Source organism: Novacetimonas hansenii (genome assembly GCF_014843995.1).
GTDB lineage: Bacteria > Pseudomonadota > Alphaproteobacteria > Acetobacterales > Acetobacteraceae > Novacetimonas > Novacetimonas hansenii.
The window spans coordinates 893,101-1,008,443 of sequence record NZ_CP062147.1 but is presented as its reverse complement, the minus strand read 5'-3'; the positions used below and the strand labels follow the sequence as shown (position 1 = coordinate 1,008,443).

General features: G+C 59.9%; 100 protein-coding genes, 3 tRNA genes and 1 riboswitch. Of the genes, 52 read left to right on the top strand and 51 right to left on the bottom strand.

The window, feature by feature from the left end:
• The first annotated feature begins 74 nt into the window (after positions 1 to 74).
• The 12 genes from IFJ82_RS04325 to IFJ82_RS04270 all read left to right on the top strand — a co-directional run bounded on the left by IFJ82_RS04325 (position 75) and on the right by IFJ82_RS04270 (position 9,597).
• Entirely contained in the window at positions 75 to 1,307 is a 1,233-nt protein-coding gene (locus tag IFJ82_RS04325; RefSeq protein WP_192266329.1) for a glycosyltransferase family 4 protein, read from the top strand.
• Positions 1,308 to 1,562: 255 nt separating this feature from the next.
• Positions 1,563 to 2,717 (top strand): aromatic ring-hydroxylating oxygenase subunit alpha, encoded by a 1,155-nt coding sequence (locus IFJ82_RS04320; protein WP_080545546.1) that lies wholly within the window; start codon positions 1,563 to 1,565, stop codon positions 2,715 to 2,717.
• Positions 2,718 to 2,780: 63 nt separating this feature from the next.
• Complete coding sequence (locus IFJ82_RS04315; protein ID WP_225578774.1) at positions 2,781 to 3,029, top strand: hypothetical protein; 249 nt, start codon at positions 2,781 to 2,783, stop codon at positions 3,027 to 3,029.
• A gap of 110 nt (positions 3,030 to 3,139) precedes the next feature.
• Positions 3,140 to 3,694, top strand: a complete 555-nt coding sequence (gene dcd / locus IFJ82_RS04310; RefSeq protein ID WP_003622238.1) for a dCTP deaminase — start codon at positions 3,140 to 3,142, stop codon at positions 3,692 to 3,694.
• A gap of 12 nt (positions 3,695 to 3,706) precedes the next feature.
• Complete coding sequence (murA, locus tag IFJ82_RS04305; RefSeq protein ID WP_075595614.1) at positions 3,707 to 4,969, top strand: UDP-N-acetylglucosamine 1-carboxyvinyltransferase; 1,263 nt, start codon at positions 3,707 to 3,709, stop codon at positions 4,967 to 4,969.
• 217 nt (positions 4,970 to 5,186) lie between these two features.
• Entirely contained in the window at positions 5,187 to 5,849 is a 663-nt protein-coding gene (hisG, locus tag IFJ82_RS04300) for an ATP phosphoribosyltransferase (RefSeq protein ID WP_040512984.1), read from the top strand.
• Positions 5,850 to 5,857: 8 nt separating this feature from the next.
• A complete protein-coding gene (gene hisD, locus IFJ82_RS04295) occupies positions 5,858 to 7,171 on the top strand; it encodes a histidinol dehydrogenase (RefSeq protein ID WP_040512981.1) in 1,314 nt (437 codons plus the stop codon).
• A 121-nt stretch (positions 7,172 to 7,292) separates the two neighbouring features.
• Positions 7,293 to 7,511: a translation initiation factor IF-1 gene (gene infA, locus IFJ82_RS04290; RefSeq protein WP_003622234.1), complete on the top strand. Its 219-nt coding sequence runs from the start codon at positions 7,293 to 7,295 to the stop codon at positions 7,509 to 7,511.
• A 16-nt stretch (positions 7,512 to 7,527) separates the two neighbouring features.
• Positions 7,528 to 8,157, top strand: coding sequence for a Maf family protein (locus tag IFJ82_RS04285; protein ID WP_062809388.1), 630 nt, complete (start codon positions 7,528 to 7,530; stop codon positions 8,155 to 8,157).
• 2 nt (positions 8,158 to 8,159) lie between these two features.
• Complete coding sequence (locus tag IFJ82_RS04280; RefSeq protein ID WP_192266326.1) at positions 8,160 to 9,263, top strand: ribonuclease E/G; 1,104 nt, start codon at positions 8,160 to 8,162, stop codon at positions 9,261 to 9,263.
• Positions 9,256 to 9,462, top strand: coding sequence for a DNA gyrase inhibitor YacG (locus tag IFJ82_RS04275; RefSeq protein WP_003622226.1), 207 nt, complete (start codon positions 9,256 to 9,258; stop codon positions 9,460 to 9,462). The genes IFJ82_RS04280 and IFJ82_RS04275 overlap by 8 nt, the downstream gene beginning before the upstream one ends.
• Positions 9,463 to 9,521: 59 nt before the next feature.
• Positions 9,522 to 9,597: transfer RNA gene (locus tag IFJ82_RS04270), tRNA-Phe, on the top strand.
• 897 nt (positions 9,598 to 10,494) lie between these two features.
• Here the strand turns inward: IFJ82_RS04270 and IFJ82_RS04265 are convergent.
• From IFJ82_RS04265 to IFJ82_RS04250, 4 genes are all read right to left on the bottom strand, one after another.
• Positions 10,495 to 10,971, bottom strand: a complete 477-nt coding sequence (locus IFJ82_RS04265; protein WP_225578827.1) for a GlcG/HbpS family heme-binding protein — start codon at positions 10,969 to 10,971, stop codon at positions 10,495 to 10,497.
• A 692-nt stretch (positions 10,972 to 11,663) separates the two neighbouring features.
• Positions 11,664 to 13,850 (bottom strand): EAL domain-containing protein, encoded by a 2,187-nt coding sequence (locus IFJ82_RS04260; protein ID WP_003622220.1) that lies wholly within the window; start codon positions 13,848 to 13,850, stop codon positions 11,664 to 11,666.
• Positions 13,851 to 14,597: 747 nt separating this feature from the next.
• Positions 14,598 to 15,167: a cytochrome b gene (locus IFJ82_RS04255; protein WP_062809390.1), complete on the bottom strand. Its 570-nt coding sequence runs from the start codon at positions 15,165 to 15,167 to the stop codon at positions 14,598 to 14,600.
• A gap of 7 nt (positions 15,168 to 15,174) precedes the next feature.
• Positions 15,175 to 15,852 (bottom strand): hypothetical protein, encoded by a 678-nt coding sequence (locus IFJ82_RS04250; RefSeq protein ID WP_192265724.1) that lies wholly within the window; start codon positions 15,850 to 15,852, stop codon positions 15,175 to 15,177.
• Positions 15,853 to 16,048: 196 nt separating this feature from the next.
• Between IFJ82_RS04250 and IFJ82_RS04245 the strand changes: the two genes are divergently transcribed.
• Positions 16,049 to 16,564 carry a hypothetical protein gene (locus IFJ82_RS04245; protein ID WP_003622215.1) on the top strand — a complete coding sequence of 172 codons (516 nt, stop codon included), beginning with the start codon at positions 16,049 to 16,051 and terminating at the stop codon, positions 16,562 to 16,564.
• Positions 16,565 to 16,722: 158 nt separating this feature from the next.
• Here the strand turns inward: IFJ82_RS04245 and IFJ82_RS04240 are convergent, their stop codons facing one another.
• Both IFJ82_RS04240 and IFJ82_RS04235 read right to left on the bottom strand, forming a co-directional pair.
• Positions 16,723 to 17,724 (bottom strand): hypothetical protein, encoded by a 1,002-nt coding sequence (locus IFJ82_RS04240; RefSeq protein ID WP_003622213.1) that lies wholly within the window; start codon positions 17,722 to 17,724, stop codon positions 16,723 to 16,725.
• 227 nt (positions 17,725 to 17,951) lie between these two features.
• A complete protein-coding gene (locus tag IFJ82_RS04235) occupies positions 17,952 to 18,626 on the bottom strand; it encodes an ATP-dependent Clp protease proteolytic subunit (protein WP_003622211.1) in 675 nt (224 codons plus the stop codon).
• Positions 18,627 to 18,803: 177 nt separating this feature from the next.
• On the opposite strand from IFJ82_RS04235, the gene IFJ82_RS04230 reads away from it, so the two are divergent.
• The 7 genes from IFJ82_RS04230 to IFJ82_RS04200 all read left to right on the top strand — a co-directional run bounded on the left by IFJ82_RS04230 (position 18,804) and on the right by IFJ82_RS04200 (position 26,085).
• On the top strand, positions 18,804 to 19,772 hold the full coding sequence (locus IFJ82_RS04230) for an OmpA family protein (RefSeq protein WP_003622209.1): 969 nt from the start codon (positions 18,804 to 18,806) through the stop codon (positions 19,770 to 19,772).
• A gap of 90 nt (positions 19,773 to 19,862) precedes the next feature.
• Complete coding sequence (locus IFJ82_RS04225; protein ID WP_062809393.1) at positions 19,863 to 21,092, top strand: LL-diaminopimelate aminotransferase; 1,230 nt, start codon at positions 19,863 to 19,865, stop codon at positions 21,090 to 21,092.
• A gap of 28 nt (positions 21,093 to 21,120) precedes the next feature.
• On the top strand, positions 21,121 to 22,455 hold the full coding sequence (locus tag IFJ82_RS04220; RefSeq protein WP_192265722.1) for a homoserine dehydrogenase: 1,335 nt from the start codon (positions 21,121 to 21,123) through the stop codon (positions 22,453 to 22,455).
• 126 nt (positions 22,456 to 22,581) lie between these two features.
• The gene (recJ, locus tag IFJ82_RS04215) at positions 22,582 to 24,432 is read left to right on the top strand and encodes a single-stranded-DNA-specific exonuclease RecJ (RefSeq protein ID WP_192266322.1); all 1,851 of its coding nucleotides are present in this window, start codon (positions 22,582 to 22,584) and stop codon (positions 24,430 to 24,432) included.
• 69 nt (positions 24,433 to 24,501) lie between these two features.
• Positions 24,502 to 24,577 (top strand) — tRNA-Glu (locus tag IFJ82_RS04210).
• Between the two features lie 926 nt (positions 24,578 to 25,503).
• Entirely contained in the window at positions 25,504 to 25,857 is a 354-nt protein-coding gene (locus tag IFJ82_RS04205) for a hypothetical protein (RefSeq protein ID WP_225578773.1), read from the top strand.
• 9 nt (positions 25,858 to 25,866) lie between these two features.
• Positions 25,867 to 26,085: a winged helix-turn-helix domain-containing protein gene (locus IFJ82_RS04200; protein WP_192265721.1), complete on the top strand. Its 219-nt coding sequence runs from the start codon at positions 25,867 to 25,869 to the stop codon at positions 26,083 to 26,085.
• A gap of 149 nt (positions 26,086 to 26,234) precedes the next feature.
• Here the strand turns inward: IFJ82_RS04200 and IFJ82_RS04195 are convergent.
• Positions 26,235 to 26,986, bottom strand: a protein-coding gene (locus IFJ82_RS04195) for an IS5 family transposase (protein WP_192265719.1) whose coding sequence is annotated in 2 segments (ribosomal slippage) — positions 26,235 to 26,656 and positions 26,656 to 26,986 — 753 coding nt in all. Because the reading frame shifts where the segments join, the coding sequence is not laid out codon by codon here.
• A gap of 195 nt (positions 26,987 to 27,181) precedes the next feature.
• Complete coding sequence (locus IFJ82_RS04190) at positions 27,182 to 28,579, bottom strand: APC family permease (protein WP_192265717.1); 1,398 nt, start codon at positions 28,577 to 28,579, stop codon at positions 27,182 to 27,184.
• 418 nt (positions 28,580 to 28,997) lie between these two features.
• On the opposite strand from IFJ82_RS04190, the gene IFJ82_RS04185 reads away from it, so the two are divergent.
• A complete protein-coding gene (locus IFJ82_RS04185; RefSeq protein WP_192265715.1) occupies positions 28,998 to 29,768 on the top strand; it encodes a helix-turn-helix transcriptional regulator in 771 nt (256 codons plus the stop codon).
• Between the two features lie 15 nt (positions 29,769 to 29,783).
• Here IFJ82_RS04185 and IFJ82_RS04180 read toward each other — a convergent pair whose 3' ends face one another.
• The 8 genes from IFJ82_RS04180 to IFJ82_RS04145 form a co-directional block, all read right to left on the bottom strand.
• Complete coding sequence (locus IFJ82_RS04180; protein ID WP_225578772.1) at positions 29,784 to 30,839, bottom strand: acetamidase/formamidase family protein; 1,056 nt, start codon at positions 30,837 to 30,839, stop codon at positions 29,784 to 29,786.
• Between the two features lie 25 nt (positions 30,840 to 30,864).
• On the bottom strand, positions 30,865 to 33,048 hold the full coding sequence (locus IFJ82_RS04175) for a TonB-dependent receptor domain-containing protein (protein ID WP_225578771.1): 2,184 nt from the start codon (positions 33,046 to 33,048) through the stop codon (positions 30,865 to 30,867).
• Between the two features lie 378 nt (positions 33,049 to 33,426).
• The gene (locus IFJ82_RS04170; protein ID WP_192265713.1) at positions 33,427 to 33,879 is read right to left on the bottom strand and encodes a RidA family protein; all 453 of its coding nucleotides are present in this window, start codon (positions 33,877 to 33,879) and stop codon (positions 33,427 to 33,429) included.
• Positions 33,876 to 34,763: a phytanoyl-CoA dioxygenase family protein gene (locus tag IFJ82_RS04165; RefSeq protein WP_040511118.1), complete on the bottom strand. Its 888-nt coding sequence runs from the start codon at positions 34,761 to 34,763 to the stop codon at positions 33,876 to 33,878. Before IFJ82_RS04165 ends, IFJ82_RS04170 begins: the two co-directional genes overlap by 4 nt.
• A 638-nt stretch (positions 34,764 to 35,401) precedes the next feature.
• On the bottom strand, positions 35,402 to 36,559 hold the full coding sequence (locus tag IFJ82_RS04160) for an MFS transporter (RefSeq protein WP_239026127.1): 1,158 nt from the start codon (positions 36,557 to 36,559) through the stop codon (positions 35,402 to 35,404).
• A gap of 217 nt (positions 36,560 to 36,776) precedes the next feature.
• Complete coding sequence (locus IFJ82_RS04155; protein ID WP_192265710.1) at positions 36,777 to 38,483, bottom strand: hydantoinase B/oxoprolinase family protein; 1,707 nt, start codon at positions 38,481 to 38,483, stop codon at positions 36,777 to 36,779.
• Between the two features lie 14 nt (positions 38,484 to 38,497).
• Positions 38,498 to 40,585, bottom strand: coding sequence for a hydantoinase/oxoprolinase family protein (locus IFJ82_RS04150; RefSeq protein WP_192265708.1), 2,088 nt, complete (start codon positions 40,583 to 40,585; stop codon positions 38,498 to 38,500).
• Between the two features lie 26 nt (positions 40,586 to 40,611).
• Positions 40,612 to 43,356: a TonB-dependent receptor plug domain-containing protein gene (locus IFJ82_RS04145; protein ID WP_225578770.1), complete on the bottom strand. Its 2,745-nt coding sequence runs from the start codon at positions 43,354 to 43,356 to the stop codon at positions 40,612 to 40,614.
• A gap of 387 nt (positions 43,357 to 43,743) precedes the next feature.
• Here IFJ82_RS04145 and IFJ82_RS04140 point away from each other — a divergent pair, with 387 nt between their 5' ends.
• A complete protein-coding gene (locus IFJ82_RS04140) occupies positions 43,744 to 44,034 on the top strand; it encodes a hypothetical protein (RefSeq protein WP_192265706.1) in 291 nt (96 codons plus the stop codon).
• Between the two features lie 320 nt (positions 44,035 to 44,354).
• Here IFJ82_RS04140 and IFJ82_RS04135 read toward each other — a convergent pair whose 3' ends face one another.
• The gene (locus tag IFJ82_RS04135; RefSeq protein ID WP_192265704.1) at positions 44,355 to 45,254 is read right to left on the bottom strand and encodes a sulfurtransferase; all 900 of its coding nucleotides are present in this window, start codon (positions 45,252 to 45,254) and stop codon (positions 44,355 to 44,357) included.
• A 243-nt stretch (positions 45,255 to 45,497) separates the two neighbouring features.
• On the opposite strand from IFJ82_RS04135, the gene IFJ82_RS04130 reads away from it, so the two are divergent.
• Both IFJ82_RS04130 and IFJ82_RS04125 read left to right on the top strand, forming a co-directional pair.
• Entirely contained in the window at positions 45,498 to 46,901 is a 1,404-nt protein-coding gene (locus tag IFJ82_RS04130; protein ID WP_192265702.1) for an amidohydrolase family protein, read from the top strand.
• Between the two features lie 205 nt (positions 46,902 to 47,106).
• Complete coding sequence (locus IFJ82_RS04125; protein ID WP_003622164.1) at positions 47,107 to 47,436, top strand: hypothetical protein; 330 nt, start codon at positions 47,107 to 47,109, stop codon at positions 47,434 to 47,436.
• A 52-nt stretch (positions 47,437 to 47,488) separates the two neighbouring features.
• On the opposite strand, the gene IFJ82_RS04120 is transcribed toward IFJ82_RS04125, so the two are convergent.
• The 6 genes from IFJ82_RS04120 to IFJ82_RS04095 all read right to left on the bottom strand — a co-directional run bounded on the left by IFJ82_RS04120 (position 47,489) and on the right by IFJ82_RS04095 (position 55,284).
• Positions 47,489 to 48,856, bottom strand: coding sequence for a sugar porter family MFS transporter (locus tag IFJ82_RS04120; RefSeq protein WP_003622163.1), 1,368 nt, complete (start codon positions 48,854 to 48,856; stop codon positions 47,489 to 47,491).
• Positions 48,857 to 48,950: 94 nt separating this feature from the next.
• Positions 48,951 to 50,042 carry an L-dopachrome tautomerase-related protein gene (locus IFJ82_RS04115; RefSeq protein WP_062810000.1) on the bottom strand — a complete coding sequence of 364 codons (1,092 nt, stop codon included), beginning with the start codon at positions 50,040 to 50,042 and terminating at the stop codon, positions 48,951 to 48,953.
• 221 nt (positions 50,043 to 50,263) lie between these two features.
• Complete coding sequence (xylB, locus tag IFJ82_RS04110) at positions 50,264 to 51,736, bottom strand: xylulokinase (protein WP_192265694.1); 1,473 nt, start codon at positions 51,734 to 51,736, stop codon at positions 50,264 to 50,266.
• 332 nt (positions 51,737 to 52,068) lie between these two features.
• Positions 52,069 to 53,205: an acetoin dehydrogenase dihydrolipoyllysine-residue acetyltransferase subunit gene (locus IFJ82_RS04105; RefSeq protein WP_192265692.1), complete on the bottom strand. Its 1,137-nt coding sequence runs from the start codon at positions 53,203 to 53,205 to the stop codon at positions 52,069 to 52,071.
• A 1-nt stretch (position 53,206) separates the two neighbouring features.
• A complete protein-coding gene (locus IFJ82_RS04100) occupies positions 53,207 to 54,235 on the bottom strand; it encodes an alpha-ketoacid dehydrogenase subunit beta (RefSeq protein ID WP_062809406.1) in 1,029 nt (342 codons plus the stop codon).
• An 83-nt stretch (positions 54,236 to 54,318) separates the two neighbouring features.
• Positions 54,319 to 55,284 (bottom strand): thiamine pyrophosphate-dependent dehydrogenase E1 component subunit alpha, encoded by a 966-nt coding sequence (locus tag IFJ82_RS04095; protein ID WP_040511114.1) that lies wholly within the window; start codon positions 55,282 to 55,284, stop codon positions 54,319 to 54,321.
• Between the two features lie 274 nt (positions 55,285 to 55,558).
• On the opposite strand from IFJ82_RS04095, the gene IFJ82_RS04090 reads away from it, so the two are divergent.
• Both IFJ82_RS04090 and IFJ82_RS04085 read left to right on the top strand, forming a co-directional pair.
• On the top strand, positions 55,559 to 56,512 hold the full coding sequence (locus IFJ82_RS04090) for a GAF domain-containing protein (protein WP_192265691.1): 954 nt from the start codon (positions 55,559 to 55,561) through the stop codon (positions 56,510 to 56,512).
• Between the two features lie 907 nt (positions 56,513 to 57,419).
• On the top strand, positions 57,420 to 57,671 hold the full coding sequence (locus IFJ82_RS04085) for a hypothetical protein (RefSeq protein ID WP_225578769.1): 252 nt from the start codon (positions 57,420 to 57,422) through the stop codon (positions 57,669 to 57,671).
• A gap of 16 nt (positions 57,672 to 57,687) precedes the next feature.
• Here IFJ82_RS04085 and mntR read toward each other — a convergent pair whose 3' ends face one another.
• The 3 genes from mntR to IFJ82_RS04070 form a co-directional block, all read right to left on the bottom strand.
• Positions 57,688 to 58,146: a manganese-binding transcriptional regulator MntR gene (gene mntR / locus IFJ82_RS04080; RefSeq protein ID WP_003622155.1), complete on the bottom strand. Its 459-nt coding sequence runs from the start codon at positions 58,144 to 58,146 to the stop codon at positions 57,688 to 57,690.
• A gap of 136 nt (positions 58,147 to 58,282) precedes the next feature.
• Positions 58,283 to 59,149 carry a formyltetrahydrofolate deformylase gene (gene purU / locus IFJ82_RS04075; RefSeq protein ID WP_062809407.1) on the bottom strand — a complete coding sequence of 289 codons (867 nt, stop codon included), beginning with the start codon at positions 59,147 to 59,149 and terminating at the stop codon, positions 58,283 to 58,285.
• Between the two features lie 8 nt (positions 59,150 to 59,157).
• The gene (locus tag IFJ82_RS04070; RefSeq protein ID WP_192265689.1) at positions 59,158 to 59,826 is read right to left on the bottom strand and encodes a peroxiredoxin; all 669 of its coding nucleotides are present in this window, start codon (positions 59,824 to 59,826) and stop codon (positions 59,158 to 59,160) included.
• Positions 59,827 to 59,920: 94 nt separating this feature from the next.
• Between IFJ82_RS04070 and IFJ82_RS04065 the strand changes: the two genes are divergently transcribed.
• The 3 genes from IFJ82_RS04065 (at position 59,921) to IFJ82_RS04055 (ending at position 63,472) form a co-directional block, all read left to right on the top strand.
• Entirely contained in the window at positions 59,921 to 60,844 is a 924-nt protein-coding gene (locus IFJ82_RS04065; RefSeq protein ID WP_003622152.1) for an MBL fold metallo-hydrolase, read from the top strand.
• 88 nt (positions 60,845 to 60,932) lie between these two features.
• Positions 60,933 to 62,222: an NAD(P)/FAD-dependent oxidoreductase gene (locus tag IFJ82_RS04060; protein ID WP_062809408.1), complete on the top strand. Its 1,290-nt coding sequence runs from the start codon at positions 60,933 to 60,935 to the stop codon at positions 62,220 to 62,222.
• A gap of 668 nt (positions 62,223 to 62,890) precedes the next feature.
• Entirely contained in the window at positions 62,891 to 63,472 is a 582-nt protein-coding gene (locus IFJ82_RS04055) for a DUF1643 domain-containing protein (protein ID WP_192265687.1), read from the top strand.
• Here IFJ82_RS04055 and dinB read toward each other — a convergent pair.
• Positions 63,409 to 64,596 (bottom strand): DNA polymerase IV, encoded by a 1,188-nt coding sequence (dinB, locus tag IFJ82_RS04050; RefSeq protein ID WP_225578768.1) that lies wholly within the window; start codon positions 64,594 to 64,596, stop codon positions 63,409 to 63,411. The two genes, IFJ82_RS04055 and dinB, sit on opposite strands and share 64 nt — an antisense overlap.
• A 441-nt stretch (positions 64,597 to 65,037) precedes the next feature.
• Here dinB and IFJ82_RS04045 point away from each other — a divergent pair, with 441 nt between their 5' ends.
• The 4 genes from IFJ82_RS04045 to IFJ82_RS04030 all read left to right on the top strand — a co-directional run bounded on the left by IFJ82_RS04045 (position 65,038) and on the right by IFJ82_RS04030 (position 67,185).
• Positions 65,038 to 65,730: a YfdX family protein gene (locus IFJ82_RS04045; protein ID WP_003622143.1), complete on the top strand. Its 693-nt coding sequence runs from the start codon at positions 65,038 to 65,040 to the stop codon at positions 65,728 to 65,730.
• 6 nt (positions 65,731 to 65,736) lie between these two features.
• Complete coding sequence (locus IFJ82_RS04040; RefSeq protein ID WP_192265685.1) at positions 65,737 to 65,910, top strand: hypothetical protein; 174 nt, start codon at positions 65,737 to 65,739, stop codon at positions 65,908 to 65,910.
• Positions 65,907 to 66,539: a hypothetical protein gene (locus IFJ82_RS04035; RefSeq protein ID WP_225578767.1), complete on the top strand. Its 633-nt coding sequence runs from the start codon at positions 65,907 to 65,909 to the stop codon at positions 66,537 to 66,539. Before IFJ82_RS04040 ends, IFJ82_RS04035 begins: the two co-directional genes overlap by 4 nt.
• Positions 66,540 to 66,948: 409 nt before the next feature.
• The gene (locus tag IFJ82_RS04030) at positions 66,949 to 67,185 is read left to right on the top strand and encodes a hypothetical protein (protein ID WP_003622138.1); all 237 of its coding nucleotides are present in this window, start codon (positions 66,949 to 66,951) and stop codon (positions 67,183 to 67,185) included.
• Positions 67,186 to 67,249: 64 nt separating this feature from the next.
• On the opposite strand, the gene IFJ82_RS04025 is transcribed toward IFJ82_RS04030, so the two are convergent.
• From IFJ82_RS04025 to secA, 19 genes are all read right to left on the bottom strand, one after another.
• On the bottom strand, positions 67,250 to 67,654 hold the full coding sequence (locus IFJ82_RS04025) for a hypothetical protein (RefSeq protein WP_040512944.1): 405 nt from the start codon (positions 67,652 to 67,654) through the stop codon (positions 67,250 to 67,252).
• A 600-nt stretch (positions 67,655 to 68,254) separates the two neighbouring features.
• Positions 68,255 to 69,025 carry a response regulator transcription factor gene (locus IFJ82_RS04020; protein WP_003622130.1) on the bottom strand — a complete coding sequence of 257 codons (771 nt, stop codon included), beginning with the start codon at positions 69,023 to 69,025 and terminating at the stop codon, positions 68,255 to 68,257.
• A 472-nt stretch (positions 69,026 to 69,497) separates the two neighbouring features.
• Positions 69,498 to 70,292: a bifunctional hydroxymethylpyrimidine kinase/phosphomethylpyrimidine kinase gene (thiD, locus tag IFJ82_RS04015; RefSeq protein WP_075624575.1), complete on the bottom strand. Its 795-nt coding sequence runs from the start codon at positions 70,290 to 70,292 to the stop codon at positions 69,498 to 69,500.
• 2 nt (positions 70,293 to 70,294) lie between these two features.
• On the bottom strand, positions 70,295 to 71,653 hold the full coding sequence (glmM, locus tag IFJ82_RS04010; RefSeq protein ID WP_062809412.1) for a phosphoglucosamine mutase: 1,359 nt from the start codon (positions 71,651 to 71,653) through the stop codon (positions 70,295 to 70,297).
• A gap of 42 nt (positions 71,654 to 71,695) precedes the next feature.
• The gene (folP, locus tag IFJ82_RS04005; protein WP_192265683.1) at positions 71,696 to 72,748 is read right to left on the bottom strand and encodes a dihydropteroate synthase; all 1,053 of its coding nucleotides are present in this window, start codon (positions 72,746 to 72,748) and stop codon (positions 71,696 to 71,698) included.
• Positions 72,749 to 73,148: 400 nt separating this feature from the next.
• Entirely contained in the window at positions 73,149 to 75,083 is a 1,935-nt protein-coding gene (gene ftsH, locus IFJ82_RS04000; RefSeq protein WP_003622121.1) for an ATP-dependent zinc metalloprotease FtsH, read from the bottom strand.
• Between the two features lie 137 nt (positions 75,084 to 75,220).
• Positions 75,221 to 76,543, bottom strand: a complete 1,323-nt coding sequence (gene tilS, locus IFJ82_RS03995; RefSeq protein WP_192265681.1) for a tRNA lysidine(34) synthetase TilS — start codon at positions 76,541 to 76,543, stop codon at positions 75,221 to 75,223.
• 502 nt (positions 76,544 to 77,045) lie between these two features.
• Positions 77,046 to 77,741, bottom strand: coding sequence for a tol-pal system YbgF family protein (locus IFJ82_RS03990; protein ID WP_003622117.1), 696 nt, complete (start codon positions 77,739 to 77,741; stop codon positions 77,046 to 77,048).
• A 215-nt stretch (positions 77,742 to 77,956) separates the two neighbouring features.
• On the bottom strand, positions 77,957 to 78,430 hold the full coding sequence (gene pal, locus IFJ82_RS03985) for a peptidoglycan-associated lipoprotein Pal (RefSeq protein ID WP_003622115.1): 474 nt from the start codon (positions 78,428 to 78,430) through the stop codon (positions 77,957 to 77,959).
• A 254-nt stretch (positions 78,431 to 78,684) separates the two neighbouring features.
• Positions 78,685 to 80,058 (bottom strand): Tol-Pal system beta propeller repeat protein TolB, encoded by a 1,374-nt coding sequence (gene tolB, locus IFJ82_RS03980; protein ID WP_192265673.1) that lies wholly within the window; start codon positions 80,056 to 80,058, stop codon positions 78,685 to 78,687.
• A gap of 30 nt (positions 80,059 to 80,088) precedes the next feature.
• The gene (locus IFJ82_RS03975; RefSeq protein ID WP_040512935.1) at positions 80,089 to 81,078 is read right to left on the bottom strand and encodes a hypothetical protein; all 990 of its coding nucleotides are present in this window, start codon (positions 81,076 to 81,078) and stop codon (positions 80,089 to 80,091) included.
• 46 nt (positions 81,079 to 81,124) lie between these two features.
• Positions 81,125 to 81,559, bottom strand: a complete 435-nt coding sequence (gene tolR, locus IFJ82_RS03970; RefSeq protein ID WP_003622109.1) for a protein TolR — start codon at positions 81,557 to 81,559, stop codon at positions 81,125 to 81,127.
• Positions 81,560 to 81,561: 2 nt separating this feature from the next.
• Entirely contained in the window at positions 81,562 to 82,326 is a 765-nt protein-coding gene (gene tolQ, locus IFJ82_RS03965) for a protein TolQ (protein WP_003622107.1), read from the bottom strand.
• Positions 82,327 to 82,451: 125 nt separating this feature from the next.
• Complete coding sequence (locus tag IFJ82_RS03960) at positions 82,452 to 82,883, bottom strand: YbgC/FadM family acyl-CoA thioesterase (protein ID WP_003622105.1); 432 nt, start codon at positions 82,881 to 82,883, stop codon at positions 82,452 to 82,454.
• Positions 82,884 to 82,892: 9 nt separating this feature from the next.
• Entirely contained in the window at positions 82,893 to 83,951 is a 1,059-nt protein-coding gene (gene ruvB, locus IFJ82_RS03955) for a Holliday junction branch migration DNA helicase RuvB (RefSeq protein WP_003622103.1), read from the bottom strand.
• Positions 83,948 to 84,562, bottom strand: coding sequence for a Holliday junction branch migration protein RuvA (gene ruvA / locus IFJ82_RS03950; RefSeq protein WP_003622101.1), 615 nt, complete (start codon positions 84,560 to 84,562; stop codon positions 83,948 to 83,950). Before ruvA ends, ruvB begins: the two co-directional genes overlap by 4 nt.
• Positions 84,559 to 85,065 carry a crossover junction endodeoxyribonuclease RuvC gene (ruvC, locus tag IFJ82_RS03945; protein ID WP_003622099.1) on the bottom strand — a complete coding sequence of 169 codons (507 nt, stop codon included), beginning with the start codon at positions 85,063 to 85,065 and terminating at the stop codon, positions 84,559 to 84,561. Before ruvC ends, ruvA begins: the two co-directional genes overlap by 4 nt.
• Positions 85,066 to 85,077: 12 nt before the next feature.
• Positions 85,078 to 85,827, bottom strand: coding sequence for a YebC/PmpR family DNA-binding transcriptional regulator (locus IFJ82_RS03940; protein ID WP_003622098.1), 750 nt, complete (start codon positions 85,825 to 85,827; stop codon positions 85,078 to 85,080).
• 73 nt (positions 85,828 to 85,900) lie between these two features.
• Positions 85,901 to 88,642, bottom strand: a complete 2,742-nt coding sequence (gene secA, locus IFJ82_RS03935; protein WP_062810001.1) for a preprotein translocase subunit SecA — start codon at positions 88,640 to 88,642, stop codon at positions 85,901 to 85,903.
• Between the two features lie 537 nt (positions 88,643 to 89,179).
• On the opposite strand from secA, the gene IFJ82_RS03930 reads away from it, so the two are divergent.
• From IFJ82_RS03930 to IFJ82_RS03880, 11 genes are all read left to right on the top strand, one after another.
• The gene (locus IFJ82_RS03930; protein WP_408901702.1) at positions 89,180 to 90,106 is read left to right on the top strand and encodes a peptidylprolyl isomerase; all 927 of its coding nucleotides are present in this window, start codon (positions 89,180 to 89,182) and stop codon (positions 90,104 to 90,106) included.
• 17 nt (positions 90,107 to 90,123) lie between these two features.
• Complete coding sequence (locus IFJ82_RS03925; protein WP_003622091.1) at positions 90,124 to 90,297, top strand: hypothetical protein; 174 nt, start codon at positions 90,124 to 90,126, stop codon at positions 90,295 to 90,297.
• A 56-nt stretch (positions 90,298 to 90,353) separates the two neighbouring features.
• Positions 90,354 to 91,589: a bifunctional glutamate N-acetyltransferase/amino-acid acetyltransferase ArgJ gene (gene argJ / locus IFJ82_RS03920; RefSeq protein WP_062809415.1), complete on the top strand. Its 1,236-nt coding sequence runs from the start codon at positions 90,354 to 90,356 to the stop codon at positions 91,587 to 91,589.
• Between the two features lie 286 nt (positions 91,590 to 91,875).
• Positions 91,876 to 92,463 carry an RDD family protein gene (locus tag IFJ82_RS03915; protein ID WP_192265671.1) on the top strand — a complete coding sequence of 196 codons (588 nt, stop codon included), beginning with the start codon at positions 91,876 to 91,878 and terminating at the stop codon, positions 92,461 to 92,463.
• A 476-nt stretch (positions 92,464 to 92,939) separates the two neighbouring features.
• Positions 92,940 to 95,471, top strand: a complete 2,532-nt coding sequence (locus IFJ82_RS03910) for a mechanosensitive ion channel family protein (RefSeq protein ID WP_192265669.1) — start codon at positions 92,940 to 92,942, stop codon at positions 95,469 to 95,471.
• A complete protein-coding gene (locus tag IFJ82_RS03905; RefSeq protein WP_192265660.1) occupies positions 95,468 to 96,208 on the top strand; it encodes a 2OG-Fe dioxygenase family protein in 741 nt (246 codons plus the stop codon). The genes IFJ82_RS03910 and IFJ82_RS03905 overlap by 4 nt, the downstream gene beginning before the upstream one ends.
• A gap of 119 nt (positions 96,209 to 96,327) precedes the next feature.
• On the top strand, positions 96,328 to 97,380 hold the full coding sequence (locus tag IFJ82_RS03900) for a hypothetical protein (RefSeq protein ID WP_225578766.1): 1,053 nt from the start codon (positions 96,328 to 96,330) through the stop codon (positions 97,378 to 97,380).
• A gap of 269 nt (positions 97,381 to 97,649) precedes the next feature.
• Positions 97,650 to 98,786 carry an ABC transporter permease gene (locus IFJ82_RS03895; RefSeq protein ID WP_080545543.1) on the top strand — a complete coding sequence of 379 codons (1,137 nt, stop codon included), beginning with the start codon at positions 97,650 to 97,652 and terminating at the stop codon, positions 98,784 to 98,786.
• Between the two features lie 91 nt (positions 98,787 to 98,877).
• Positions 98,878 to 99,639 (top strand): ABC transporter ATP-binding protein, encoded by a 762-nt coding sequence (locus IFJ82_RS03890; protein WP_040512927.1) that lies wholly within the window; start codon positions 98,878 to 98,880, stop codon positions 99,637 to 99,639.
• A 5-nt stretch (positions 99,640 to 99,644) separates the two neighbouring features.
• On the top strand, positions 99,645 to 100,601 hold the full coding sequence (locus IFJ82_RS03885) for an MlaD family protein (RefSeq protein ID WP_003622074.1): 957 nt from the start codon (positions 99,645 to 99,647) through the stop codon (positions 100,599 to 100,601).
• Positions 100,598 to 101,269 (top strand): PqiC family protein, encoded by a 672-nt coding sequence (locus IFJ82_RS03880; RefSeq protein WP_178388388.1) that lies wholly within the window; start codon positions 100,598 to 100,600, stop codon positions 101,267 to 101,269. Before IFJ82_RS03885 ends, IFJ82_RS03880 begins: the two co-directional genes overlap by 4 nt.
• 529 nt (positions 101,270 to 101,798) lie before the next feature.
• On the opposite strand, the gene IFJ82_RS03875 is transcribed toward IFJ82_RS03880, so the two are convergent.
• Positions 101,799 to 102,041 carry a DUF1653 domain-containing protein gene (locus IFJ82_RS03875; protein WP_192265658.1) on the bottom strand — a complete coding sequence of 81 codons (243 nt, stop codon included), beginning with the start codon at positions 102,039 to 102,041 and terminating at the stop codon, positions 101,799 to 101,801.
• A gap of 89 nt (positions 102,042 to 102,130) precedes the next feature.
• Here IFJ82_RS03875 and IFJ82_RS03870 point away from each other — a divergent pair, with 89 nt between their 5' ends.
• Positions 102,131 to 102,682, top strand: a complete 552-nt coding sequence (locus IFJ82_RS03870; RefSeq protein ID WP_225578765.1) for a hypothetical protein — start codon at positions 102,131 to 102,133, stop codon at positions 102,680 to 102,682.
• 30 nt (positions 102,683 to 102,712) lie between these two features.
• Here the strand turns inward: IFJ82_RS03870 and IFJ82_RS03865 are convergent.
• Positions 102,713 to 102,786 (bottom strand) — tRNA-Gly (locus IFJ82_RS03865).
• A 145-nt stretch (positions 102,787 to 102,931) separates the two neighbouring features.
• Positions 102,932 to 103,012, top strand: a riboswitch (SAM riboswitch).
• A 143-nt stretch (positions 103,013 to 103,155) separates the two neighbouring features.
• On the opposite strand from IFJ82_RS03865, the gene metZ reads away from it, so the two are divergent.
• From metZ to folE, 3 genes are all read left to right on the top strand, one after another.
• Positions 103,156 to 104,358 (top strand): O-succinylhomoserine sulfhydrylase, encoded by a 1,203-nt coding sequence (gene metZ / locus IFJ82_RS03860; protein ID WP_192265657.1) that lies wholly within the window; start codon positions 103,156 to 103,158, stop codon positions 104,356 to 104,358.
• A gap of 89 nt (positions 104,359 to 104,447) precedes the next feature.
• A complete protein-coding gene (gene apaG / locus IFJ82_RS03855) occupies positions 104,448 to 104,858 on the top strand; it encodes a Co2+/Mg2+ efflux protein ApaG (RefSeq protein ID WP_040512924.1) in 411 nt (136 codons plus the stop codon).
• Positions 104,859 to 104,921: 63 nt separating this feature from the next.
• On the top strand, positions 104,922 to 105,536 hold the full coding sequence (gene folE, locus IFJ82_RS03850; protein WP_003622062.1) for a GTP cyclohydrolase I FolE: 615 nt from the start codon (positions 104,922 to 104,924) through the stop codon (positions 105,534 to 105,536).
• 307 nt (positions 105,537 to 105,843) lie between these two features.
• On the opposite strand, the gene IFJ82_RS03845 is transcribed toward folE, so the two are convergent.
• Both IFJ82_RS03845 and moaB read right to left on the bottom strand, forming a co-directional pair.
• A complete protein-coding gene (locus IFJ82_RS03845) occupies positions 105,844 to 106,416 on the bottom strand; it encodes a DJ-1/PfpI family protein (protein ID WP_003622060.1) in 573 nt (190 codons plus the stop codon).
• Between the two features lie 232 nt (positions 106,417 to 106,648).
• Positions 106,649 to 107,197, bottom strand: a complete 549-nt coding sequence (gene moaB, locus IFJ82_RS03840; RefSeq protein ID WP_040512923.1) for a molybdenum cofactor biosynthesis protein B — start codon at positions 107,195 to 107,197, stop codon at positions 106,649 to 106,651.
• A 357-nt stretch (positions 107,198 to 107,554) separates the two neighbouring features.
• Between moaB and IFJ82_RS03835 the strand changes: the two genes are divergently transcribed.
• Both IFJ82_RS03835 and IFJ82_RS03830 read left to right on the top strand, forming a co-directional pair.
• On the top strand, positions 107,555 to 109,036 hold the full coding sequence (locus tag IFJ82_RS03835) for a carbohydrate porin (RefSeq protein WP_003622054.1): 1,482 nt from the start codon (positions 107,555 to 107,557) through the stop codon (positions 109,034 to 109,036).
• Between the two features lie 49 nt (positions 109,037 to 109,085).
• Positions 109,086 to 110,096: a phosphotransferase enzyme family protein gene (locus tag IFJ82_RS03830; protein WP_192265655.1), complete on the top strand. Its 1,011-nt coding sequence runs from the start codon at positions 109,086 to 109,088 to the stop codon at positions 110,094 to 110,096.
• Between the two features lie 216 nt (positions 110,097 to 110,312).
• Here the strand turns inward: IFJ82_RS03830 and IFJ82_RS03825 are convergent, their stop codons facing one another.
• Positions 110,313 to 110,486: a hypothetical protein gene (locus IFJ82_RS03825; protein WP_003622052.1), complete on the bottom strand. Its 174-nt coding sequence runs from the start codon at positions 110,484 to 110,486 to the stop codon at positions 110,313 to 110,315.
• A 217-nt stretch (positions 110,487 to 110,703) separates the two neighbouring features.
• Here IFJ82_RS03825 and IFJ82_RS03820 point away from each other — a divergent pair, with 217 nt between their 5' ends.
• On the top strand, positions 110,704 to 111,837 hold the full coding sequence (locus IFJ82_RS03820) for a metallophosphoesterase family protein (RefSeq protein WP_040512919.1): 1,134 nt from the start codon (positions 110,704 to 110,706) through the stop codon (positions 111,835 to 111,837).
• A complete protein-coding gene (locus IFJ82_RS03815; protein ID WP_192265653.1) occupies positions 111,834 to 114,497 on the top strand; it encodes an AAA family ATPase in 2,664 nt (887 codons plus the stop codon). The genes IFJ82_RS03820 and IFJ82_RS03815 overlap by 4 nt, the downstream gene beginning before the upstream one ends.
• The last annotated feature ends 846 nt before the right edge of the window (positions 114,498 to 115,343 follow it).

The window sequence follows — 115,343 nt, the reverse complement described above, 5'->3', positions numbered from 1 at the left end:
CCTGACGCCATGATAGCCCCCCCACGTTGCAACAGACGGTGCAGAACTGTCACTTACGTGATACACATTCCGAAATGGAATTCGTGACCACCCGCCCAGTCATTCTCCAGGTCCTGCCCGCGCTTGAATCAGGCGGCATAGAGCAGGGCACCATCGAAATGGCCGAGGCCATCACACAGGCGGGCGGCACCGCACTGGTGGCAAGCGCGGGCGGGCGCCTGATCCCCCGCCTGCGCTATGTCGGGGCAACCCCGGTCCATCTGGACCTGAGGCCGAAAAACCCGCTTTCCATCCTGCGCAACTCCCTGCGCCTTGCGCAGATCATACGCGAATATTCCGTCAACCTCGTGCATGCGCGTTCACGCGCGCCCGCCTGGGCCGCCGCCTCCGCATGCCGTCGCACCGGTGTGCCGCTGGTGACGACGTGGCATGGCGTCTATGGCAACACCATCCCCGGCAAACGCCGCTATAACGCGGTCATGGCGTCGGGACGGCGGGTCATCGCCGTCAGCGACTACATCGCGCAGCGCCTGCGCACGGAATACCGGGTGGGTGACGACCGGCTGCGCCTGATCCCGCGCGGGGCGGATGTTGCGCGATTCGACCCGCATGGCGTGCGTGGCAACCGGGTGCAGAACCTGCTGGATCAGTGGGACCTGCCTGAACATGCCGCCATCATCGTATTGCCGGGCCGGATTACGGCGTGGAAGGGGCAGATGCTGCTGCTGGACGCGCTGGCGCGGATGGAACGCACGGGCGGATGCGGACGGGAATGGATCTGTGTCTTTGTCGGTGATGCAAAGGAACGCGACAAACATACGCAGGCCCTGGTGGAAAAAACGCGCGAGGCCGGGTTGCGCGAACGGGTGCGCTTTACCGGGCACTGCGCGGACATGCCGGCGGTCATGATGCTGGCGGACCTTGTGGTCGTGCCGTCGCTGCGGCCCGAACCCTTCGGCCGTGTGGTGGTGGAGGCGCAGGCCATGGGCCGCCCGGTTGTTGTGGCCGCCCATGGCGCCGCGCTGGAAACGGTGGAAGACGGGGTTACGGGCTTCACCTTCCCCCCCGGCGACGCCGCCGCCCTGGCGGAGGCGGTGCGCGCCGCATTGTGCATGACGCCGGAACAGCACGCCATGATGGCGACACAGGCACGCGCGAATGTCATGGCGCATTACACCAGCCAGGGCATGCAGTACGCGACCCTCGGGGTCTATGATGAACTGCTGAATACCCATCTGGCCGAGACATTCCTTTACAATACCGGGCACATGGCGCCCGATCATGAACTGGAACAGCAGGCGTCCTGACCTTCCCCGCGCCACGGGCATGACAGGATGCCGCGACAGCCTGACACGCCAGCCCCCCCTGCGGCATTGATCTGTCGCATCGTCGTTGGTGAAGATGACGCAGCCTCCCCCACACGACATATGGCGTATGCGCTGGGGGGATTTCCAATGCGCAAGGCAATTGAAATTCTTGTGCAAGGACTTCATGGATACACCATGCAAGCGGATCGGATAAAATCCGCACATCATGACAAACAGGAATTTCGGGGCCTCAAAATGAGCGATACACTTTCTGTCCAGACGGAGGCCCCGACACGGGACCAGGCCACAACCGCACCGGTCCCCCCCGCCACCCCACAGCCAGACCTGCGCACCGTCGATGCGGACCCCGATTTCTGGTACCCCGTCGCATGGTCATCACAGGTGCGCCGGGGCAAGACGTTCGGCGTGCGTTACGCGGGCGTGCCCATCGTGCTGGTCCGTCCCGAGGAAGGCAGCGTCTTTGCCCTGTATGACCGCTGCCCCCACCGGCAGGTGCCCCTGAGCAAGGGCACCGTCAACGGACAGACCGTGCGCTGCTGCTATCACGGATGGGCGTTCGGGCGCTCTGGCCGGTGCATCGACGTGCCTTATCTTGGCAAGGGCAAGCTGCCGAACGGGGTGCGCACCTATCCCTGCCGGGAGGCGGGTGGCCTTGTATTCATCTTCCCCGGCGACCCGGCCAAGGCAGACACCGTCCCCTTTCCCAAGCTGGGCAGCGTGGACGATCCGGCCTTCAAGACCAAGCGGTTCAGCCCGCGCGTGAACTGCCATTACACGTTCATGCATGAAAACCTGATGGACATGAACCACCAGTTCCTGCACCGCCGCCAGATGGGCCAGATCAAGGCGCGTTTCCTGGGGCAGGACAAAGGCGAAAACTTTATCGAGGCACGCTACAGCTTCATGCGCAGCGCGGGTCAGCAGCCACTGGCCGAACGGCTGATCTTTGGCAAGCACAAGGACCTCAAGGGCGCGGAACAGCCGGTTGAGGAGGTCGTGACCATCCGCACGACATATCCGTACCAGACATTGCAGATCCACGATAAGGACGGCGACCTGATCATGGATCTGTGGACGGCCTATGTCCCGGTGGACAAGGACCAGCGCGTTACACAGAGTTTCGGGCTGCTGGCGGTGCTGCGCCCCCAGACGCCGCTGCTCATCGACCTGATCTGGCCCGCGCTGGGCTGGTTCACCAACCGCATCTTCCTTGAGGACAAGGACATCGTGGAGATGGAGCAGCAGGCATGGAACGAACAGGGCGGCGACCGTAACGTGGAAATCTTCCCCGTGGTCAAGGCACTGCGTGAACTGCTGGCACGCAGCGGCGTTCCCGCGGGCAAGGGAATGCCCGACACCACGAATCCTGCCCCCACCAGCGCGGCCTGATCCCGGCGACGCCGCACGTTCCCACCCCACCGCGCACCAGCCCGGCGCACGGTGGGGCCTGACATGAGTGATGCCAGCATGACCGACGCGCCCCCCCCGCCCGAAAGGGCCAGAGCCGAAAGCGCACGCGCCGAGGCCGCACGCCGCGCCCGCCAGCAGCGCGAGGCCCAGGCCCTGCGCGACAACCTGCGCCGTCGCAAGCAGCAGACCCGTGCGCGCACCACGCCCATCGCCGCATCCGCTGTCCTGCCGGACGGCGGCGCCGCACAGGACAGCGCACACACCCCGCACGACGATACGCCGTCCACATAAAGCAGCTGCATCGACGCATAACACGATTGCACGACTCGACTGCCTTCGGTAGTGGTCGCTGCTCGCCTGCGGCGGGACACCCCGCCATGACGCACGAAGAAAGGGACCCCATGCCAATAATGCCTGATTCATGGATTCGCCGCATGGCCGTCGAATCCGGCATGATCGAACCTTTCGTCGAAAAACAGAACCGCGAGGGCGTGATTTCCTACGGTCTGTCCTCCTATGGCTATGACGCGCGGGTGGCCTCGGAATTCAAGATTTTCACCGACGTGGACAACGCGGTGGTCGATCCCAAGAATTTCGCGGAAAACAGCTTCGTCACCCGTCATGGCGAGTCGTGCACCATTCCGCCACACAGCTTCGTCCTGGCGCATACGGTGGAATATTTCCGCATACCGCGCGACACCCTTGTCGTGTGCCTTGGCAAATCCACCTATGCCCGGTGCGGCATCATCGTAAACGTGACCCCGCTGGAACCGGAATGGGAAGGGCAGGTCACGATCGAGATCAGCAACACGACCCCCCTGCCCGCGCGCATCTATGCCAATGAAGGCATCTGCCAGTTCCTGTTTTTTCAGGGCGCTTCGCCGTGCGAGGTCAGCTATGCCGACCGGGCGGGAAAATATATGGGACAGCGCGGCGTCGCCCCGCCACGGATGTAGGAGAGCAGGGCCATGGACCGTTTCATCATTCGCGGCGGGCATCGCCTGCATGGCGATATCGTCATCGGGGGCGCCAAGAATTCGGCGCTCAAGCTTCTGGTCGCGGGGCTTCTTACGTCCGAAACACTGGTGCTTTCGAACGTCCCGCGCATCGCGGACATCCGCACCATGCGCACGCTGCTGCTCCAGCACGGGGTAAAGGTGGAAGACGTGGACGGCACGGGGGCTGTCCTGTCGATCGGCGGGCAGATCACCAACACCGAAGCCCCCTATAACATTGTTTCCAAGATGCGGGCCTCGATCCTCGTGCTCGGGCCACTGCTGGCGCGCTGCGGGGAGGCGCGGGTCTCCCTGCCGGGCGGTTGTGCGATCGGGACCCGGCCGGTGGACATGCACCTCAAGGGGCTTGAAGCACTTGGCGCGCGCATCACGCTTGAAAATGGCTATATCAACGCCCACGCCCCCGAAGGGCTGACCGGCGCGCGCATCATCCTGCCGTTCGCATCGGTGGGGGCGACGGAAAACCTGCTGATGGCGTCGTGCCTGGCAAAGGGGCGCACCGAAATCGTCAATGCCGCGCGCGAACCCGAAATCGGGGACCTTGCCGCCTGCCTCAACGCCATGGGCGCGCGCATTACCGGCGCGGGCAGCGGGACGCTGGTGATCGACGGTGTGGACGCCCTGCACGGGGCGGAATACCGCGTGATGCCTGATCGTATCGAATGCGGCACCTATGCCTGCGCCGCCGCGATCACGGGCGGGGACCTGCGCCTGATCGACGGGCGGGCCGAACATCTGGGCGCGGTCGTACGCGCGCTGGAGGAAGCTGGCGCAGAAGTGTTTCAAGAAGACGGCGCCCTGCGGGTGCGGCGCACTGGCGCGCTGCGTGGGGTGGACATCATGACCGAACCCTATCCCGGTTTCCCCACTGATATGCAGGCACAGTTCATGGCGCTGCTGTCGGTGGCAGAAGGCGCGTCGATGGTGACGGAAACGATCTTTGAAAACCGTTTCATGCATGTCCCCGAACTCAACCGCATGGGTGCGCGCATCAACGTACACGGGTCATCCGCCATCATCCGTGGCGTGCATTCCCTGTCGGGCGCGCCGGTCATGGCGACTGACCTGCGGGCGTCGTTCTCGCTCATCCTCGCGGGGCTTGCCGCGCATGGGGAGACGATCCTGAGCCGTGTCTACCACCTTGACCGTGGTTACGAAGCGGTGGAACGCAAGCTTGCGCAGTGCGGGGCACAGATCGAACGTGTCGCGGGCTGAAAACAGGTGCGAAACCGCCCGGACGGGCCGTGCAAAAGGGCTGCCGTGTGAAAAGCGCCCTTTCTGCGGGGCGGCACAATGTGGTATGCGCGCAGGCGACATGTTGCGCCTGTCACGCCTGTTGTGATTGCGGTCCGGGCGCGTTTCCTCTTGTTCGGAGAATTCAGTGACCGTCCTGACACCGGCCTCCAGCCTTGTCCCGGAAACGGACAGCCCGATGATCATCGCCCTGCCCAAGGGCCGCATCCTGAAGGCCGCGACGCCGCTGCTGAAGGCGGCGGGCATTGTGCCCGGCCCCGATTTCACCGATGACCGCAGCCGCCTGCTGCGCTTTCCCACCAATGACCCGCACCTTGACGTGGTGCGCGTGCGCTCGTTCGACGTGGCGACGTTCGTGGCCTTTGGCGGCGCACAGGTGGGGCTGTGCGGGGCCGACGTGCTGATGGAATTTGATTATCCCGAAATTTATGCGCCGCTTGACCTTGGCATCGGGGGATGCCGCATCTCCATCGCACAGCCGCGTGGCTGTGACCTGTCGGACGATCCCGCACGCTGGTCGCAGGTGCGGGTCGCAACCAAATACCCCTCCATCACGCGGCGGCATTTCGCGGCGCAGGGGATCAACGCGGATATCGTACACCTGCATGGGGCAATGGAACTTGCCCCTGTGCTGGGTCTGTCGCACCTGATCGTGGATCTGGTGGATACCGGCTCCACCCTGAAGGCCAACGGGCTGGAGGAGGTACGCACCATCGCCAACATCACCAGCCGCCTGATCGTCAACCGCACGGCGTTCAAGACACAGCCCGAACGTATCGGGGGCATCATCAACCGTTTCCGCCAGGCCCTTGCGTCCGGCACGACACAGACCGAGGGATGATTTCGGCCATGAACCGCCTTGATACCAGCAGCCCTGATTTCGATGCTGCCTTTGCCCGGCTGCTGGCGGATCGGGACAGCGACACGGCGCGTGTCGATGCCCCCGTGACGGAAATTCTGGCCGCCATACGCCGGGATGGGGATGCGGCGCTGTGTGAATTCACCCGGCGGTTCGACCGGATGGCGATAACACCCGATCGCCTGCGGATCACGGATGCGGAAATCGACGCCGCCTGCGCCGAGGTCTCGCTGTCTTTACACGCGGCACTCGACGTCGCGGCGACACGCATCGAATCCTTCCATCGTGCGCAGCTCCCCGATGACCTGCGCTATGTCGATGCGCAGGGTGTGACGCTTGGCATGCGCTGGACGCCGCTGGACGCTGTGGGGCTGTATGTACCGGGCGGAACGGCGGCCTATCCCTCCTCCGTCCTGATGAATGCCGTGCCCGCGCGTGTCGCGGGGGTGCGCAGGCTGGCGATGTGCGTGCCGACGCCCGATGGCGTGCTCAATCCGCTGGTGCTGGCCGCCGCGCGCCGTGCCGGCGTGAGCGAGATCTATCGCGTTGGTGGCGCGCAGGCGGTCGGGGCCATGGCCTATGGCACCAAGACCATCGCGCCGGTCGACCGCGTGGTCGGGCCGGGCAATGCCTATGTTGCCGAAGCCAAGCGTCAGGTGTTCGGCCGCGTGGGAATCGACAGCATCGCGGGGCCGTCCGAAATCGTGATCGTCGCGGCCGATGCCAATGACCCGCGCGCCCTCGCGCTGGACCTGCTGGCGCAGGCGGAACATGACCCCATGGCGCAGGCCGTCTTGATCACGCCCGACGCTGCACTGGCGCAGGCGGTGCAGGACGCGGTGGAGGCGGAGTTGAAGACCCTGCCCCGCGCGCAGATCGCCCGCGCAAGCTGGGACGCGCATGGCGCCATCATCACGGTACGGACCCTTGATGAGGCAGTGGAACTCGTCAACCGCATCGCGCCCGAACATCTTGAACTGGTGATGGACAACCCACAGCCGGTGTTTGACAAGGTGCGGCACGCGGGCGCGATCTTCCTTGGCCGTTACTGCCCCGAGGCGATCGGTGATTATGTCGGTGGCCCGAACCATGTCCTGCCGACAAGTTCCACCGCACGTTTTGCATCGGGACTGTCGGTATTCGACTTCCTCAAACGCACGACGTTCATTGACGCAAATGCGGACTCCCTGCGCACGATCGGCCCGGCCGCCGTGGCGCTGGCGCGGGCCGAAGGGCTGGATGCGCATGCCATGAGCGTGTCCATCCGGCTGGAGGATCTGACGCGCGGGTCGGGTAAAGCTTGACCATGGGGGAACAATCCCCACATATCCACCCTTGTATTCCTGTCAGCACGATGCGGAAATAATTTCCGCGTCGTGTCTGGCCTTTTTTCACCCCACCAAACCAATACGATTGAAGGATACGATGTCCAAGGAAGACATGATCGAATTCAGCGGCACGGTCACCGAGCTGCTTCCCAATGCGATGTTCCGCGTCAAGCTGGATAACGAACACATGATTCTGGCGCACACCAGCGGCAAGATGCGCAAAAATCGCATCCGCGTGCTGGCCGGTGACCGGGTGAATGTGGAAATGACCCCCTATGACCTGAGCAAGGGTCGCATCACGTTCCGCTTTAAATAAGACGGATCGCCCGATCATGACCCGGACACCCGGTTCCTCCGTCACGGGAACGGGCACGCAGCTTGTTCTTGCCTCTGCCTCCCCCCGGCGTCTTGATCTTCTGCGACAGGTCGGCGTACAGCCTGATCAGGTCATTGCCGCCGATATTGATGAACGTCCTGCGCCGGGGGAACTTCCCCGTGCCTATGCGCTGCGCATGGCCGACACAAAGGCCCGCGCCGTCGCAGCCACCCTTGATTTCCCCGCCCTGGTGATCGGGGCCGATACGGTGGTCGCCGTCGGTCGGCGCATCATGCCAAAGGCAGAGGATGAGCAGACAGCACGCGCCTGCCTGTCCCTCCTGTCGGGCCGGCGGCATACGGTGCTGACTGCCGTGACACTGTGCCCAAGCGCCACATGGGCGAAAGGCCGCACCAGCACCCGTATTGTCAGCAGCACGGTTGCGTTTTCCCGCCTGATCCCTGCGCAGGTCGATGCCCTGATCGCGGCGGGCGACTGGCGCGACAAGGCCGGGGGTTATGCCCTGCAGGGGCATGCGGCGGCATTCGTGCGCTTTCTGTCCGGCAGTTATTCAGGGGTGGTTGGCCTGCCCCTGTTCGAGGTCGCGCAAATGCTGCGTGGGCAGGATGGGAACTGGATTGCGTGAACATGCTGATTCGCGTGGCAAGCGGCCCGGGGGAATTGCGGGTTGCGCTGACGGATGGCGACCGGCTGCTGGATTATGCATTATGGCGTCCTGACCTGCCTGACGGGGTGGGCGATCTGTATCGCGGTCGTGTCAGCGCCCATGTCCCGGCACTTGGTGGCACCTTCGTTGACCTGACAGATGGCCAAGCCGGTTTCCTGCCTGATTCCGAAGGCAGCGGCCCCATGACGCAGGGCACCGCCATACTGGTGCGCGTCAGCCGCAGCGCACAGGGGGGCAAGGGCGTGCGCCTGAGCCTGCGTGGCATTCCCGACACCCGTGCCGAAGGACCACCTGCCCTGCTATCACGCGGGGCCGGGCCGGTGGAACGCATGGCCGCATGCTGGCCCGACGCGATCGTCGTGATTGACGATCCCGCCGTGGGCGCGCGCCTGCCCCAGGCTCTGCATGCCCGGATTGAACGCCAGCCGATGGCGTTCGACGCAGAGACGGAAATGATGGCCGAATCCCTGTCTGATCCGTTCGTCGCGTTGCCAGGCGGCATGTCTGCCACCATCACGCCCACGCCCGCGCTGGTTGCCATCGACATGGATGGCGGACATACCAGCATGGATCGCAGGCCAAAGCAGACCGCGCAGTTTGCCGCGAATCGTGCGGCCTTGCCCGAACTGTTGCACCAGTTACGGCTGCGCAACCTGTCGGGGGCCATCGTCGTGGATGCGGCCGGCCTTGCGGTACGCAAACGCCGCGCGCTGGCCGAACCGATTGAACAGGCGCTGGCGGCGGACCCACTGCGTCCGCGCTTTTTGGGGATCAGTGCATTGGGGCTGGCGGAAATCGTGCGTCCGCGCATCCATCCCCCCCTGCATGAACTGCTGGACAGTGTAACGGGACGGCTGTTGCGTTCGCTGCGGCAGAAGGTCCGGGATTACAGGGGAATGCAGGTGCCCCGGCCGGTCACATTACAGGCCGGATGTGATATCGTGCGCATGATGCGGACCTATCCGGCATGGGTGGAGGATTTCACACGCCTGACGGGATGTCCCCTGCGCGTTACCATCGCGCCCGACCTGCCGCCATCAGGATGGAGGTACGATAATGACTGATCCCGCCACGCCACCGCCCTGCCCCGTTTGTGGCAAGCCGATGGTTCAGGCCTATCGCCCGTTCTGTTCGCGTCGTTGCGCGGATATCGACCTTGGGCGCTGGTTCACAGGGCAATATCGCGTGCCCGCCGACAATGATTTCAACGATATGGACGAAAATCACACAAGACGGGTTGATCCCGATGAAGAGGTAGGGTAAAGCCTGCACATCGTCAGGGCGGTTCACCCCGCCCCGGCCTGCCGGACAACGGCTCCGGTGCCCAAGTAGCTCAGTTGGTAGAGCATGCGACTGAAAATCGCAGTGTCGGTGGTTCGATCCCGCCCTTGGGCACCATTTCATTTCCCAAAATATGAAACCTTCATTCCCTCGCCAAAAGCAGGGGGAGTTCACATCTCTCGCCATGACTGGCAGGGTATTGAGGATTTTTGTGAAGCTTTTCACACCCCATTCACAAGGCATCGTCTGGATGGGGCATCGCCGGGATGGAAAAAAACGATTCCTCCGACTTTCATCTTCGGATCTGGCACAGACAAAGACCGCACTTAATTTTGCCAATGGGGACTGTTCGAGAAGTTAGAGCCAGCACCCCACGTGAATCGTCGCAAACAATACGTACCTATGCCAGCCACCCAATTTTTTTGGTGAGGCCTGTTCCAGAAAATGTTGGAAAACATCGTATTTTCACGATGACGAAAGTCATGCGTTAAGAATTTTCCCATTCTGTATCAACGGGTTATTTTAAAATAGTCTCTAACAGACTGTCGGATTGGGATTTTTACGCAACAACATTGCTGAAATCCTGACAATTAAAGAATTTTCGACACATAAACAGAAATATCGTTTCATAAGTTATGAATAACGTCCACTTTAGCTCCCAATCCGACAGGCTGCTAAACTGAGGACTGATAGCCATATCCCGTCCCTTACGGCCCGACAGGGCCGGGGCAATATCATTGATACAGACCGCCGCCATATTTCGCCCCGCCACATTGGCAATGACGTGCGTTCATAGGACATATCATGTCTTTATTGGCTGAATGGTTGCCTCAAGAGGCAGGAGGAACAACCTCCTGCAATTCCCAAAGCATCTGGTAAAGCTATGAACGATATTCCCTGCCTGAAAACGACAGAATCTCATGTAATGATTTTATAAATACCTGAATAATACCTTATAATTTCAACATGTAATTGGTTTCACCTGTCCAGACAGTCTCCCTTGTCATTTTCATCCTAACGGAAATCGGCTCTATATTTCTGCACTGCCGCCTGAGCGCAGGCTTCGTCCTTTTCCCCACCGGGCGCACCAGATACCCCGATCCCGCCCAGAACGGTATTGTCCGACACCCGGCGCAGCGTTACCCCCCCCGGCACGAACAGCACTTCGGGAATGGTATTAAGCGCCCCGTTCGCCGGTCCCGTCACCTTTGCCGCGATCAGTTCGCTGGTGGTGTTCATATTGAACGCCAGCCCATAGGAATAGGCGGTATAAGCCTTGCGATAAGACACCGACAGGGATTGCAGCGGCACGCTGTCGCCCTTGATAACGGCCTGCTGATGGCCGGTCGTATCGACGACGGTGGCCGTCACGGAATATCCCTGCATCGCACATGACCGTACAGCTTCGAGCGCAAGTTGCGCCGCCAGAAACCAGTCGAGCTTCTGCATGGTGACGATATGTTCCCCCACATGGCCATTGGGGACATGCATATCAGGGGATTGCGCGGCAGCGGCCTGCGCCACCGCGCACATCATGGTGCCGCCCAGCGCCATTCCCCTTACGACCCGCGTGCATGACTGCATCATTCGGCCATCCATCCCTTGCTGAATATGGGGAACCATCATTGCGGGGCATCCCTACATCCCACAACAACAAAGGCCACGGCGCACATAATAGTGTGTGCGCCACGCGCCCTTACACAAATTTCGAGATCATGAAAACTTCTGACGAAGCGTTTCCAAGCCACATCGCCAAGGCATTGCCTCTTTGAGACTATTTAAAATAGTCAGGCGCGATAACATACTGAAATAATAAAGGTTTTTGGTGAAGCTTTTTCCAAAAGGCTTCGATAGACGCCGCCTTTTTGAAAAAAGGCGGCACCCAAAAACTTTTCTTGTTTTTTTATCAATGATTTGTTTTCAAACAGTCTCTTAATTCACAAGGCAACACCCCGCCCCTTGTGAAGGAACAATCAGAGACTGCGTGAAAACAACCCATTAATAAGAAATGGGAAATTTTCAGACGTTATCTTATTCCCTGAACAGGCGATGTCTTTCAAACATTTTCTGAAAGACGCCTTGCCAAGAACTTGTCTCACACCAGCAGGTTACTGGCCGTCACTTTTTAAGCAGCCTCGCATCCGGGAGTATATTCCCCCCGACGCGCAAGGGCTGCTGCACAATCAGCTCGCGCGGGCGCGCACCCATTCCTCCACCCCCTCGGGGGGCATGGGACGGGCAAACAGATAACCCTGCATCACGTCGCAATTCAGGTTCTTGAGCATGGTGCATTGCTGCGTGGTTTCCACCCCCTCGGTAACGACCGTCATGCCCAGGCGTGAACCGATGCCGATCACCGCTGTCGTCACCGCCTGTGCATTCGCATCATGATCAAGATTCATGATGAAACTACGGTCGATCTTGATCTCGCTCAACGGCAGGCGCGTCAGGCGTGACAGCGATGAATAGCCCGTGCCGAAATCATCCATCGACAAGCCGATGCCAAGGTTGCGGATCGCCGCAAGCACACTCATCGTTTCTTCATTTTCTTCCATCATGACGCTTTCGGTGATCTCCACCGTCAGGCGCTCCGCCGGGAGGCCATGGTCGCGCAGAAGGTTGGCAAGGTATTCCGGCAACAGGCGATCACGGAAATGCCCGGCAGACAGGTTAACCGCCATGGTGGGCACATGGATGCCCGCGCGATCCCACGTCGTCATCTGACGCACGGCCTTTTCCAGCGACCACTTGCCGATCGCCTCGATCTGTCCCGTTTCCTCCGCCACCGCGATGAAGCGGGAGGGATAGATGTTGCCCAGCGTGGGATGGTTCCAGCGCGACAGGGCCTCGACCCCGTAAATCATGCCCGTGCTGGATTCCACCTGCGGCTGGTAATGCAGCGTCAGCAGGCCGTCAGCAATAGATTCACGCAATGCCAGCCCCAGCACAAGGCGATCCTGCGCAGCCTTGTTATCCTCGCTGGAGGCGACACGGAACGTACCCGGCCCCTGCTTTTTCGCATTACGCATCGCCTGTTCGGCATAACTCAGCAGGGATTCGCCATCCGGCCCATGCTGCGGATACTGGCTGATGCCGATGCCCACGGTGCCAACGATCTGGTTGCCTGCGATTTCGATGGGTTCACGCAGGCAATCCATGATCTTGCGCGCAAAGTCCGAAACCGTGCTTTCCGTGACGTTAGGCACGATGATGATGAATTCGTTCGCCCCGGAACGGCTGAGGATATAATTGCTGCGTGACAGGCGTTTGAGACGCTCCGCCACGGCCTTGAGGAACCCATCGCCATGGACATGGCCCAACGCGTCATTGATGTCGCGGAAACGGTCGATGTCGATCATGTAAACCGCAAAGCGCGACTCATTGGGCAGGGTAATCATCGTCTTGAGCATCCGGTGGACGACCGAACGGTTCAGGAAACCGGTCACCGGATCATAATTCGACAGTTGGGAGATATGCTGCCGGGCCTCATGCTGTTCAATCACCAGCCCGCAGAAGGGCACGCACCCTTCCACGATTTTCTGCGGCCAGTTGCTCAGCTTGTGCTGGTTGCGCGAATACAGCGCAAAGATACCAAGCGTACGCCCCTTGCGGTTCTTGATCGCCAGCGCCCAGCAGGAATGCAGCCCCAGCGACGCCCCCAGTGCAAGATAGCTGTCCCATACGATGGTCGTGGCCTCCGCCGGGTCGGAATCCAGCGCATGCAGGTCGGCCTGCGTCAGGGTCAGCCGCTCCAGCGCCAGCGCGAAACGGCGCGGCAGGCCCGGACCCGAAAGGATCTGGAGATGGTTATCCTCGTCCAGAAGCATAAGGACCGCGACGGTATTGGGGACGAAACCTTCGACCTCCTGACAGATCATGTCCGCCACGTCCTGGATCATGGTGTCACCAGACAGGGCGTGAAAAACGCTGTTTTGCAGGTCAAGCAGCCGCTTGCGGTGCCCCTCCTCCGTCACGCCCTTCATGAAGGCCATATAATAGCGCTTCTTTTCCGGGCCGATCAGCGCGGTCGAAATCGACATTTCGCCAGAGATGTAATCCCCGGCCTTGCTTTCGAACGTGACCTCACGCGATGTGCCAACGATCTTGTTGATGCCGGTCCGGCGGTTGGCGTCAATATAGCTGTCATGCTGCTGGCGATAGATACTGGGGACAAGGCAACTTACGTTCTTGCCCAGGATCTCTTCCTTGGAATACCCCCACAGATGCTCGGCCGCTGTATTGAAAAAGACAACCATGTTCCTGTCGTCGATGATAACGACACCATCCGATGCCTGCTCCAGCAGGTCGAGGCCAATATGGGAATCCATCGGCAGCAGGGAAGACACGGTCTTTGTATTGATCTCATTCATGGGGTCATGGGTCCACAGTCATCAACAGATCAGGAAATAACGGCATGACGGACAACGAAGCCTGACATGACGCCACCACACCCGCTCGGGGTGGCCCATGCAATGGGAACAGGTTCGCTTGATACCGAAACGTTATTTCAGGGCAATCCGGCAAATACCGCCCCCTCCGCGTCGGGATGACGATATCCAATAAGTTAGCTTAATTTATTCTGTATACTGCTCTCATATATTTATGTACATGAAATACACACGTAAATACAAGGGCATAGGATACCTGTTTCGTGTTTCACGTTTTATTAATGAAACCGCCTGAGTGTTGCAAGGGTAAAGATACATATCCAATGCAATTAAATTGTCACCATTGATACACAAATCAAGGGCGCCATATTCCAGATTTTAAAATTTTCCCTTATATATCAATAAGATAAAAATATATCAGATAACCAGTACCACTGACTGGTTCTTGTGTTCACTTTCTAAAAAGATAATTTTAGTTTTTGTTTAAATTACGACTTCCATGCCGCGTTTTGCACATATTTTGCACAACATGGGATTTCCTGCTTTGCGTCCTGTAATCACCATGAAAAATATAAGAATAATATCCTATACATGACTCAATATTTCCACTTTACTTGAAGGCGATATAGGAATAAAATCCTATGCATAGCAGGGATGCAAAACTACCCAGAACAGGATGCCCTATCGTAATCGGGCAAGTTATTACAAATCCGTAACCTAACCGGCCACTTAGCCCCGCGCGGGCAGCATGCGCTGCAATACCCCGTCGCGGCAGATGATGGCATGATACAGGGCGGCCATCGCATGGCATGCCGCAACCATAATAAGGCCCCAGGCCAGCCAGTAATGGCATTGCCCGAAAATGCGCTGCACCCCCACGCCCATATCGGCAAAGGGGGAATTGATCGGCACGCCAAACGCCATGACGGGCCGCCCACGCGACCATCGCAGCATGTAGCCCACTGCGATTTCCGCCCCCAGCATGACATACAGCAACCAGTGCACCAGACGCGCAACCTGATCGGATAAATTCCGGACGGGAAAGCGTATGGCCCGCCCCCCCGTCACGGCCCAGACGATACGGGTCAGGAATGTGGCGGCCAGAAGTACCCCGACCGAAGTATGCGTCATGATCATGCCCACCCGCACCACGGTGCCACGTGGCAGGAAGCCCCACGTCTCCCCCAATGCGAACTGCACCAGCACCATCAACGCCGTCAGCCAGTGGAGCCAGCGTGTCTCCACACTATAACGGGTGGGCAACCGCCCTTCGGGCAATGGCACATGGGATACGGGCATGCGGACCTCAGTTCATGCCGGGCGTGGCGGAGCTGTCGACGCCACCGACATTCATGTTGCTGAAGGTTCCGCCATCGGGCGATCCCATTCCAGGCACACCTTCGCTCGATCCACCGGGGATGGTGCTCTGCGACTGGATGCCGCCGCCATCACCGGACCGGTCCGCCGGGGAAATGCCATCCCCCATGCCCATACCTGCCTCGGGCGCGTTATATTGTGACGTCGTATCACCGGGACCATAATTATCCAGGCGGCTGTCGCCATTATATCCGCCCCCATACTGATTGCCGCCATAGGTCGTGGCGCCGCCCCCGCTGGCCGGACGCGCCTGCGCCATATCTGCGGCACCTGTCATAGCCACCGCCACAAGCAGCCCCGTCGCCAGCAATCGCCAGTGTGGGGTCTTTCCATATCGGGCCATCTTCTTCATCCTCGCTCGTCGCTCCATCCCTGTCATCATGCCCATGCGTCCCATGATACGCATATGTGCCTGACCACGCGCCACACCTAACAGGACCAATCCGTCTGGTGCGAAGGATAGCGCCGTCAGGGGGTAATATCCAACAGTCCCCCCATGCTGGAATGGCACATACGCGCGTCCTGTCGCCGCCAGGCGGGGCGAAAGGAGCGCCCGCCCGATGCCCCATGTCCCCTGCGGTAAGGACAGCATCCCTTGTAATCCCACGATTTGCATGATCCCACCGGCACGCAACGCCACCCCATATGCCCATGCATATCTGCCTGCGCCCCGCATCAGACGCGACCGAGCCATACCGTGGCCGGACGGCTGCCGCCGGGACCGGTTGCGTCACGGGGGCAGGAAGCGCACAGTCGCGCCGCCGTCTTCATGGCAGGATATCGCACGCAAGCGGAGACAACCAATGACCACCCTGTCCACCCTTCCCCTGACACAGATGAAGGTCATATCCGACCTGCTCGCCGCGCCGGTGGGAACGGTCCTCCTCACCTCTGAAATATCCCGTGACGAGCCCAAGATCGTCATCCGCAGCCGCCTTGTCTCCGCCGAGGGGACAAAGCCGGGGCTGATCCTGATGACACCCGAAATGAAGGGATATTTCGCACCGGACGAATTCTGCACCGAATTCGTGCGCAGCGCGCTTGACGTAACCGAGGTGATGCCTGCCATCCTGACAAAGATACTGCCCGGTTTCCGCTATAAGCTGGATGCGGTGGTGCGCGGTGACGTATGGCACCTGCGTGATGAAAAAGGGCAGGATTTCGCGGGCCTCGCCATCGGGTCGGACGAGGAAGAAAGCAAGGTGTTCGGTTATGCCCGGATTACCGATGGCCGCATCGGCGACATCGTACCCGCCACACGCCTTGCCTATCTTGGGCAGCTTGATTTCGCCGCGGCCCCTGCCAAGGTCACTGTGTAAGGGGCGGTCACACCATAAAATCCCGGACGCCATGTCCGCAATGACCGTTTGAACACCCCCCTTACTTCTCCCGACTGATGCGCCTATGAAAACGGCCCTGTTCCCAACCCATTCGGGGGCGGAAACAGGGCCGTATCAGCCATATTCAATGAAAAAGATCAGGCAATGGCCTGCTTCCCCTCCAGCTTGCGCGATTCCGGGGTGCGCGGCAGGAAGAAACGCAGGAAGCGTGCAAGGTTCGGTGCCAGTTTCGGCCGCAGCAGGCGCGGGTCATAACCTGAAAAGCGGCGTTCATTTTCATTAAGGCACAGGTCGACAAAATCACGCAGCGGCATGTCGATGCTTGCCACATCCTTGGTGCCGTTTACGGTGAAGTTGTTGTCCTGTTCATGGACATTCCCCTCGGCATCCATCGTCTTGGCCATGCCGAGACGTTCGTAAACCAGAAACACCCATACCGCGAGGACGCGGGCTTCGAACCACGGGCGCTTCCACATCGGCATCGTCGCGCGGTGCCATGCCAGCCAGTTGGCAAACAGCAGGATATGGCGACATTCCTCCTGCATCACCGGTTCGAACGTATCAATCAGTTCCAGCGGGAAGAAGCCGGAGCGCTTTGCCACCTCGAACAGGCCAAAGGCAAAGAAACTGTCCACACATTCGGAAAAGCCGGTGACAAGGTAGGCCCATTCCACATCACGCGGTTCGTGATAGGTCGGCTCCGACGCCAGGGGGATGCCATAGGCTTCCACCATCTTGGAGAGGACCTCCTTGTGGCGGTTTTCCTCCCACGCATTGCGCGACAGGGCATCCTTCATGTCTGGATCATCAATCAGGCGCGCATAGGCGGCCATGCGCAGCCTGGCCTTGCCCTCGGTCTGGACCGCGATGTCCCAGATCGGCAGCGACGTCACGCGACGCAACGTTTCCGCATCCAGCTTGGGCCATTCGATGACAGAGGGTTTGTAGGGATTGAAGGTCTCGCGGAACATCTCCGCCACGGCACGCTTATGTTCCGCCGAACCGGGTTTCAGCGGTCCGGCAACCGGGCTGGACCAGTGACGGGCGGTGTAATCCGCCTTCGCCACGGCATCAGGGGTGGCCGTGCCGGGGTCCTGCGCCTCTGGCAGGTTGGTATAGATATCTGAAAGTGCGTTCATGTGTCGGCTCGCTGCTCGAAACGGTATCGCGGGAATTCACCGATCGGCTGGCATCAGAAACAACAGCCCGCCGCCATCACGGCATATGGCGCACGGCCATGCGACTGGGCAAGGACCTGTCTTTCGTTGCGCAAGGACGCTGAATTCCGGGCGGACCCTGTTATGCGCCCCACAGGCGGGGGCGGCGGCAGTATGGGGGCTGCCACCACCGCCGCCCTTGTCATGGATCAATGAATGTCGGAGATCTTCTCGATCACGCGCGTCACGAGGCCATATTCAATCGCCTCTGGCGCGGACATCCAGTAATTACGGTCGGTGTCCTTGCAGACCTTCTCGTACGACTGCCCGGTTTCGCGTGCGAACAGGCGGTTAAGGCGTTCGCGCATCTTGATGATCTCGCGCGCTTCGATGTCGATGTCCGTGGCGGGGCCACGCACGCCGCCCATCGGCTGGTGCAGCAGGAAACGCGTGTTGGGCAGGCAGTAACGCCGTTCCCTGTTGCCCGCCGCGTAAATCAGCGCACCGGCCGATGCTACCCATCCGGTGCCGATCATGTTGATCGGGGCCACCGAATCGACAAAGCGGATCATGTCATGGATGGTATCGCCACTTTCGACATGGCCACCGGGCGAATTGACATACACGTCGATCGGCTTGTCCGACGCCCCCGCCAGCGCCAGAAGGCGACCGGTGACATCGCGTGCGATCTTGTCATTGATCGGCCCGAACACCAGCACCTTGCGCTGGTCGAACAGGCGGCTTTCAAGTTCGCTGATGGGCGAGGAGAGCGTGCGGTTACGATCGGGTTCCTCGGTCTCCGGGCCTTGGGGTTCGGGGATATCGGGATCGCGCGGATCCTCGTCATCCATGCGGACGCGATCTTTCGGCTGCATGCCGTTCATTGGGCTCTCCCTCTTTTCCGGGGCTGGCATAGTCATCCCCCTATCCTGCGCTGCCTTGGCCGTGGTGCCAAGCCCTGTCCTGCGATCTGGCCCCGCGATCAGGCGAAGCGCCCCTCGCTATGACGGGCGGGACAGGGTAGTAGGAAACACGTGTGACATCTGTTTGACGGAGTGGATATGGGCAATCCTGCGCCCGCGCCAAGTTCCGATGCGGTCTTTTTCGTGCGTCGTGGCATCCGGCGCGGTGAACCCGGCACGGGTGCGCGTCTGGCATGCGCCATCGCGACACTGGCCCTGCTTGGTGGATGCGCGACGGGCCATCGCGATACGGTCGATACGCTGACGGACTGGTACCACAGCCACCAGGGCGGCGTCATCGGACAGCAGCGCCCGCCCCCGCCCGGCGCGCATGATCCCTATCCGCATGTCGGCCTCGGCCCGCGTGAAGCCCCGGTCCTGCCATCACAGGACCTGCGTGACGACATCACCACGAACCTGAGCGAACAGCGCGCCCTGATCCACCGCGAGGATGCGACGATGGGACCGATTCCCTCTGTCGCGGATGTGCCGCCGCCACCCACCACCACTGCGGCGGGAACGCAGTCGGCCTCCTTTGCCGCGGCGTCTTCCGCCCCGTCCCCCACTGCGGCGCGCCCGGCGCATCAGGCCGGGGGCGACGACACGATTGCAATGCCCGAGGTCAGCACCGCCCTGCCGGGGGAGGCGCAGATCCTGCCCACCACCCTGCCCGCCCTGGCGAAGGCCCCACCCGAACCCGTGACCATTGCCGGAATGGGGACAATCGGCACGAACGAGGGCGTCAGCCGCCGCCTGCCCGATTATCAGCTTGATGACGATCTGGGACGCCCCGTGCGTTTTGACCCGGGGTCAGACCAGATGCAGCATGGGCAGGATCGCACGCTGTCGGACCTTGCCAAGGCGCGCGGTGACGGGACCATCGTCATCAATGGCTATGGCGACGCCACCACCGCCAGCGCGCAGGGACAGGCGCAGGCCATGTCGCTTGCGATCCTGCGCAGCCGCACATTGGCGCGGGCGCTGGCGGCGCATGGCGTGCCGGAATCGGCCATCCGCCTGCATGCCAGTGCCTTCGGGACTGGTGCAAGAGTTGGCATCGTGCGCTAATGTATTGGTTGGTCCGCCATCCTGGCGGCCATGGCTTCAGATTCCCAACCCGGCGCGATCCCTGATCCCGCCTGCGTGCAGAGCAGTCCCATGACCGAAGAATTCCATCGCATCCGCCGCCTGCCTCCCTATGTTTTCGCCGAAGTGAACAAGGCCAAGGCCAGCGCGCGAGCCCGCGGGGAAGACATTATCGATCTGGGGATGGGCAATCCCGATACCCCCACACCGTCGCATATCGTTCAAAAACTGGTGGAAACCGTGGCGGACCCGCGTGCGCACCGCTATTCCGTCAGCCGTGGCATCCCCGGCCTGCGCCGTGCGCTGGCGGGGTATTATGAACGCCGTTTCAATGTCGGCCTTGACCCCGAAACCGAAGTAATCGCAACACTGGGGTCCAAGGAAGGGCTGGCGAACCTCGCATCCGCCATCACCAGTCCGGGCGATACGATCCTGGTGCCCAACCCGTCCTATCCGATCCACCAGTTCGGATTCATCATCGCGGGTGCCTCCGTCCGGTCCATTCCCGCCACCCCGGACGAAGAGATGCTGCGCGCGCTTGACCGCGCGGTGCATCATTCGGTGCCCAAACCGACCGCGCTGATCGTCAATTTTCCGTCAAATCCCACCGCATATGTCGCAGACCTCGATTTCTATCGTGAACTCGTCGCCTTTGCGCGCAAGCACGAGATCTGGATCATGTCCGACCTTGCATATGCGGAAATCTATTTCGGGGATCGCGTCCCCCCCTCCATCCTGGAGGTACCGGGGGCCAAGGACATCGCGGTGGAGTTCACCTCCCTGTCCAAGACCTATTCCATGGCGGGATGGCGCATGGGTTTTGCGGCGGGCAACCCGCGGCTGATTTCCGCGCTGACACGTATCAAGTCGTACCTCGATTACGGGGCGTTCACCCCGATCCAGGTGGCCGCTGTCGCCGCACTCAGCGGACCGCAGGACTGTGTCGCGGAAATCCGCAACATCTATCGCGAACGCCGCGACGTGCTGATCCGTGGGCTGCATGCGGCGGGATGGGATGTCCCCTCCCCCGAAGGGTCGATGTTCGCATGGGCGCCCATCCCTGAAAAATTCCGCGAACTCGGCAGTGTCGGCTTTTCCAAGCTGCTGCTTGGCGAAGCGGGCGTCGCGGTCGCGCCCGGCCTTGGCTTTGGCGAACATGGGGAGGGCTTTGTGCGCATCGGCCTGGTGGAAAATACCCAGCGCCTGCGGCAGGCGACACGTGCGATCCGCCATTTCATGACAGAACATAACGCCGCCCCCACACCGCAGCGTGACCCCGCGGTCACGGATTCCGTTTCCTGAACGCCCTCACCCCCCTTACGGAAAAAACATGACTGCTGTTTCTTCATCTGTTGAGCCCACTCCCCTGCGCATCGGTATCGCGGGGCTGGGCACGGTTGGCGCCGGTGTCGTCAAGATGCTGCGTGACAATGCCGCGCTGATTACCGCGCGTGCCGGGCACCGCCTGATCGTCACGGCGGTCAGCGCACGTGATCGCACGCGTGATCGCGGCGTGGACCTGTCGGATGTCGCATGGTGCGAAAACGCCGCCGACCTTGCCGCCCATCCCGATGTTGATGTCGTGGTCGAACTTGTCGGTGGCGCGGAGGGTATCGCGCGCAAGATCGTCACGGGCGCGCTGGAAAATGGTCGGCCGGTCGTCACCGCGAACAAGGCGCTGATGGCAATCCATGGTGCCGAACTTGCGACACTGGCGCAAAAGGCGGACGTGCCGCTGATGTTCGAGGCGGCGGTCGCAGGCGGCATCCCCGCCATCAAGACCGTGCGCGAGGCGCTGGCCGGGGATCGCATCCTCAAGGTCGGGGGCATCCTTAACGGCACATGCAACTATATCCTGACCGCCATGCGCGAGACGGGACGCGACTTTGCCGACATCCTCGCCGATGCACAGAAGCTCGGCTATGCCGAGGCAGATCCCTCCACCGATGTCGATGGGGTGGACGCGGCGCACAAGCTTGCGATCCTTGCGGGGCTGTCGTTTGGCCGCCCGGTTGTCTTTGCCTCGGTCTATATCGAGGGTATCCGCCGCATTGGCGCGCTGGACCTGCATTTCGCGCGCGAACTGGGTTATCGCATCAAGCTGCTGGGCATTGCGCGGCAGCATGAAAACGGGATCGAGGCACGGGTCCATCCGTGCCTTGTGCCCAACACGACCCCCATCGCGCAGGTCGATGGCGTGTTCAACGCCGTGGTGGCCGAAGGCGCATTCGTCGGCCGCCTGATGCTGGAGGGACGTGGCGCGGGCGAAGGGCCGACTGCCACCGCCGTCACCGCCGACCTGATCGACATCGCCCGTGGCAACGCCATTCCCGTCTGGGGACGCAGCACCGATGGCCTGACGCAGGCTGTCGCCCTGCCGCGCGCACAGTTTTCGGGCCGGTATTACCTGCGCCTCAATGTTGTGGACCGTCCGGGCGTCCTGGCGGACATCACGGCTGTCCTGCGTGATGATGGCGTGTCGCTGCACACGATGCTGCAACATGCCCATGCGCGTGAAACGTTGCCCGATGACAGCCACAGCGTGCCCCTGGTGCTGATTACCCACCATACCAGCGAGGCCGCGATGCTGCATGCGCTGCGGCACATTGCGCAGCTCAAGTCGGTTCTTGACGAACCGGCCATGATCCGGATCGAGGGGGACTGACCCCTTTTGCACCGCCGCCCGTCCCGCCACCAAGGATTGTTCCATGACCGACGCCCCCGCCCCACGCAGCCCCACCGCAAGAGATAGCGCACCGGGGCGCACCATGACGGGAATGCGGGCATGAACATGGGGGGACTGGCGGACGGGCTGCTGGCGACGGCGGCGGACAGCACGGACGATGCCCTGGTCCTGGGGGTAAGTTCCAGCCTGACGGGACGCCGGTGGCTATGGCGTGATCCCTCGGCCACGCGTGACGCGGGGCGGACGGCGCGCATGGGCATGGCGATCATGCAACAGGCCGGGGTGTCCGAAATCGTCGGGCGCATGCTGGCGATGCGTGGCATCGCGCCTGAGGTGGTACAGGATTTCCTGACCCCTACATTACGTGCGCTGATGCCGGACCCCGCTGGCATGATCGACATGGACAAGGCCGCGCAACGTCTGGCGCAGGCCGTCACGGCATCGGAAACCGTCGGGGTCTTTGGTGATTACGATGTGGACGGCGCCTGTTCGGCGGCACTGCTGACGCATTTCCTGCGCCAGATGGGCTGCCGTGTCATCACGCACGTCCCCGACCGCATGAACGAAGGATACGGCCCCAACACCCCCGCGATCGAAGCGATGATCGACGATGGCGCGGGCGTGATCGTGTGCGTGGACTGCGGCACGGCGGCGTCGGATATCCTGTCCCCCCTGTCGGCACGGGCGGATATCATCGTGCTGGACCACCACAAGGTGCAGGGGGACCTGCCGCGCATCACCGCGACCGTCAACCCGAACCGGCTGGACTGCCCCTCACGCCTGCATGGGGCGTGCGCGGCGGCCGTAGCGTTCATGGCGGTGGTGGCCACTGCTGGCGTGCTGCGGCGGGAGGGCTGGTTTGAAACGCGACCCATGCCACAACTGATGGATTACCTTGATCTGGTGGCATTGGCCAGCGTGTGTGACGTCATGCCGCTGACGGGGTTGAACCGGGCCTTTGTCACGCAGGGCATGAAAATCATGGCACGCCGGCAGCGAACCGGCCTGAACGCGCTGCTTGACGTATCCGGCGTCACGGATGACCGGCTGTCATCCAGCACATGCGGCTTCGCCCTTGGCCCACGCATCAATGCGGGGGGACGGATCGCGGAATCCGGGCTGGGGCTGGAACTGCTGCTGTGCGAGGACGCGCTTGAGGCGCGGCGCCTGGCGGAACGCCTTGATGCCGTCAACCGCCGCCGTCAGACGGTGGAGGGCGATATCCTCGACATCGCCATGGACATGGCCGCCCGCCAGCGCGAGGAAGGACACCCTGTCCTGCTGCTATGCGGTCGGGACTGGCACCCCGGCGTGGTCGGGATCGTGGCGGGGCGGGTCAAGGAAAAGTTCAATCGCCCCGTCCTGGTCGGTGCGATGCTGGAGGATGGGACGGTCAAGGGGTCGGCACGATCCGTGCCGGGGATCGACCTTGGCACAGCCATCATCGCGGCACGGCAGGCAGGACACCTGACATCGGGGGGAGGACATGCGATGGCGGCAGGCTTTGGCCTGAATGCCGGGGACATCCCCGCGCTGCATACGTTCCTTGATGAACGCCTGTCACATGCCGCGGCACTGCCGGATGCGGTGGACCTGTGTATCGAAGGCGTCGTGGGCGTAGCCGCCGCAACGGTTGAGCTTGCAACCGATATCGGGCGGCTGGCCCCATTCGGGGCGGGTAACGACGAACCGCTGCTGGCGCTGCCGCGGGTGCGCATCCTGCGCGCCGACCGCATCGGGCGGGAGGGCAACACGCTGCGACTGCTGATCGAAGGGGAAGGCGGTGGCCCCCGTCTGAAGGCGTTGCTGTTCCGGGCGGGTGACAATCCCATGACGCCCGTGCTGGAGGATCGGAATGCGCCGCCCGTACATCTGGCTGGATGGTTACAGGCCCAGACATGGAACGGCCGTACAACCGCCAGTTTTTTCATCCGCGACGCAGCTTTTGCGAATTAATTTTCATATTCTGATTTCAGGGGGTTGACCGCACCCCCGTGTCAGGATATCTACCCGCTCACGCCTTTAGTCCCGTTCGTCTAGAGGCCTAGGACACCGCCCTTTCACGGCGGCAACACGGGTTCGAATCCCGTACGGGACGCCAATTATTCTAGTGGCTTAGAAGTTTGCTCACGGAATAATTAACTGCTTTTGGCCCTCTATCGGGTCCATCGCAAATAAAGACGATAAGCAGTATATTACCAGTTAGGCCATGACAAAGCTTATGCTGGGCCTAGGCGAAGCTTATCATCAGAGGCCTAGTCATTTTCACCCAAATCGACCTAGTGACAAGCCATCTGCTTCCGGCGGCAGTCAGGTATCGCGGCGAGGGTCAATATCAGGTGCGCAAGCGCATCACCCACAGAGAGAATCCAGCAGACCTTCTCTGCGACCAGCCTCGCCCGATACTGACTGGACACGAGATTTGTCCAACTGAAGCTTGCCCAGTTTCAAGACATCCATCCGCTGAAACGCCAGAGCGTCCATGACGGTGGTCGCATGCTCCGTGCGTGCGGAAATGCAGACGCGGGACAATGATCGCAAAGTTCACATCCCCGCCCTTCTTATGACGGGATCATACGGCATACGCTGGTCGATCTGACCATGACGGTCACCCGGAGGTTTTGGGGACCGGCAGGCCGAGCAATATGGCGGCGCCACTGTGATCAAACCATTCAACCTGCTTGAACAGCCCCGGCTCTACCGGAGAGTAAAACTCCCGGAGAATGAGCCCTATGGTAAACAAGAAGATATCGCCTTAATTTACCAGAGTTCCGTGAACGCGCTGTGCGCCTTCTGAAAGCGCATCAACCGGATTTCCAACATGCATGCCACTTTTGACGACAGGCCTTGCCCCTTCCCTTCCTGCCAAAGCCTTGTGGGGTAAATTGGTGTCCCAGACCCCAAACGATGAACCTGCCAGCGCCGCCCTGCTGGACAATATCCGGGCCAAACTCCCAAGCCCAAAAGAGGGGGCACACATCTCGTTCAAGATTAAGTCCCTTGCCAAGCAACGGAGATCAGAAAAACATGGCTAATGAGCCGTCACTCATGGACGAAAAATGGGTCCGCATCATGGGCGAATACGGTTGTGAAGGCGTTTGGCATCGCGACGGATGCGCGACATGTGCGGACGAACTCCCCATCAGCGAGGGACTGCGCGTGCAGCTTCTCTCTTGGGCGAAGCGCTATGATGACTATGATTTTCCACCTGAAAAAGACAGCCCACCGTTCGACATGGCAGCCTTCGCCCAAGACGGGCTGGAAATTGCCCGCGCGATCAAGGCGGAATTGCCAGACTGGACCGTCATTTATTTTGATGAGTCCAAAGCTGATTATAAAAACCGTCTTCAACCGCGAGAGCAATATGAGTACGAGGTATGATTGAGCATCATGTCCGTTCCTGATTACCTGCCTCTCATGCTCCCCGTCCTGCACCTCGCCACCACAGATATTCGCCGTGTGCCGGAAATCGCCGAAGTAATTGCGCACGAGCTTGCATTATCAGTAAAAGATCAGGCTGCATTGCTTCGCAGTGGCACGCAAAAATTACTGACCGACGGCATTCACCGAACCAGAACATATCTGATGAAGGCGAGTCTGCTCTTTTAGAGCCTGTTTGAAAAGTCAGGATCGATAACACTCTGAAATTATAAAGGTTTTTAGTGAAGCTTTTTCTAAAAAGCTTCAGAAGACGCCGCCTTTTTGAAAAAAGGCAGCACCCAAAAACTTTTCTTGTTTTTATCAGGGCCCGTTGGGAATTATCGTGAATTGATGATAGCGGCTGTGAGATAGATCATGGCAGCAAAGGATTTATCTGTCTTTTCGCTTCGCATTGCGATGCGCTTGAACTCCTTGAGCTTGCAGAAGAAGTTCTCGATGAGATGGCGCGCCTTGAACAGGGCGGCATCGAACGTGCGCCTGTCGAGGCGGTTCTTGCGCTGGGGAATGACTACACAGGCGCCTTGCGCGTGTAGGGCGTCCACGATCCAGTGGACATCAAACGCCCTGTCGGCAAGAAGCGCCTTGAAATCCGCCGGTTCCAGAAGGGGCGCAACCCCGACCGTGTCGTAATGCTGGCCGGGGATCAGCGTAAAGCGGACCAGATTGCCCAGGGCGTCGGTCATGGCGATGATCCTGGTCGACCATCCCGTCACACTGCGTCCTATCGCCTGGCTTCGGGTCCCCCTTTTGCGCCCTGGCCGTGGCGATGAACCCGAACCACCGTGCCGTCAATCATCGCATATTCCATGTCGGCATCGTCAGAGACGGCCTCAAAAATTTTCTGGAAAACTCCGGCTTTCGTCCAGTCGCTGTAGCGCGAGTAAACCGAGTTCCAATGCCCGAAATATGTCGGAAGGTCCCGCCATGGACTGCCCGTCCGCGCAATCCATAAGACCGCCTCGATAAAGAGGCGGTTATCCTTCCCGCTGCGCCCGCGATCCGTCTTCTTGCCAAGGCACAGCGGTTCCATCTTCGCCCATTGGGCATCCGTCAGTATCAAGCGATCCATAGGATCTTTGAAACACATCTGGGTCCTTTAGAAAACTTAATTCCAAACAGGCCCCAATGACTTGTTTTCAAACAATCTCTTACCCCGCGCGTGGGCAATTCAGGCTGTAGCGCAGTATAAACCAACAAAATCCGGCGAAATGAACATATTGGGATTATCCTCCCGATCGAATGCCCGCAGGAGCTCGCCTTACCTCTACAGGCTGCTAAAATTACTTTTCCACCATGTCATCAATATAAAAACCATGGCACCACATCCCATCCATAAGCCTGCAAGCAAAGCACACACAGCGGCACGCCTATCGTGACATATGCAACTGAAAAGTGCTGCAGTGATAAAGCCCAGGCCGAAAAATGCAATCAGGATTTCCCACCAACCTATTATTTTTCTGTGTTTGTAAAAAGCGACCAGAGCAGATATCTGCACCAATAAATAACTTATCATGATGCATATGGCCCCCACAGTGCCAAAAAATGCATAAACATCCATGCCACCAGAAGGGGATTTCATTATGCCTGGCATGACAGCAACAAGGATATATTGTTGAAATAAAATAGAAAAAGTAATGCCAACCGGCGAAAATATATAATACAGAATACCTTTCCCATGCAATATCGACGCATCATTAACATATCCAGTCACGATATGGCGTAAGAGATTACTGCATGCAGTGATGGCGGCAACTGTTCCAGCAAAGGCAGAGCCAAGTGCTGCGAACTCAAATACAACCGTACTCCATCCCCCTATATAATGACGTGCCAAATCAGCAAGCGCATTGGATGACATGGCCAAAGCCGACAGACCACCAAGATGCCTTTCAAAACCATATTGAATAACAGCCATGACACCAACGAACATGATGCCGGATATGATGACACTTGCAGTCAGGGCCTGATGCATCAGACGGGGTGAATGTCCATTTTCTGATGACAGGGTCATACAGGATTCAAATCCCGCCCATGAGAGAAAAGCAATGACGACACCTGAAAGAACTGAAGACATTCTTATGGGTTCATACATTACAACAGCCTGTGGAAGGCCTGTATCAGGCTGCATTAAAACAACCGTACACAGATAGATAATCAGGATGATACCTGCACCTTCAATAGCCAGCAAAACATGCATGATGCTTGCGGTCTGGGCGCAAAGTATTATTGCAATTACAGACAAAACAATTACAAAAAACAGGAAAAAATAAGTATTACGCATATCAGGATACAGTGTATGGACGATATCGGACAGAAAAGTGTCTGTTACATTAGGATTGGCCCATGAAAAACTGATATATGCCCCCAGAAGCGCAAGGGATGCGAACCGCCCTACCCGTTTCCCCAATATCCGCTCGACCGTAACGTCCGCCATCCCGATATGACCGTCCAGTGATGCAAGACGGCCGAAGCTATAGGCGATGGATGAAATGCCGATCCAGCCTACTCCATATATCTTCCATAAAGCGGTATGAGTCAGCCCCACCAGAGCCTGCCCATTGGCACACAGGACCACTGTAGGGCTTATGAAAGCCAGAGAAAGAGCCAGAAGCTCGATCAAACCCAGCTTACGATTTATGTATTCGGGTTCTGATGGAACAGACATTTACGTTTCATCCTGCAAGAAAAAACAAAAACATCGCCATACGGGCATATAACATAAGAAAAATAACCTATTCCGTGCTTTTTAAAATTATCGTTTTTACAACGTAATATTATTGTTGATCTATTTTAAATATGGACCTGTGAAAGGTATTTTCACTTTCATTTTAACATGCATTAATGACATTGTTCACTTTTCACCTACACGTTGTCAAAACGCAACATATATTCCCTGAAATATTCGATATATTTACAATTCATTCATCAGGAAGCTTGAATTTGATATATCTTATATATAAGATTTTTTTGGAAAGAACCGATCAGACACCACGTTCATTCCTCGTGATCTCTCGCGTTTCCTGATCCGGTTCGCGCGCCCAAACGCGCATCTTCCACTCAACTGGAAGAAAGGAATAAAGCCTATGGGTCGTCGGAAAATACCGGAACGGCAGAAGCCGCTTAACCTTGATATGTCACCAGTTGGAATGACGGTGATGACGGCAACACATACGCACGAAGCATGCCATCCCTGTACCCAGGCAACCCTGGCGTTTGGATGTGACTTATTACAGGCATCATCTGCCATCCTGTTCTGGGTCGATTCAGCCCATTTTGTTCAGACAATAGAACTGGCTGGAACCGAAGCTGATCTTCTGCCAGAATATTTCAATAATGGATTTTATACATATGACCCCCTGAATATACGCAAGGTCCTGAATGGATCAAATAATGTGCTTATGCTGGAGCAAGAACGTAATCACAATTCACATGACCATAATCAGATTCACGATACGTTTTTGCAACGCCATGGCATTGTAGACGAAATCAATTTCCTTTTCCGTAATGAGAATGATGCCGTCGCACTATTGAGCGTCATGAAGCGCCAGATTGACTTTACGCCTTTTCCGACTGATTTTCAGTGGGAACCCCTGCGCCGTTATATGGAATTTACCCTTCAGCAGCATCCACAAATGCGTGCGCGTCGGATATGTCGAATCCTGAAAGAAAAATTCCACCTTACGAATAAGGAAGTTGAAGTTGTCTTCCTACTTGAAAAAGGTGCCTCCAACTGGGAAATTTCGGAAATAATGCATATTGGGATCTCGACCGTAAAAACCCATATCGTCAATATATTGAACAAAACTGGCGTGGGCAGCAGGGCAGCAGCCGCAGCTTACATGCGTTCTTTATAAAACTGGATTGGCCAATTAATGAAATACAATACGGGGAAAATAGAACGATACGATAAAATTCGGCATATCCACGATCTCGCTAATACGCAGATCCCCACAAACCGAGCAAAGCATGTAAGCATTGACAGCAGAGATCTGATATAGGCGACAAAGCAGGTCGATCATGTACGACACACTTGCCCGGACAGCCTGCAGTAGGTCAGGGCCGATGCCGGTTGTAACTTCATATCCTGCCCGGTCAAGGTGACATGTAACCGGACCGGGCGTGGTCAGACGGGGGGCAGAAAGGAAAGTGTGCTTGAGTAACTCAACATGTATTTCCACATTCATGGCACTTTCAATCGCTGTGCCACAGACTTCCCCATCACCTTGCGCCGCATGGGTATCGCCAAGGGACAGGAGTGCCCCTTCTACTTCTACCGGCAGATAGAGCACACTCCCCATGGCGACATCACGCAGATCCATATTCCCCCCGACCCGACGTGGCGGCACAACGGAATGAAGGCCCGGTTCCGCCGGGGCCACACCAATCGTGCCTATAAAGGGCTTTAATGGAACACGCGCCCCCTGATGGCCAAAAAGAGCAGGCCCCAAAGTGACGGGATCGTAGCGCCACAGGTAAAGGGAAGGCTCGCGAAACTGGTCCGCCAGCAGACCGAAACCTGGTATGTTCGCAGTCCAGCCCTGTCCCGAGGGATAGAAACGGTTAATGGTTATTTTTAGTGCATCCCCCGGTTCCGCACCCTCCACATAAACTGGTCCGTTAAGGGGATTGATACGTTCAAAATCGAGTGCTGCCAAAGTCTGGGCGGTTGCAGTGGCATCTATCTGCCCGCCAGATGCATCCGCACATTCAAAACACATACTGTCACCAGACCTGACAAAATTTACGGGCATGGTGTCACGGCTCCAGCCAAAGTGCTGTTTATGGCGATGAATGGTGTGCGTACAGGCTTGGCACATCTGACAGGACCTTCTGCAACCTGGGGAGATTAGAGCAGATCCTGTTTGAATGCGTGCCTTCAAACAGGTGAAGATGCTCGTAAAAACAGTAAACCGGAGCATTTTCATCGAACCGGTTTTCGGTAGAAATGTTCTAGAACTGTGCGGAAACAGTGCCGAAATACTGCCGGGGCGCCCCCACAAACAGCGTCGGGTAATCACCTGAGAGCGGATAGCCCTCGATCCCCATGCCACCCACATAGGTCGTATTGAAAAGATTATAGACACCAAAATTGACCTTAAGGTTTTTGGCAAATCCGATATGGCCAAAATTATAGGTCGCGGAAAGATTAGCCAGCCAGTAAGCTGGCACATAAGTATCGTTCACATATGAAAGTGGCCTACGCCCTGTATAGGTTGCGCTGAACGTAGCGCTGGCATTTTTATAAGTATATGTGGCGTTTGTTTTATACATAAACTTCGGATAAGCAACCTGATGCTTACCTTTCAAGCTTACATACTGCCCTTCATATTCAATGCCACCTTCGTACTGTGCATCATTATAGCTAAAGCTGTTAAATATTTCCAACCCCTTGACCGGACGAAATGTCACGGAGACATCAGCCCCATTCATGGTCTCCTTACCTGCATTGGTAAACGTACTATAGGGCTGGAAAATATTGCCAGCTTCCGTGCTGACCAGTCTGTTATAATAATCCACATGATAAAAATCGACTGTTGCAGACAGGTGCTTGGCATTATACCTGTAACCGACAACATAATCCCATGTCCGTTCAGGTCGTAGTGAATTCTTGGTCTCGTTGAAAACCTGCTGGTTGGCATCCGTCCATGCCCCACCATTGGGCATATTCCATGGATAGTACGTATAAGCACGCATGTTTTCTGCTATATCGAAATATAATTCATGGTGCCTGAGAAAGTTATAATTCATTGAAAAATGTGGAAGGAATGCATCTGCCGCAGTCAGGTTCCCACGAGGCAAGGCACTGGCACCAGTATAGGCGGCATTATTATAACTTGCGCCACCATGCGTGGTCTGCAACATGGAACGGAAACCCGCGCTGACTGTCAGGTTATGCAGGATGTGATATGTATCTTGCAAGAAGAACTGAAATGTATTCGTATTATATTCATCGTCAAATTCTGTTGTGTATGGATTGACATATGGTCCCATGGAACTGATTGGCTGCCCCTGCCCTAACAGGGGTTCGCTATACAGACGGGCTGGAAAGCTGTTCCAGTTATTTTCATACCAGAACCCGGCCTGAATATGGTTCGATGCAATATCATATTCAAAGGACTGTATGCCACCGATCCGGCGCATGCCCATATGGCCTACATACTGGCTCATCGGGGAACCATTGGGGGAAGGGATGGCTTCCTCCATTTCATAATTGCCGCTGGAAACATGGGCGTACAGAATTGTTTTTTCCGTCAGACGTGGCGTCAGGTGAAATTCCGCAATAAGGGCAGAAAGGAAATTCCGCTGTTTCTGCCCTGCATCATTATAGGTTGCACTGGATTCATCCTGCACATTCCCCAATTTCTGAATATTGGAAGAATATATCCCCTGTGCTGCGGCATAGGCTTCAGCATAGTTCGGGTACAGGTAATTCAGGTTACCACCCAATGTCTTCAGCATATTCAGGCTTTCTGCCATGTAATTATACTGGTCGAGTTCGGACCAGTCGAAAATGGCAGTGACCTTACCGACATCATGAAATGGCTGAACAAGCTTGAAATTGACCTGCTGGGCAAGCTGATCGCCATAACCTTTCCATAAATTATTGTCCGTTCGGGCATAAGACGCATAAAATCTGGTTCCCGAAGCATTCAGCTTGCCACTATCTACCCTGGCAAACGTGCGGAAGGTGTGATTGCTGCCGAATGTCTGCGATACGCGCCCACCAGCCACCTCGTCTGGATCGCTCGTGCGATAGGTCAGTGCACCACCAAGGTTCGTTGTAGAAGGCGTGCTGAGCGCGCCCCCACCTTGAGACAGTTGCATGCCGGCAATATTGTCCTGAATCTCAGCCTCATTAATATCAAGGCCATTATATTGCTGGAATCCCTGATCCCCCATGGGAATGCCATCAAGCGTGGCACCGATCTGGCTCTGGTTGAAGCCACGGATATAAAGCGTATTTGCGACCGTATCCAGGCCAAACGGGTCATCCGATGCAAAGCTTACGCCCGGGGTTGTGTTGGCCAGTACAGCAAGCGGGCTGGTGCCCGGAACATAAATGTCCATCGTCTTACGAGACACGGCCTGCTGCGAACCCCGCGATACGTTGTGCGCCGTGGAAACCTTAAGCACTTCAGGTTCCGACGATGGTAGGGCGGCGTGACCCGTGGACTGGGTCCTGGATTGGGCCGTGGACTGGGCTGTCCCCGTCCCCGCATGTCCCGAAAGCTTGATATGGCGCGGTCTGGGCGCTGTCGTAGTCTCTGCTGTACTCTGGGCCGCGTGGCTGCTTTCTACTCCCAACCCGATAACAAGGGCGGGAAGAGAAAATGCGCATGATAATGCACAAGTCAGATGATATCTGTATTTAAGTATATACATAAACCTGCCCCCTTTTTCCATGCCATGCACATTCTCGGCTTCAAGATATATTTTTAAAATCCACCCTTGATCCATTTATGGAAGTGGGCATTCGAACACCTCATATAGTGCGCATCAATACAGAAAGGATCATGGAGTCACGTCATTCACAAAGGAAATACCGTCTGAAACGGCCGCGAATACTGTTATTTCCAATTTTTGTTTAGGGAGGAAAAGTGCAGATACTTCGACGATTGTACTGGCAGGACGATACGGCCCCACCCATTCGGACAGCAATGCTGCATGGGCAGAAAATTCAGCAATATCGGTGGTATAGATAGTCCAGCTTAGCAGATGCTCACGCGTCAATCCATCAGCCTTCAGACAGGCATCCAGCGTGGCCAGCACGAATTCAATCTGTCCTGCTGCATCATCTTCCCCGATGACCTCCAGGTTCTTCAAGCCGCCCTTGAGTGGAGCAACACCGGCATAATGAACCATATTACCGAACCTGACCGACTGGGAAAATCCCATCGCGTCAAAGACATCCGCATCAAGATAACCAATATTCGGCGTTGTGCGGGTGATATTGCAGACGCTCATGATTTGCTACTTTTCACAAGATCGGCTGCCTGGGATGACGTCTGGCTTTTCTCCCCTATGGACGAAGTACTGTGGACTTCATGCGGCATGTTATCGCGCACAATCGTCATCGGATCTTCAAAATCACCAACATAACCCAGTGCGAAACAGCCAGTCTGGTAGCCCATCAGTTTCAGCAGGTCATCAGGCAGGGTTTTCGCAATTTCAAGCGGTGTTGTAAGATACTGGTTTTCTTCCTGCCTGACCCATCCGACAGCATAGGTAATGTTAATGGCCTGACGGATTTTGTCCGATATATTGGCACCGGCACCATGCCAGACCTTGCCTGTATAAAAGAGGGCCGAACCACGGCGCATAACCGCAGGAATAGCTTCACTGTCATCATATTTGGTACGATCGTCCAGATGACTGCCCGGCACCACGCGGGTTGCCCCCATTTCTTCTGTATAATCAGTCATGGCCCACAGAATATTACACTGCACATCGTAATCAGCGGGAAAAGGAAAGAAATCCCATACGATCTGATCAAGATGAAGGGCCTGAGCCGGGGAACCCGGAAAGACGCTGATGATCTGCGTCAGATGCAATTGTACAGTTGTCGCCTTGTGCAGAAACTGTTCCGCCACTTTTACAGCAGTAGTATGCATGACAAGTTCACGCGCTGCGGGTGAACGTGCGATCAGGGCGCCCGTGCGTTTTGTAAGTTTACCAATAAAATTATCAGCCCCATACAGGGTATGGTCAATATAAGGCTGCATTTCCGCAGTGACCCTGTCCATCAATTGTGGCGATGCAAGATCATCTACAATCGCGTAGCCATATTTACGCAGCGTTGCGACCACTTCTTCTGGTGTGGCCGTAGGAGGAAGGTGAATGGCTTCCATGATCGTTTCCCATTTGGGTTGTGACTGGAAACCAGCGTGCGTGGGTCAGGGGGAGTTTTCAATCCATCTTTGGATCGATTCCGAAAGGAAATAACAGTGACAGCCCCCCCCGAAATACCATCATTTTGCAAAGCCACAGGCGCATGAAACGCAATTCGCCTCGCATGTCGCAGATGACACGCAGGCCCTGCCCGCAAACAGGATGCCTTCTGTACAAGCAGGGGCATAGCATCACGCTGATCCGTCCTGTTTTACATAATGGCGATCAGGCATACTCTGCCCCTTCGGATGCCGACTGGGCCTGATGGGCGGAGAGGGGCTATGGCACCTATAAAGAAGGCAGATTCGCGACAGCCGTCGGACAAGGTGAAGGCGCAGCTTTCACGTGTGATCGATGCCGACGCCATCAATGGTCTGTTCAGGGGAACCTGATGAACAGGGACAAGGCAACCCCAGGGACCAGTGCGCCAATTCACCCCGTCGTCATGAAGAAGGGGTGAATGCCCCCATCGAATGGATAGATGCTCAACGCCCCACTGCTTCACACGGTCATTGCCGCCAGCGTCAGGCGGGGCGCACTATGGGGAGAAATCCAGAAATATCCTGATGAGATCATGACATCAGAAATACCAGACCCGTCAGGTAGTCCCCCCCGATTCCAGAATTTCAATCGGGGTACGCGTATAGAAAAACGAGGAGACGGCCCCCACAAGTAACAGGCCGCTTGCCACACAAAAGGCGGCATAAAACGTGCCGGTTCTTTCCACAATATAGCCCGTGACAATGGGCGCGACCATCCCAACAGAGTTTGTAAAGGTCAGGGCGAGGCCAAAGGCGGACCCGATATACCGCGACGGGACCAGCAGATCGTTCAGTAACGCCTGGTTCGCCCCGGACCCGGCACGCACAACCCCCAGCGCCAGACCAACCCCAACCACCACGGCCATTGCACTATTGGCCTGCGGTATGATCATCACAAGGAATGCGGAAATCACAAAAAGAACCGAGGTCACGACCCGGTTTGAAGCCGTGGTCGAACCATAACCACGCGACAGATAGGTGATCGCCACGCTCAGGATGACGGAAATTGCCGCGGCGGCAAGGTAGGTTAACGAAGCATCGAAACCGGCAACCGCCATATTCAGCCCGAATTTATGGTTCATATAGATGGGAAGCCAGCTTACCATCAGGAAATTCATGTAATTACCCGAGGCACCAGAAATCACGATCCCTGCGAAAGACCGTTTGCGCAGGATCGCCAGCAATTGCAGGACTGATGGACGCGGCGGCGCGGCTTCATCCGCCGTGCCCACATGCACAGCCACACGATGGTCTCTGTATCGGACCCACCAGACCAATGCCCATACAAAACCCGGCAATGCCAGGATGACCGTCGCCAGCCGCCAACCGTAAACATAGGTCAGCGCACCGGCCACAGCCGTGCCGAGGGCAAGCCCGACCTGCATGCTTGCCATGAAGACAGTAAACAGCACCGGCCGTTCCCCCGATGACGACAGGCGGTTGATAACCGACGCCCCGATGGGAAAGGTCGGGGCCTCCCCCACACCCAGCAGAACCCGCGAAACCAGCAGGTTGCCATAACTGCCGCCCAACGCCCCCGCAACCATCGCCAGTGACCAGAAGGCCACGGAAAGGCTGCCCATGATGCGGTTTCCGTATTTTTCCGCAAGGACGGCGCTGGGAAAATTCAGAAGTATATAGATCCACAAAGAAGCCGACAGAAGCCACCCGACCGAGGATGGGGAAAGATGGAACTCCTGCGAGATCAGCGGCATGCTGGCTGAAAGCGATGAACGATCCGCGTAATTCAGCGCACACATGACCATGATCATGAATAGGAAAAAGTTTCTTTTCTGCTTCATCTACCCGCGTACCCGTCTGGGGGATGCCTGAAAACATTCCCCCGGACAAAAGAAAATGGATATTTCACGATATAAATTTATGAAAAAGACCTTGAATTTAAACATCTTTTCCAAATGCGAATTGACAGGGTCAAACGCTTCGTGATGCTTCACGCCATGACGGATAATGCGCATCGGCATAGGCTTCGGTGATATAGCCATACCGGATATCGCGCCTCACGCATTCGGCAGGGCGTTCGGCAGGGGCACCATACCCGCCCCCTCCGGCCATCTGGATGACAAGGCGATCCCCAGCGGGTACGACCGCACTGCCACGTGGCGGCAGTGACGCGCCAGAGGCCAGCGACACATGCCCCTTTCCCCCCGGCAGGCCACCATCGCGCCCCCGCGCGGGATAGATCGTGCGGTCATAATTGGGGGAAGTGGCAAACGCGACGTTCTCCCTGCTTTCGATTTCCACAACCTGCCCCAGGCCACCGCGAAAACGCCCTGCCCCACCACTGTTCACCGCCAGATCCTTTCGGGTCACGATAATCGGCGCCATGGTCTCCAATATCTCCACCGACACATTCCTGATGCCTGATGGAAACGCCGTGGCCGACATCCCGTCCTGGTGGCCCTGTGCGCCCATTCCACCGGCATTAAGGCTGATGAGATTGAATGTCCTGCCCAATGCATGGGTTTCGCCTGGCACAGCAGGGACAAGGCCCGGCCCACCGGAAAGCACGATGTTCCACAGGCTGGATGAACTTTCCGCGGGAACGGCCATGCCCGCAATCGCGGAAAAGCAGCCCATGACCACATCAGGCAGCAACTGCCCCACGGCCCCCCGGCCCGCAACCGGGGCAGGATGGCGGGCATTGAGAAGGCTGCCATCAGGGGCGGAAACCGTCACGACCGAAAGGCTGCCAGCATTGTTCGGCACATCAGGATTCACAAGCAGCTTCACGCCATAGGCGGTATAGGCCTCGGTATAGCTTAGCGGGACATTGATCCCGATACCCACGCAATCCGGGACATCCACATACGCGACATCAATGCCCTGTTCGCTGATGGTCACTTTCGCGCTGAGTGTAAAAGGTGCGCCAAACCCATCGACGGTCATGGAGTTCAGGAATTCCCCATGTGGCAGGGCCTTTATCAACTCCAGGCTGGCATTGCGTGAGGTCTCGAGAATATAGTGCCCGGCCGCGTGAAACGTCTCGTGCCCGAACGTTTCGATCAATTCAACCAGAAGGCGCGCACCCAGGTCGTTGCTGGATATTTCGGCAAAGATATCGCCCAGGACCTGCCCGGACTCCCTGACGTTCTGGCGGATGATGGCGATCACATCGTCATTGAGGCGCCCGGCGCGACGGATCTTGAGGATGGGCAGGAACAGGCCTTCCTCATATACCTGTGCGGCCCGCCCGAAGACACCGCAGCCCCCGATATCCACGACATGCAGGGTGCAGGCGAAAAACGCGACAAGCTGACTGCCGGCGAAAACCGGCGTCACAAGGACAATGTCATTCAGATGACCCGTTCCCTTCCACGGATCATTAAAGATGAAGGCATCCCCCTCTTCGATCTGTGCGGGGGAAAAGGCGTCCAGGACATGCATAACGCTTTTGGCCATGGAGTTCACATGCCCCGGCGTCCCGGTGACGGCCTGGGACAACATGTTCCCCCGTGCATCATAGATCCCGGCGGATAGATCCCCCGCCTCCCGCGTGGGGGCGCCAAAGGCACACCGGACCAGGGCATGGGCCTGTTGCTCGGCAATGGAAATCAGTCGGTTCCAGATAATCTGGTAACGCACGATATCCTGGCCGCGCCGGGAAGCATCTTGAGACATGCCAGCTACCTTCATCAAATATTTCGAGTAAGAACAATATCGCCAGAGATGTCGCAGATCGCCGAGAAAGAAGACGGCACAACGGTTGTCGTATCCGGGTCGATAATCAGAAGCGGCCCGGGATAGGTCGTCCCCTCCACCATTGCCTGCCGGCCAAGCGCATGCCCGCGCTGCGGCCCATCAACGGTTTCAAGCGTCACCTCGACCGGATGTTGCGGCCCCACGGGAATGTCTTTTGCAAATTCGATCTGGAAATGCCGATCCCTCAGGCCACCATCGCGCTCTTCGACATGGACGCTGAATCCGGTGATCTGGATCGCCAGATGCGCAAAGGCGATATTGTAAATCTGCTGATATTTCCGTGTAAACAGATCAACAAGACACGCATGGAGTTCATCAGTGGGCACATCCTCGGGCAACGCAATGGTAATCTCATGCCCCTGTCCCAGATAACGCAGGTCCACAAAGCGCTGCACACGCATCGCGCCATCGCCCACCGCTTCCTTGATGACAAGGCGTCCCTCTGCCTCAAGACGCGCAAGTATGTCAGCAATTGCGGTGGGATCGGCGGCGTCCAGGTCAATGATCCGGGCATGCGACACCTGATAGGCCGCAGGCATGCGCAGGAAACCAATGCATGAACCGATGCCCGCGCCACGCGGGATGATGACCCGCCCAATCCCCAGCTTGTCCGCCAGAGAAGCCGCATGCAGCGGCGCGCACCCCCCAAAGGCGATCAGGATGCGCTGCGGCAGGAGGCTGCCCTGTTCCTGCGCATGGATACGCGCGGCACTTGCCATATTTTCATTGACGATTTCATCGGCGCCAGAGGCGGCAACCTTTGGCGCAAGCGCCTGCGAGGATGAAAATGCACGTGCAAACGCCTCTCGCGCGGCCTCCACGTCAAGAGACAGCCCGTCATTGCCAAAATAACGTGGGTTCAGACGACCCAGCACCACATTCGCATCCGTAACCGTGGGAAGACGCCCGCCCTTGCCATAACAGGCCGGGCCGGGCGTGGACCCCACGGATTGTGGCCCCACCGTAATCCGGCCGATCCGGTCAGAGGAGACCACCGACCCACCGCCAGCGCCGATTTCGACCATTTCAACCACGGGAATGCGAACTGGAAAGCCACTTCCCTTCATGAAACGATATTGCCGATCCACCTCGAACACGCGCCCATAACTCGGCGCGCCCCCATCAATCAGCGCCAGCTTCGCCGTGGTGCCGCCCATATCGAACGACAGCGCCTCTGCCTCGCCACGCCGTCGCGCGACATGGGCGGCAAGGATCGCCCCACCCACCGGGCCACTTTCGACCAGCCGGATGGGAAAACGCCGCGCCACGTCAACAGAGGTCAGGCCCCCGCCCGAATTGACAAGGAACAGGGGACAGTCAAACCCCCGGCGTGTGATCCCTTCGTAAAGCAATTCCAGATAACGGCTGACGAGCGGTTGGACATAAGCATTCGCACATGTGGTGATGAAGCGGTCATATTCGCGTATTTCGGGGCATACCTCAGAAGAGAGCGAGATATACAGATCCGGCAGGCTGGCATGCAGGATATCGCGGACCTTGCGTTCATGCGTGTCGTTGATGTGACTGTGCATCAGGCAGATTGCGACGCTCTGCGCGCCCATCTCCCGGATCGCCGGGATCAGGCGACGTACATCCTCTTCGGAGACTTCGGACCTGACGCTGCCATCCGCGTGGATGCGTTCACATATCGTAAAACGCGCGGGGCGGGGGATGAGGGGGGCGGCTTTCGCACTGTGGATGTCATACTGGGCATAGCGATGTTCATAGGCAATTTCGATCACGTCACGGAATCCCTGCGTTGTGATCATTGCGGTTTTGGCGCCCTTGCGTTCGATCAGGGCATTCGTCGCCAATGTCGTACCATGCAGGATGGAGCGGACATCCGATGGCACGAGTCCAGCATTGCGAAGGGAGATTTCAATCCCCCGCAACATCCCATTTTCCGGATGTGCAACATCCGTCAGAACTTTCGATGCAAAAACATGATTTCCGTTTTCTATTGCAATATCGGTAAATGTTCCGCCGATATCGACAGAAATTCGTGCCCCGGGCCCCGCCATGATAATGTCCTTTGGAAATAAATGCGTCAGAATGTGTACGAAGCCCGCACGTAATACATCCCACCACTGAACCCGAATGGGGAGTAATAGGAGTATTTCGTAACATAGGACTGCGCCTTGGCGGCCCAGCCGGGAATCCTCGTCGGGTATTTGTTCCCCAGGTTATACGCACCCACCGTCAGCATCAGTTTGGGGATCACACGGTAACTAACCTCCATATTGGTCAGAAAGGCCGGGCGTTGTTCAAACGGCGCGATGCTTACACCTGCGGCGGGACTGCCAAGGAACAGCGTAGAGCCATAACGTTCCTCCTGAAGGAAGACGCGCCATTTCCCATAATTCCAGGTTACATTGACATTTTCACGGTTTCGCGGCGCAGTCCGCAACAGCAGCGCCGTCGAATATCCGTTGACAAAGGACAGGCCATGCGCGGCCGCAGCGGCCGGGGTCTTGTTGATGCTGCGGACCTCGTTATCCGTAAAGTTAAGACCGATGCCAAAGTTGAAATGACCGACATGCCGGGTGAACAGGTCATAACTTGCGGTGAAATCACCGCCCCAGGTATTGGTGTTCAGGGCATTGGTATAAAACTGCAAGCTGTTGGAAGCACTATCGCCAAGCCCGTACATCCCCATCAGTGATGATATATACGACCCCGAAAGGGTCGTCGTATCCATCAGCCGGTTATTGATGGCAATATAGTACAGATTCCCCGAATAATGAAGGTTGGGGATCAGTTCCCCTTCCGCGCCGATCGTAAAGCTTCTTGAGGATTCGCCTTTGAGCCTGCCTGCGCCCAGCGCATTGGCGATCGCATGATTGGCCGGAAGCTGGTCGATCTGATAGGTGGGGAATGGGTCGATAAAGTAATAATGTTCCTGCCCCAGGGTCGGTGGCCGATATCCCGCATTGATGTTGGCACGCAGGGCGATGCGCTTGTTAAAGCCATAGCGGGTCCCGATGGAGCCGGTTTCGACTGTCGCAAGGCTGCTGTAACTGGTGGCGCGACCGCCAAGCGTCCATTCCCATTTGGAGGTTACAAAGAAATCGAGGTTCAGATATCCATCGAACGTATCACGTGAAGTATTGTTCGCCGCAAGTGGCGACGTGCCGGGATGATCGGCAGCCCCCGGCGTCAGCCCGTTTCCACCATTGGCCCATGACTGATACTCCCCCGCTGTCATCTGAAAGGTGTCATGACGATATTCGGCACCGAAATTCACGCGGATATCACGCGGAAGGAACGTTGTCCTGATCGGGCGCGACACCCGAAGACCCGCTGTCAACTGCGAGGAAATATTCGATCCGTCGTCAAAATTCCTCTTTGATGCCAGCCCCAGCGACGGATTGTCCGTATGCTGCATATTATATTGCTGGTAATCGCGCCCGTAATTGACATAGGTGTCCCACGCGAATTTTTTATATGTTCCCTTGATGCCGTTATCGACTTCAAAGTCATATTCATCCATATCGAGATAGGGTTGCATTCCCGTCGGGTAATAGGATGCAATCACATTGGATGTCTGGCTGACGGGTCGATATGCCTCCGCCACATTGACACGCCTATGGGAAAATGTGTCCGTGCTATAGAAATGTATCGCATCGGTCAGCGGAATTTCTATATTTGCGCTAAGGTTTTCCAATGTGCTTTTGGGCAGGCCCAGGCCACGTTGCACATCCTTGTTGAACCCGGCTTCACGCGGGTCCTGCGATCCATCGGCAAGGAGCGGAAATTCATTCCCCTGTAATTTTCCGCTGTTATTGGTTGGCAACTGGTGCTTGACCTGAAAGGCAAGATGCGCAGATCCACCCCGATGGCCGATTTTCCAGCCATAATCCCCATATCCGTCAATGGCCTGCCCATCGCCCTGGTAATAACCACTATTTTCAAAATTGATCGTACCGCCGGACACATCGCTCTTCAGGACGATATTGATCGCGCCCGCAATGGCATCCGCGCCATACAGGGCGGTCGCACCTTCGGTAATGACCTCGATATGATCCACCGCGCCAATCGGGATCAGGGACAGGTCGGCCGGTTCACTTCCGACATTAGGCCCTGGATTGACGTTGAAATTCGCACCGATATGACGCCTGTGACCATTCACAAGAATAAGTGTCTCGTCAGGAGAAAGCCCCCGCAAGGCGATGGTCTGCGTGAAGGCCCCGCCCCCTTCTCCGTTATGGGGGGGCGAGGTGACGGAAGACACCATCTGGGTCAGCGCCTGCGTCAGGTCCGTCTTGCCCGTTTTCATCAGATCATCGGCCTTGATGATAATCACCGGGGTCGTACTGTGGGGATTTGTGCTGGGGGAAAGAACGGAATTCCCCGGGATTCTGCGTGAATTGACACTGATATCCTCGGCTTTCGCCGACACGATGCCTGATGGCGCCTTCCCCTCATGCAGTGCGATCCCGGATGAAGCCGCAGAATGCGCCGCCGAAAGGGGGGCCGGACGGGTGGCCACGCCTGCATTGCCCTGCCGCGCCTGCGCATAGGCGTGCGTGTCTTTGGTTTTTTTCGCCAGTACAGACGACGCAACCACCGTCTGCGCAGATGCGGATATCGGTCCCGAAAGCAGCGTCGCAGCCACCAGAGCGGATGCAAAATGCGATGATCCCCATTGTTTCAGCACCGGATTGCCAATACCCGACGCGTCATGGGCACGATCATGACATGAGCGCGCGATGGTCGCGTGTTGAATGAACGAAGCCAGTTCCATCCGTCCACCCTTTGGGGAAAGGCGGCTGCATTCAGAAGGTCGGCTCATGACGAGAACCCGGGCACAAAATGCATCTCTATATAACTTTCTAAACGAGTGGATTTATGGAAAACACACCTTTAACGAACAAATATCAGGATTCATTTATTTTACAACTATGTTGTATAAAATTATGTATTACTATTATTTATAGTTAAATATAAGCGCACGCGCCCTTCCCAATGATGTCCATAAAATGTCCACCCGGATGAAAACATCGATGTTTTTGAAAACCCCTTACCAGAAAACACGCACGCGGTTTCAGGATGACTGTGCCTGACGCAGGCATTCATGCTGGCTTGTCCGCCTTGATATCTTCTTGATATAATCAGGTGTTTTATTTCCACACCCTGTTCCGGGCGATGGGCGAGAAGACCATTTCACAGGAGAAACCGGATGGCGCACTGGATATTAGGCGACCCCGTAACCAAATTCCGCAATGACATGATACCTGTCGAACGCCGCGCAGCGGTCAATGCGCCTGGTCTTGTTGCCGTGCGGGCGCGGGCGACACAATTGCAACATGAACTCGAAGCCCTGGCGCAGGAGATCGCAGCCTTTCCCACCACACCCCTGATACAGGACGCGGCACAGGAAATCCGTAATGCCGCCTCCACCGTCGAAGAGGCACACCACACCCTGCTGGGCGGGATGAATTACCCATCCGTGAGAGGGGCCGCAGGGTAATACAGAAAATCCGGGCAATGACCCGGCACCATGTTGCAGACAAGGAAGGGTAATGGAAAATATCCTCCCTTCCTGACACCAACAGATTTTTGAAAAAGGTCGCCTTTTCGAAAAAAGGCGACAGCCAAAACTTTTACCGCCTCATCACTTAGATGACTGTTTAAAAAGTCAGGCTTAACAATATCCTGAAATTATAAAGGTTTTTGGTGAAGCTTTTTCCAAAAAGCTTCAGAAGACGCCGCCTTTCAAAAAAAGGCGGCACCCAAAAACTTTTTGCCAACGCGTTGTTTTCAAACACTCTCTTCTTTCAAGCCTCCCTGTCACTCCACCCCTGCGCCATCTGGCTTCACACGATATGGCGCCGCGGCCCTGGGCAATCCGTCCTCGATCGGCAGTGCCGGATTACGCGACCATTCGTTCCATGATCCCATATAAATCCGCAGCCGCGTGAACCCGGCCAAGGCCAGCGCGACATAGGTATTGGCCGCGCGGGCGCCCTTGAAACAGTAGATGATGATGTCATCACCGGGAAACAGGCCCCGCGATGCAGCCAATGCACGGATTTCCTGTGCAGGGCGAAAGGAGGCATGGTTATCGGTGACATGCATGAACTCATACCATTCGATCCATACCGCACCAGGTATCCGCCCTTTGCGTGGCGCGAAATCAATACCATAGGGCGACGAGCTTTCACCCAGCCATTCCACCCGGTCACGATTGTCCAACAGCCTGACCGTCGCCGAGCCCAGGGCGGCGCGCACATCCGCGTATGTGGCCATCAGATCGGCATTGATCGAAAGCGGGAACTGCGTCCGCACAGGGGTCGTAACCTCGGTCGTGAACGCACCGCCTGCCCTGCGCCACGCGCTCAGCCCGCCATCAAGGATGCCGACATGGGGATAACCAAGGTAGCGCAGTATCCAGTATCCCCGGCATGACGCGCCATAACGCGTATGCAGGGCATCTTCGTAAATGATGGCGGTCTTTTTCCCATCCAGGCCATAATCGGCAAACAGGTTGGCAAACGTATCCTGAAGCGTCCTGAGGCCCCCTTCGGTTGTTTCGGCAAGATAGGTAAAGATATCGGCCATGTTGACCGCGCCGGGAATATGCCCGGCCTCGTAATCCTTTGCGTCGCGCACATCAATCAGGATGGCGTCGCCACCGGCCATCAGTTTGCGAACATCATCAGGGGAATAAAGGACAGGTGCCGGCATCATCGCTTTCCGCATGGTTGAATACTGAGACCCAGCACTATCAGCAACCACCACACGGATGGAGGCGGCACGGCACGGTGCCGCCATGATGTGGGCGGGACACTCCATTACCATGCCCCCCTTCCATAATGGGGACAGGCAGTACAGCATTGCGTGAATGGATGCGTTTTGGCGGGCGTCCGCATGACAGCATCTGTATGCGTTGGCCTGCTATTACATTCGACCCTCCCGCCATGAAGGACGTACATGATGCGGACTGCCGGAAAATTCCTCCTCCTCGCCACGGCCCTTACCACCAGCATCGCCATGACCCTTATCCCCGGTCACGGCGCAGCGGCGCGGGCACGTCCCGTCCTGCTGGAACATGCCTGCGTCATTGACGGCAGTGGTGCTGCCGCGCGGCCCGACACCTCCATCCTGATCGAGGATGGGCGCATCATATCCGTCGGCCCACAGATCAATGCGCCGCGTCATGCACGCCGCATCGACATGACGGGACGCACTGTCCTGCCTGCACTGATTTCGGACCACAGCCATGTGGGACAGGTATCGGGCACCACCAACGGCACACAGAATTATACACGTGCCAATATCCTCACGGCCCTGCGGCAATATGCACGTTATGGCGTGCTGACGGTCACGGCGCTGGGGCTGAACCGTTCGCCCCTGTTTGACGAACTGCGCCGTGAACAGCATGCCGGCCGCAATCCGGGGGCGGACCTGTTTGGTGTGGATCAGGGCATTGGCGCACCCGATGGCGTGCCACCACAAAAACGTTTCAACCTGGCCGCTGACGAGGTCTTTCGCCCCACCACCCCTGACGAAGCCCGCGCCGCAGTCAACAAGATGGCCGACGAAGGCACTGACCTGATCAAGCTGTGGGTGGATGATTTCCGCAATGGCGTGCCGGGGGCAAAACCCCTGCCAAAGATGTCGCCCGACATTTATCGCGCAGCCATCGCACAGGCCCACCTGCGCAACAGGCGCGTGGCGGCCCATATCCATGACCTGTCCGATGCACGCGCGCTGGTGGATGCCGGGGTTGACATCCTTGCCCACGGTGTGCGCGACCAGCCGGTGGATACGGGCCTGATCGAAAGCATGGAACAACGCGGCACATGGTATATCGCCACCCTTGACCTTGACGAAGCCAACTATGTCTTTGCCGAACATCGCGAATGGCTGGATGACCCGTTCCTTGCCGCGGGCCTCGACCCTGCCCTGCGCGCGCAGTTCGCAGACCCCAGATGGCGGGCACAGGTGCTTGCCGCCCCCCTGACCGCCGCATCGCACACGGCGCTGGCGATGAACATGCGCAACCTGCTGACCCTGTACCGGGCGGGCATTCATGTTGGTTTCGGCACGGATTCAGGGGCAATGCCCACACGTATCCCCGGATTTGCCGAACATCGTGAACTGTACCTGTCGGTCGCTGCGGGACTGACGCCGTTACAGGCGATCTCGCTTGCGACAGGCAATGCCGCCGCCCTGCTGCACCTGTCTGACCGGGGCCTGATCGCGCCGGGGCTGCGGGCTGATCTGCTGGTGGTGGATGGCCGTCCTGACCACGATATCGGCGATATCAACAAGATCGCACAGGTCTGGCAACGTGGGGTCAGGACCGACGGGCCACTGGTCCATGGCGAATAGGGCACATTTCCCCACATATGAACATCCCGGTGATGTCCGGCGGGCCACAACATCCGCCTGAACGCCAGAGACAGACAAGCAGGTGGACAGGCAGGCAGGCGGACAGGCAACCACATCAGGGCGTACGCATTGGTTGCATGCACTTTTGTCTGAAAGAAAATGGCCAAGGATATGGCAGACGGGACATGAAGAGGAGATATCTGCAATGGAACCATGGCACTCGTTCACCGAATTCGGGAAATCCGGCACGATTTACCAGTTCAAGCGCCCCCCCGAAGACCTGCCTGACCAACCGGCGATCTTTCTGCTGACCACCGTGATGGGATCTGTCGCCAAAGGCGGGTCATGGGAATTCCTCAGCCCCAGGATCGGGCGCGTCCACTCCCTGCGTCATGAATGGGACAGCGTCATCACCCCTGCACGCGCCGTGGCGGAGGAAAGCGACGACGTACTTGTCTGCTTCGTCTCCGACGGTTCGCTTGACGACGCGTTCGACGATCTGTGCACAGGGGGCGCGCAGGCGCTGCCAGCCTGAACTGCATGCGGGCGCCGCCTTGGGAAAGGGCGCCCGTCAAAGCCTGTGCGTATTATTTCATTTTGCTGAACGTACCGTTCTTGAGCGAGACCTCGATTTCCTCCAGCGAGCGTCCACGCGTTTCCGGCACATAACGCAGGACGAACAGGAACGCCGCAAGGTTCAGCACGGCAAACATCCAGAACGTGCCCGCCGCCCCCAACGCCTGCACCAGCGACAGCGTCGTCAGCGATACCACCAGGTCCGCCACCCAGTGCGTCGCGGCCACAAGGCTCATTCCCTTGCTGCGGCATGACAGGGGATAGACCTCCGCCCCCACCAGCCAGACCGCGACCGACAGGCTTCCGACGTTGAAGATGGCATAGGATACGACGGCCGCCGCCGTGATCCATGTATTGATCCCCTGTGTCGCACCGATGGCGAACATCGCCCCCAGCACCAGCAGCGACACCACAGCCCCAGGGATCAGGCGCAACAGCAGCGTACGCCGCCCCCACGCATCGACGGCCCAACTGCCGAATGTGGTGGAGGCCAGCATCGCCACCCCAATGGCGATGGAGGTCAGCAGCGCCGAACTCTTGCCAAATCCTACACCGGCAAAGATCGTCGGCGCATAATACAGCACAGCATTCACACCCGTGATCTGACAGAACAGGGCCACCCCGACCGAGGCCACCAGTGCGGGACGCACCCATGGCTGGAACAGGGCGGACCATGGCGCCTGCTCGTCATGCATCGCGATGATGGAGTCAAGTTCGCTTCGCGCCACCGCCGGGTCATGGCGCAGGCGTTGCAGCACTTCAAACGCGCCTTCAAGGTTGCCTTTCATCGCCAGCCAACGCGGGCTGCGCGGCAGCAGCGACATCCCCACAAACAGGATCACCGCTGGCACGACGCCCAACCCGAACATCAGCCGCCAAGAACGGTCCTGCAACAGATATCCCACGATGAAAGAGGCAAGGATACCCGCGACCACCGCCATCTGGAACAGGACCACCATCTGCCCGCGTTTTTCACGCGGCGCGATTTCGGCGATATAGACCGGCACGATCTGCGAACACATGCCCACCGCCAGCCCCAGGATGAACCGCGCGAACACCAGCAGGGACACACCGGGCGAAAACGACGCCACCAGCGTGCCGAATATGAACACAAGGGCGGCCAGCATGATCATGTAACGCCGCCCCAGCCGGTCCGACAGGGGGGCGGCAACCAGGCAACCACCCAGCGCGCCAGCCACGATGGCCGACGTCACGACCTGCTGTCCCAGCGTATCGAGCGTGAAATCACTGGTAATCTGCAACAGCGCGGCGGAAATGATGCCCGTGTCATAACCGAACAAAAGCCCCCCCGTCGCCGCCACGGCCGCGATCAGGCCAACAATCGGGGGGGTGGAGGCCGCCTTGGTGTCTTGCGCCATTATTCTTGTTTCTTTCAGTGCGTCATGTGCCTGACGGCATAGGGCCGGGACAGGGTGTTGCCCCTGACCCGGCGGTTCATGTGGCCCATGGCCCTCAATGCAGGGAAATCTTGACCAGCAGCCACGGACGCTGCTCCATATCATGCCCGTCGTGGAAAACCGGCAGGCGCACCCACTGCCCCACCGTCAGCCATAACGTATTACCCACCAGCGCCATGCTGTCGGGCGCAATCAGGCGCGGATCATGGGCAACCATCGACAGGTGGCCATCCGGGGCGCGCCGGATGACGGCATGATGTTCGATATCGGTCAGATACAGCGCATTGTCCGGCGCGGTCGCCATGCCATCGACCACGGCGGTCTCGCCCTCGTCACGAATGGCCTGCCCAAGCTGGGCTGGCGTGGTGGCCGGATCTGACACAAGCGCGGTGGGCGCGCTGTACAGGCGGCGGCCTGACAAGGGTTGCCAGTACAGACGCGTGGAATCGGCACTCAGCGTCAGGCCGTCAATCCCGCCCTGCCCCATGACGGGATGGGTCGGGTTGTACTGCAACATCTGTCCGTCAAGTTCCATGGCAAAGCCCGGATCGGCCCGGACGGAGGGCGCATTTTCCAGCACGCGCCGCGCCTTGCCCGTGGCGATATCCACCACGATGATCGCAGGATGGTCCGCGATGGAGGTATCGCTGACATACGCCGTGCCCTTTGCACCATGCGTCATGTCCACACGCACGTCATTGACATGGCTGTCATCACGCGTGGCCCCCGTCCCGGCACCCAGCGCAATGGTGGAAACGACCTGCCCGCTTGCCACATCAATACCCAGCAGCGCGGGCCGGGGCGGGGTCGTGTCGCCTGCGACCGTCCCTTCGTCCACCACCCACAGGCGGCCCGTCGCATCCACCGTCATGCCCAGTGGCGAAATGAAGCGCGCCTGTGTCGCCGCATCGGGAAAGGGCTGTGGCTTGCCATTGCTGAGCACCGCGAGGCGCGGCCCCTTATGGTCGGCGGCACTGCGCGGGAAGCTAAGAATGATGCGCCCATCAGGCAGGGCGGCAATGCCCGATGCCTGCATGTCGGCAAAACGCGCGGCGACGGTGATGTTGCCCGATGGGATCGACCCACGGTCCACACTGTCACCCGCCTGCGCCTGCAACGGAACGCACAGCCCCCCCGCAAGGGCCATGACCTGCAACAGGCGGAAAGGGCGTAAGGGAAACTGCGGAGAGTTCATACCCGGCATTCCATTCTTTCTCTGACTCGGACCAAGCTGCCACCGACATATTGCGACCAGGACAACATACTGAAAATATTAAAAACCCTTGGAGGGGGGGGAGCCGCCCGGACCCTGCCGTTCATGCCCGCGAAATCCGCCAACCGACACAGGGCATGGCGTGATGGCGCGGCTTATGTCGCAGCCCCATAACGCATGGCATCACGCACACCACCATAAAGCGCGCGGTACCGTGCAAGCGACACATCATAGGCCCCCGACAGCGCGGCATCGGGATGCACCGTTTCCACCCGTTGGGGCGCAAGGCAGACATCGCGCACGCTTTCCCCCGTCACCGCCAGGCGCGCAAGGCGTGCCGCGCCGAACGCACCGCCCTGCTCCCCATGCGTCAGGCGATGCAGCGACACGCCAGTGACCGTGGCGATAATCGAAATCCACAGGCGGCTGCGTGACCCGCCGCCAATCACATCGGCCTGCGTCAGGGGGGAGTGCGCATCCGCCAGCACATCGACGACATCGCGAAACGAAAATGCCACCCCTTCAAGCACCGCCTGCGTCATGTCCGCGCGCGTCGTGCCCGACGACAGGCCCGCGAACACCCCCCGGATGGCCCCGTCATTATGCGGCGTGCGCTCGCCCGAAAGATACGGCAAGAAAATCACCGGGGATGGGCGTTCCACCCGTTCAGGAAGTTCAGCAAGCAGGTCGCCTTCAGCAATGCCGGTCGTACGCGACCACCATGCCAGCGATGACGCCGCCGACAATGTCACCCCCATCTGGTGCCACATCCCGGGCACGGCATGGCAGAATGCGTGAATTCCCCCCTGCGGGTGCGGGCGGAAACGCTGCGTCGTCACCCACAACACCCCCGACGTCCCCAGCGACACAAACGCCGAACCTGCGGCCACCGCGCCCAGCCCCACGGCCCCGGCGGCATTGTCACCCGCCCCACCGGCCAGGATGGGGGCATCCTTCATCCCCCATCGCCGCGCAAGGGCGGGATGCATCCGCCCGGCGGGTGCGCTCCCTTCCACCAGCGCAGGCATCGCATGACGCGTCAGGCCCGTCGCGGCCAATGCCGCATCCGACCAGCATCGCTGCCCCACATCCAGCCACAACGTGCCGGACGCATCGGACATATCCTCGATCATCTCCCCGCACAGGCGATAACGCAGCCATGCCTTCGGCAGCAGGACATGACGCGTCGCGGCAAATATCTCGGGTTCATGCCGCGCCACCCATAACAGCTTTGGCGCGGTAAAGCCGGGCATGGCCACATTGCCGCACACCTGTCGGCTCTGGGGGAAACGACGTTCGAATTCATCGCATTCGGCAGTCGCGCGCACGTCATTCCACAAGATGCACGGACGCAACACCTGCCCGCCATCGCCCAACAGGACCGCGCCATGCTGCTGCCCCGACAGGCCGATGCCGCGCACCTGCGCCATTTCATGCGGATGTGCCGCCGCCAGCGCGTCCAGCACCGCAAGCGTCGCATTCCACCAGTCCTCGGGGGCCTGTTCGTTCCATCCGTCATGCGGCGAACTGATGGTCAGGGAACGCGAACACGCACCCACCACACTCTGACTGCCATCAACCAGTACGGCCTTGATGGCCGATGTGCCCAGATCAATTCCGACAAACATTTATTATTATCCCGTACCGTCGGATACGGCGCATGTGGCGCCGTCCCGCACGGCCTGTATTGCTTTGCCGTTCTGCGTTGTCCCAACTGAAAACACACAGGGTCCGGCTTGGCAAGCATCCGGTACACACCTTCGGGTTATCGCACACATAACCGGAAGGGGGCATCAGAGTGGGGATTTTCAGGAAAATGCGATGCCCGAAAGGTTTTATCGCTTTGTCATCAATGGTTTATTTTAAAATATTACACGCACCATATGCCGGGTACGCACAAACGGGGATGGGGTATCCCCCATCCCCGCAACCAGCGACGGATGCACGCACCCGCGCGGGATCAGTGATCGTGCTGTTTAAGGAACGTCTCCACGATGCCATTTACATCGGAGGCGCATTCCAGTTGTGGCATGTGCCCGATCCCGCTGAAGACATGGCGCGTAATGGCTTCTGGCAGGCCGTCGGCCTCCGTAACGGGCAGGATCTCGTCCTCTTCCCCCCACAGAAGGGTTGCCGGCACCTGTCCGCCCGTCAGCACGGGCCGCAGGTCGTCACCCTGCTTCCCGCCGGGGAAACACGCCGCCGCCACCGCCTGCAACGCCGCCTGCGCCCCATCAAGGCGTTTATAGCGCAGGACATCATCAGTCATGCGCCGACCAATCAGCGATTTGTCATGCACGAGGAACTTCAGCACATCTTGCAACGCGCGTGTGCGGTCGGCCTCGATAAAGCCGTTGATGAAGGTCATGTTGACCTGCGCCCCCAGCCCGGCAGGCGCGATCAGGGACAGCGCGGCCACGCGCCCCGGCGCGGTGCGCGCCAGTGTCAGCGCAATCCCGCCACCCAGCGAATGCCCCATCACATGTACCCGCGACAGGTTGAAATGATCCAGCATCTGCGCGGTGACATCGGCAAAGAATTCCAGCGTTCCCGGCCCGACATCCTTGGACGACCCACCATGGCCCGGCAGGTCAAAGGCGATGACCCGCCGCCCGTGCGCCAGCGCCGCATGGTTCAGCATCCAGTTCTTGAGATCCCCGCCGAAACCATGGATCAACACCAGCGGCGTCGCGTCCCCCGTGCCAAGGTCATGCACGCGCAATATATGCGTACCAACCGTTACAAGGGTTGGTTCCACCGCAGCTTCCGCACCTTCGTCCGAGGTGTTGTTCGCAGCGAATTCCGACTGGAAACGGGAAATGAACGCGTCGATTTCCGTATCCGGCACCGATGCGTCCGCCACCACCGCAATCAGCGCGCCGACCGGCAAAGTTTCCCCATTGGGTGCAACCTGCCGGCGCAGGATACCTGATGCAGGGCTTTCGAAGGAATTGGTGATCTTTGAGGTCTCGATATCGACCAGTTCGTCACCCGCCTTCACCGGCTTGCCCGGGGCGATCATCCAGCCCGCGACCTTCCCCTCTGTCATGGCAAGGCCGAATTTGGGCATGGTGATGGGTGTGATCTCACTTGCCATGTCAGGCTTTCTCCGTAACGCGCACGTTCATGACCGATGTGACGGCCGCTTCTATCCGCTCCACACTGGGAAGATAGAGGTTTTCCAGCACCGTCGCGAACGGCACCGGGGTATGGGGCGGCACGACACGGCGGATGGGCGCGCGCAGGGCGTCGAACGCTTCTTCCGCCACCAGGGCCGCGATGTCGGTGGCCATGTTGCATCTTGGGCTTGATTCATCGACGATCACAAGGCGACCGGTATCAGCCACGCATTCCAAGATCGTGTCGCGATCCAGCGGCGATGTCGTGCGCGGATCAATGACCGTACAGCCGATCCCCTTGCGTTCCAGCCGGTCCGCCGCCTGATTGGCAAGGCCCACCATACGGCCGAAAGCCACGATCGTGACATCGCTGCCTTCACGCGTCAGGTTCGCTTCGCCGAACGGAATGGTATAGGCCTCGTCCGGGACGTCTTCTTCTTCGTCATACATCACCTTGTTTTCAAGGAAGATGACAGGATCATCATCGCGGATCGCCTCAATCAGCAGGCCCTTCGCCTCATAGGGGGAAGAAGGGACAACCACCTTCAGGCCGGGGATATGGGTGAACAGGGGATACAGCGCCTGGCTGTGCTGTGCCGCGGCATTGAACCCCGCGCCATACATCGCGCGGATCACCAGCGGCGTGCGCGCCTTGCCACCGAACATGTAACGGAACTTGGCCGCCTGGTTCATGATCTGGTCAAGGCAGCAGCCCACGAAATCCACGAACATCAGTTCCGCGACCGGACGCAGGCCCGTCACCGCCGCCCCTGCCGCCGCGCCAATATAAGAGGCCTCGGTAATCGGGGTGTCGAGGACGCGATCCTCCCCGAATTCCTCCAAAAGGCCCTTGGTCACACCCAGCACGCCGCCCCATGCATCCTTGATCCCGGCAGAGCCACCACGGCCACCGGCCACGTCCTCGCCCATCAGGATGACACGCGGGTCACGGCGCATTTCCAGGCGGATCGCCTCGTTAATGGCCTGTCGAAAGCTTTTCTTGCTCATTCTTCATTCTTTCGGACAATGGTTGCGAATATCGCGGTCACAGGCGGAGCGTTCCCGCCCGCCCGCACCGATGCGCAACCGGTTCAGTACCGCACATACACATCCGCCAGCAGGTCCGGTTCCTGCGGCAGGGGATCGGCCTTGGCCTGCATGACCGCGCTTTCGATCTCGTCCGCGACGGCGGCGTCGATCTCGTCAAGCGCCGTCTCCTCCAGCAGGGCGGCCTGTGTCACGCGTTCACGGAACAGCTTGAGACAGTCATGGTCGCGCCTGGCCTCCGCCACCTCGCCCGCGGCGCGATAGGTCATCGCGTCCCCTTCGAAATGGCCGTACCAGCGTTGCAGGTGGACATGCAGCATCGCAGGCCCATTGCCCGCGCGCGCATGTGCGATCACCTCAGCCGAGGCCTGGTGTACGGCAAAGAAATCAGATCCGTCGCATTCGAAATAGGGCATGCCGAACGCGGCCGCACGCGCCTTTTGCGTGCCGGCACAGGCATAGGACGCGGCCGTGGCCTCGCCATAGCCATTATCCTCCACCACGAAAACGGCAGGCAGGTTCCACACCGATGCGAGATTGAGGCTTTCGAGCGTCGATCCCTCGTTCGAGGCCCCGTCGCCATAGAATGCGACCGCCACAGCGCCATTGCGCAGCGTCTTGTGCGATAATGCCGCGCCACAGATCAGCGGCGGCCCACCACCAACAATGCCATTGGCGCCCAGCATCCCGCAGCCAAGGTCGGCAATATGCATCGACCCGCCCTTGCCCCGGCACACACCGGTGCTGCGGCCATAGATTTCGGCCATCATGCCCGCAACCCCCACGCCCTTGGCGATGCAATGGCCGTGGCCACGATGGGTGCTGGCGATCGTGTCGTTATCCGTCAGGTTGGCGCATACGCCAACGCCCGAGGCCTCTTCCCCGCAATACAGGTGAACAAAACCTGGGATCTCGCCCGTTGCGAACTCGACATGCAGGCGTTCCTCGAACATGCGGATGGTGCGCATCGCACGATAGGAACGCAGCAGCGTTTCACGCGCTATTTGCATGGATATCTTCCCTGTTCCAGCCATGGGTTCGTCTATGGCGTTCATTCTCCACCCGATGCGCGGCAATCTGGCGCGACCGGGCACATCCGCACCTCAGCGCCACCACGCCGCCTGAAACAAGCATGGGCGCATCGCTTTCACGCCCATGTGACGCCCCATGTCCGAAGTGTCGCGAAACGCGACACTTCGCCATGGGTTAAGGCGACATTAACCGCACCAGACACCCACGTACCAACCGTTACACAATACCAACCGTTACACGACAAGGCGACGCATGCCCCCATTTCCCCATCCCGTTCCCAATGAAACGCCCATGCTGCCCACACAGGGCGAGCTGGAGGCCTCATGGCGCCGGTGTGGCCATGACTACGCGCTTGACCCCATCGCACCGTGGATGCCGCAGGTGCTATGCGATGCAGAACTGCGGCAATGCTGCCAGCGGTCAGGGGCGCTGTTGCGGCATGCGGAGGCGGCGATGGCGCAACTGCACACCATGCTGTCACCGCTGGGATATGCGACGCTGCTGGCGGATGCGGATGGGGTTGTGCTGGCGCACCGGGTCGATCCTGCCATCCGGCGGGGGTCGCGGCGATGGTGCCTGTGGCCCGGCGCGGTATGGGATGAAACGCACGGGGGCACAAACGGTGTCGGCACCTGCCTGGCCGAAGGGCGGCCGGTGGCCGTCCATGGCACACAGCACTGGCGCACCACCCTGCGTGGGCTGGCCTGTATCGCGACGCCCATCCACGACGCGCTGGGCCGCGTGGCGGGCGTAATCAATGCCAGTTCGTTCCATCCGGCACAGGATGGCCGTGAAACCGCGCTGATCAGTGCGATCGTGACGCAGGCGGCGCGGCAGGTTGAACACACTGCCTTCATGGACCGATATCACGGCCATGCGATCATGCTGCTGGGCGAAGGGCATGACGGATCGGTGCCCATGATTGCACTGGATTCGGACCGGGTGGTGGTCGGCGCAACCCATGCCGCGCGGGCGCATATGGGAATAGCCCCGGCGCAGGACCTTAATTTCTGCCTTCTTGCCGACACGCAGGACACCATGGCCGAAGGTGGCGAGCTGCGTCATGCACAGAAAATGGCAATCCGCTCCGCCCTGGCAAGTGCGCGTGGCAAAGTGGCGGTGGCGGCGCGGATGCTGGGCATCAGCCGATCCACACTTCACCGCAAGATGCGGATGCTGGCCCCCACGGACACGCAGGCCTGTTAACGGCAATCCGGGGATACCCAACATTTTCAGGGGCTGCCCCTGGTTCGGGCATGAAAGGTCTGTACAAATCTTTTGGAAAAATCAGAATCGAGATTTTGTAAATTGATGATGATTTCAGGATTATTTTTGATGCCCCCTGCAACCGATACGAAAAGCCATCAACGGCAGTTCAAAAAAGGCAGCATCAGCAATCATTTGGGATACTAAAAATTCTGATGGAGATGATTTCTTTAAAAAACACTCCTAAATATTCCCATCATTACTTTATATGATGTTTGAAACGTTCTGCATTCACACCTCACTGAAACAATGAAAGTTTCCGGAAAATTTTCCCAAGAAACCAGTGAAAAGCATCGTATTTCAAGAAGGTTAAAGTAACACCTGAAATATCCAACTCCTTAAAAACCATTTATAAAAAATAAGAAAAGTTTTCAGGGGCCGCTTCCTTTTAAAAATATGACATTCTGTCGAAGAGATTATTTGAGAAGTCAACCCAAATAACATACTGAAATTATAAAGGTTTTTGGTGAAGCTTTTTTCAAAAAGCTTCAGAAGACGCCACCTTTTTGAAAAAAGGCGGCACCCAAAAACTTTTCTTATTTTTATCAATGATCTGTTTTCAAACAATATTTAAGATTTTTGAAAATTCTTACCAAAAACTTCCTGATGATTTCAAGGCGCTTCCCGAAGCGACTGTTCAAACAGTCCCTTTAATCCTTACGACAAAATAACATTCAAAAACTTCAGCGGCTGCTGAGGACTTTTCCTCCGCAAACACGCCCCCACCACCTTACATGCATGCCCCCGGCCACCCGACAGATACGCCACGCGGGTAAGCTCTGTGCGCGCGCCCCTGTCACGAATCACGCCAAACCATTATGACATGATGACGAGGGAGGAATACGAAATGACATTTCCGATCCGGCTGACGGTGCTGCTTGCCGCGACGGGGCTGCTGTCGGCCTGTGGCGGGGGAGCGGGCCCTTATAACATGGGACTTAGCGGGCCTGACGGTCCCCCCATCGCCGACAATGACTGGAACCAGACACAGACGGGCATGGGGGGATATTACGGCCCCTATAATGATGGATTTGCGCCCGAGGGGCTGGATGGTGGGCCACCCAACTACCTTGCCGATGAATATATGCCACTGCCCTAACCGACGGCGGGCAGAATCATTTGCGCGTTTCAGGGGCGGCGCGGGTGTCCATGAACTCCGCAATGCCCGCACGGATTGCACGTTCGAAGGCGGCGAGCGTCTCTTCGCCCACATAATGCTCCATGCCTTCGGCATCAATGCCCGCATTCTTCTCGCTGATGCCCAGCGCGCGCAGGAACGTCTCCACGATATGGTGGCGGGCCTGACTGTCAGCGGCCATCTTCTCCCCCGCCTCCGTCAGGAAAATGCCGCGATAGGGGCGACGCGTGACAAGGCCGTCCGCCTCCAGCCGGCACAGCATCTTGGCCACCGTTGGCTGCGACACACCCAGACGCTGTGCGATGTCTACCTGCCGCGCTTCCTGACCATCATGCAAAAGGTCGGCGATCAGTTCGACATAATCTTCCACCAGCGCGGTCTTGCGGGACTGACGCGCCTGCTCGAACCCGGCGGACTGCGTGCGGGGGTCGGGCATGGGGCCCGGTTTCCTGCGCGTCATGCTGTCTCCTGAAAATCGGGACCGGCGCACGACCGATGGATATGGCCCGATGGCCGTGGCGTATGCAGAAGCATTTCCCCCCTTGGTGTCCCATCCGATGCCATGGCTGCGTTCACGCGCTGAAGACGATCGTCTTGCGCCCATCGGGAATGATACGGCATTCCGTGAAATACCGCACCGCACGCGCCAGGACGCGGCGTTCGATGTCGCGCCCCTTGCGCACAAGGTCGTCAGGGCTGTCGGCATGGGAAATACGTTCCACATCCTGTTCGATGATCGGCCCTTCATCAAGGTCGCCGGTCACGAAATGCGCCGTCGCCCCGATCAGCTTGACCCCACGGGCAAAGGCCTGGTGATAGGGGCGCGCGCCCTTGAAGCCGGGCAGGAAGGAATGGTGGATATTGATGCACCGCCCCGCCAGTCGCGACACCAGCGAATCCGACAGGACCTGCATGTAACGCGCCAGCACCACCAGTTCCGCGCCCGTACCGGACACGATATCCCAAATCCGCGCCTCCTGCACCGGGCGTGTGGCCGCCGTGACGGGAAGGTAGTGAAAGGCGATGTCACCGAAATCAATACCCGCATAGGTTTCGCGCGGGTGGTTGGCAATGATCGCAACCGGGTCGATCGACAGTTCACCGATACGCCAGCGATACAGCAGATCCACCAGACAGTGGTCAAAGCGCGAAACCATCAGCACCGTGCGCGTGGGCTGCGCACGTGCGCGCAGGGTCCAGTGCATCTCGAACTCCCGCGCCATGGTCGCCACGGCATCGCGCAATGTCGTCTCCGCCGCGGCATGCACGGGCATGCGGAATACCACGCGCATGAAGAAGGAACGGCTTTCCCACGCATCGAACTGCTGCGCCTCGGTAATGTCGCATCCCGCGCCAAACAGCGTCGAACTGATGGCCGCGACGATCCCGGGCCGGTTCATGCACCGCAGGGTAAGGATATAGACGGACATATCGGGCATGCGCGCCTCTACTTGCCGGTGGAAAGGTGGTCGGGGGTTGCGGGATAAAACCAGCATCCCGTCGCATCACGCACATCATCCTGCGTCAGGGGCACGGGGGCCAGGACATCATCGCCGGGGCGCCATCCCTCTGGCGTCATGACATCGCCATCGGCCGAACGCTGCAACGCGGCCAGCAGACGCAGCAATTCGTCCACCGAACGCCCCACCGACATCGGATACCATATGATCGCACGCACAATGCCCATGGGGTCGATGAAATAGGTCGCGCGCACTGTCGCACTGTCATGCGCGTCAGCCGCCAGCATGCCATAGGCCTGCCCGACCGCCATCGACGGGTCCTCCACCACGGGGAAGGGAATCTCCACCCCGAAACGGGTACGAATCGCCTCCAGCCATGCAAGGTGGGAATACAGGCTGTCCACCGAAAGGCCGAGCAACGCGCACTCCATCGCCTCGAAGCGGGCATATTCACGCGTCAACGCCAGGAATTCACTGGTGCAGACCGGGGTGAAATCCGCCGGGTGAGAGAAGAAAAGCAGCCATTTCCCGCGGAAATCACTCAGCCGCACCTCTCCTTGGGAGGTACGGGCCTGAAAATCCGGGGCCGGGTCGCCGATACGCAACGGATGCTGTGCCGTGGCGTTGGAAATGGGAGAGGTCTTGCCGTCATTCATTGTCTGACCCTTTTGCACCTGTCGCATCTTGACGCAAGATGCCCGACAACATACATTTATTATGTAATTTATAAACTATTGTGAAGACAACGCCATGTCAGATTTAGCCCTCGCCGCTGCGGACCGTCAGGTCGTTACAGCCCTGAGATCTGATAAGGTACCGTTTATAAAGACTTTTTTTGATAATACGACCTTTACTGCCACACATGTCGTCCATGATCCCGCCACCCGTGAGGCCGCAGTGATCGACAGTGTGATGGAATATGACCCCGCCGCCGGACGCACCGCCCACCACCATGCGCAGGACGTGGTGGATTACATCCGTGCAAACGATCTGGACCTGCAATGGCTGCTGGAAACACATGTCCATGCAGACCACCTGTCGGCCGCGCCATGGATACAAGAACAGCTTGGCGGGCAGCTTGCGATCGGGGCGGATATCATCCGGGTACAGGACATATTCGGCAAACTGTTCAACGCCGGAACACGTTTCGCGCGCGATGGGTCACAGTTCGACCGCCTGTTCCATGATGGGCAGACGTTCATGCTTGGCTCCATCCCCGCCATTGCACTGCATGTGCCGGGCCATACGCCGGCGGACATGGCGTATGTGATCGGGGATGCCGCCTTTATCGGCGATACGCTGTTCATGCCCGATTATGGCACCGCGCGCGCGGATTTCCCCGGCGGGGATGCGCGGATGCTGTATCGTTCCATCCGTCGCCTGCTGCGCCTGCCGGAACGGACGCGGCTGTTCCTGTGCCATGATTACAAGGCACCGGGGCGCGACACGTTCGCATGGGAAACGACGGTGGGGGCGGAACGCGCCCACAATGTCCACGTTCACGAAGGCGTGAGCGAGGAGGCGTTCGTCAGCATGCGCACCGGGCGTGACGCGACGTTGTCGATGCCCAACCTGCTGATGCCCTCGGTCCAGGTGAACATGCGCGGCGGCCACCTGCCGGAGGCAGAGGAAAACGGCACGCGTTATATCAAGATCCCGATTGACCGCGTGTGACCACCCGCCCATTGCTGCGGCATCACAAGACCCACATAACAAGACCACGGCACGATCAAACCTGATTGTTTTCGAGGAGTTAGCCATAATGAACGACACCCCAGCCCCCACGGCCCCCGCCCTGGTCAGCAGCGCGCGCGGGCTGACCTATGACATCGCCATCATCGGCGGCGGGGCCGCGGGTCTTTCCACCGCCGCCAGCATCCTCAAGCGCAAGCCGGGCATCACCGTCGCCATCGTGGAACCGTCGGGTTCGCATTTCTACCAACCGGGCTGGACGCTGGTGGGCGGTGGCGTGTTCAAACAGTCCCAGACACGCCGGTCGGAAAAGAAGCTGATCCCGGCGGGCGCGGACTGGGTCCAGGCCGCAGCCAGCGGTTTCGACCCTGATGGACGTCTCGTCCACCTGTCGAACGGGTCATCGCTGCGCTACAGCATCCTGATCGTCGCCACCGGCATCATGCTGGACTGGGATGCGATCGAGGGCCTGCCCGAAGCACTCGGCCGCAATGGCGTGACCTCCAACTACCGCTATGACCTTGCCCCCTATACGTGGCAGATGGTCCAGACGCTGGGACGTGGCAATGCGGTGTTCACGCAGCCACCAATGCCCATCAAATGCGCGGGCGCCCCGCAAAAGGCGATGTATCTGGCATGCGATGCGTGGCGCAAACGCGGGATTGCGGACAATATCAACGTCTCTTTCCATACCGCGACACCCGGCCTGTTCGGGGTAAAGGATTATGTCCCCGCGCTGATGGAATATATCGAGCGGTATCGCATTGACCTCCAACTGAAATCCAACCTTGTCGCCGTTGATGGGCCACGGCAGGTTGCCACCTTCTCCAACGTCGGCGCGGATGGCGTCACGACAAAGAGCGAAGTCGAATTCGCGATGCTGCACGCTGTCCCGCCGCAGCGCGCACCAGACGTGATCCGCAACAGCCCGCTTGCCGGGGCGGACGGTTTTGTTGCGGTGGACCCCGCCACCCTGCGCCACGTCAAGTATGATGACATATTCGCACTTGGCGATGTGGCCGGGACCTCCAACGCCAAGACGGCCGCCGCCGTGCGCAAGCAGGCCCCCATCGTCGCGGTCAACGCGCTCGCCGCGCTGGAGGGTCGGCCCATGGTCGCGGATTATGACGGCTATGGCGCATGCCCGCTGACGGTGGAGCGCGGGAAGATCGTACTGGCGGAGTTCGCATATGGCGGCAAGCTGGCGCCAAGCCTGCCGAAATGGGTGCTTGATGGCCGTCGGCCGACCCATCTGGCCTGGCTGCTGAAGGAATATGTCATGCCGCTGCTGTACTGGGATGGAATGCTCAAGGGGCGTGAACTGATGGTCGAACCCCGCCCGCTATGTGGCAAGAGCTGAGAGAGACCATTTCAAAACAGCCCATTAATCAGAAAGAATAGAAGTGTCGGGATGTTGCCTTCCTATAAAGAAGCAACACCCGTCACAGCTTTAAAATTTTCATTCCAATGGATTATTTAACCTGTCCATCCGGGCAGGACGCAAAAACCGATGATCCGAATGACAGACGTTTTGCGGAAAAAGCTGTTCCCACGCGGCGCACTGAACACGTCGGATCCGTCACCCCGCCGAAACCACAAAGGTTTTTGCAAAAAATTCCCAAAAAACCTTTGTGAAATCATCGCTTTTTCAGAATGTTGAAGCAACCTCTGAAAGTGCCCATTCCCATATCCATGGGCTGCTTTCAGAGATTGTTTGAAAACAAATCATTGATAAAAAACAGGAAAAGTTTTTGGGTGCCGCCTTTTGATCGAAAAAGGCGGCGTCTTCTGAAGCTTTTTGGAAAAAGCTTCACCAAAAACCTTTATAATTTCAGGATGTTATCGCGTCTGACTTTTCAAACAGCTTCTCAAAAAAAACTGTCCCCGAAAACTCCTGCAAATTCGCACATTTCCTGCACGCTCTGCGTGCTGTCCCCTTGATGTCAGGGAGGCATTATTTCACGAAGGCCTTCAGACCTGCCCGTTAAGGATGCACCACGAACAAAAGCGGCGTATGAAACGGCGGTGATGAAAAAAACGCTCCCCTCCCCCTCCCACCATGTCGGCAGTTCGCGCTCGCTGCGCCTGTCCGATGACGTCATCAGCCATGCCATCTATGGCGGTCCGGGCAAATGCTACCGCTATGCCCTGACGCGCACATGGGCCCCTGCGCTGCCGGCGGTAATGTGGCTGATGATGAATCCCTCCGTCGCAACGGAAGATGGTGACGACCGAACGGTTGCCAAATGCCAGCGTTACGCACGGGCATGGGGATACGGGACGATTTTCGTGGGCAATACCTTTGCCTATCGCTGCACGGACCAGACGCGACTGATGGAGGTGGCGGACCCGGTGGGGCCGGAAAACGATCATTACCTGCATGACATGGCCCACAGGGCGGATCTGGTGGTTGCGGCATATGGATGCCCACGTCATCAGGCGTTGCGCGCACGCGGCACCGATGTGGTGCGCATGTTGCAAAATGCGGGAATCGTGGTGAATGCCCTGCGCCTGAGCAGCCGCGCCCGGCGTCCCGAACACCCGCTTTACCTGCCGGCGGACCTGCGCCCGACACCACTGCCCGCGATTGATACGCTGTCGGGCGACTGAGGCCCCAGCGCAAGGGCAAGCTGTTGCACCTTCACCTGCGCGCGCGGCAGCAGCGTGGACACCACCACACCCAGCAACCGCACGCCACGTTCGGGCGGGAAACACCCGCGCAGCAGCCCCAACGCATGGGCCGACAGTTCCTGTGCCGTTGCCACGGGCTGCATCAGGGTACTGGCACGCACGATCTGGCGGAAATCGTTGTATTTGATCTTGATCGTCACGGTGCGCCCGGTCAGGTCACGCCGTTCGCAGCCATGCCAGACGCGCTGGCACATATCGGTCATCGGCGCGGCCATGTCGGACCATTCGTACAGGTCGTGCTCAAACGTCCGTTCCGTCCCCAGTGACTTGCGCGGACGATCGGATTCGACGGGACGATGGTCCACGCCCCGCGCCACGCCATGGTAAAACGCGGCAACCTTGCCAAAATGTCGCGCCAGATCCTCCAGCGTGCGGGCGCGCAGGTCACGCCCGGTATGGATGCCCAACGCATGCATCCGCGCCGCCGTGGCCGGACCAATGCCATGGAACCGTTCCACCGGCAGATCCGCCACGAACTCCGCCCCATGGCGCGGGGTAATGACATACAGGCCATCGGGCTTGCGATGGTCGGACGCCAGCTTGGCAAGGAATTTGTTGTACGACACCCCGGCAGAGGCACACAGGCCGGTTTCGGCACGGATGGTGGCACGGATTTCACGCGCAATTTCCGTGGCCGACCCACGCGGCAGCAACGGATGCGTCACATCCAGATATGCCTCATCCAGGGAAAGTGGCTGTATCAGGGGGGTATAACGGGCAAAAATCTGATGTATCCGGGCCGAAACCGCCCGATAGACGTCAAAGCGTGGCGGCACGAACACCAGTTCGGGACATTTGCGACGCGCAATGACCGACGGCATGGCCGAACGCACACCAAAACGCCTGGCCTCGTAACTTGCGGCGGCGACGACCCCACGCAGCCTGTCGCCACCAACGGCAACCGGGCGGCCCCGCAGGGCGGGATTGTCGCGCTGCTCCACCGAGGCATAAAATGCATCCATATCCACATGGATGATCCGCCGCACGTCCGGCGCCTGTATTGCCCACGGCGTGGCGCCATCCGTCATGGGCGTCTCCGTCATGGGCATATCCGGGGGACATGCCCGCCGGTGTGGCGCACCGCGGCCCAAAGGGGCCACGGCCGCGCCACATGACTGACAATCAGCCGTTGCACTTCTTTTTCTTGACGAAGAAGAAGACCAGGCCAGCAATGGCCCCAAGCGCCAGAATACCCTTAAGGCAAGGGGACTTGGACGGGCACTTTGTCGTACATTCGGACATGGGTCGATTTCCTTAAGTTCTGTCGTCTTCGTTCCCATACGGAACGAAACACCCCATCCTAGCGCACACCGCACCATAAGACATACCGGATTTGACGATGCAGCCCCCCATTCCCATCCCATGGCGGGATGCCGCGTGCATGACATGCGAGGAAAGAGGAGCCGGGATGCACATGTGCCCCTTATTGTTGCGAAGGTTTGCGGGTAATCATATCAGCCAAATATTTTCAGAGGGTCATGGAAATGAAGAAAATCGGACTTCTGTCTGCCTCGCTGCTGATGCTGGGTGCGGCTACGGGCGTTGCTTCCGCCACGCCGTCGAACACGCGCGCCGTCAATCGCGACTTTACCAAGCTGTCGATCGACGGCAGCCGTGCATTCGACGATATCACGATGGCCCGCACCGCACTGGCCAATGGCGATACCGCAGGCGCGACGAAGCTGCTGACCGATGCCAACAATGCCTTTACCCGCGCCAAGACCGACAACCGCGTCTTCATGAAGGCGGAATCCCAGCTTTCCAAGCCCAAGAAGGTTCCGGCTGGCGCGCCCGTCCCGACCACCGCACCGAACACGCAGCCCGTCGCATGGCTGCCGGTTGATGGCGAATATATCGTGACGGAAGACCTTGAACCGACCTCGGCCAAGGGCACGGCCATCACCGCCGCCAATGCCAGCCTGAACAAGGGCAAGACCGCGCAGGCCAGCCAGAACCTTCAGGTTGCGGCTGTTGACGTGGACTTTGTGCTTGCCATCGCACCGCTGCAGGCCAGCGCCGATGACGTGTACCGCGCCACCAACCTGCTGGCGGGCAAGGACACAAAGGGCGCGGACGCAGCCCTGGCCGATGCCCAGAACTCGATCCGTTTCGTGACCGAGGACATGGTCGAAACACCTGACGCCCCGGCAGGCGGCAAGGCCAAAAAAAGCAAGTAACACCCCATGACAGCCAGCCCGGCGCACCGCAAACATGGTGTCGCCGGGTCAGGCCGTACAGGATGGACCGCAGGATCGACCACACAGGGCGGACACGGGCATAACGCCATTGGTCGGATATGCTGCGGCCCTACCGCGCAGACGATCCGGGCCGCAGCCCTGCGCAGGACAGGCCAATGAGACGATTCGCCCTGATGGCAGGAATGGCTGGAATCATGACCGGCCTGATGCCCCTGCACCCGCATACGGCATGGGGCGGCGAAATCCGCATCTGCTTTGATCGCCGCGTTGCGGAATCGGACCCCGCGCCCAATACCCCACATTTCGATTCGATCACGGTGCCGCCGGGCACTGTCTTCAATTACGCCGGACATGCCTTTGGCCCGGCGGACGACCCGTTGGACCGCGCCCATGCCGCCCCGTTTGGCGATGGATGGCGGGGCCTGCCCCGGGCGGAGGAACAGCGCAGGCGCGCATTGCAGATGGAAGATATTGGCGGCGACAACGGCTATCACCGCCCACAGGCCGCCATCATGATCGACACTGCCGCCACCCTGACACGCGCCCATCCCTGCGCCAGCGTCACGGCACGGGCCGTCCTGTCGGAAGACTGGACATGGACGGCGGATCATATCCCCGCCACCCCCCATGTGTATTATCAGGCCTATGGCGTGGTGCATGGCGACCACTTCGACCCGACATTCGATACCGACCCCGACGCATTCCAATGGGTGGCGGCGCATGGGGGACTGAACGGTATCGTCATTTCCGATATCGAACAGTTCACAACCCTGCATTCGGATGACTAAAGCAGATCCTGTTTGAATGCGTGCCTTCAAACAGGTGAAGATGCTTGTAAAAACAATAAACCGGAGCATTTTCACCGAACCGGTTTTCGGTGGAAATGCCCTAGACGACGGCCTGCAAGACCAGTGCGCCAGTGATACATCGAAATCCTGTGGAGGTGCGCTTCGATACGCATGAAGGCAAGCCCGAAAAAACTGTATAATTACAATTTCGTATCAGGTTTTCCCACTCAAATACCCTGATATGCCCGCCCGTATCGGTGGCCATAGCAGGACCGGTCATAGCGATGGCGACAAACCGTTATTCTTCTGGCACATTTATACCTGTGGCACATTCGGTTTCAATGAACCGCCATGCCCCCGCAGGCAGGGTGCTGCCGTATCCGCCAGGACGTAACGTAGGGAGACCTGAATGGCGCTGTACCAGTCTTCACAATTCCTAACGGTGTGGACCGACGCCGAATTCGACCGATTGCATCATCCGCGTACGCCTGCACCACATTCGGGCATCTATCGGTGTGTGGGATGCGGTTTTGAAATCGCCACACCAGAGGGACAGCTCCTGCCCCCCATCCATGCCCATCCCCACCGGCTGGGCACGCAGGAGGCCTGGCAGATGATCGTCTATGCCGACCATCGCCTGAAATAACCCGCCGGGCGCATGGCGGGGTTGCCCCGGTGCCCCGTGAACCGGGGCGCGCCGGGACCGGGCATCACCACATGCCCATGCCAGGTCCACCCCAGCCACCGCCCCAGCCACCACCGCCCCAGCCCCACATGCCCCAGTTCCAGGAGGCATCTTCATACATATCCGCGGTCATCTGCTGCTGATCCGCCAGATTCTGCGCCTGGACATAGGACTGGTACCGGCCATAGGCAGCCTGGTTGCCAACATACAGGCAGTTGCAGACCTTGGGATCGGAATAGATGTAAAGGACATGGTCCCCGAACGGTTTTTGCAAGAAACGGTTCGGTGGCAGCTTCTGCAGCATTTCCTGACGTTGCGGCGTATTCGCCGGGCGCGCGACAAACCCTGCGGCGGCGAGGCTGTTTTCGCGATCGGCAATCTGGTCACGCACGCTTTCACATCCCGCAAGCGACAGGCACGCCACGGTCATGAATGCCGGGACCGCCAACAGATTCCGATTCGTCCTGATCTTGGTTTTCATCCAGATACCCCTTGTTCCACCCCGTTCATATTCCCGATCCGAAACGCTGGCAAAGCCGAACAGGATGCCATGCAGGACATGACGCATGGTTCATCAGGGGAAAATATCACGTTCCTGCCGCGCGATGACAGATCCCGGCACGTCGATACATTATTTTTCATCGACTTTGATCTATCTCATGTCCGGTCAAAAAAACCCGTGCGATATCTAAGGGGCGATGGGGGCATCGCATATCGAATTATCACTTTTAAACTTTGCGGGGCCAGCATATGGCCCCGCATATTTTTTCCAAAAGCCGACCGGCACATGTCGTATTACGCAGGCATTGTCCAAAGTTCACAACGTTCTGGAAGCGCGTGCACGTGATTTCAGGTGCTTTATCACCGGATCATTCCAGACGTCACCGTCATCATGCCCGCAACAGGCGCGATGGCAACAGGTACGAAAAACCCGCCATGAAGGAATTCATGACGGGTTGTTCAGACATCTGGTCAACAGCATTGGGGGCGATGCTGTTACGTGCGTCGCATGACCATCATCAGGTCAGGATCAGACCACGGAACCGCCTACGCTGTGTGCAGTGGCCTGCGCCGCGACATGGGGCGCGATTTCCCCTTTGCCCGCGCCTGGCATGGGAAGCGTGGTGACAGCATCGTCCTTGAGCATGTAACCCTGCCCCCAGACCGTGGTGATCAGGTTTTCACCGCCCGCCTTTTGCAGCTTCTTGCGCAGCTTGCAGATAAAGACATCGATGATCTTCATCTCCGGCTCATCCATGCCGCCATACAGGTGATTGAGGAACGCATCCTTCGTCAGGACCATGCCCTTGCGCAGCAGCAACAGCTCAAGGATCATGTATTCCTTGCCCGTCAGGTGAACGGACCGCCCGTTGACCGAAACGTCACGACTGTCGAGGGAAAGACGCAGCGCCCCGGCCTGCAATGTCGGCTCGCTATATCCCTTGGACCGGCGGATGACCGCCTGCATGCGCGCCGTCAGTTCCATCGGATCATATGGGCGGGTCACATAATCATCCGCCCCGGTTGAAAACGCCTTCACCTTGGCCTGTGCGCTGTCCTGCGCGGACAGGATCAGGATCGGCGTGGCGATCCGCGCCGCGCGGCAGCGCCGGACGACATCGTGGCCTTCCATGTCCGGCAGGCCGAGTTCAAGGACGGCAATGTCGTAGTCATACAGTTTCAGCATCGCAATCGCATCATGCCCGGAGGTCGCATGATCGACCATGAAGCCAACCGCCTGCAACTGGCTGGCTTCCTTGTCCATCATGGCCTTATCCGGTTCAACGAGTAAAACACGCATATCGACCACCAATATTTTTGTTAATATGTGTTACTACCTATAAGTGTATTTTTTTTATGAAACAATCTCATGGTTGTGAATAAGCCACCACACACTCATTCATCAAGAGAATATGTTCCTATGTGTGGCTGAAATATACTATTTAATGTCGATAATTTGTCATCAAAGCAGGAATTTATTTATTTATCGTGCATCAACCGGACAGATGCCACGCCCCAGAAATGACACGTTTCGCGTGTAATGTTGGTCATGATGGCAGGGAATTATCCATGCCATTGCCACCCCGGACCAGCCGGTTCCTTAGCGCATAAATGTAAAGAAAACGGCATGTAACCGCGGGTTGTAGGCATACACGCGCAGGTTATCGCCCCTGCTTTTTCATGTATTGCAATGGTCATGACGGTGCCGCCGGACAGGGGAATGGTCCCGTCACATCACAGGTCATGACAGGGGGCACATGCCCCCTGTATCACTATGTCGTGATATCGACTGCGTGGTTGACCGGACCTGCCCCATGGCCATAGCCAGGCGCGGCCATGATGGCGCGATAAAGATAGGCGCGCGCACGGGAAATGGCCGCAGGTAACGCCATTCCCTGCCCCAGTCCCGCCGCGATGGCACTGGCAAGCGTGCATCCGGTGCCGTGGGTATGTGCGGTCCGTACGCGTGTGGAGGTAAAACTTTCCACCGTTCCGTCCGAATCCACGAACACATCCACCAGTTCATCCCCCGGCAGATGCCCCCCCTTCAGCAGCACCGCACACGCCCCCATGTCACGCAGGTCCAACGCCGCGCGCCGCATGTCACCATGCGCACGCACCGGTCGGCCCAACAGCACCTCAGCTTCGGGCAGGTTGGGGGTCAACAGGGTCGCAAGCGGAAGCAGGCGGGTCGTCAGCGCGGCCACCGCCGCAGCATGCAGCAGCGAGGCCCCGCCCTTTGCCACCATCACAGGATCCAGCACATAGGGCACATCCGGACGGGTTGCGATCATGTCGGCCACGGCGTTTATGACCCCGTCATGGCCCAGCATCCCGCTCTTGAACGCATCCACACCAATATCATCCATTACGCAGCGCATCTGCGCGGTGACGAAATCCGGCGGGACAGGCAACACACCATGCACGCCGCACGTGTCCTGCGCGGTCAGGGCGGTAATGGCGGTCATCGCGAAACCATCCAGCGCGGTGATCGCCTTGATGTCCGCCTGTATGCCCGCACCGCCGCCGCTGTCGCTGCCTGCGATGGCAAGGATGCGCCCCCGCATGGTCAGGCCATCATCTGAACAGCGGCGATGGCGGCACACATATCGTCCACTACCTGGCGGACCAACGGTTCATCCTGCGCTTCCACCATCACACGGATCAGGGGTTCGGTCCCACTTTCACGCAGCACAAGACGCCCGCGCGCACCCAGCAGCGCCTCTGCCGCGCGGCGGGCTTCGGCAATGGCGGGGTCCTGCAACGGGCTGCGCCCGGCAAAACGCACATTGCGCAGCAATTGCGGATAGGGCGTGAACATCCGGCAGACCTCGCTTGCCGGACGTCCATCCTCCACCAGCACCGCCAGCACCTGCAACGCCGCGACAAGGCCGTCGCCCGTGGTGGCGAAATCCGACAGCAGCATATGCCCCGACTGCTCCCCGCCAAGGTTCGCACCAAGCTCGCGCATCTTCTCCACGACGTAACGATCGCCCACGGCGGTGCGGATCAGTTCCAGCCCCTGTTCGGACAGGAACCGTTCCAGCCCCATATTCGACATCACGGTCGCAACGATCTGCCGCCCCGCAAGCCGCCCCTGCTTCAGCCATGACCGAGCGATCAGGGCAAGGATCTGATCCCCGTCGATCAGGCGTCCCTTCTCATCCGCGATCAGCACCCGGTCCGCATCCCCGTCCAGCGCAATGCCGATATCGGCGCGATGGCGCGTGACCGCAGCGCACAACGCCTCCGGCCGGGTGGAGCCACAGCCCTCGTTGATGTTGATCCCGTCAGGGTCACAACCAATGCGGATGACCTCTGCCCCCAGTTCCCACAACGCCGTGGGCGCAACGCGATAGGCCGCGCCATTGGCGCAATCAATGACGATCCGCAACCCATCAAGCCGCAGGCCACGCGGGAAGGAGGATTTCGCACTTTCGATATACCGCCCAGCAGCGTCATTAAGGCGTGAGGCCCGCCCGATCTGATCGGGGGCGGCCAGACGTCCGCTGAGGTCGGAACGCATGGTTTCCTCGATCTCTGCCTCGACCTCATCAGACAGCTTGAACCCGTCCGGGCCAAACAGCTTGATGCCATTATCGCCATAAGGATTATGCGAGGCGGAAATCATGACCCCAAGGTCGGCGCGCAACGAACGCGTCAGCATGGCAATCGCGGGCGTGGGCATGGGACCGACCAGCGTGACATCCATCCCCGCCGACAAAAAGCCGGAAACCAGTGCGCATTCGATCATATAACCCGACAGCCGCGTATCCTTGCCCAGCAGCACGCTGTGACGATGCGTTCCCTGAATGAAACGCAGGCCGGCGGCCTGACCCAGTTTCTGCGCGATTTCAACCGTCATCGGGTCCTGGTTGGCGGTACCCCGAATCCCATCGGTCCCGAACAGTCTTCTTGTCTTCGTCATGCCTGCGCCATCCCCGGGCTGCTTGAACTGGTGTGCATGGACCTACCTTACCTGCTGCGTGCAATCCAGTCCCTGCCATATCTTCAGGCCCTGCATCATGGTGCCTGTGTCATGAACGCGCAGGATCGTGTTCGCGAATACCAGCCCGGGCAGGCTGGCGGCCATGCTGCCCGGATCGCGCGACGCAGCGTCCGCCACGCCCGTCACCTGCCCCACGAAACGCTTGCGCGACACACCCAGCACCACACGGCACCCCAGATTGGCCAGCAATGGCAGCCGGGCCAGCAGTTCCATGTTCTGCGCCGCGGTCTTGGCAAAGCCGATCCCCGGATCGACCATGATACGCCCACGCGCCACCCCCGCCGCCACGGCATGGTCAATACGTTCACGCAGTTCGCGCACGACATCCACCGCGACATCGGTATAGGTCGCATGATCGTTCATCGTCTCCGGCGTGCCACGCATATGCATCAGCATGACAGGGCAGCCCGCATGCGCCACCACGGCCGCCGCCGCCGGGTCGTGCATCAGGGCGGATACGTCATTGATCGCGTCCACCCCCGCCGCCAGCGCATGACCCATGACCAGTGCATGGCGTGTATCGACCGAAATCACGGCGTTGCATGTCCGCGCGTCATTGCGCAACGCGGTAATGACCGGGGCGATCCGGTCCCATTCCTGCGCCGGGGTAACACGCGCGGCACCGGGGCGTGTGCTTTCCCCCCCGATATCAAGGAATACCGCCCCCTGCGCCAGCATATCCACCGCCGCGGCAACCGCATGATCCACCACCAGATGCCGCCCGCCATCGCTGAAGCTGTCAGGGGTGACATTGACGATCCCCATCACCCGCGCCCCATCTGGCAAGCCCGCCGCCCCCAGGGGGGCACAGACCCGTGCCAGGACATCATCCCATCCCGGCGGGAGTGCATCCACACGCACCAGCCCCATGTCCCGATATCCGCGCCATAACCGCGCAAGCGTAAAGGCCGCCGGCCCGCCACACAGCCATCGCGCCACGCCAAGGCGCACCGCATCAGCCGCCGCCGGCCCCGACAGCAGCCCCAGCGGTTCAAGAAGCCTGTCGTCCGTCATGTCCATTCGTTACCGTCTCGTATGCCGCAATAAGGATGTTTGAAAGTCGGCCTCAATAACACACTGAAATCATAAAGATTTTTGGTGAATCTTTTTCTAAAAAGCTTCAGAAGACGCCGCCTTTTTCGATCGAAAGGCGACACCCAGAAACTTTTCTTTTTTATCAATGATGTGTTTTCCAACAGTCCCCAAGAAAACATGCAGAACCAACCGTTTGATAAAAAAGATGCCTTTCGGCGCCTGTGACAAACAGATTCACCAGAACTTTTGATTACCCCCGGTGCGTCAATAGGAACCCTCTTTTCAAACCGCCCAAAAAAGAATGGCGGAAGAACCCATCCGGTCCTTCCGCCATCCCGATCCATCATGAAACGCCCCCCGGAAACTGCGCCCCGGGGCGTCAGCCCGGCTGGGGCGCGGGACCGACATCCGGCCCGACCGCAGGCCCCGGCAAGGACCCCGTGGGGGCCGAAGGCGGAACCGACGGGCGCCGGTTTTCGGGCATCGGATCATCCACCACAACGCGGGTGATCTTCTCACCGCGCAGGACCTGACGGATTTCCTCGCCCGTCAGGGTTTCATATTCCAACAGCGCCTCACCCAGGCGATGCAACTGATCAATGTGATCCAGCAACAATGTCCGCGCCTTGAGATAGGCCGCATCAATCAGGCTACGGACCTCGTTATCAATCTCACGCGCGGTTTCCTCGGACACGTTCTTGTTCTGGGTCACGCTGTGACCAAGGAAGACCTCCTGTCCGTTGCCACCATAGGCCACCATGCCGAGCTTCTCGCTCATGCCCCATTCAGTGACCATGCGGCGCGCAACATCGGTTGCCATCTTGATGTCGCCCGATGCCCCGGTCGAGACATTGTCGGGGCCAAAGATGATTTCCTCTGCCGCGCGACCACCCATCGCCAGCGTCAGCTTGCCAATGCACCACGAACGGCTTTCGGAATAACGATCCTTTTCCGGCAGGCTCATGACCATGCCCAGCGCACGGCCACGCGGAATGATCGTCGCCTTGTGCACCGGGTCGGACCCCGGCGTCAGGATACCCACCAGCGCATGCCCGCCCTCGTGATAGGCGGTCATCTTCTTCTCGTCATCGGTCATGACCAGCGAACGGCGTTCCGCGCCCATCATGACCTTGTCCTTGGCGTTCTCGAACTCCAGCATCGCGACCGTGCGCTTGCCCATGCGCGCCGCCATCAATGCCGCCTCGTTCACAAGGTTGGCAAGGTCCGCGCCAGAAAAGCCCGGCGTGCCGCGCGCAATCACCTTGGGATCGACATCGGACGCCAGCGGCACCTTGCGCATATGCACGCGCAGGATCTTCTCACGCCCTGCAACATCGGGGTTCGGCACCACGACCTGCCGGTCAAAACGACCCGGACGCAGCAGCGCGGGGTCCAGGACATCGGGCCGGTTGGTCGCGGCAATCAGGATCACGCCCTCATTGCTGTCAAAACCGTCCATCTCCACCAGCATCTGGTTAAGCGTCTGCTCGCGTTCATCATTGCCACCGCCAAGGCCCGCGCCACGATGGCGGCCCACGGCGTCAATTTCGTCGATGAAGATGATGCATGGCGCGGCCTTCTTGCCCTGTTCGAACATGTCGCGCACACGTGAGGCGCCAACACCGACAAACATTTCAACAAAGTCCGAGCCGGAGATGGTGAAGAACGGGACGTTCGCCTCCCCCGCGATGGCGCGGGCAAGCAGCGTCTTACCCGTGCCGGGCGGGCCGACAAGCAGCACGCCCTTGGGGATCTTGCCACCCAGACGTGTGAACTTCTGCGGATCGCGCAGGAAGTCCACGATCTCTTGCAATTCGCCCTTGGCCTCATCAATGCCGGCGACATCGTCAAATGTGACGCGTCCCTGTTTTTCCGTCAGCATCCGCGCCCGCGACTTGCCAAAGCCCATCGCGCGCCCGCTGCCGGACTGCATCTGGCGCATGATGAAGATCCATGCCCCCACCATCAGCAGCAGCGGTGCGTAATTGATCAGATAGCGCAGGAACGGATTGGTGTCGCTGTCGATCGGCTTTGCCACGACTTCGACGCCCTTGTCCGTCAGGCGCGAGATCAATGTCGGGTCCTGCGGCGCATAGGTATCGAACGATGTCCCATCGGTCAGGGTGCCGGTAATCGTGTGATCCTGCACCACGACAGAGCGCACATGCCCGGTGTTTACGTCACCGATGAAATCCGAATACGCCAACTGCTGCGATGCGTGCTGTGCGCTTCCCGGCTGGAAAACGTTGAACAGCAGCAGAAGCAGCACAATGATGATTACCCACAGGGCCAGGTTCCGGCCGAAATTATTCATCTTGCCCACTGTTCCATGTGCTGACGCCCTCGTGGGCCCACCGGGGCAGGCCAACTGACAGACACCAAGTTCCTGTTACGTCTTTCTTACATAGGACGATCAAGGCATATTCACACCCCCCATGACAGACCTTTCTGTCAAACGGGGTGATGAATCTGCCCTGATGGGGTAAATCTGGCAAGCATTGTCGCCGGACAGGGCGGGGCAAAGGCAAAACGCCACCCCTGTTCCATGCCGGGGGCGAATACCCCCATATGCGGCACCGCCACCACCCGTCCGCCCCGATGCAGCGCGGGCAGCGTGCGCAACACGCGCGCAGGAAAGGGGGGCCGCCCCCGTTCGCGCGGCCACCATGTGGCGACCGCCCCGGCCGCACCGACATACAGGTCCGACAGCGCAGGGACCGCCCCATCCGCCACCCCATCCACATGCAAGACGAAACGCCCGTCCCAGCATATGCCCGCACGGGCGCGGACATGCCCCTGCATCGCCGCTTCCTCCCGCGCCAGCAACCATCCCCCACCATGGGCCAGCAGGCACGCCCCGCCCAGGGTCGCAGCACGCGGAACCGCACACAGGGCGGCAACGCCACCGGGCGAAGGGGGATATTCATGGCCGGATACGGTGCGCACCAGCGCGGACAGCACCCGTTCGGGCGGCAACATACGGGGCAGGCCGACCCATCCCCCCGCATCAAAGCGGGCATGAGCCGCCAGCCATTGCGCATCCTGCGCATCACGCGCCATACGCCGCCCCCCCGCCTGCTGGGCCGTTTGCAGGCATACCCGCCGCAACTGCGCATCCGTTGACAGTGCATGTCGCGCCCGGGCGCGTTCGGTGCGCAGATCGGTGTTGGACGGGTCCTCCACCCAGTCGATGCCCGCATGACGCAAGGTGGCGTAAAGATCAGCCTTGCACACACCCAGCAACGGCCGCACAAACCGCACATCAGCCCCCGCGACCGCCTGCGCCATCGCCGCCAGCCCGTCGGGGCCACTGGACGCACGCTGGCGCATCATGACGGTTTCAGCCTGATCATCACCATGATGGCCAAGCAGGAGGTCAAGACAGCCCAGTTCGCGGCAGGCGTGACACAACGCCTGATAACGCAGGCGTCGCGCACGTTCGGCCATGCGTGGACCACGCAGCAACCCCCGCAGACGCAACAACCGTGCAGGAATATCCATCCCTGCAAGGCAACGCACCGTCCGTGCGGCCTCATCCGCCGATTCCGCACGCAACCCGTGATCCACCACCAGCCCGACAACCGCGCGCCGCCACCGCCGCGTCAACAACGCAAGCGCCAGACTGTCCGCCCCCCCGGATACCGCGATTGCAACCGGCACCGCATCAGGCCCATCGGGCAACCATGGTCCCAACGCCTGCATGCATCGCGCGAATCCGGCATCGCCAATCACCCGGCCGCCCTGCGCACGCATCATGCGCGTGGTGTCATCCATCCTGCCCCGCCGCCCCGCAATGCCTGAGAGATTGTCTGAAAATGCAGCCCCACCAACATACCGAAACCAATATAAATTCCCGGACATCGCTGTTTCAGACAGGGCGACAGCTTGTGAAGCATTCCCAAAAAAAGCTTCACAGGAAACGTCGTCGTCCAAGAGACTGTTTGAAAAGTCAGGATCAACAACATCCTGAAATCATAAAGGTTTTTGGTGAAACTTTTTCTAAAAAGCTTCAGAAGACGCCGCCTTTTTCGATCGAAAGGCGGCCCCCAAAAACTTTTCTTATTTCCTATCAATGGTCTGTTTTTAAACAATCTCCAGAAAACTGTTTGGAAACAGGCTTTTGACAATGAAATGAGAAAATCAGGCGTTACTTCAACCGTTTAAAAAAACAATATTTTTCAAAGCTTTGGGAAAAGTGGTCAAAAATTTTATCATTCCAACTGGTTGCCTGATTTCACCTTGCAAACAGTCTGTCACCCTCTACTGACAGGAACCATCAACCGCCGCACTTCGCCTTTTTGCGATAGATGCCTTCCGCACTGCGGATGCGGGGTTCTGGTTCTGGAAATTCACTCGACAACTTGTCCAGTGCCTGACAGGCGGATGCCTTGTCCCCCAACGCCACCAATGTCGCGGCAACCCCCAGCAGCGCACTTGGCGCACGGGCCCCATGGGGGGAACGGTTATAGGTGTCATAATAAGCCAGCGCCGACTGGCGATACTGCTTCTGTCCCGCCAGCGATTGCGCCAGCAGATACTGCGCATCAATCTGACGCACACTTTTGGGACCGGACAGCACCTGCTGCGCATCCGCCTGCGCGGCGGTGTAATCCTGCCGCAGCAAGGCCGCATTCCCGTCCTTCAGGATATCAGCCGCCGTACGTTTCGCTGGTGCTGCGCCATCCGCCGACGCCAGCGGCGCTGCCCCCGCTGCCGCGGTCGAAGCCGCGCTGGCGGCACCACCCGATGCGCCACCGTGCCCGTTCTGCATCGCGAAATTCATATCAGCGATCTGCTTGCTCAGTGTCGCATTCTGCTGCTGCACCTGATTGTTTAACTGATCAATCTGTCCGCGCATGTCGCGGGTCTGCTCCTCCAGCGTATTCACACGCTCCAGCAGTTGCAGCACAAGATTGCCGTTATCATCGGCCCGCGCCGCACCAACATGCAGGACTGCCCCCCCCATCACCATCCCCAAAAGAGCAGTTCGCAGCGACCGCCGCCCCGCGTGAACAAAGCTGGACACAACAGACCGCATGGATGGAATCCTCTTCTTGAGCATTTATATCTTGCCGGTATGTACGGGACCGGATGGAACAGGCATATACCTAAAACAAAACCGGCCGGGTGATAAGCACCCGACCGGCTCCGTTAAAACCTCCATTTCCCATGACGGGAAAGGAAACCTTACTGCACCGCGGAAATCGCGTTGCGGTTCTGCGACCAGGAAGCTTCGTCATCGCCAGGGGCGGTCGGACGGTCCTTGCCGTAGGAGATGGTCGTGATGCGCGAAGCCGCGACACCCTTGGCCACCAGATAGTCATGGGCGGCGTTCGCACGACGCTGACCCAGGGCAAGGTTGTATTCCTCGGTCCCACGATCGTCGCAGTTGCCGGCGATCTGGATGTTGACCTGCGGATACTTTGCAAGCCAGGCAGCCTGACGGTCCAGCGTCGCCTTTGCGTCGGCGGACAGGGAGTTCTGGTTCAGTTCGAAGAACACGCGATCACCCGCGTTCGCCACCAGGTCGGCTTCGCTGCCGGGCACGGGGCCGGTCTGCTGCTGGGTGGCGGCGCCGGTGTTGACGGCCTTGTTCGTGTGATCGGAGCAGGCGGCAAGGAAGAGAGCCATGCCAGCGGCGCCAAGAAGCTTCAGTCTCATTACTTTTGATCCTGGATTGGTTTCTTTTATATTGAAACCACTTGTTAAATTTCCGGGTACAAATTCTGCTGGTCCCGAGTCTCGTTTTGCCCTGCCAACAAACGTAAACAGAGACCCGCGAACGCTGGAGACCTGCGGCATGAATACTTCATCGGCACCATGATCGTCAAGTTGAAGTGGACACATACCGGACCATCACGCGACGAAATGCTGCATGATATTGTACCCATCGACTGTTGTAAAAATGTCTCCTTTTACTGGTTCAGGGGCGACCATGTCGGATCGGACGAACTGCCGACCGGCAGGGGACGCTCGTGGAAGCCGGTGATGTCAATGCTGCTGATGCCGGAGCTGAACCCCGCGCCGCCCGCATGGGCGGCGGTCTGGCGACAGAAAGCAAGAACCCGGCCATTTGGGCAGAAAGTCGGGCTTTCCACTGTAAAGCCCTGCGTCAGGATACGTTCCCCCGTCCCGTCAGGCGCCATGACACCAAGAGAGAAGGAACCGTTGGCGATACGCGAAAATGCGATCAGGTCGCCACGCGGTGACCATACGGGCGACCCGTAATGCCCATGGCCATAGGAAATGCGCTTTGCATCGCCCCCGGTGGCCGGCATTACATAAAGCTGCGGGGAGCCGCCACGATCGGAGTTAAAGACAATCTGTGACCCATCGGGGCTGTAGCACGGGCTGGTGTCAATCGCGCCCGATGCCGTGATCTGATGGCGCGACATGCTCGACAAATCCACCGAATACAGGTCGGACCCGCTGCCGCGCGTCACCGACAGGACCACCGTATCGCCGCGCGGGCTGAAACGCGGCGCGAATGACATGCCCGAAAACTCGCCAAGCATACGCTGCTGCCCCGTATTAAGGTTGAACAGGTAAACGCGCGGACGGTTGTTGATATATGACATGAAGGCGAGTTCGCTATTCGCCGGGTTGAAGCGCGGGGTGATCGTATCCCACTGCCCGCTGGTCAGATACCGGCTGTCGGCGCCGTCCTGGTCCATGATCGCAAGGCGGCGCGTCTGGTGCGAACGCGGCCCCGACATCGCGACATAAGCAATGCGGGAATTGAAATACCCTTTCTCCCCCAGCAGGCGCGTATAGATCACGTCGGAAATCACATGCGCGATCCGCCGCCAATCCTGGCTTGACGCGGTATAGGCTGTCCCCTGGATCTGGCTGCCGGTGGTCACATCCCACAGGCGGAATTCCACCCGGATGGACGACCCGGTATTTTCCGCACGCCCGGACACCATCGCACGCGCACCCATGGTCTTGTACGTCGCGAAATCGGGACGCCCCGTCGGCATGGAGGCCGAAATGGGACGGAACAGGCCGCAATTCCCCAGATCGGCGGAAATGACATCGGTGATCTGCTGTCCGATCCCGTTCCCCAATGACGGGATGACAATGGGAATCGGCGCAGTACGGGCCTGATCCACGGTAATTTCCGCATCCGGGGCCGCCGACTGGGCATGCGCCACGCCCACGGGCGCGAACAGCGGCGTCGCAAGCAGCCCCCCCGCGATCCCCGCCCCCATGACGCCACGGCGACCAAACGCAGCGGCCAGGCGATCGGCATCCGCATCGGGGATAACAGGCTTTACACTTGGACTCATCTCAATCGTCTCCTCGGTCTCGTCCTGCTTTTATGGACGAAATACGAATTTCAACTGTCGGGTCTGGCCCAGCAGGTTCTTGGGAATTGGCAGCTTGGCGCAGGTGGGGCTCAGCACCGCATCACGCGCGCGTTCCGCCAGCGCGCGATAGGACGGGTCGCTATCCATGCGCGCCTGTGTCTGCGGTGCGAATTCCACGATGCGTGCCGTGCCCGTGGCATCCACCGTCACCACAAGATGCGCCACGAACTGCGCATAATTACGCGCGGCCGTATCTTCGGAATAACAGCGTCGCACGGCATTGCCGATGCCCTTCTGGTCGGCCGCACTCATGGACTGGGTAATATCTCCGTCAGGCGCACCGCCACCATCGGGCGCCCCCCCCTGTGCCGGGTTGGCGCGGGCCTTGGGCGGATGGGTCTGCTTCTGGTCCGCACGGAAGGAATCCAGCGTCGCCAACAGCGAATGCGTGTCCGGCACAGCCTTCTTCGTCTCGTTCGGCTGCGTGATGTGGGAGAATTCCTGCACCTTTGGCGGCGCATTATCCTCCGGCTGCGGCGAAGGCGGCACCGGCGCGCTTGCGGGCGCGGGCACCGACTGTGGCTGCGGCGGCAGCTTCAGCGCATCAGGCGACGGTTCCTCCGCCTTGGGGGGCGTGGGGGTATCCGGCGTGGGGGCCGGTGCCTCCTGCGGCGGCGGCATGGGAGGAGGCGGCGGCGGGGGGGGGGCTGCCTCCTCGTTGGGTTCCTTTTCCGGCGGTGTCGGCGCGGGCGGGGCCGGATTGGGCACCGGGGCCGGGGCGGGCGCAGGTTTGGGCGCGGGCTTTTCCCCCTTGTGCGGGGGGGCATCGCCGGAATCGGATGTAAATTCCATCTCCACCGTGGGTGGTGGGGGTGGTTCAGGCGGCGTTGGCACCGGCAGGCGCAATATCACCGCCAGCAGCAACGCCACGTGCAGGCCGCCCGATACAAGGATCGAACGGCGCAGCAGGACACGTTCGGAACGACGCGGAGGCGGCACGATCAGGGGACTCCCGAAATTGTCCAGTATGTTGGCCAAGCCCGTATCAGTGCCCGCCACCGGGCGGCTGCTGTGCCAGCAGGGCGACGTGCGTGAACCCGCCTGCCGTGATCTGCCCCATCACCTGCATGACGCGGCCATAATCAATATGTGAATCCCCGCGCACGAAAATGCGGTGTTCACGGTCATTCTGCGCCGCGGCACGCAACTGATCCACCAGCGCATCCGGCGACACGGCATTATCCCCAAGATAAAGGGAACCATCGGAACGGATGGAAACCGTAATGGGTTTCGTGTCCGTATTGACGGGGGCCGCGTCGGTTTTCGGCAGGTCCACATTGACACCACTTGTCATCATCGGCGCCGTGACCATGAAAATGATCAGCAGCACCAGCATGACGTCCACAAGCGGCGTGACGTTGATATCCGACATGGGGCGCCGGCGACGACGCCGGCGCAGGTCACGCAGGCCACCGGCCATGATCAGCCCCTTTCTTCGGACTGGCGCGACAGGATGGCCGCGAACTCGGTCCCGAACGCATCCAGCCTGTCCTCGAACACACCAAGGCTGTTGCCGATGACGTTATAGGCGATCACGGCAGGGATGGCGGTGACAAGGCCGATGGCCGTGGCAAACAGGGCTTCGGAAATACCCGGCGCCACGACGCTGAGGTTGGTGTTATGCATGGCAGCGATCGACCCGAACGCATGCATGATGCCCCACACCGTGCCGAACAGGCCGATGAACGGCGCCACCGGCCCGATGGTCGCGACAAAGATCAGCCACCGGTTCAGCCGGTCCATTTCGCGCGTGATGGTGATGGACATGGCGCGATTGACGCGATCCTGCACCCCGCCATGCACCAGGTCGATGCCCGTGATACGCGACGACCGACGCCATTCGCCCATTGCCGCGCCAAATACGGCGGCCATCGGGTGAATCGGCTTTGCGCCGTCGGATTCATACAGATCCTCCAGGCTGCCGCCCGCCCAGAACCTCTCCTCGAAATCGGAGGCCTGCCGGTTGACCCGGCGGATGGTCACGATCTTGTCGAAAATGATCGCCCATACGATGACGCTGCTGACAACCAGCCCCATCATCACCAGCTTGACGACAATCGCCGCCTGAAGAAACAGACTCCATAACGACAATCCGCCAGCCGCAGCCGCGCCCAGATTCGCCGCGTTAACCGCTTGGTCCAAAAACGCCTCCTGCACACCTTCAATCGTCCGCTCAAACACGAACATTGCCTGTTTGGCAAGTCAGCGCCAAGCCGCTTTCCGCGCAGCAATGCACTACCTGCAACCCCCGACGCCAAAAGAGCGTCACCGGCATGCGTTCCGACCGGAAAAATATGCGCGGCGAAGCCTGCTCAGGCCAGCAATGTATTCAATAGATCACGCCATCGCGGCGGAAATCGGGCAGGTCGCCCGTCGTCTGCGCGAATGCATGCAAGGCGCACATCCAACGTGGCGCATACCTCCTGCGGCGCGGTATTGTGACCTTCGTCAACGCGTGCGAACGACTGGAACAGACGACAGCTTGCCGGGCCGAGTTCCGTCAGCCGAGTCGTGATGCGCATGATGTCATCCAGACGGAACGGGCGACGGTAATCCAGCGCGGCGTTACGCACGACAAACACCAGCCCGTAATCGGACAGCAGCCCCGACACCGCACAGCCCTGCGCACGGATCGCCTCCGTGCGTGCGCGCTCCGCAAAGGCGAGATAGCGCGCGTGATAGACCACGCCCCCGGCGTCCGTATCCTCGTAATAGATGCGAAAATCGATCTCGTGCTGCGCCATGCCGATTACCTATGCCCCGTCCCCGATCTCCCCCAGCAGGTCGCCCTGCCCCGCCGTGCGCGCGGGGGGCACCAGCCCCAGATGACGCCATCCGCGTTCACCCAGCATGCGGCCACGACTGGTGCGCAGGACCAGCCCCTCCTGGATCAGATAGGGTTCGATCACATCCTCGATCGTGTCGCGCGCCTCTGCAAGGGCGGCGGCCAGGGTTTCCACCCCCACGGGACCACCATGATGGTATTGCGCGATGCGGCGCAGGTAACGGCGGTCCATGCCATCCAGCCCCATCGAATCCACCTCAAGCCGCGCCAGGGCCGCATCGGCCAGCGCCCGGTCCACCGGACCATGGCCCGATCGCGCCACGGCGGCGAAATCACGCACCCGGCGCAACAGCCGCCCCGCGATTCGCGGTGTCCCGCGCGAACGGCGCGCGATCTCTTCCGCCCCGTCATGGGTCAGTTCGAAATTCAGCTTCTGCGCCCCGCGTGAGACGATCTGGCGCAATTCCTCGGGCGTGTAGAACACCAGACGCAGCGGAATGCCAAACCGGTCGCGCAACGGGGTCGCCAGCAGCCCCGCACGCGTCGTTGCCGCAACCAGCGTAAAGGGCGCAAGGTCGATGCGCACCGACCGCGCGGCGGGGCCTTCGCCGATGATCAGGTCAAGCTGAAAATCCTCCATCGCCGGATACAGCACCTCCTCGATGGAGGGCTGGAGGCGGTGGATCTCGTCAATGAACAATACGTCGCGCGGCTGCAAATTGGTCAAAATCGCGGCAAGATCGCCCGCGCGCTGGATGACGGGACCGGACGTCGCACGGAACCCCACCCCGAGTTCACGCGCAACAATCTGCGCCAGTGTCGTCTTGCCCAGCCCCGGCGGACCATGCAGCAGCACATGGTCCATCGCCTCCCCCCGCTGCCGCGCGGCCGCGATGAAGATGGCAAGGTTCTCGCGGCTGGCCTTCTGGCCGGTGAAATCGTCAAGCGTCTGGGGGCGCAGGCTTGCTTCGGCGATGTCATCCTCGCCCCGGGCGGCATCGACCTCGCGTTCGGGATGTCCGCTCATCGGGCCAGTTCCTTCAGGCTTTCGCGGATGATGACGTCAAGGTCCCCCCCACCGTCAAGACGGTCCATGACCCGGGCGACGACCGGCTGGGCCTCTGCCCGCCGGAACCCAAGGCCCGACAGCGCCAGCAGCGCATCAGACATCACGCCGCCATTGCCCGTAACCTTGACCCCCGCCATGACCACGCCGGGCGCGCCGCCACCGGGCATGCCGTCGCATTTGTCACGCAGTTCGGTGACAATCCGCTGCGCAAGCCGCGCGCCAACCCCAGCCGCCCGTGTCAGCCCCGATTTATCACCCGAGGCGATGGCCGCAATCAGTTCGGATGCCGGAAGCGTGGACAGGATCGCCAGCGCCACCTTCGCGCCCACCCCCTGCACCGTGGTCAAAAGACGGAACCATGAACGTTCCGCCGCGTCGATGAAGCCATACAGGAGGATCGCATCTTCGCGCACCACGGTTTCAATCAGCACGCGCGCGACCTCTGGCCCCTGCGGCAGGGCGGACAGGGTGCGGGTCGAGGCCAGGACAAGATAGCCCACCCCACCGACATCAATGACGCAGCGATCCGCCTCCACCTGCCCCACAAGGCCGGTCAGTTGCGCGATCATGCCATCCTCGTGGCGCGTGCGATATGCGCGGCACTGGCACGATGGTGGGCATGGCAGATCGCCACCGCCAGCGCGTCCGCCGCATCAGAACGTTTCGCGATCGCGGTCGGCAGCAGGCGTCGCACCATCATTTCCACCTGTTCCTTGGTCGCCGCCCCGGTGCCAACAACCGAACGCTTGACCGATTTCGCACCATATTCGGACACCGGTATATCCAGAAGCACCGGCACCAGAAGCCCGACACCACGGGCATAGCCCAGCTTCAGCGTGGCGGCCCCGTTACGGTTGACATAGGTTTCCTCGATCGCGGCCTCGTCAGGGGCGAAACCGCGACCAAGTTCCAAAAGCGCGTCATGCAGGTGGCGCAGACGTAACGGGACCGACATCGCGGCGTCGGTTGCGATGACGCCATCCGCCACGTGCGACAGCCGGTTGTCCCGTGCCTCGATCACACCCCAGCCGGTAAAGCGCAGGCCGGGATCAATCCCCAGTATCCGCACCATCGCCGTGCGCGATCAGGCCGACAATGCTTCGGCGACGTCATCAGGCAGGTCGAAATTGGCATAGACCGACTGGACGTCATCATTTTCTTCCAGCACGTCAATCAGCTTGAGCACGCTGCGGGCCTTGTCCTCGTCCAGGGTGACGACCGTTTCGGGACGCCAGTCGAGCTTGGCCGACGCAGGTTCGCCAAATCGGGTTTCCAGCGCATCACGCACCGCGAAAAATGACTCCACGGGGCAGGTCACTTCATGCCCTTCCGCGGTGGTTTCCACGTTATCGGCCCCGGCCTCGATCCCGGCTTCGAGCATCCCGTCCTCGGTCGCGACATCAAGCGGATAGGTCACGACACCAAGGCGCTGGAACATGAAGGAGACGGAGTTCGTCTCGCCAAGCGATCCGCCATGCTTGGAAAATGCCGCGCGTACATCCGACGCCGTGCGGTTACGGTTATCGGTCAGGCCCTCCACAATCACCGCGACACCGGCGGGGCCATACCCCTCGTAACGGACCTCCACATAATCATCGCCACCACCTGCGCCCGACGCTTTCTTGATCGCGCGTTCGACGGTGTCCTTGGGCATGTTCACCTCACGCGCGGCGGACATGGCGGCACGCAGGCGCGGATTCATGGCCGGGTCGGGCATGCCTTCACGCGCGGCGACGGTGATTTCACGGATGACCTTGGCAAACTGCTTCGCCCGCCTGGCATCCTGCGCGCCCTTGCGGTGCATGATGTTCTTGAATTGGGAATGACCCGCCATCGTTCGTCCCTGATCCTGTAAATCTTGTTTATTATCAGTTGGTCACAGCACCCGCACCCTGACCGGCCGCCCCTCAGGCCAGCCGCCCGTGGCAGTGCTTGTATTTCCGGCCCGACCCGCAAGGGCACATTGCGTTACGCGGCACCTCGCCCCAGCTTGACGGATCATCGGGCATGATCGCCGCGGCCCCGATCGGCTCCGCCATCGCAAGGTCGGGGACCTTTCCATTCGCATCCGCCAGCAGGCCCGGCCCCGGCTCATTTTCCAGCCCCGGCACACGCGGGTCGGAATGGACCTCCGCCGCGACACCGGCAAAGGGATTGTCGATCGCCGGGGGCGCGACCTCGACCCGTGCCATGGTCGATGTCACACGCAGGCGCAGATGATCGAGCATCGCATTGAACAGCTCGAACGCCTCATGCTTGAACTCGTTGAGCGGGTCTTTCTGGCCATAGGCACGCAGGCCGATACCCTGGCGCAACTGGTCAAGGGCAAGCAGATGCTCCTTCCACACCGCATCGAACGTGGTCAGCAACACCTGCTTTTCAACATAGCGCATGATGGAAGGGCCGAAATTCGCGGCCTTGGAGGCCTGCGCCTGGCTGGCGGCCTGTTCGATCCGCTCCGCCACGGACGTGGCGTCCATCCCGTCCTCCGCCGCCCATTCGTCGATCGGCAACGTCAGGCACAGTTCCGTCATGATGGCGGCGGACAGGCCGTCCTTGTCCCACTGCTCCGCAAAGGAACGTTCGGGAATATAACGTTCGACCATGTCGTGGATGACGTCGGCGCGCATGTCCGCGATGATGGGGGACACATCCTCCATCGACATATATTCGCGGCGCTGGGCATAGACCTCCTTGCGCTGGTCATTCATGACGTCGTCATATTTAAGCGTATTCTTGCGCATGTCGAAGTTGCGGGCCTCGACCTTTTTCTGCGCACGCTCCAGCGCCTTGTTGATCCATGGATGGACGATGGCCTCGCCCTCCTTCAGGCCCATCTTCTGCAGCATCCCGCCCATACGGTCGGTGCCAAAGATCCGCATCAGGTCATCTTCGAGCGAGATGAAGAAGCGCGAGTTGCCCGGATCACCCTGACGCCCCGCACGTCCACGAAGCTGGTTATCGATGCGGCGGCTTTCATGGCGTTCGGTGCCGATCACATACAGGCCGCCCGCCTTCTGCACGGTGTCATGATAGTCGCTCACCTGCCTGCGCAGTTCGGCTTCCTTGCGGGCGCGTTCCTCCTGGTCCTCGATCCCGCCAAGCTCCTGGGCGATGCGCATCTCCACATTGCCGCCAAGCTTGATGTCCGTGCCACGCCCGGCCATGTTCGTGGCAATGGTGATGGCGCCCGGCGCGCCGGCCTGCGCCACGATCGTCGCCTCCATCTCGTGAAAGCGGGCGTTGAGGACATTGTGCCGGACCCCGCGCTTGTGCAGCAGGGCGGACAGAAGCTCGCTCTTTTCAATAGAGGTGGTGCCGACAAGGACGGGCTGCCCGCTTTTCGACACATCTTCGACCAGGGCACTGACGGCTTCGTATTTCTCACGCGCTGTCAGGTAAACCTCGTCATCGTCATCCTTGCGCGAGACGGGACGGTTGGTCGGGATCTCAATGACCTCGAGCTTGTAAATATCCGCGAATTCATCGGCCTCGGTCATCGCCGTGCCGGTCATGCCCGACAGGCGGGGATAAAGGCGGAAATAGTTCTGGAACGTGATGGAGGCCAGCGTCTGGTTTTCCTGCTGGATCTCCACATGCTCCTTCGCCTCCAGCGCCTGGTGCAGGCCGTCCGAATACCGCCGCCCATCCATCATGCGCCCGGTGAATTCGTCGATGATGATGACCTTGCCACCCCGAACAATATAATCGACATCGCGGGTAAACAGCGTATGCGCGCGCAGCGACTGCTGCACATGGTGGATGACGGCGACGTTCTGGATGTCGTAAAGGCCGCCCTCACGCAGCACCTGCGCGTCACGCAACATCTGCTCGACTTCCTCCGCCCCACGGTCGGTCAGGATGACGGAGCGGTATTTTTCATCTTTTTCAAAGGCTTCCGGGTCTTTCACCAGAACCGCCATCACCTCGTCAACGGAACGGTAGAGGTCGGAGCTGTCATCCGCCGGGCCGGAAATAATGAGCGGGGTGCGCGCCTCGTCAATCAGGATCGAATCGACTTCATCGACGATGGCATGGTGGAAGGGGCGCTGGACCATGTCTTCGGCGCGGTATTTCATGTTGTCGCGCAGGTAGTCGAAGCCGAATTCGTTATTCGTCCCGTACGTGATATCCGCGGCATAGGCGGCGCGGCGTTCATGTTCGGGGATATTGGGCACGACCACGCCCGTCGTAAGCCCGAGGAAAGAGTAAAGCTGGCCCATTTCCTGCGCGTCGCGACTGGCGAGGTAGTCATTGACGGTGACGACATGCACGCCCTTGCCCGACAGCGCGCTGAGATAGACGGCAAGCGTCGCGACCAGGGTCTTGCCCTCGCCGGTGCGCATTTCCGCGATCTTGCCATCCTGCAGCACCATGCCGCCGATCAGCTGCACATCGAAATGGCGCATCCCCAGCACGCGGCGCGATGCCTCGCGGCAGACGGCAAATGCTTCGGGCAGCAGCGCATCAAGGGTTTCGCCCTTTGCGATGCGTTCACGGAACTCAACCGTCTTGGCCGCGAGTGCCTGATCGTCAAGCGCCTGCATCTGGGGTTCAAGCGCATTAATGGCGGGGATGCGCCGCTGATACGCTTTCAACGCCCGGTCATTGGCGGTTCCGAACAGGGCACGGGCAATACTGGCGAACATATGGACCTTCCCGAGATGGCGATTCCTGCGTCCTTGGGGCGATGGACACAGGGGGGCATGCATGCGGATAACATTCTTGCGCGGAACCATCAGATAGGACCCACGTCGCCATGGGTCAACAGATGCCGCCCAACCACATGGCGAAATGATCGTCCCGATGGCCGCCCGGATGCCTGCCATGGCGCCCGCCCTGATCCCTGCCCTGAATCCCTGCCCTTGCAACCGCCACCCTGACCGCTGCCCTGCCCCGCCCTGTGATGGCGATCATGATGGCCCCAGTGAATGGGCCCCATGACGAAACCCCATGACGGACCCAAATGACGGGCCCCAGTGACGGGCCTCAGTGATGCTCCACTTATGACGCCCCAATGACAGCCCCTGTGGTGCGCCCTGTGGCGCACCCTGTGGGGTTCCTGTGGCCGTTCCCTGCGACCGTCCCAATCGCCATCCAGGCATTCCCCTGCCCGCCCCCTTGCGGGACAGGGCGGCCTTCGCCATGATGCCGTCCAACGCGTCCATAATTAGGGTTTTTCGCACATGCGGACTTTCGGTCCGGCAAAGGCCATCGCCACGATGGCCCTGCTTGCCTCCACCATCATCGTCCCTCCAGCCCTGGCCGCAGGCACTGCCCCCGCAGCCAGCAAGCCCGCCGCGGCCACTGCACCGGCCGACACGAACCCGCGCCTGGCGTCGGTCAACGGTCAGGATATCCGCCTTAACGATATCCGCCAGGCCATCGCGACCATGCCCGACCAGCTACGCAAGCTGCCGGAAAATGTCATCATCCCGATTCTGCTGAACCAGCTGGTTGACCAGAAGGCGATCCAGATCGTCGCGGAGAAGAGTGGCCTTGCCAAGCAGCCCGACGTGCAGCACCAGATGGAAGTCGCGGCGCAGAACGCGTTGCAGAACGCCTATCTGTCATCACAGGTCACGCCCGGCCTGACCGATGACGCGGTCAAGGCGTATTACGACAAGAATTACGCCAACAAGCCGGGGGCGGAGGAAATCCACGCCCGCCACATCCTCGTCCCGACCGAGGAGCAGGCCAACGACATCATCAAGCAGCTCAAGGGTGGTGCGAATTTCGCCGACCTGGCGACCAAGCTGTCGAAGGACCCCGGTTCGGCCAAGCAGAACGGTGGCGACCTTGGCTGGTTCAAGAAGGGCGACATGCTGCCGGCATTCTGGGATGCGGCATCAACCCTGCAGCCCAACAGCTTCAGCCAGACCCCGGTGCATACCCAGTATGGCTGGCACGTGATCCAGGTTCTGGGCAAGCGCACGGCCGCGACCCCGACACTGGATTCCATGCGCGACCAGATCCGCCAGAAGCTGATTCAGGAAGGCGTGCAGAAGGCCGTCAGTTCCGCCGTGGGACAGGTCAAGATCGTGCGTTACGGTCCTGATGGCAAGGCGTTGCCCGACAACGCGCCGACCCCGCAGCCCGCCGCCGCGCACTGATCGCGCGACGGTGCGGCATGGCGCAACGGGGCATCCCCACGCGCCATGCCGCGCCAGACCGGCCCGCATGGGCCGCGCAGGCCGGGCCGGGGATGACCCGTGTTGCCCCGGCCGCCCCGGCACGGCGGATGCGTAACACCATGACCTGCCCTGTCGTGGCCTGCCGCGTCATTTCGTGCCGCATCGTGTAACATGTTCCCGTTTCGCGTGGGATCAAACCCACCCCACACCAAGGACCAGATGTGTCATGGCTGACGCTCTTCCCACCTCCCCGCTTGCACGGCCATTCCCCGAACTGAAGCCCATGGCCGGCGTCCGCTTTGGCGCCACGGCGGCGGGCATCCGCTATGCGGGGCGTACGGACCTTGTCATGGCCGAATTCACGCCCGGCACGACGGTCGCGGGTGTCTTTACACGCAGCAAGTGCCCCGGTGCGCCGGTGGACTGGTGCCGCGCCGCACTGGCCGGTGGGGTGGCGCGCGCGCTGGTGGTGAATGCGGGCAACGCGAATGTCTTTACCGGTCGCGCGGGGTACGAGGCGACACAGGCCAACGCCGCCGACGCCGCGCGCCTGACCCAATGCGCGGCAAGTGAGGTCTTCCTTGCCTCCACCGGCGTGATTGGCGAGGTCCTGCCCTATCGCAAGATCAGCGACGCGCTGCCGGGCCTGTATGCGACACTGTCGGATGACGGGTGGGAAGGCGCCGCGCGCGGGATCATGACCACCGATACCTTCCCCAAGGGCGCGGTGCGTGAAACCACGATCGCGGGCACCACCGTGCGCATCCAGGGCATCGCCAAGGGCAGCGGCATGATCGCCCCGGACATGGCGACGATGCTGGCGTTCATCGCGACTGATGCCGCCCTTCCGGCGCCGGTGCTTCAGGCGTTGCTATCGCGCGGGACGGAAAAGAGCTTTAATTGCACCACGGTTGATTCCGATACATCGACCTCGGACATGGTGCTTTTGTTCGCGACGGGCCGGGCGGGCAATCCCGCCATCACGGATGCCCATGACCCCGCCCTTGCGGACTTCATACAGGCACTCGACTCCCTGTTACTGGAACTCGCGCTGCTGGTGGTACGTGATGGCGAAGGCGCGACGAAGATGATGCATATCCGCGTCACCGGCGCGACATCCGACGAATCGGCCAAGCGCGTGGCAATGGCCATCGCCAATTCCCCGCTGGTGAAAACCGCGATCGCGGGGGAGGACGCGAACTGGGGCCGTGTCGTCATGGCTGTGGGCAAAAGTGGGGAACCCGCCAATCGCGACACGCTGTCGGTTGGGATCGGCGGCACATGGATCGCGCGCAACGGCACCGTGGTCGCGGGATATGATGAAACGCCGGTCGTCGCCCACATGAAGGGGCAGGAGATCGAAATCGACGTGGACCTCGGCCTGGCCAACGGCATCGGGCAGGCATGGACATGCGACCTGACGCATGGCTACATCGACATCAACGGCTCCTACCGCAGCTAGAGGCAGATCCTGTTTGAATGCGTGCATTCAAACAGGTCAAGATGCTCGTAAAAACCATAAACCGGAGCATTTTCACCGAACCGGTTTTCGGGGGAAATGCTTCAGCGGCACATTCGCCACGCCCCGGCATCGGGCCGGAACCACGTGCGGACGGGCGACAGGGGGTTCGCGCCCGTATGCCGCCGGACGCTTTTTTCCGTTTCCGTTCCGCCCCATCCGGTGGCATTGCTGTTACATCCCCTTTCGCGGGCACACACCGGTCCAATTCAGCAGGAACGCGCAGCCGATGTCCGATCAGTTTTTTCAGCCCGTCCCCTCACGCCCCTTTCAGGAGGTCTGGACCTATGCCGGGTTCTGGATGCGGGTCGTGGCGCATCTGGTGGATTCGATCCTTGTATGGGTCGGGCTGATGCTGCTGGGCGCCATCATTTCGCCCAGTGTCTCGATCACCATTTTTGACAAGCAGCCAGGCGGCGGTGGCGGCGATTACAGCGTGTCGTACATCCAGCCCGCCGATTACATGATCATGTCGAACACGCCGCACATCCACTGGCATGGCCATGGCGCGCTGGAGATGGCGTGGCTGGTGCTGCCCGCGCTGTATTACATCCTGTTCGAAAGTTCCCGCCTGCAGGCGACGCCGGGCAAGCTACTGTGCCGCATGCGGGTGACGGACCTGCACGGGAACCGGATCGACGCCCTGCGCGCGACCGGGCGGTACCTGGGGAAATACCTGTCGTTCCTGATATTCGGGATTGGCTTCCTGATGGTGGCATGGACCCGGCGCAAACAGGGGCTGCATGATATCCTGGCCGGCACCTTCGTCATCCGCCGCGAGCTGGAGGCCGAGGCCCCGCCCTTTCCGCCAGCGTAACCAGCCCCCCCGCAACAGGACAGGGGATAAGGAAAACCGCCGACCTATTAGAGAGTGTTTGAAAACAACTCATTGATAAAAAAGGAAAAGTTTTGGGGTGCCGCCTTTCGATCGAAACAGGCGGCGTCTTCTGAAGCTTTTTGGAAAAAGCTTCACCAAAAACTTTTATGATTTCAGGATGTTATTGATCCTGACTTTTCAAACAGTCTCTCAAGGCTTCCGGACGGGGGGGCCAGCAGCCCAGCACCGGCATTGCCCTTCCGCCACAAGGCCCGTGGATTTGGGCGCATGACAGTGACAAATCATGAAAACAGCGTCGCGGACGGCAACTGTTCTACCCTGTTTTCGTTATAGTCCTTTATACTTTGAAATCCCGCGATTTTTCGGCCCGACTCCTACGGGCCGTAATCCTTGAGACCGTCCCCGCCCCCCGTGATGCACACGTGGACGGCGCGATACAGGAGGTGACCAGAGGCATGCCCGCCGTTTCCATGACCGTTTCCCGATCCCCGCACCGTTTCAGGGCAGGGGCATGCCTTGCGCTGTTCTTTTCCTTTCTGGCACTGTTTGCATCCCTGCACGGTGCCCGCGCCGATACCGCCCCACAGGGGCAGATGACGTCACAACAGGCGCAGCAGGTGCTGTCGGTCATGAATGACCCGCAAAAGCGCGCCGAATTCACCAAGACGCTGGAAGCGATCTCCAAGGGATTACCCGCCCCGGCAACCCCGGCCAAGGCCACGTCTTCGGACGTGTCGCTTGAACCTGACAGCATCAGCAGCGAATTCCTTGATGAACTGTCGCATGCGCGTGATGTGGCCCTGCGCCAGACACAGAACTTCATGGCATTGTTCAAGGATCTCGCCTTTGTCGGGCACTGGGTGCATTCGACGCTGAGCAATGCGGAATCGCGCCAGATCCTGATTGATTCGACCGGTCGCGCGACGCTGATCGTCCTGTTCGCCATGCTGGCGGAACATGGGTTCTCCCTGTTGCTGCGTAAGCCACTGGCGGCGGTGACGGCGCGCGCCGTGGCGATGGAAACACGCCTGAACCAGCGTGTCCGCGCGGCGGATGAACAGCAGGACGTGCAGGCCACCGCCACCCTGTCTGCCGACGGGACCAAGGAAACCGCGGACGAACGCGCGACTGAACAGGCCCGGCAACAGGATGACAAACAACAGCACGAGACGCTGCGCATCATCGCGCGCATCCCGTTTTCCATCCTGCACCTGCTGATCAAGCTGCTGCCGGTGGCGCTGTTCCTTGGGCTGGCCTATGGCGGGTCGGCGCTGCTGACCTCCACCCACCAGGCGGAGATGGTGACGCTGACGCTGACGAATGCCTATGTCATCGCGCGCGCGCTGTACCTGCTGCTGGAAATGGTGTTCGTGCCACGTTCGCCCACCATCCGCCTGTGTACCGCAAGCGATGGCACCGCGCGCATGGTCACGCGGTGGTGGAACTTCCTTGTCGCCGCGCCATCTCTGGTGATCTGCCTGTCCACGCTGGGCGGGGTGTTCGACATGCCGGCACGCGGGACAGAGGCAATCATCCGCGCCGTCGTCCTGATTGAACATATCCTTGTTGCGGTCTTCATCTGGCGCATCCGCAGACATGTGGCCGAGGCCCTGCAGCCGCCCGCGCGTTTCCAGGACAAACCATTCTGGGTCTTTGTCGGCCGGATGGTCCATTTCTGGTGGATCCTGGCGATGTTCTTTGACTTCGCGCTGTGGCTGGTCTGGGCGACGCAGGTGCGTGGCGGCTATACCTGGATCCTGCGCACGCTGTCGCTGACGATCGTGGTCATCCTGCTTGCGCGCCTGTTCGCGATCCTTGCCTTCGGCCTGCAGAACAAGCTGTTCCAGATCTCGCCCCTGACGGAAGAGCGCTATCCCGGCCTTCAGGCGCGCATGGATTATTACTATCCCTATGCGCGGCGGGCCCTTTTGTTCCTGCTCAGCTTCCTGACCATCATCTGCCTGCTGCAATCGTGGGGGCTGCCGGCCTTCGCCTTCTTCCTGCATGGTACGCTGGGAACGAAGATCATCGGCGCGATCCTGACGGTGATGGTGGCCTATACCGTGGCCATCGTGGTGTGGGAGGCCGCGAACGCGGCGCTGCAGAACCAGATCAACCGCTTTGAAACATCTGAACAGGCCTCACGCGCCAGCCGCCTGCGCACGGTCCTGCCGATCATCCGCACGGTGCTGCTGACATTCATCATCGTCATCGTCACCGTCACCACCCTGTCGCAGATTGGCATCAACGTCGCCCCCCTGCTGACGGGTGCGGGGATCATGGGCGCCGCCGTGGCCTTTGGCGCGCAGAGCCTGGTCAAGGACTTCATCACCGGCTTCTTCATGCTGGTGGAAAATGCGATGCAGGTGGGCGACTGGGTCACGGCGGGGTCTGTGTCGGGCACGGTCGAACATCTGTCGATCCGCACGCTGCGGCTGCGTTCGGTCAATGGCGACCTGCATATCATCCCGTTCTCCTCGGTCACGTCGATCGCGAACACCTCGCGCGATTATAACCTTGTCGTGGTGGACTTCATGCTGGACCTGAGCGAGGACCCCACCCGTGTCGCCGCAATCCTGCATGACGAACTGGCGCTGATGCGCAAGGACCCGAAGTTCGCGCCACTGATCAAGTCCGACTTCTCCTTCCTTGGTGTGGAGCAGGCGGATGGCAACGGGGCGAAATTCCTGGGCTCGGTCCGCACGACGCCGGGATCGAAGTGGAAGGTGTATCGTGAATATTATCGCCGCCTGACCACGCGTATGGTCAAGGAAGCAGTGAAGTTCCCGATCCCCACCAGCGTCAGCATGCTGCGTAACGTGCCGGGGACAGATGGGCTGGACATCAATGGCAGCGGCAGCATGCACATGGTGTTTCCCCCCAATGTCGCGCAGGTGACACCGGCGGCGGATGTGGCGCATGATGCCCCCCCATCCCCCAACGGCGACGCCCCTGCGGCGGGCCAGAGTCCAAAGGCGCACGAATGACCATCCCCCCCGATCCGGACCCGACACTGGCCGCCATGGAGGCCCCCCTGCGCACGCAGGGGTTCGCCTTTGTCGGGGCGGAACGGATGCATGCGGAACTTGTGCAGTATGGCCTGCGGGAATGGGAGGATTTTGCCGCAAGCTGGAACCGGCTGGGGCTGGACCGTTACATGGCCGATGGCGGGCGTTACCGCCGCCGCCGCCATGCCACGTTCGCGGTGGGGGCGGACGGCATACGACGCAAGAAACACCAGCCCCATTACCAGAGCCGCGATTACAACGAACTCAATGGCGGGATCGAACGCTGGTTCCGCGCGGTGGAGCCTGATATCGGCGACCATCCGGCGATGCAGGCGATCCTGCGCCTGATGTACCGCATCATGACCGACCTGACACAGCCCGAACGCAGGCCGGAAGGCTGGCACGCGGAAATCCACCAGTTCCGCATCGAGGCCCTGCCCGAACAACCCGGCCACCCCACGCCCGAGGGCCTGCATCGCGACGGCGTGGACTGGGTGCTGGTGCTGATGGTGCGGCGTGAAAATGTCATGTCGGGGGAAACCACCATCCATGACCTGCAACGCCGCCAGGTCGGCACATTCATGCTGGACCAGCCGCTTGACGCCGCGATTGTCGATGACAACCGTGTCTATCACGGGGTAACGGCGGTCCGCCCGATCGACCCGTCCCGCCCGGCCTATCGCGACGTACTGGTCGTCACCTTCCGCCACCAATGATCTCCCCACCCCGCCGCCCGGACGATGCGGCGACCGGGTTGGCAAGCACAACGGACGCCAGAACGCCGCAAAGGGACGCGACAGCGGCAAGAACCGGCGGGGCGATGAGGGACGGGGCGATGACGGACGGCGCCGCCGGGACATGGCGCCGCTTCGCCCGCTTATTGCTGGTCACGGTGCTGGTGGCGGGTGGGCTGCTTTATGGTTTCATCGTCACGGTGGACCCGTGGGACATGCTGCCGCTGTCACCGCGCCTGCCGCGCATCCCCATCAGCACCAATACCCGCTTCAGCTTGCCCGCATTGGCCCGTGGGACGGGTTTCGATTCCGTCATGCTCGGCACCTCCACCAGCCGCCTGATGCAGCCAGCCGTGCTGGACCATGCGTTGGGTGCGCATTTCCTGCAACTTGGCATGAACAGCGCGAGCGCATGGGAACAGGCGCGGCTGCTGTCATTATTCATGCGCCACCACCCTGCCCCGCGCGTGGTCATGATCGACATCGACGCCGCATGGTGCCGCAACCGGCCAGGCAACCTGACCGGCCCCAACCGCCCATGGCCGGAATGGATGTATGGCGGGTCGCCATGGGCGGGATACCTGCACATGGCCAACCTGTATGCCCTGCAGGAAGCGGCAAACCAGTTCCTGTGGCTGGTGGGGGTCAAGGCGCAGCGTTTTGGCTCTGACGGCTATACCAGCTTCGTCCCGCCCGATGCACGATATGACCGCGCCCGCGTGGATCGTGCATTCGCCGCATGGACACCGCCCGACCCCACGCCCGCACCCGCCGGTGCGGAGCATGTCGCACCCGACAGCCTGCCGCTGTTGCGCACCATGCTGTCGGGCCTGCCGATGGGGACACGCCGGCTTTTGTGGTTTCCCCCTGCCTCCGCCTTCCTGCATGGCCCGCCAGGCAGCCGCAGCAGGATGCGTGCGCTGGCCTGCCGCCGGGCCGTCACCGCCATGGCGGCGGACATGGCCGACACGCTGGTGGTGGATTTCGATATCCCCGGCCCGATCGTCGATGATCGTGACAGTTTCTGGGACCCCCTGCATTACCGGCTGTCGGTGGCGCAGCGGATAATGGGCGACCTTGGGCATATCGCGGGGGGAGGAGATGGGGGAACAGACGCGCATGTCCTTTTGCGCAACGGATGGTCCGTGCTCTGAATACGGGCATTGCCCAATATGCTCCCGCCTGAAATGCACAAGCCATGCGCTGTGCTCACCATTCCGTCGCGGCAGCAGGCCTTGTGCATGGCCGGTCATCTGGTATGGGAAAGGAACGCCCCCGCGAACATGCGCCCGGTGCGCCGTGCCGCCCCCGCCATGGGACGCGGCACCCGGCGCATGACAGCGCCGGTCCGTTGTACGCGCGGCGTTCCCTGCGTGTCCTGCCCATTGCCGTGGCAGGCACGGCCCTGAGGTTGGAGAGGCTGGTGAACACGTCCGTCAATGGTGCGCCGCAATGGCATCTGCAGGCCGAGGCGAACCGGACCCTGATCACATTGTCCGGCGAATGGATCGCGCAGACCGGCACCACACCCGACTTTCCCAATAATGGCCTTGCCCCCGCAACAAAGGGCAAGCCGCTGGAATTTTCCACCGACGGGCTGGGGCGGTGGGACACATCGCTCATCAGCTTCCTGTGGGAACTCAAGCGTGATGCGCGGCAGGCCGATCTGAGCGTCAGTGCCGAGACCCTGCCGGATTCCGCGCGCAAACTGCTCGATCTCCTGCCGGAAATCCCGCCCGACGCGCATGCGCCGCCGCCCCACCATTTCGCGCCCGTCACGGCGGTGGGGCAATTCACGCTCGATACCCTCAATGAAATCGGCTGCGTCAGTGAAATGGGCGTCGCCACGGCGAAAGGTGGGCTTGCCGCGCTGCTGGGCAAGGGCATGATGCGCACGATCGACCTGATGTCGGACGTGCGCGCGGCGGGACCGACGGCGCTGGTGATCGTGGGCGTGGTCAATTTCCTTGTCGGCGCGATCCTTGCCTTTGTCGGCGCGGTGCAGTTGCATAAATTCGCGGCCGACATCTATGTCGCAAGTCTGGTTGGAATCGCGATGGTGCGCGAAATGTCCGCCGTCATGACCGCGATCATCATGGCCGGGCGCACCGGTGGTGCCTATGCCGCGCGGATTTCAACCATGCAGGGGAACGAGGAAATCGACGCCCTGACGGTGTTCGGCATCCCGGTCGCAAGCTACCTTATCCTGCCATCCGTGCTTGCGCTCATACTGACGATGCCTCTGCTTTACCTGTATGGCTGCCTGATTGGCATGTTCGGCGGATTTTTCGTGTCGTACATCATGCTGAACGTCACGCCGTTGGGCTATTTTCACGAGACACTTTATGCCGTCGCCCTGTCGCAGTTCGTGTTCGGCTTTATCAAAAGTATCGTATTCGGCGGGTTCATCGGCCTGACAAGCTGCCGTATCGGCCTGAAGGCCGGACGCAGCGCCGCCGACGTGGGCATCGCCGCGACGCGCGCGGTGGTCGTGGGCATCGTGGGCGTGATCGCCATCGACGCCATATTCGCCGTCATCGCCAACGTGCTGGATATCTGACCCGATGAATGCAGACACATCCCACCCCGATACATCCCACCCCGGTACATCCCACCCTGCCGCAGCCCACGACGCCGACAGCGCGCAGGCGATGATGTCGGTGCGTGGCGTCACGCTGGCGTTCGGGCCAAAGGTGATCCAGCACGACATTTCCTTTGACGTGAAGCGCGGCAGCATTTTCGCCGTCATGGGCGGCTCTGGCTGTGGCAAGAGCACGCTGCTCAAGAGCATGATCGGCCTGCTGCGTCCCACGCAGGGGGAATATCTGGTCGGCACGGACAATTACTGGGCCGGCACGGATGAGGACAGGGTGCGCATCGGCCGCCGCTTTGGCGTCCTGTTCCAAAGCGGCGCGTTGTGGAGTTCGATGACGGTGGGGCAGAATGTGGCGCTGCCGATGCAGATGTTCACCTCGCTCAGACCCCATGTGATCCGACAGCTTGTCGAGCTCAAGCTCGGGCTGGTGGGGATGCTGCATGCCATTGACCAGTTCCCCTCCGAACTCAGTGGCGGGATGAAAAAGCGCGCGGGCCTGGCGCGCGCCATGTCGCTTGATCCTGATATCCTGTTCTTTGATGAACCCTCTGCCGGGCTGGACCCGATCACCTCCGCCCGGCTGGATGAACTGATCCTCAACCTGCGTGACGGGCTGGGGGCCACGATCGTGCTGGTCAGCCATGAACTGTCCAGCCTGTTTGCGATCGCGGATGACGGCATCTTCCTCGACCCCGAATCCAAGACAGCCATCGCCCACGGTTCGCCCACATGGATGCGCGATCATTGCGACAATCCGATGGTCCATGCCTTCATGCACCGTGAACGTACCGATTCCTCCAGCCACGGGGACAAATAGGGGCCATGCCCGCCAGACAGACAGTCATTGGCGCACTGGTGCTTGGCGCGGCCTTTGTCGGGGGGATAAGCCTGCTGGCGCGCGGGGATATCCCGTTTCTTCATCCCATGCGTGAAGCTGTGGTGGTGTTCGAGGATTCGACGGCGGGACTTGATGTCGGCTCCCCGGTCAATTTCCGTGGCATCCCCGTCGGGGCGGTGCAAAATATCGAAATCACCGTCAAACCGCAGATCAAACGCACCTATACCTTCGTAAAGATCGGGTTTTCCCCCCGGCAGGTGCCCGGTGGCGCGGACCTGCCCGACATTCCCACGCTGGTGGCCGATGGCATGCGCGCGGACATGGTGCTGCACAGTTTCGTGACGGGACAGTCGGAAATCGACCTCGACTTCTCCCCCAACACGCCTGCGCGGCTGCATCAGGACATTCCCGCCTCCCTGCCTGAAATCCCGGTGGGCCAGACCACCTTGCAACAGCTCAAGGGGGAGCTGGGCGCGCCGACGATGGAAAAGCTCCAGCATGACATCCGTACGACGGTGGCAAGCATCCGGCAGCTTGCCACCGACCTGCACCGCGACGTGCCGCCAATGATCGACAGCATCCGCCAGACATCGGCACACAGCCATGTCGCGGTGGTCAGCATCCGCACGGCCCTTGCCGATGCTCAGGCGCGCGCGGCCGTCACCCTGACGGACATGGACCGGATGATGGCCACCGGTGGCCGCGAGATGGACGCCCGGCGCGAGGAACTGCGCCAGTTGATCGCACAGGCGCGACTGACGCTGACGCAGGCGCACGAGACCATGGTGGGGGTGCAGCAGTTGACATCGCCCCAATCCCCCGATCAGGTCCATCTTGCCGATATGACACGTGACGTGACCGCCGCCGCCTATGGGTTGCGCGGGTTCGCCAACGAAGTTGAAAGTAACCCGCAACTCCTGCTGATGGGACGCAGCCAATGATCTCGTGCCTGCCTGTTTTCCTTTCCCGCCATATGGCCACATGCCGCGCCATGGGCGGGCTGGTCATTTCGGCCTCGCTGCTTGCGGCGTGCTCCTCCGCCCCGGTGAAGTTCTATACGCTGGGCGCATCCGCCATCGCGACCGGCGCAACCTCGCCAAGCGGCAGCGTCTCTGCCGTGACCGACACCACCCCTGTCATTCAGGTGCAACAGGCACGTATCCCCGACTATCTTGACGGGCAGGACATTCTGGTGCGTGACGGCCATGAAATCGAACGCAGCCCGCTTGGCCGTTGGGCAAGCCGCCTGTCGGTGGGGGTGACGGACCTGGTCACAGCGCGGCTGGCGCAGAAATGGCCCGAACGTTTCGTAACCGACCAGCCACAGCCGACGCCCGCATCATGGCGTCTGGCGATCAATATCAGCCGCCTTGATGTCAGCCGTAACGGGGCCGCCGCGCTGAATGCGGACTGGGCCATCATCCCGCAGGACCTGCACCAGCCCATCACGCGCAACCGCACGCATATCGAGGTCGCAGGCGGCACCACCACCAATAACCACGTGGCCGAAATTACGGAATCGCTGCTGAACCAGCTCAGTGACAGGATCGCGGCAAGCTGGCCGCAGGTCACGACGCCGGTGCCCCATGCGCCCCATACCCATCATTGATGGGGACTGTTTCAAAGGAAAGACCCGGCAACCCATTGGAATAATAATGGTTTTGGGCGAAATTATCCCAGATTAAAGACAACGTCCCGAAACATGTGCCATTTCTTCCCAATGGGTTGCTTTCAAATCGCCTTCTGGAAAAGGTAAAAGTCCCGGGGGATGCTTTTCCCACACAGTACTGCCCGTGTGACGTTTCCAAAAAATCTTTGCCCGGAACACTATAATCCCGTGGGCTGTTAGAGACTGTTTGAAAAGTAAGTCTCAATAACATCCTGAAATCATAAAGGTTTTTGGTGAAGCTTTTTCCAAAAAGCTTCGAAAGACGCCGCTTTTTAAAAAAAAGGCAGCACCCAAAAACTTTTCGTGTTTTTTATCAGTGAGTTGTTTTCAAACGCTCTCTTAACCCTGCGTTGCAAACCGCGCCTGAAGCGGATGCGCCTTCCGCCACCATGGCCTGGCGGCCATCATCGCAGGCGTTTCGAAGCAGCGTCTTTTGACGTTTTGCAGGACAGGATTTCCTGAGAAATATCTATTTCTCAATATTCTGGTGAAGATCACCTTCCCCCAGAGGGGAAAAGCGCGGCGCGCCATCGACCTGTTCCATCCACATATCCAGCGGACGGACCCAGTAATCGCCCCGCGCCTCGCTGCGGTAGGTGACGAGCCATTCTTCCGTCTCGCTGTGGCGACCGACACAGATGACGGTATAAAGCCCGCCCTTGTAATGCCGGTAAGGCCCCGGCCGGGGATGGGAGGGTGCAACCATTTTCATCCTGTCTCCTTCATTGCATCATGAAACGGGCGGTCCATGCCCTTGGCCGGGCTGCCCCTTCATGACCTGAACACGGAGATATCCGCCGCATGTTCCGCCCGTCCAGCCCCTGCCTGCCCCCTTCCGCCCCACGCACCGGCCAGTGGCGTTGCGCATTGCGGGGCCTACGGGCCGTAATGGTGGCGATGGCCGTGTGCCCATGGCCCATCATGGGCGCGCATGCCGGGCCGGATCGCGGGGCGACGGTCATACTGGCACAGCATCCGGGAACGGAACTCGACCGGCAGGCCCATCTGCTGCAGGCACAGGATCTGGGGGATGCACATGCCCGTGGCGAACATCCCGTCGTCCTGACGGCATCGGGCCCCCTGTCGGACCATCCGGGGGACATGGCCCTGTTCGTACAGTTACAATCACCCAGCCTGTGCGGGTCCGCCGGCTGTTCCACGTCCGTTTTCCTGCGCCGGGGCACGCGCTGGACGCAGGTTCTCGATTCGCTCAGCGGTCCGGTAAGGATCATGCCACAGGCACATGGCGGCATGCATGATCTGGTGGTCGATGACGGCGATCGCTGGATCTGGAACGGGACAACCTATGCCGACACGCAGGCGACATCGGCCCCGTCCGCAACGGCGCAATAACGCATAAACAGATTTTATCGGAAGATATCATGGAGCGGGTGAAGGGAATCGAACCCTCGTATGCAGCTTGGGAAGCTGCCGTTCTACCATTGAACTACACCCGCTTGCTGCCCCTCCTATAGCGGAGGGGAAGGCCCAATGCAATCGTTCCCACGGACCTGCGTGCGACAGGGCCGCTGCCCACCCCCGACAGTTGACGAGCGTGGGTACAATCCGCAATAACCATGCCTGTTTCCGCACCCGGCCACGGGGCGGGGCCCTCGTGATTTGATTCGGCCGGCTTGCGGCGAGGTTAAACAGACGCGCTAAAGAGGCCTGATGCCGCCACAAGGCGCTGGTGTCATGGTTTCCACGGTCGGACGATTCATTGCCGAAGGAAGCTCTGTCCCGGATATTCCTGCCCTTTTCTTCCGGTCCGGGCCTTTGCCTTTCGGTGTTTCTGACGATTTTCTGGTTTGGGAATCCTGACGATCATGACTGAGAACTCCACCCCTTCAGAATGGCGCGCAGCCACCCGCCTGCTTCACGCGGGCGAGGAACGCACCCCCTATGGTGAAACGAGCGAGGCGCTGTTCCTGACGTCGGGCTTTGTCTATGACAACGCCGAACAGGCAGAGGCAACCTTTCTTGGGGATGTGGCGCATTACCAGTACAGCCGCATCACCAACCCCACCGTAACCGCGCTGGAACGCCGCCTTGCAGTGCTGGAAGGCGCAGAAGACTGCGTCACCACCTCCACCGGGATGGGGGCGGTCTCCTCCGCGCTGCTGGCACAGGTGCGGGCGGGTGAACGGGTTGTCGCCTCACGCGCGCTGTTTGGGTCATGCCACTGGATCGTTGCCGAACTGCTGCCGCGTTACGGGGTGGAAACGGTATTTGTCGATGGCGCGGACCACGCCGCCTGGGCCGAAGCCCTGTCAAAGCCGACAAGTGCCGTACTGCTCGAAAGCCCGTCGAACCCGATGCTCGACATCGTGGATATCCGCGCCATCTGTAACCTTGCGCACAAGGCCGGGGCGCTGGTGGTGGTCGATAACGTCTTTGCCACCCCGCTCTATCAAAAGCCGCTGGAACTGGGTGCGGATATCGTTGTCTATTCATGCACCAAACATATCGACGGGCAGGGCCGCACCCTGGGTGGCGCGGTGCTGGGGCGCAAGGAATGGCTTGATGACGTGCTGCGCCCGTTCGTGCGCAATACCGGCAATACGCTGTCGCCGTTCAATGCGTGGGTCATGCTCAAGAGCATGGAGACATTGTCGCTGCGCGTTGACGCCATGACGGCAAATGCAGGCAAGGTCGCAGACTTCCTCGCCTCTGCCCCGCAGATCCTGCGGGTGTTCTATCCCGGTCGCACCGATCACCCGCAACACGCACTCGCCATGCAGCAGATGAGCGCGGGTTCCACCCTGGTCGCGTTCGAAGTCGCGGGCGGCAAGGAAGGCGCCTTTGCCTTCATGAACGCGCTGCGCCTGATCAGCATTTCCAACAACCTTGGCGATGCCCGTTCACTGGTGACACATCCCGCCACCACCACGCACATGAAAATCGGGCCAGAGGAACGCGCGCGTCTGGGCATTACCGATGGCGTGATCCGCTTTTCCGTCGGACTGGAAGATGCGGAGGACCTGATTGACGACCTGCGTCGCGGCCTGAGCGCCGTCGCCGCGCGCTGATCCACAGCCCGGAGCACCTTATGGCCAATAAGAACAAGCCGTACCCCCCGCCCCCTGGACATGACCCCGAATCCGCCCTTGCAAGCGCCATCGAGAACACCCCGTGTTACGAGGCACGCACCGGTGACGTGCGGGTGCTGGTGCAGACATTCTGGCTGGATGACCAGTCGGAACCGGAGGAGCGACGGTTTGTCTGGGCCTATCGCATCCGGGTGGAAAACCATGGCGACAGTGCGATCCAGCTTTTGCGGCGCAGCTGGCATATTACCGACGGGCAGGGCCGGGTGGAGCATGTGCAGGGCGACGGGGTCGTGGGGGAACAGCCCGTGATCGACGCGGATGGCTGTTTTGAGTACATGTCCGGCGCCGCGCTGGAAACGCCGACGGGGTTCATGGGGGGAACCTATCACATGGTTCAGCCCGGAACGCGGGAACATTTCGACGTCAGCATTCCTTCCTTCAGCCTCGACAGCCCGCACCACCCCGCCATCTTCCATTAATCCCGCGCCTTCCGTCGCCCGTGCGCGGACGGGCGTGGCCTGCAAAAACAAGACAGAACAGCAATGACCCCCACCGATTCCGCCCCATTGCCCCCCCCCACGCGAGAAGAGGCCGAAGACGCCGTGCGCACGCTCCTGCGCTGGGCGGGTGAAGACCCCCGGCGCGAAGGGCTGCATGACACGCCCTCACGCGTGGTGCGTTCGTATGAGGAATTCTTCTGCGGTTATGCCGAAGACCCGGTCGACCTCCTGACCCGTACTTTTTCCGAGGTCGAGGATTATGACGAGATGGTGTTGCTGCGCGACATCCGGTTCGAAAGCCATTGTGAACACCATATGGTGCCGATTATCGGGGTGGCGCATGTCGCCTACCTGCCACGCAAGCGTGTGGTCGGCATTTCAAAGCTGGCGCGCGTGGTCGATGCCTATGCCAAGCGGTTCCAGATCCAGGAACGCCTGACCGCACAGATCGCCAATACCATCAACGATGTCCTGCAACCCCGCGGCGTGGGCGTGGTGATCGAGGCCTCGCACCAGTGCATGACCACACGTGGTGTGCATCGTCCCGGTGTTTCGATGGTCACCAGCCGGATGCTGGGCACATTCCGCAGCAATTCCGATACACGGCGGGAATTCCTGTCAATCCTGAACCGTCCCGGCGTCACGGGCGGGGTATAACCCGCCCCCGGTCAAGGGGAGGTAAAAGAGATCGTTTGAAAACAACCCATTGATAAAAAACAGGAAAAGTTTTTGGGTGTCGCCTTTTTTCAAAAAGGCGACGTCTTCTGAAGCTTTTTGGAAAAAGCTTCACCAAAAAAACTTTATAATTTCAGGATGTTATTGAGCCTGACTTTTCAAACAGCCTCTAAGACGACACCGCCTTTCGCGGGAAAATGCGGTGTCCATCCTTGTTGATGTTGGCTGTCGACAGGCGACATGGGCACCGCCCGCCTGCCCCTGTGCCGGTGCCGGTGCCGGTGCCGGTTCAGACCTCGACCCGGGCGCCCAGCACGGCGATGAACTGCGCCAGCCATGCCGGATGTGCGGGCCATGCGGGGGCTGTCACCAGCAGTCCATCGGTAATGGCCGCGTCAATCGCAATATCGGCAAATATCGCATCCGCCAGTTCGACATCGGGACGACAGGCGGGATAGGCCGAAACCTTCCGGCCCGAAATGATCCGTGCCGCCGCCAGCAACTGCGCCGCATGGCAGATCGCGGCAATCGGGCGATCCGCGAATGCACGCACCAGGTCAATCACCCGCGCATCCAGACGCAGATATTCCGGCGCACGACCACCGGGAATAATCAACCCGGCATAATCGGCATGCCGCACCTCGCTGAACGTGGCGGTCAGGGCGAAACGATGGCCGGGCTTTTCGCTGTAGGTCTGCGCACCCTCAAAATCATGAATGGCGGTCAGGACATGGTCGCCCTTTTCCTTGTCCGGGCAGACGGCATCGACCTGATAACCAAGCATGCCAAGCGCCTGATAGGGGACCATGACCTCATAGTCCTCTACATAATCACCAGCCAGGAGAAGGAGTTTTTTCGCCATTTCAGAAGCGTCTTTCCTTAAGAAACCGTTTCAAAACAATCTATTGGTGACAAAGAACACAACTGTCCGGGCGCTGATTTTTCCCAAAAGGCGACACATTATGTGCTGCGTTTTGAAAAAAGCGTCACCAAGGACGTTTGCGGGTTCGCAGCCATGCCATGGGCATTATGGGCTTCATGGTCCTGCCTGCGCCCACGCACACCGTCAGCCGTGCGCCGTGCGCCGTGTGCCATCAATCGTGCGCAGGGGGTAGATGTTCACGCAGGCGCGGCATCAGTTCAACAAAATTGCAGGGCACATGGCGACTGTCGAGCTGCCAGACAAGGATATCGTCCCACCCGTCACGCACCGCCCCCGTGGAACCGGGCAGCGCGAACAGGTACGTCCCGCCCGCCACCCCCGCCAGAGCCCGCGACTGGATGGTGGAGGTTCCGATCTTTTGATAGGACAGCATGCGGAACAGTTCGCCAAACCCCTCGATCCGCTTGTCGATGACACGTTCGAACGCCTCTGGCGTTACATCACGGCCCGTGACGCCGGTGCCGCCGGTGGAAATCACGGCATCGACCTGCGGATCGGCAATCCATTGCGACAGGCGCGCCGCGATCGCATCGGCGTCGTCACGTTCGATCGCACGGTCGGCCACGTGATGGCCGGCAGCAGTGATCCGGTCGGCCAGGATCCCGCCGGAACGGTCATCCGCCAGCGTACGGGTGTCAGATACGGTCAGCACCGCGATGCGGACCGGCAGGAAGGGCTTGTTCATATCCAATCGAGACATGACGCGATCTTCGCCCCTGCGCATACCATTCGTCAACGTTGACCTGCCACCCTGACGGGGCGGGCACGAAGGAATGACCACAGGAACGACCTGCAGGGAACGTCTTTCAGGGAACGACCATCAGGGGGCCTGCGTCATAACATCGCGAAAACATGAACGTGAAGGCCACCCTATAGAAAGGGTTAAAGTGGAAGTCTAAAATAACTTTATTCAATATTTGTGCATCGCACAAAAAAATTACCGCCTTTGTAACAGCGCAATATTTTTAAATTTCAGGAGTTGCGGAGAAATATGCGTCATATTATTGCATACTAAATAAATGTTCATAAAATCTATTGTCCAAGGTTCATCTTCAATATGAAATATGCTACGAATGCGCGGATGATCAGGATAATTCCACCCTTTCTTGCCCCTATCGTGCTGTCTTTTCTTGCGCTTATCGCCGTCCGGGACCCGGCCTTTGCACAGGCCATACCCGGTGACGCCATGGGTGGGATTGGCACCCAGCCGATGATGGCCGCCAACGCACGCCGCACGGACTCCGCCTGGGCGCAGGACCCGGGCCAGTTCTTCAGCGCCCCATATGGCGACCAGCACTTCTTCGGAAGCTGGCTGGGCCTGCAGCCATGGCTGGTGCGTCACGGCATCCATATCGCCGCGGACGAGCATGAAGAACTGGCCGGGAACTTTCGCGGGGGGGCAAAGCAGGGCGTGACCGACGCCGGGCAGACGGGCGTGGAAATCGACATCGACTGGAACCGGTTGGCGGGGGTAAAGAATTTCTGGACCCATACCATGATCGTCAACGGCCATGGGCAGAACCTCAGTACACAATATATCCACGATTCCCTTGGTGGCGTGCAGCAGATCTATGGCGCACGTGGTAATGTCGTGGCGCATCTTGTCTATATGTATGCGGAACAGTCATTGTTTCATAACCGCCTCGACATCAGTGCGGGGTGGATTCCGGTCGGCAGCTTCTTTGCTGCGTCACCGCTGTTCTGTAACTTCATGAACGTGTCGATCTGCGGCAATCCCGCGCCGGGCAAGTATGTTCCGGGTGGCCGCGACTGGCCTTCGGGTAACCTTGGCGTGGTGATGCGTGTCATGCCGACGGTCGATACCTATATCATGGCGTCGATGTTCGCCGTCTCGCCACATTCGTTCAATGGCGGTATCTCGGGCTGGGCCTGGGCGCAAAGCGGGCTTGGCCACTTCTCCACCCCGGTGGAAATCGGCTGGCTGCCGGAATTCGGCCGCCATCACCTCGCCGGTCATTACAAGGCGGGATATGGCTATGACAATTCGCAGTATAATGACCTGTTCGAGGACATCGACGGCAATTCGGCGGTCATCACGGGTCGCCCCTTCCGCAAGCAATCAGGGGTAAGCACCGCATGGTTCCAGGCGGACCAGATGTTCGTGCGCAATGGCAAGGGCCCAACGAATGGCCTGATCGGCATGGCGGGGTATATGTATACCTCCGGCAAGGTTTCGGCCATGAAGCAGCATGTGTGGGCGGGCATGATCGAAACCGGCGCGAAATGGGGCCGTCCGCTCGATACCGTGGGCGCGATGTTCCATTATTTCGAAATGAGCCGATCTTCGGTATTGCAGCAGGAAGCCTCCATGCTGACGGGACGGCCGCTGCTGTCGAACCAGTGGGGACAGGCCTGGGGCATCCAGACGCATGAGGATGTGTACGAACTGTTTTACAACATCCATGCGGCGCGCGGCATGAGCTTCCAGCCCGATTTCCAGTATATCAACCGTCCGGGCGGCACCACGACATATCACGATGCCGCCGTGATGGCGTTGCAGTTCAACTGCATCCTGTAAACGTCCCCCATCGCGGTTATGCGCACAAAGCTGTAGGAAAGGCGGCATCATGACCGATGCCGCCTTTCCCATATCCGACGCGGGCGATCCCGACATGCTCGCCCATGCCGCCATGGCCCTGTATCCCCCGACTGAACGCGGGGTGCCACGGCTGTTGTGCCTGTCGGAAAATGCCACCTACCGCATTGACCTGCCGGACGGGGGACGACGTGTCCTGCGTATCCACCGCCCCGGCTACCACGATGCGACAGAAATCCGCAGCGAACTGGCATGGCTCGACAGTCTGCATGCCACCGGGCTGCCGGTGCCGCGTGCCGTGCAGGCGATGGATGGGGAACGGCTGCATCATATGACCCTGCCCGGCATGACGGGACGGCACGTGGTCATGTTCAACTGGATCGACGGTACGGAACCCACGCCAGATATCGCACCCGACAGCTTCGCACGCCTTGGCCGCATGACCGCGCACCTGCACCGCCACAGTCGCGCATGGCAACGACCCGCAGGTTTCCGGCGTAAATCATGGACGCATGCCACCATGGTCGGGCCACAGGCCCCATGGGGACAATGGCAGGCCGCGCACGGGCTGGATGATGCGGCACGCAACATGATTACCCATGCGATGGCGCGGGTTGGTGCTGAACTTGCGGCCTATGGCCATGGTGCGGCACGGTTTGGCCTGATCCATGCGGACCTGCGGCTGGCCAACCTGCTGATCGCGGGGGGGAAGACACACATCATTGATTTCGATGATTGCGGCTTCAGCTGGTTCATGCAGGACCTTGCCGCGGCCCTCAGTTTTTTCGAGGACCATCCCCGCATGCCCCATTGGGTCGCACACTGGTTGCGGGGATATAATACCATCGCCAGCGTGACGCCGGCCGACCTGTCGATCCTGCCCGCATTGATCGCGCAACGCCGGATTCAGCTTCTGGCATGGGGGGCGTCACACGCCCAGACGGCACAGGTGCAAGGCCTTGGCCCGCAATGGAACGCACGGTGCGTCACATTATGCCGCGATTACCTCGACGGGTGCCTTGCACGCCGCATCGGGGTGTAAAAACCGGCAGGGAAACGCCCCCTGCCCCCTATGGGGGAAATGGCGCTATGCCGTATCGGAGAATGGCTGACCCGGTCATATCATGCGGGCATATCACCCGATCGTATCGTCAGGAACGCTTCGCCGGCAGTCATCACGCGCAACCATGATCCATGTCATTCCCCCGTGCCACCATGGATGATATCCACATGCCACAGGATATATGGCGGGGCGGGATCAGGCCTGTTCGGCAACACAATCCAGCGTGCGGGCATAATCAAGCAGCGCGCGGCGGTGGCTGAGGTGGATGGAGCGTACATTCTGCGAACGGGCCGTCGTGTCATCGGACGACAGGACGGGCGCTGCGGAATGGGACGCACCCTTTATAAGCGTATCAGTCACTGAAGGCATCGTTTCGTATTCCGTAAACTGTGCCGAAGCAGGGGCATCGCGACAGTGAGTCGTCGCAATCAATGAATTATTACCTAATCGTCATATATGACCAGATTGAGGCAGCAAGGCCATAGTTTGAATTTATATACAGCTTTCTGATCACTTTTTCGTTTACTCCCTCCCCCACCCTTCCCGCTACCTTGTGACATGACGAAGGTGGGTGATAATCGCGGCCATGCGCTTTGTTCACACATCCGACTGGCAGGTTGGCAAGGTCTTTCGCTTTGCCGATGACGACACGCAATCCGTCCTGCAGGACCAGCGGCTGGAGGTCATCGGCAGGATCGGCCGCCTTGCCCGCGACCAGGGCGCCAGCGCGATTGTCGTGGCAGGCGACATCTACGACCATGAAATCCCGGTGGACCGCACCCTGCGCCAGCCCATCGAACGGATGCGACAGTTCCCAGACCTGTGCTGGCATCTGATCGCGGGCAATCATGACCCCAACGTGCCCGGCGGCATCTGGGACCGGCTGCATGCCATCGGCCTGCCGGACAATGTGCGCGCCCACCTTGACGGCGGGCCCGCCGCCATGGACCCGCACGGCACGGCCTGGGTCATTCCTGGTGGCCTCAAACGCCGCCATGTCGCAACAGACCCGACGGCGGAAATGGATTCGGCCGAAACGCCGCCCGGGGTCATCCGCGTCGGTCTGGCGCATGGATCGGTGCGCGATTTCGGCGGTGACGAGGCACAGAACCGTATCGCCATCGACCGTGCCCGTCGCGCGGGGCTGTCCTACCTCGCCCTTGGGGACTGGCACGGGACGCAATGCATCGACGACCGCACATGGTATAGCGGCACCCCGGAAATCGACGGTTTCGACCGGGGGGGCGATGGCGGTGGGCATGCCCTTGTGGTGGACCTTGCCGGTCCCAACGCCCGGCCGGAGGTTACGTCCCATCGCGTGGGCCGCTTTGTCTGGCATCGCGATACGGCCACCCTGACGGGGGCGCAGGACATCACCGCACTGGAACATCGCCTGCGCAATATCGACCCGCAGGAGGCAGGTCGCGTACTTGTATGGCTGTCAGTGCGCGGTGCGCTCCCGCTGGAGGGGTTGCAGACCTATCAGGATATGCTCGACGCGCTGGGGTCGGCCCTGCGGCTGCTGCGTGTCGATGGGGAACCGACCCTGCTGGCGGATGCGGATGACCTAGACCTGTTCGGCACCGGGGCGGTACGCACTGCCGCCACCATCCTGTCGGAACGCGCGGGCCAGGGCGACCCGGCGCAACGTGACATTGCCACTGCCGCCCTGCGCCGCCTTGCGCTGATGGTGCATGGGCAGAAGGGGAACACGCCATGATCCTGCATGGGATGGAGGTCGCGCACCTGCGCAAATTCGTCACGCCGACGCGCCTGTGCGGTCTGGGGCCGGGGCTGAACGTGCTGGCCGCGCGCAATGAATTCGGCAAATCCACGCTGCTGGCGGCGCTGCGTGCGGCGTTCATGTGGCGTTATAACAGCACGAACAGGCTCATCAAGGAACTGCGCCCCTTGGCCGATCAGGGCGCGGGGCCCAGCGTGCATGTGGATTTCAGTATCAACGACATCCAGTGCCACCTTGAAAAACGCTTCCTGTCGCGCGCAGCCATGAGCCTGCGGGTCGGGGAAGCGACGTTCGCAAATGCGGATGCAGAAGAAAAGCTGCATGAAATCATGGGGCTGGAATCACAGGGGCGGGGCGAGGCCTGCGGCATCTGGAATGCGCTGTGGGTTGCACAGGGCGACAGCCTGAAACAGCCCGAACTGACGGGCCGGGCCGGCACATCCCTGACCGCCTGCCTTGAGGGGGAGCTTGGCAACATCACCGGCGGGGCGGAGGCGACGCGGTTTCTGGCGATGGTGCGTGATGAACGCGCCCTCCTGCTTGATGGGCGCGGCCATCCAAAAGGGCGGTATAAAACCGCCATCACGGAAGAAGAGGCCGCCTGCGCGGAGATCACGCGCCTGCGCGAACGTCGCCGCATGCTCGAAGACGATATAGAAAGTCTGGCGGAACAGCGTCGGCTGCTGCACCATGCCGATGACGCCACCCGGCATGAACAGGAAACCACCGACCTGGCACAGGCCCGGCGCGAACGCGACCGCCTGCACCAGCACGCCGCGCGCCTGAAGGCCGCACAGGCGGAAGTACGGCTTGCGCAGGGGGGCGTGACCCTTGCGCAAGAAAATATCGCCCGCCGCGCGAAGATGGAGGCCGAACGCCAGCATCTGTGCGCGGTCGTGGACGACCTGCGCACGGCGATGGACACCGCGCAGCAACGCCACGAACGCGCCGAACAGGCCACCACGGCACGGCAACACGACCTTGAACACGCCATGGCGGCCCAACGCGCGGCACAGGATATGCACCGCCGTGTCAGCAGGCGTGAACAGGCCAGCATATGGCGACGCGAACATACCGACGCCACCACCCTTGTCACACGACTGGAACATGCGGCGCAGCAGGTGGCGCAGGCCGAACTTCACCTTGCGACCTTGCATGTCGATGACGCCATGATGGACCGCCTGCGCCAGGCGGAGCGGGCAGCCGACCAAGCCTGCGCGCGTTACAGCGAACAGGCGACCCGCATCGAATTCCACCTGCCCCCCGATACCGCACGCCAGATCAGCATCGACGGCGTCGCATTATCGGGCACGCACCTGGAAATCACGTCGGCCACCACCTTACGGATCGCGGGAATTGGCGATATCCGCATCACACCACCGGGCGATGGCGACCATGCACAGGCCCTGCATGCCCGTACACAAACGCGCGAGGCGCTGACCGCCCTGCTGACGCAGGCAGGATGCGTGGACATGGCCGGGGCAATGGACATCCATGCGGCCTGGCGGCAGGCCGGACGTGCTGTCAGCGAAGCCCGCACGATGCAGGCCCACCTGCTGCCAACCGATATGCCGGATCCGGCGGCGGCGCTGGCGGCGGCCAGGGCGCGGGTCATGGAACGCGACCGGCTGCTCGCCAGTATCGCGCAGGATCCCGATGCCGCCACACTCCCCCCCATGGCGGAGGTGCAGGAGGCCGTCAGCGCCGCCGAAACACGGGTGGAACGTGCGCGCGCCGCCCTGCTGGCCCCCGATGGCGAAGCCCGGCAGGCGCGCGACCTGCTGACGCGCCACCGCACGGAACTGGAACAGGCGCACCAGCAGCTTGAACGCCTGACGCTGGAACTGACACGCGACCGCGTGGCACGCCCTGATGCCGCCCTCGCCACCCAGCATCAGCAGGCACAGGCCACCCGTGATACCGCCGAAAGCGCCCTGCGCGCGTGCGAGGCCGATCGCCCCGAAGAGGACGAAGCCATGGTGGATGCCCGCATCAGCCGCCTTGAACGCACGCTGGAGGAGCGGCGCACACGTGTGGGGGAACTGCGCCAGGCGATCGCCGCCCTGTCAAGCCGTATCGAAAGCGCAGAGGGCGACGGGCTGGACGAACGGATCGCGGGACATGAACGCCTGCGCGACGGGCATGCGCGTGAACGCGCCGAATGTGCGCGGCAGGTGGCGATCCTGACCCTGCTGGCCGATACGCTGGCAACGACGGCGCGCACTGCGACGGAACAGTACCTCGCCCCCCTGACGCGCGCGATGGAACCGGCCCTGCGCGGGCTGTTCCCCCGGGCGCAGGTAACATTGGGGGCCGATTTCTCGATCACCGGGATCACGCGTACCACGACAGAGGAATTTGCCGACCTGTCCGATGGCACCCGTGAACAGATCGCGGTGCTGGCGCGTCTGGGCATGGCGGACCTGCTGCATACACGCGGGCAGCAGGCGATGGTGGTCCTGGATGATGCGCTGACATTTTCCGACAGCGGACGCATGGAACAGATGTTCGATATCCTGACCGAAATATCGCGCCGTGTGCAGATCATCATCCTGACATGCCGGTCCGAACAGTTCGCAGGGCTGGGCGCACGACGACTGAGCGTGGAAGCCGTAGAGCAGGCCTTGCCGCTGTAACCATACAGGACCATGCAGGCGTTTTTGAATTGCGAAGGTCCATGACACGCCACCTTAGAGATTGTTTGAAAACAACCCATTGATAAAAAATAAAAGTTTTGGGTGCTGCCTTTTTGCAAAAAGGCAGCGTCTTCTGAAGCTTTTTGGAAAAAGCTTCACCAAAAACTTTTATAATTTCAGGATGTTGTTGATTCTGACTTTTCAAACAGTCCCTTGGAACCTGTTGAAAAACATCCCACAGGTTCTATCGACAGGAAATGGGGAACGCTTTCAGCGTATAAACTTATTTTTGAAATTTTATTTTTGTATAAAGTTTTTTTCAAAATCTTCATCATGCCAGCAGGTTCCTGCCCCTAACTTCTTGATGCAAGTCAGCCTGACAGATCAAACGGGCCTTGTAACCTTGTATATAAATACTTGTAACCTTGTATATAAATAAGAGACTGTTTGAACAGTCAGGATCAATAACATCCTAAATTATAAAGGTTTTTTGGTGAAGATTTTTCCAAAAATCTTCAAAAGACGCCGCCTTTTTGAAAAAAGGCGGCACCCAAAAACTTTTCTCTTTTATCAACGGCTTGTTTTCAAACAGTCTGCTAAAAGAAGAGGGGACACATGGCCCCCTCCCCCGGTTTTTTCAGCCTTGATGAACACTACTGTCCATGGACAGTGACGTTTCCAAAACGACGGCCCCTGTTAAATGGGGTGACACTATTTAGAGGCCGCCTGAACAGTCAGGATCAATAACATCCTGAAATTATAAAGGCTTTTGGGTGAAGATTTTTCCAAAAATCTTCAGAAGACGCCGCCTTTTTGAAAAAAGGCAGCACCCAAAAACTTTTCTTT

What these genes read in the sequence shown, in the direction of transcription:
- IFJ82_RS04325 (WP_192266329.1), top strand. Translation starts at nt 75, where the DNA reads ATGGAATTCGTGACCACCCGCCCAGTCATTCTCCAGGTCCTGCCCGCG.
- IFJ82_RS04320 (WP_080545546.1), top strand. Translation starts at nt 1,563, where the DNA reads ATGAGCGATACACTTTCTGTCCAGACGGAGGCCCCGACACGGGACCAG.
- IFJ82_RS04315 (WP_225578774.1), top strand. Translation starts at nt 2,781, where the DNA reads ATGAGTGATGCCAGCATGACCGACGCGCCCCCCCCGCCCGAAAGGGCC.
- dcd (WP_003622238.1), top strand. Translation starts at nt 3,140, where the DNA reads ATGCCAATAATGCCTGATTCATGGATTCGCCGCATGGCCGTCGAATCC.
- murA (WP_075595614.1), top strand. Translation starts at nt 3,707, where the DNA reads ATGGACCGTTTCATCATTCGCGGCGGGCATCGCCTGCATGGCGATATC.
- hisG (WP_040512984.1), top strand. Translation starts at nt 5,187, where the DNA reads ATGATCATCGCCCTGCCCAAGGGCCGCATCCTGAAGGCCGCGACGCCG.
- hisD (WP_040512981.1), top strand. Translation starts at nt 5,858, where the DNA reads ATGAACCGCCTTGATACCAGCAGCCCTGATTTCGATGCTGCCTTTGCC.
- infA (WP_003622234.1), top strand. Translation starts at nt 7,293, where the DNA reads ATGTCCAAGGAAGACATGATCGAATTCAGCGGCACGGTCACCGAGCTG.
- IFJ82_RS04285 (WP_062809388.1), top strand. Translation starts at nt 7,528, where the DNA reads ATGACCCGGACACCCGGTTCCTCCGTCACGGGAACGGGCACGCAGCTT.
- IFJ82_RS04280 (WP_192266326.1), top strand. Translation starts at nt 8,160, where the DNA reads ATGCTGATTCGCGTGGCAAGCGGCCCGGGGGAATTGCGGGTTGCGCTG.
- IFJ82_RS04275 (WP_003622226.1), top strand. Translation starts at nt 9,256, where the DNA reads ATGACTGATCCCGCCACGCCACCGCCCTGCCCCGTTTGTGGCAAGCCG.
- IFJ82_RS04265 (WP_225578827.1), bottom strand. Translation starts at nt 10,971, where the DNA reads ATGCATGTCCCCAATGGCCATGTGGGGGAACATATCGTCACCATGCAG.
- IFJ82_RS04260 (WP_003622220.1), bottom strand. Translation starts at nt 13,850, where the DNA reads ATGAATGAGATCAATACAAAGACCGTGTCTTCCCTGCTGCCGATGGAT.
- IFJ82_RS04255 (WP_062809390.1), bottom strand. Translation starts at nt 15,167, where the DNA reads ATGCCCGTATCCCATGTGCCATTGCCCGAAGGGCGGTTGCCCACCCGT.
- IFJ82_RS04245 (WP_003622215.1), top strand. Translation starts at nt 16,049, where the DNA reads ATGACCACCCTGTCCACCCTTCCCCTGACACAGATGAAGGTCATATCC.
- IFJ82_RS04240 (WP_003622213.1), bottom strand. Translation starts at nt 17,724, where the DNA reads ATGAACGCACTTTCAGATATCTATACCAACCTGCCAGAGGCGCAGGAC.
- IFJ82_RS04235 (WP_003622211.1), bottom strand. Translation starts at nt 18,626, where the DNA reads ATGAACGGCATGCAGCCGAAAGATCGCGTCCGCATGGATGACGAGGAT.
- IFJ82_RS04230 (WP_003622209.1), top strand. Translation starts at nt 18,804, where the DNA reads ATGGGCAATCCTGCGCCCGCGCCAAGTTCCGATGCGGTCTTTTTCGTG.
- IFJ82_RS04225 (WP_062809393.1), top strand. Translation starts at nt 19,863, where the DNA reads ATGACCGAAGAATTCCATCGCATCCGCCGCCTGCCTCCCTATGTTTTC.
- IFJ82_RS04220 (WP_192265722.1), top strand. Translation starts at nt 21,121, where the DNA reads ATGACTGCTGTTTCTTCATCTGTTGAGCCCACTCCCCTGCGCATCGGT.
- recJ (WP_192266322.1), top strand. Translation starts at nt 22,582, where the DNA reads ATGGGGGGACTGGCGGACGGGCTGCTGGCGACGGCGGCGGACAGCACG.
- IFJ82_RS04205 (WP_225578773.1), top strand. Translation starts at nt 25,504, where the DNA reads ATGGCTAATGAGCCGTCACTCATGGACGAAAAATGGGTCCGCATCATG.
- IFJ82_RS04200 (WP_192265721.1), top strand. Translation starts at nt 25,867, where the DNA reads ATGTCCGTTCCTGATTACCTGCCTCTCATGCTCCCCGTCCTGCACCTC.
- IFJ82_RS04190 (WP_192265717.1), bottom strand. Translation starts at nt 28,579, where the DNA reads ATGTCTGTTCCATCAGAACCCGAATACATAAATCGTAAGCTGGGTTTG.
- IFJ82_RS04185 (WP_192265715.1), top strand. Translation starts at nt 28,998, where the DNA reads ATGGGTCGTCGGAAAATACCGGAACGGCAGAAGCCGCTTAACCTTGAT.
- IFJ82_RS04180 (WP_225578772.1), bottom strand. Translation starts at nt 30,839, where the DNA reads ATGAAAATGCTCCGGTTTACTGTTTTTACGAGCATCTTCACCTGTTTG.
- IFJ82_RS04170 (WP_192265713.1), bottom strand. Translation starts at nt 33,879, where the DNA reads ATGAGCGTCTGCAATATCACCCGCACAACGCCGAATATTGGTTATCTT.
- IFJ82_RS04165 (WP_040511118.1), bottom strand. Translation starts at nt 34,763, where the DNA reads ATGGAAGCCATTCACCTTCCTCCTACGGCCACACCAGAAGAAGTGGTC.
- IFJ82_RS04160 (WP_239026127.1), bottom strand. Translation starts at nt 36,559, where the DNA reads ATGCCGCTGATCTCGCAGGAGTTCCATCTTTCCCCATCCTCGGTCGGG.
- IFJ82_RS04155 (WP_192265710.1), bottom strand. Translation starts at nt 38,483, where the DNA reads ATGTCTCAAGATGCTTCCCGGCGCGGCCAGGATATCGTGCGTTACCAG.
- IFJ82_RS04150 (WP_192265708.1), bottom strand. Translation starts at nt 40,585, where the DNA reads ATGGCGGGGCCCGGGGCACGAATTTCTGTCGATATCGGCGGAACATTT.
- IFJ82_RS04145 (WP_225578770.1), bottom strand. Translation starts at nt 43,356, where the DNA reads ATGAGCCGACCTTCTGAATGCAGCCGCCTTTCCCCAAAGGGTGGACGG.
- IFJ82_RS04140 (WP_192265706.1), top strand. Translation starts at nt 43,744, where the DNA reads ATGGCGCACTGGATATTAGGCGACCCCGTAACCAAATTCCGCAATGAC.
- IFJ82_RS04135 (WP_192265704.1), bottom strand. Translation starts at nt 45,254, where the DNA reads ATGATGCCGGCACCTGTCCTTTATTCCCCTGATGATGTTCGCAAACTG.
- IFJ82_RS04130 (WP_192265702.1), top strand. Translation starts at nt 45,498, where the DNA reads ATGATGCGGACTGCCGGAAAATTCCTCCTCCTCGCCACGGCCCTTACC.
- IFJ82_RS04125 (WP_003622164.1), top strand. Translation starts at nt 47,107, where the DNA reads ATGGAACCATGGCACTCGTTCACCGAATTCGGGAAATCCGGCACGATT.
- IFJ82_RS04120 (WP_003622163.1), bottom strand. Translation starts at nt 48,856, where the DNA reads ATGGCGCAAGACACCAAGGCGGCCTCCACCCCCCCGATTGTTGGCCTG.
- IFJ82_RS04115 (WP_062810000.1), bottom strand. Translation starts at nt 50,042, where the DNA reads ATGGCCCTTGCGGGGGGGCTGTGCGTTCCGTTGCAGGCGCAGGCGGGT.
- xylB (WP_192265694.1), bottom strand. Translation starts at nt 51,736, where the DNA reads ATGTTTGTCGGAATTGATCTGGGCACATCGGCCATCAAGGCCGTACTG.
- IFJ82_RS04105 (WP_192265692.1), bottom strand. Translation starts at nt 53,205, where the DNA reads ATGGCAAGTGAGATCACACCCATCACCATGCCCAAATTCGGCCTTGCC.
- IFJ82_RS04100 (WP_062809406.1), bottom strand. Translation starts at nt 54,235, where the DNA reads ATGAGCAAGAAAAGCTTTCGACAGGCCATTAACGAGGCGATCCGCCTG.
- IFJ82_RS04095 (WP_040511114.1), bottom strand. Translation starts at nt 55,284, where the DNA reads ATGCAAATAGCGCGTGAAACGCTGCTGCGTTCCTATCGTGCGATGCGC.
- IFJ82_RS04090 (WP_192265691.1), top strand. Translation starts at nt 55,559, where the DNA reads ATGCCCCCATTTCCCCATCCCGTTCCCAATGAAACGCCCATGCTGCCC.
- IFJ82_RS04085 (WP_225578769.1), top strand. Translation starts at nt 57,420, where the DNA reads ATGACATTTCCGATCCGGCTGACGGTGCTGCTTGCCGCGACGGGGCTG.
- mntR (WP_003622155.1), bottom strand. Translation starts at nt 58,146, where the DNA reads ATGCCCGACCCCCGCACGCAGTCCGCCGGGTTCGAGCAGGCGCGTCAG.
- purU (WP_062809407.1), bottom strand. Translation starts at nt 59,149, where the DNA reads ATGCCCGATATGTCCGTCTATATCCTTACCCTGCGGTGCATGAACCGG.
- IFJ82_RS04070 (WP_192265689.1), bottom strand. Translation starts at nt 59,826, where the DNA reads ATGAATGACGGCAAGACCTCTCCCATTTCCAACGCCACGGCACAGCAT.
- IFJ82_RS04065 (WP_003622152.1), top strand. Translation starts at nt 59,921, where the DNA reads ATGTCAGATTTAGCCCTCGCCGCTGCGGACCGTCAGGTCGTTACAGCC.
- IFJ82_RS04060 (WP_062809408.1), top strand. Translation starts at nt 60,933, where the DNA reads ATGAACGACACCCCAGCCCCCACGGCCCCCGCCCTGGTCAGCAGCGCG.
- IFJ82_RS04055 (WP_192265687.1), top strand. Translation starts at nt 62,891, where the DNA reads ATGAAAAAAACGCTCCCCTCCCCCTCCCACCATGTCGGCAGTTCGCGC.
- dinB (WP_225578768.1), bottom strand. Translation starts at nt 64,596, where the DNA reads ATGACGGAGACGCCCATGACGGATGGCGCCACGCCGTGGGCAATACAG.
- IFJ82_RS04045 (WP_003622143.1), top strand. Translation starts at nt 65,038, where the DNA reads ATGAAGAAAATCGGACTTCTGTCTGCCTCGCTGCTGATGCTGGGTGCG.
- IFJ82_RS04040 (WP_192265685.1), top strand. Translation starts at nt 65,737, where the DNA reads ATGACAGCCAGCCCGGCGCACCGCAAACATGGTGTCGCCGGGTCAGGC.
- IFJ82_RS04035 (WP_225578767.1), top strand. Translation starts at nt 65,907, where the DNA reads ATGAGACGATTCGCCCTGATGGCAGGAATGGCTGGAATCATGACCGGC.
- IFJ82_RS04030 (WP_003622138.1), top strand. Translation starts at nt 66,949, where the DNA reads ATGGCGCTGTACCAGTCTTCACAATTCCTAACGGTGTGGACCGACGCC.
- IFJ82_RS04025 (WP_040512944.1), bottom strand. Translation starts at nt 67,654, where the DNA reads ATGACCGTGGCGTGCCTGTCGCTTGCGGGATGTGAAAGCGTGCGTGAC.
- IFJ82_RS04020 (WP_003622130.1), bottom strand. Translation starts at nt 69,025, where the DNA reads ATGCGTGTTTTACTCGTTGAACCGGATAAGGCCATGATGGACAAGGAA.
- thiD (WP_075624575.1), bottom strand. Translation starts at nt 70,292, where the DNA reads ATGCGGGGGCGCATCCTTGCCATCGCAGGCAGCGACAGCGGCGGCGGT.
- glmM (WP_062809412.1), bottom strand. Translation starts at nt 71,653, where the DNA reads ATGACGAAGACAAGAAGACTGTTCGGGACCGATGGGATTCGGGGTACC.
- folP (WP_192265683.1), bottom strand. Translation starts at nt 72,748, where the DNA reads ATGACGGACGACAGGCTTCTTGAACCGCTGGGGCTGCTGTCGGGGCCG.
- ftsH (WP_003622121.1), bottom strand. Translation starts at nt 75,083, where the DNA reads ATGAATAATTTCGGCCGGAACCTGGCCCTGTGGGTAATCATCATTGTG.
- tilS (WP_192265681.1), bottom strand. Translation starts at nt 76,543, where the DNA reads ATGGATGACACCACGCGCATGATGCGTGCGCAGGGCGGCCGGGTGATT.
- IFJ82_RS03990 (WP_003622117.1), bottom strand. Translation starts at nt 77,741, where the DNA reads ATGGTGATGGGGGGGGCAGTCCTGCATGTTGGTGCGGCGCGGGCCGAT.
- pal (WP_003622115.1), bottom strand. Translation starts at nt 78,430, where the DNA reads ATGAGACTGAAGCTTCTTGGCGCCGCTGGCATGGCTCTCTTCCTTGCC.
- tolB (WP_192265673.1), bottom strand. Translation starts at nt 80,058, where the DNA reads ATGAGTCCAAGTGTAAAGCCTGTTATCCCCGATGCGGATGCCGATCGC.
- tolR (WP_003622109.1), bottom strand. Translation starts at nt 81,559, where the DNA reads ATGGCCGGTGGCCTGCGTGACCTGCGCCGGCGTCGTCGCCGGCGCCCC.
- tolQ (WP_003622107.1), bottom strand. Translation starts at nt 82,326, where the DNA reads ATGTTCGTGTTTGAGCGGACGATTGAAGGTGTGCAGGAGGCGTTTTTG.
- IFJ82_RS03960 (WP_003622105.1), bottom strand. Translation starts at nt 82,883, where the DNA reads ATGGCGCAGCACGAGATCGATTTTCGCATCTATTACGAGGATACGGAC.
- ruvB (WP_003622103.1), bottom strand. Translation starts at nt 83,951, where the DNA reads ATGAGCGGACATCCCGAACGCGAGGTCGATGCCGCCCGGGGCGAGGAT.
- ruvA (WP_003622101.1), bottom strand. Translation starts at nt 84,562, where the DNA reads ATGATCGCGCAACTGACCGGCCTTGTGGGGCAGGTGGAGGCGGATCGC.
- ruvC (WP_003622099.1), bottom strand. Translation starts at nt 85,065, where the DNA reads ATGGTGCGGATACTGGGGATTGATCCCGGCCTGCGCTTTACCGGCTGG.
- IFJ82_RS03940 (WP_003622098.1), bottom strand. Translation starts at nt 85,827, where the DNA reads ATGGCGGGTCATTCCCAATTCAAGAACATCATGCACCGCAAGGGCGCG.
- secA (WP_062810001.1), bottom strand. Translation starts at nt 88,642, where the DNA reads ATGTTCGCCAGTATTGCCCGTGCCCTGTTCGGAACCGCCAATGACCGG.
- IFJ82_RS03930 (WP_408901702.1), top strand. Translation starts at nt 89,180, where the DNA reads ATGCGGACTTTCGGTCCGGCAAAGGCCATCGCCACGATGGCCCTGCTT.
- IFJ82_RS03925 (WP_003622091.1), top strand. Translation starts at nt 90,124, where the DNA reads ATGGCGCAACGGGGCATCCCCACGCGCCATGCCGCGCCAGACCGGCCC.
- argJ (WP_062809415.1), top strand. Translation starts at nt 90,354, where the DNA reads ATGGCTGACGCTCTTCCCACCTCCCCGCTTGCACGGCCATTCCCCGAA.
- IFJ82_RS03915 (WP_192265671.1), top strand. Translation starts at nt 91,876, where the DNA reads ATGTCCGATCAGTTTTTTCAGCCCGTCCCCTCACGCCCCTTTCAGGAG.
- IFJ82_RS03910 (WP_192265669.1), top strand. Translation starts at nt 92,940, where the DNA reads ATGCCCGCCGTTTCCATGACCGTTTCCCGATCCCCGCACCGTTTCAGG.
- IFJ82_RS03905 (WP_192265660.1), top strand. Translation starts at nt 95,468, where the DNA reads ATGACCATCCCCCCCGATCCGGACCCGACACTGGCCGCCATGGAGGCC.
- IFJ82_RS03900 (WP_225578766.1), top strand. Translation starts at nt 96,328, where the DNA reads ATGACGGACGGCGCCGCCGGGACATGGCGCCGCTTCGCCCGCTTATTG.
- IFJ82_RS03890 (WP_040512927.1), top strand. Translation starts at nt 98,878, where the DNA reads ATGATGTCGGTGCGTGGCGTCACGCTGGCGTTCGGGCCAAAGGTGATC.
- IFJ82_RS03885 (WP_003622074.1), top strand. Translation starts at nt 99,645, where the DNA reads ATGCCCGCCAGACAGACAGTCATTGGCGCACTGGTGCTTGGCGCGGCC.
- IFJ82_RS03880 (WP_178388388.1), top strand. Translation starts at nt 100,598, where the DNA reads ATGATCTCGTGCCTGCCTGTTTTCCTTTCCCGCCATATGGCCACATGC.
- IFJ82_RS03875 (WP_192265658.1), bottom strand. Translation starts at nt 102,041, where the DNA reads ATGAAAATGGTTGCACCCTCCCATCCCCGGCCGGGGCCTTACCGGCAT.
- IFJ82_RS03870 (WP_225578765.1), top strand. Translation starts at nt 102,131, where the DNA reads ATGTTCCGCCCGTCCAGCCCCTGCCTGCCCCCTTCCGCCCCACGCACC.
- metZ (WP_192265657.1), top strand. Translation starts at nt 103,156, where the DNA reads ATGACTGAGAACTCCACCCCTTCAGAATGGCGCGCAGCCACCCGCCTG.
- folE (WP_003622062.1), top strand. Translation starts at nt 104,922, where the DNA reads ATGACCCCCACCGATTCCGCCCCATTGCCCCCCCCCACGCGAGAAGAG.
- IFJ82_RS03845 (WP_003622060.1), bottom strand. Translation starts at nt 106,416, where the DNA reads ATGGCGAAAAAACTCCTTCTCCTGGCTGGTGATTATGTAGAGGACTAT.
- moaB (WP_040512923.1), bottom strand. Translation starts at nt 107,197, where the DNA reads ATGTCTCGATTGGATATGAACAAGCCCTTCCTGCCGGTCCGCATCGCG.
- IFJ82_RS03835 (WP_003622054.1), top strand. Translation starts at nt 107,555, where the DNA reads ATGAAATATGCTACGAATGCGCGGATGATCAGGATAATTCCACCCTTT.
- IFJ82_RS03830 (WP_192265655.1), top strand. Translation starts at nt 109,086, where the DNA reads ATGACCGATGCCGCCTTTCCCATATCCGACGCGGGCGATCCCGACATG.
- IFJ82_RS03825 (WP_003622052.1), bottom strand. Translation starts at nt 110,486, where the DNA reads ATGCCTTCAGTGACTGATACGCTTATAAAGGGTGCGTCCCATTCCGCA.
- IFJ82_RS03820 (WP_040512919.1), top strand. Translation starts at nt 110,704, where the DNA reads ATGCGCTTTGTTCACACATCCGACTGGCAGGTTGGCAAGGTCTTTCGC.
- IFJ82_RS03815 (WP_192265653.1), top strand. Translation starts at nt 111,834, where the DNA reads ATGATCCTGCATGGGATGGAGGTCGCGCACCTGCGCAAATTCGTCACG.